The sequence below is a fragment of the Shinella zoogloeoides genome, from assembly GCF_022682305.1.
In the GTDB taxonomy this organism is placed as follows: Bacteria; Pseudomonadota; Alphaproteobacteria; order Rhizobiales; family Rhizobiaceae; genus Shinella; species Shinella zoogloeoides_B.
The window spans coordinates 1-113,364 of the sequence record NZ_CP093528.1 but is presented as its reverse complement, the minus strand read 5'-3'; the positions used below and the strand labels follow the sequence as shown (position 1 = coordinate 113,364).

The 113,364-nt window shown below is 64.5% G+C and carries 107 protein-coding genes and 2 tRNA genes (1 of these 109 only partly in view); 45 read left to right on the top strand and 64 right to left on the bottom strand.

Translation table 11 applies throughout. From position 1 onward, the window contains the following. On the bottom strand, positions 1–1,027 hold the 5' portion of the coding sequence (locus MOE34_RS00550) for an aspartate aminotransferase family protein (protein WP_242219836.1). It extends 167 nt beyond the left edge of the window; the window shows 1,027 of its 1,194 coding nt (coding positions 1–1,027); its start codon is at positions 1,025–1,027; the stop codon falls past the left edge of the window. A gap of 422 nt (positions 1,028–1,449) precedes the next feature. Here MOE34_RS00550 and MOE34_RS00545 point away from each other — a divergent pair, with 422 nt between their 5' ends. Then, positions 1,450–1,989 (top strand): GcrA family cell cycle regulator, encoded by a 540-nt coding sequence (locus MOE34_RS00545; protein WP_242219835.1) that lies wholly within the window; start codon positions 1,450–1,452, stop codon positions 1,987–1,989. Positions 1,990–2,127: 138 nt separating this feature from the next. Here MOE34_RS00545 and phoB read toward each other — a convergent pair whose 3' ends face one another. From phoB to phoR, 7 genes are all read right to left on the bottom strand, one after another. Then, the gene (gene phoB / locus MOE34_RS00540) at positions 2,128–2,811 is read right to left on the bottom strand and encodes a phosphate regulon transcriptional regulator PhoB (protein ID WP_160788104.1); all 684 of its coding nucleotides are present in this window, start codon (positions 2,809–2,811) and stop codon (positions 2,128–2,130) included. A gap of 11 nt (positions 2,812–2,822) precedes the next feature. Next, positions 2,823–3,542: a phosphate signaling complex protein PhoU gene (gene phoU / locus MOE34_RS00535; protein ID WP_242219832.1), complete on the bottom strand. Its 720-nt coding sequence runs from the start codon at positions 3,540–3,542 to the stop codon at positions 2,823–2,825. A gap of 49 nt (positions 3,543–3,591) precedes the next feature. Beyond that, positions 3,592–4,407 carry a phosphate ABC transporter ATP-binding protein PstB gene (gene pstB / locus MOE34_RS00530; RefSeq protein ID WP_242219830.1) on the bottom strand — a complete coding sequence of 272 codons (816 nt, stop codon included), beginning with the start codon at positions 4,405–4,407 and terminating at the stop codon, positions 3,592–3,594. Positions 4,408–4,420: 13 nt separating this feature from the next. Further along, positions 4,421–5,740: a phosphate ABC transporter permease PstA gene (pstA, locus tag MOE34_RS00525; protein WP_242219828.1), complete on the bottom strand. Its 1,320-nt coding sequence runs from the start codon at positions 5,738–5,740 to the stop codon at positions 4,421–4,423. Continuing rightward, positions 5,737–7,221 carry a phosphate ABC transporter permease subunit PstC gene (gene pstC / locus MOE34_RS00520; RefSeq protein ID WP_242219826.1) on the bottom strand — a complete coding sequence of 495 codons (1,485 nt, stop codon included), beginning with the start codon at positions 7,219–7,221 and terminating at the stop codon, positions 5,737–5,739. The genes pstA and pstC overlap by 4 nt, the downstream gene beginning before the upstream one ends. 107 nt (positions 7,222–7,328) lie before the next feature. After that, positions 7,329–8,363 carry a substrate-binding domain-containing protein gene (locus tag MOE34_RS00515; RefSeq protein ID WP_242219824.1) on the bottom strand — a complete coding sequence of 345 codons (1,035 nt, stop codon included), beginning with the start codon at positions 8,361–8,363 and terminating at the stop codon, positions 7,329–7,331. Between the two features lie 190 nt (positions 8,364–8,553). Then, positions 8,554–9,834, bottom strand: coding sequence for a phosphate regulon sensor histidine kinase PhoR (gene phoR / locus MOE34_RS00510; protein WP_431522454.1), 1,281 nt, complete (start codon positions 9,832–9,834; stop codon positions 8,554–8,556). 147 nt (positions 9,835–9,981) lie between these two features. Between phoR and ppk2 the strand changes: the two genes are divergently transcribed. Next, positions 9,982–10,863: a polyphosphate kinase 2 gene (gene ppk2 / locus MOE34_RS00505; protein WP_242219821.1), complete on the top strand. Its 882-nt coding sequence runs from the start codon at positions 9,982–9,984 to the stop codon at positions 10,861–10,863. 12 nt (positions 10,864–10,875) lie between these two features. On the opposite strand, the gene MOE34_RS00500 is transcribed toward ppk2, so the two are convergent. After that, positions 10,876–12,018, bottom strand: coding sequence for a biotin transporter BioY (locus tag MOE34_RS00500; RefSeq protein WP_242219819.1), 1,143 nt, complete (start codon positions 12,016–12,018; stop codon positions 10,876–10,878). 327 nt (positions 12,019–12,345) lie between these two features. Here MOE34_RS00500 and MOE34_RS00495 point away from each other — a divergent pair, with 327 nt between their 5' ends. From MOE34_RS00495 to MOE34_RS00480, 4 genes are all read left to right on the top strand, one after another. Next, complete coding sequence (locus MOE34_RS00495; protein ID WP_242219818.1) at positions 12,346–13,305, top strand: NAD(P)H-dependent flavin oxidoreductase; 960 nt, start codon at positions 12,346–12,348, stop codon at positions 13,303–13,305. A gap of 128 nt (positions 13,306–13,433) precedes the next feature. Beyond that, positions 13,434–13,509 (top strand) — tRNA-Thr (locus MOE34_RS00490). A 65-nt stretch (positions 13,510–13,574) separates the two neighbouring features. Beyond that, the gene (locus tag MOE34_RS00485) at positions 13,575–15,221 is read left to right on the top strand and encodes a site-specific integrase (RefSeq protein WP_242219817.1); all 1,647 of its coding nucleotides are present in this window, start codon (positions 13,575–13,577) and stop codon (positions 15,219–15,221) included. A gap of 276 nt (positions 15,222–15,497) precedes the next feature. Continuing rightward, positions 15,498–15,866: a hypothetical protein gene (locus MOE34_RS00480; protein WP_242219816.1), complete on the top strand. Its 369-nt coding sequence runs from the start codon at positions 15,498–15,500 to the stop codon at positions 15,864–15,866. Between the two features lie 264 nt (positions 15,867–16,130). On the opposite strand, the gene MOE34_RS00475 is transcribed toward MOE34_RS00480, so the two are convergent. Continuing rightward, a complete protein-coding gene (locus MOE34_RS00475) occupies positions 16,131–16,760 on the bottom strand; it encodes a recombinase family protein (protein WP_242219815.1) in 630 nt (209 codons plus the stop codon). Positions 16,761–17,390: 630 nt separating this feature from the next. Here MOE34_RS00475 and MOE34_RS00470 point away from each other — a divergent pair. After that, positions 17,391–18,293 (top strand): outer membrane beta-barrel protein, encoded by a 903-nt coding sequence (locus tag MOE34_RS00470; protein ID WP_242219814.1) that lies wholly within the window; start codon positions 17,391–17,393, stop codon positions 18,291–18,293. 11 nt (positions 18,294–18,304) lie between these two features. On the opposite strand, the gene MOE34_RS00465 is transcribed toward MOE34_RS00470, so the two are convergent. Then, positions 18,305–19,489 carry an AI-2E family transporter gene (locus MOE34_RS00465; protein WP_431522453.1) on the bottom strand — a complete coding sequence of 395 codons (1,185 nt, stop codon included), beginning with the start codon at positions 19,487–19,489 and terminating at the stop codon, positions 18,305–18,307. A 317-nt stretch (positions 19,490–19,806) separates the two neighbouring features. Here MOE34_RS00465 and MOE34_RS00460 point away from each other — a divergent pair, with 317 nt between their 5' ends. After that, entirely contained in the window at positions 19,807–21,507 is a 1,701-nt protein-coding gene (locus MOE34_RS00460) for a long-chain fatty acid--CoA ligase (protein WP_242219812.1), read from the top strand. A 114-nt stretch (positions 21,508–21,621) separates the two neighbouring features. Then, positions 21,622–23,247 (top strand): glucose-6-phosphate isomerase, encoded by a 1,626-nt coding sequence (gene pgi / locus MOE34_RS00455; RefSeq protein WP_242219811.1) that lies wholly within the window; start codon positions 21,622–21,624, stop codon positions 23,245–23,247. Between the two features lie 4 nt (positions 23,248–23,251). Here pgi and MOE34_RS00450 read toward each other — a convergent pair whose 3' ends face one another. The 3 genes from MOE34_RS00450 to MOE34_RS00440 form a co-directional block, all read right to left on the bottom strand. Beyond that, positions 23,252–24,181 carry a carbohydrate kinase family protein gene (locus MOE34_RS00450; RefSeq protein WP_242219810.1) on the bottom strand — a complete coding sequence of 310 codons (930 nt, stop codon included), beginning with the start codon at positions 24,179–24,181 and terminating at the stop codon, positions 23,252–23,254. Between the two features lie 63 nt (positions 24,182–24,244). Continuing rightward, entirely contained in the window at positions 24,245–24,943 is a 699-nt protein-coding gene (locus MOE34_RS00445) for an orotate phosphoribosyltransferase (protein ID WP_242219809.1), read from the bottom strand. 130 nt (positions 24,944–25,073) lie between these two features. After that, on the bottom strand, positions 25,074–25,499 hold the full coding sequence (locus tag MOE34_RS00440; protein WP_242219808.1) for a DoxX family protein: 426 nt from the start codon (positions 25,497–25,499) through the stop codon (positions 25,074–25,076). A gap of 190 nt (positions 25,500–25,689) precedes the next feature. On the opposite strand from MOE34_RS00440, the gene MOE34_RS00435 reads away from it, so the two are divergent. From MOE34_RS00435 to MOE34_RS00425, 3 genes are all read left to right on the top strand, one after another. Continuing rightward, positions 25,690–25,878, top strand: coding sequence for a hypothetical protein (locus MOE34_RS00435; RefSeq protein WP_242219807.1), 189 nt, complete (start codon positions 25,690–25,692; stop codon positions 25,876–25,878). Positions 25,879–25,979: 101 nt separating this feature from the next. Next, positions 25,980–26,684, top strand: coding sequence for a Crp/Fnr family transcriptional regulator (locus MOE34_RS00430; protein ID WP_242219806.1), 705 nt, complete (start codon positions 25,980–25,982; stop codon positions 26,682–26,684). A 15-nt stretch (positions 26,685–26,699) separates the two neighbouring features. Continuing rightward, on the top strand, positions 26,700–28,541 hold the full coding sequence (locus MOE34_RS00425; RefSeq protein ID WP_431522452.1) for a CHASE2 domain-containing protein: 1,842 nt from the start codon (positions 26,700–26,702) through the stop codon (positions 28,539–28,541). Here MOE34_RS00425 and MOE34_RS00420 read toward each other — a convergent pair. Together MOE34_RS00420 and MOE34_RS00415 are read right to left on the bottom strand one after the other, a co-directional pair. After that, the gene (locus tag MOE34_RS00420) at positions 28,538–29,176 is read right to left on the bottom strand and encodes a FecR family protein (protein ID WP_242219804.1); all 639 of its coding nucleotides are present in this window, start codon (positions 29,174–29,176) and stop codon (positions 28,538–28,540) included. The genes MOE34_RS00425 and MOE34_RS00420 overlap by 4 nt on opposite strands. Before the next feature lie 173 nt (positions 29,177–29,349). Beyond that, positions 29,350–30,384 carry a proline racemase family protein gene (locus MOE34_RS00415; RefSeq protein ID WP_242219803.1) on the bottom strand — a complete coding sequence of 345 codons (1,035 nt, stop codon included), beginning with the start codon at positions 30,382–30,384 and terminating at the stop codon, positions 29,350–29,352. 158 nt (positions 30,385–30,542) lie between these two features. On the opposite strand from MOE34_RS00415, the gene spdA reads away from it, so the two are divergent. Continuing rightward, on the top strand, positions 30,543–31,349 hold the full coding sequence (gene spdA / locus MOE34_RS00410) for a 2', 3'cyclic nucleotide phosphodiesterase SpdA (RefSeq protein WP_242219802.1): 807 nt from the start codon (positions 30,543–30,545) through the stop codon (positions 31,347–31,349). Between the two features lie 123 nt (positions 31,350–31,472). Further along, the gene (locus MOE34_RS00405; RefSeq protein WP_242219801.1) at positions 31,473–32,108 is read left to right on the top strand and encodes a DUF1236 domain-containing protein; all 636 of its coding nucleotides are present in this window, start codon (positions 31,473–31,475) and stop codon (positions 32,106–32,108) included. A 51-nt stretch (positions 32,109–32,159) separates the two neighbouring features. Here MOE34_RS00405 and MOE34_RS00400 read toward each other — a convergent pair whose 3' ends face one another. From MOE34_RS00400 to MOE34_RS00380, 5 genes are all read right to left on the bottom strand, one after another. Further along, positions 32,160–33,416 carry an alpha/beta hydrolase gene (locus MOE34_RS00400; protein ID WP_242219800.1) on the bottom strand — a complete coding sequence of 419 codons (1,257 nt, stop codon included), beginning with the start codon at positions 33,414–33,416 and terminating at the stop codon, positions 32,160–32,162. Between the two features lie 341 nt (positions 33,417–33,757). Next, complete coding sequence (locus MOE34_RS00395; RefSeq protein WP_242219799.1) at positions 33,758–35,212, bottom strand: amidase; 1,455 nt, start codon at positions 35,210–35,212, stop codon at positions 33,758–33,760. Positions 35,213–35,309: 97 nt separating this feature from the next. Beyond that, entirely contained in the window at positions 35,310–35,930 is a 621-nt protein-coding gene (locus tag MOE34_RS00390) for a YceI family protein (RefSeq protein WP_242219798.1), read from the bottom strand. Between the two features lie 116 nt (positions 35,931–36,046). Next, on the bottom strand, positions 36,047–37,366 hold the full coding sequence (locus MOE34_RS00385) for a hypothetical protein (RefSeq protein WP_242219797.1): 1,320 nt from the start codon (positions 37,364–37,366) through the stop codon (positions 36,047–36,049). A 410-nt stretch (positions 37,367–37,776) separates the two neighbouring features. Continuing rightward, complete coding sequence (locus tag MOE34_RS00380; protein WP_242224188.1) at positions 37,777–38,238, bottom strand: cupin domain-containing protein; 462 nt, start codon at positions 38,236–38,238, stop codon at positions 37,777–37,779. Between the two features lie 175 nt (positions 38,239–38,413). Between MOE34_RS00380 and MOE34_RS00375 the strand changes: the two genes are divergently transcribed. Beyond that, positions 38,414–38,887, top strand: coding sequence for a pyridoxamine 5'-phosphate oxidase family protein (locus tag MOE34_RS00375; RefSeq protein ID WP_242219796.1), 474 nt, complete (start codon positions 38,414–38,416; stop codon positions 38,885–38,887). Continuing rightward, entirely contained in the window at positions 38,884–40,227 is a 1,344-nt protein-coding gene (locus tag MOE34_RS00370) for a GAF domain-containing protein (protein WP_242219795.1), read from the top strand. Before MOE34_RS00375 ends, MOE34_RS00370 begins: the two co-directional genes overlap by 4 nt. 150 nt (positions 40,228–40,377) lie before the next feature. Here MOE34_RS00370 and MOE34_RS00365 read toward each other — a convergent pair. From MOE34_RS00365 to MOE34_RS00345, 5 genes are all read right to left on the bottom strand, one after another. Continuing rightward, a protein-coding gene (locus tag MOE34_RS00365; RefSeq protein ID WP_431522400.1) for an IS3 family transposase occupies positions 40,378–41,477 on the bottom strand; the annotation gives its coding sequence in 2 pieces (ribosomal slippage) (positions 40,378–41,225 and positions 41,225–41,477; 1,101 coding nt in all). Positions 41,478–41,526: 49 nt separating this feature from the next. Next, on the bottom strand, positions 41,527–43,119 hold the full coding sequence (locus MOE34_RS00360) for a DUF6538 domain-containing protein (protein ID WP_242219791.1): 1,593 nt from the start codon (positions 43,117–43,119) through the stop codon (positions 41,527–41,529). 80 nt (positions 43,120–43,199) lie between these two features. After that, a tRNA-Arg gene (locus tag MOE34_RS00355) sits at positions 43,200–43,276 on the bottom strand. Between the two features lie 137 nt (positions 43,277–43,413). Continuing rightward, on the bottom strand, positions 43,414–44,898 hold the full coding sequence (locus MOE34_RS00350) for a sensor histidine kinase (protein ID WP_242219789.1): 1,485 nt from the start codon (positions 44,896–44,898) through the stop codon (positions 43,414–43,416). 156 nt (positions 44,899–45,054) lie between these two features. Next, positions 45,055–47,049, bottom strand: a complete 1,995-nt coding sequence (locus MOE34_RS00345) for a HAMP domain-containing methyl-accepting chemotaxis protein (protein ID WP_242219787.1) — start codon at positions 47,047–47,049, stop codon at positions 45,055–45,057. A gap of 423 nt (positions 47,050–47,472) precedes the next feature. Between MOE34_RS00345 and rpmH the strand changes: the two genes are divergently transcribed. The 4 genes from rpmH to yihA all read left to right on the top strand — a co-directional run bounded on the left by rpmH (position 47,473) and on the right by yihA (position 50,618). Beyond that, positions 47,473–47,610: a 50S ribosomal protein L34 gene (gene rpmH / locus MOE34_RS00340; protein WP_119257473.1), complete on the top strand. Its 138-nt coding sequence runs from the start codon at positions 47,473–47,475 to the stop codon at positions 47,608–47,610. Between the two features lie 32 nt (positions 47,611–47,642). Then, positions 47,643–48,032 (top strand): ribonuclease P protein component, encoded by a 390-nt coding sequence (rnpA, locus tag MOE34_RS00335; RefSeq protein ID WP_242219785.1) that lies wholly within the window; start codon positions 47,643–47,645, stop codon positions 48,030–48,032. Further along, a complete protein-coding gene (yidC, locus tag MOE34_RS00330) occupies positions 48,032–49,834 on the top strand; it encodes a membrane protein insertase YidC (protein WP_242219783.1) in 1,803 nt (600 codons plus the stop codon). Before rnpA ends, yidC begins: the two co-directional genes overlap by 1 nt. Positions 49,835–49,961: 127 nt before the next feature. Beyond that, complete coding sequence (gene yihA / locus MOE34_RS00325; protein ID WP_242219781.1) at positions 49,962–50,618, top strand: ribosome biogenesis GTP-binding protein YihA/YsxC; 657 nt, start codon at positions 49,962–49,964, stop codon at positions 50,616–50,618. Positions 50,619–50,645: 27 nt separating this feature from the next. On the opposite strand, the gene MOE34_RS00320 is transcribed toward yihA, so the two are convergent. Further along, positions 50,646–51,203: a hypothetical protein gene (locus MOE34_RS00320; protein ID WP_242219779.1), complete on the bottom strand. Its 558-nt coding sequence runs from the start codon at positions 51,201–51,203 to the stop codon at positions 50,646–50,648. Positions 51,204–51,478: 275 nt separating this feature from the next. Between MOE34_RS00320 and argB the strand changes: the two genes are divergently transcribed. Next, positions 51,479–52,366: an acetylglutamate kinase gene (gene argB, locus MOE34_RS00315; protein WP_242219777.1), complete on the top strand. Its 888-nt coding sequence runs from the start codon at positions 51,479–51,481 to the stop codon at positions 52,364–52,366. A 13-nt stretch (positions 52,367–52,379) separates the two neighbouring features. Here argB and MOE34_RS00310 read toward each other — a convergent pair whose 3' ends face one another. After that, complete coding sequence (locus tag MOE34_RS00310; RefSeq protein WP_242219775.1) at positions 52,380–53,297, bottom strand: DMT family transporter; 918 nt, start codon at positions 53,295–53,297, stop codon at positions 52,380–52,382. A gap of 110 nt (positions 53,298–53,407) precedes the next feature. Between MOE34_RS00310 and MOE34_RS00305 the strand changes: the two genes are divergently transcribed. After that, positions 53,408–54,103 carry a pyrimidine 5'-nucleotidase gene (locus tag MOE34_RS00305; protein WP_242219773.1) on the top strand — a complete coding sequence of 232 codons (696 nt, stop codon included), beginning with the start codon at positions 53,408–53,410 and terminating at the stop codon, positions 54,101–54,103. A 140-nt stretch (positions 54,104–54,243) separates the two neighbouring features. Further along, positions 54,244–55,197 (top strand): EF-hand domain-containing protein, encoded by a 954-nt coding sequence (locus tag MOE34_RS00300; RefSeq protein WP_242219771.1) that lies wholly within the window; start codon positions 54,244–54,246, stop codon positions 55,195–55,197. Positions 55,198–55,256: 59 nt separating this feature from the next. Here MOE34_RS00300 and MOE34_RS00295 read toward each other — a convergent pair whose 3' ends face one another. Next, positions 55,257–56,153 (bottom strand): LOG family protein, encoded by an 897-nt coding sequence (locus tag MOE34_RS00295; protein WP_242219769.1) that lies wholly within the window; start codon positions 56,151–56,153, stop codon positions 55,257–55,259. A 175-nt stretch (positions 56,154–56,328) separates the two neighbouring features. On the opposite strand from MOE34_RS00295, the gene dapD reads away from it, so the two are divergent. The 4 genes from dapD to MOE34_RS00275 all read left to right on the top strand — a co-directional run bounded on the left by dapD (position 56,329) and on the right by MOE34_RS00275 (position 59,438). After that, positions 56,329–57,186, top strand: coding sequence for a 2,3,4,5-tetrahydropyridine-2,6-dicarboxylate N-succinyltransferase (gene dapD, locus MOE34_RS00290; RefSeq protein WP_242219767.1), 858 nt, complete (start codon positions 56,329–56,331; stop codon positions 57,184–57,186). A gap of 3 nt (positions 57,187–57,189) precedes the next feature. Next, a complete protein-coding gene (locus MOE34_RS00285) occupies positions 57,190–57,576 on the top strand; it encodes a DUF805 domain-containing protein (RefSeq protein WP_242219765.1) in 387 nt (128 codons plus the stop codon). Between the two features lie 85 nt (positions 57,577–57,661). Then, positions 57,662–58,855 carry a succinyl-diaminopimelate desuccinylase gene (dapE, locus tag MOE34_RS00280; RefSeq protein WP_242224186.1) on the top strand — a complete coding sequence of 398 codons (1,194 nt, stop codon included), beginning with the start codon at positions 57,662–57,664 and terminating at the stop codon, positions 58,853–58,855. Then, positions 58,842–59,438: a hypothetical protein gene (locus MOE34_RS00275; protein WP_242219763.1), complete on the top strand. Its 597-nt coding sequence runs from the start codon at positions 58,842–58,844 to the stop codon at positions 59,436–59,438. Before dapE ends, MOE34_RS00275 begins: the two co-directional genes overlap by 14 nt. A 62-nt stretch (positions 59,439–59,500) precedes the next feature. Here MOE34_RS00275 and truA read toward each other — a convergent pair whose 3' ends face one another. Genes truA through def form a run of 3 tightly spaced genes read right to left on the bottom strand, consistent with a single transcriptional unit; the run spans position 59,501 to position 61,771 of the window. After that, a complete protein-coding gene (truA, locus tag MOE34_RS00270; RefSeq protein WP_242219760.1) occupies positions 59,501–60,244 on the bottom strand; it encodes a tRNA pseudouridine(38-40) synthase TruA in 744 nt (247 codons plus the stop codon). Further along, a complete protein-coding gene (fmt, locus tag MOE34_RS00265) occupies positions 60,244–61,203 on the bottom strand; it encodes a methionyl-tRNA formyltransferase (RefSeq protein ID WP_242219758.1) in 960 nt (319 codons plus the stop codon). Before fmt ends, truA begins: the two co-directional genes overlap by 1 nt. A 43-nt stretch (positions 61,204–61,246) precedes the next feature. Continuing rightward, positions 61,247–61,771, bottom strand: a complete 525-nt coding sequence (gene def / locus MOE34_RS00260) for a peptide deformylase (protein ID WP_242219756.1) — start codon at positions 61,769–61,771, stop codon at positions 61,247–61,249. A gap of 111 nt (positions 61,772–61,882) precedes the next feature. On the opposite strand from def, the gene MOE34_RS00255 reads away from it, so the two are divergent. The 3 genes from MOE34_RS00255 to MOE34_RS00245 all read left to right on the top strand — a co-directional run bounded on the left by MOE34_RS00255 (position 61,883) and on the right by MOE34_RS00245 (position 66,600). Continuing rightward, positions 61,883–63,076 carry a DNA recombination protein RmuC gene (locus MOE34_RS00255; protein WP_242219754.1) on the top strand — a complete coding sequence of 398 codons (1,194 nt, stop codon included), beginning with the start codon at positions 61,883–61,885 and terminating at the stop codon, positions 63,074–63,076. A 43-nt stretch (positions 63,077–63,119) separates the two neighbouring features. Further along, on the top strand, positions 63,120–64,022 hold the full coding sequence (locus MOE34_RS00250) for a ribokinase (RefSeq protein WP_242219752.1): 903 nt from the start codon (positions 63,120–63,122) through the stop codon (positions 64,020–64,022). Between the two features lie 250 nt (positions 64,023–64,272). Then, positions 64,273–66,600: a methyl-accepting chemotaxis protein gene (locus MOE34_RS00245; RefSeq protein ID WP_242219750.1), complete on the top strand. Its 2,328-nt coding sequence runs from the start codon at positions 64,273–64,275 to the stop codon at positions 66,598–66,600. A 95-nt stretch (positions 66,601–66,695) separates the two neighbouring features. Here the strand turns inward: MOE34_RS00245 and MOE34_RS00240 are convergent, their stop codons facing one another. Both MOE34_RS00240 and MOE34_RS00235 read right to left on the bottom strand, forming a co-directional pair. Continuing rightward, entirely contained in the window at positions 66,696–67,055 is a 360-nt protein-coding gene (locus MOE34_RS00240) for a hypothetical protein (RefSeq protein WP_242219748.1), read from the bottom strand. Then, on the bottom strand, positions 67,055–67,996 hold the full coding sequence (locus MOE34_RS00235) for a nucleoside hydrolase (protein WP_242219746.1): 942 nt from the start codon (positions 67,994–67,996) through the stop codon (positions 67,055–67,057). Before MOE34_RS00235 ends, MOE34_RS00240 begins: the two co-directional genes overlap by 1 nt. Positions 67,997–68,178: 182 nt before the next feature. On the opposite strand from MOE34_RS00235, the gene MOE34_RS00230 reads away from it, so the two are divergent. Further along, positions 68,179–68,610: an Hsp20 family protein gene (locus tag MOE34_RS00230; RefSeq protein ID WP_242219745.1), complete on the top strand. Its 432-nt coding sequence runs from the start codon at positions 68,179–68,181 to the stop codon at positions 68,608–68,610. Between the two features lie 132 nt (positions 68,611–68,742). Beyond that, positions 68,743–69,000, top strand: coding sequence for a DUF1150 family protein (locus MOE34_RS00225; protein WP_064332367.1), 258 nt, complete (start codon positions 68,743–68,745; stop codon positions 68,998–69,000). A gap of 18 nt (positions 69,001–69,018) precedes the next feature. On the opposite strand, the gene trmB is transcribed toward MOE34_RS00225, so the two are convergent. The 15 genes from trmB to trpS all read right to left on the bottom strand — a co-directional run bounded on the left by trmB (position 69,019) and on the right by trpS (position 82,391). Continuing rightward, positions 69,019–69,720 carry a tRNA (guanosine(46)-N7)-methyltransferase TrmB gene (gene trmB, locus MOE34_RS00220; RefSeq protein ID WP_242219743.1) on the bottom strand — a complete coding sequence of 234 codons (702 nt, stop codon included), beginning with the start codon at positions 69,718–69,720 and terminating at the stop codon, positions 69,019–69,021. An 8-nt stretch (positions 69,721–69,728) separates the two neighbouring features. Further along, positions 69,729–70,967, bottom strand: coding sequence for a methionine adenosyltransferase (gene metK, locus MOE34_RS00215; RefSeq protein WP_242219741.1), 1,239 nt, complete (start codon positions 70,965–70,967; stop codon positions 69,729–69,731). Positions 70,968–71,171: 204 nt separating this feature from the next. Beyond that, the gene (locus tag MOE34_RS00210; RefSeq protein WP_242219739.1) at positions 71,172–71,591 is read right to left on the bottom strand and encodes a helix-turn-helix domain-containing protein; all 420 of its coding nucleotides are present in this window, start codon (positions 71,589–71,591) and stop codon (positions 71,172–71,174) included. Between the two features lie 148 nt (positions 71,592–71,739). Next, positions 71,740–73,323 (bottom strand): apolipoprotein N-acyltransferase, encoded by a 1,584-nt coding sequence (gene lnt, locus MOE34_RS00205; protein WP_242219738.1) that lies wholly within the window; start codon positions 73,321–73,323, stop codon positions 71,740–71,742. A 184-nt stretch (positions 73,324–73,507) separates the two neighbouring features. After that, positions 73,508–74,647: a hemolysin family protein gene (locus tag MOE34_RS00200; RefSeq protein ID WP_242219736.1), complete on the bottom strand. Its 1,140-nt coding sequence runs from the start codon at positions 74,645–74,647 to the stop codon at positions 73,508–73,510. A gap of 9 nt (positions 74,648–74,656) precedes the next feature. Further along, positions 74,657–75,166, bottom strand: a complete 510-nt coding sequence (gene ybeY / locus MOE34_RS00195) for an rRNA maturation RNase YbeY (RefSeq protein WP_119257433.1) — start codon at positions 75,164–75,166, stop codon at positions 74,657–74,659. Between the two features lie 13 nt (positions 75,167–75,179). After that, positions 75,180–76,232, bottom strand: coding sequence for a PhoH family protein (locus MOE34_RS00190; protein ID WP_119257432.1), 1,053 nt, complete (start codon positions 76,230–76,232; stop codon positions 75,180–75,182). 27 nt (positions 76,233–76,259) lie between these two features. Next, the gene (miaB, locus tag MOE34_RS00185; protein ID WP_242219734.1) at positions 76,260–77,630 is read right to left on the bottom strand and encodes a tRNA (N6-isopentenyl adenosine(37)-C2)-methylthiotransferase MiaB; all 1,371 of its coding nucleotides are present in this window, start codon (positions 77,628–77,630) and stop codon (positions 76,260–76,262) included. Positions 77,631–77,669: 39 nt separating this feature from the next. Further along, positions 77,670–78,458, bottom strand: coding sequence for a lysophospholipid acyltransferase family protein (locus MOE34_RS00180; RefSeq protein ID WP_242219731.1), 789 nt, complete (start codon positions 78,456–78,458; stop codon positions 77,670–77,672). Between the two features lie 34 nt (positions 78,459–78,492). Then, positions 78,493–78,918: a Fur family transcriptional regulator gene (locus MOE34_RS00175; RefSeq protein ID WP_242219730.1), complete on the bottom strand. Its 426-nt coding sequence runs from the start codon at positions 78,916–78,918 to the stop codon at positions 78,493–78,495. A 37-nt stretch (positions 78,919–78,955) separates the two neighbouring features. Further along, positions 78,956–79,450 (bottom strand): GNAT family N-acetyltransferase, encoded by a 495-nt coding sequence (locus tag MOE34_RS00170; RefSeq protein ID WP_242219728.1) that lies wholly within the window; start codon positions 79,448–79,450, stop codon positions 78,956–78,958. A 1-nt stretch (position 79,451) separates the two neighbouring features. Continuing rightward, the gene (gene tsaB, locus MOE34_RS00165) at positions 79,452–80,099 is read right to left on the bottom strand and encodes a tRNA (adenosine(37)-N6)-threonylcarbamoyltransferase complex dimerization subunit type 1 TsaB (protein ID WP_242219725.1); all 648 of its coding nucleotides are present in this window, start codon (positions 80,097–80,099) and stop codon (positions 79,452–79,454) included. Positions 80,100–80,129: 30 nt separating this feature from the next. Further along, positions 80,130–80,699, bottom strand: coding sequence for a NifU family protein (locus MOE34_RS00160; protein WP_242219724.1), 570 nt, complete (start codon positions 80,697–80,699; stop codon positions 80,130–80,132). Positions 80,700–80,796: 97 nt separating this feature from the next. Further along, positions 80,797–81,288 carry a universal stress protein gene (locus tag MOE34_RS00155; RefSeq protein ID WP_242219722.1) on the bottom strand — a complete coding sequence of 164 codons (492 nt, stop codon included), beginning with the start codon at positions 81,286–81,288 and terminating at the stop codon, positions 80,797–80,799. A gap of 35 nt (positions 81,289–81,323) precedes the next feature. Beyond that, positions 81,324–82,391 (bottom strand): tryptophan--tRNA ligase, encoded by a 1,068-nt coding sequence (gene trpS / locus MOE34_RS00150; protein WP_119257424.1) that lies wholly within the window; start codon positions 82,389–82,391, stop codon positions 81,324–81,326. 272 nt (positions 82,392–82,663) lie between these two features. Here trpS and MOE34_RS00145 point away from each other — a divergent pair, with 272 nt between their 5' ends. Beyond that, positions 82,664–83,137 carry a YcbK family protein gene (locus tag MOE34_RS00145; RefSeq protein ID WP_242219720.1) on the top strand — a complete coding sequence of 158 codons (474 nt, stop codon included), beginning with the start codon at positions 82,664–82,666 and terminating at the stop codon, positions 83,135–83,137. 4 nt (positions 83,138–83,141) lie between these two features. On the opposite strand, the gene murJ is transcribed toward MOE34_RS00145, so the two are convergent. The 3 genes from murJ to mutS form a co-directional block, all read right to left on the bottom strand. Continuing rightward, entirely contained in the window at positions 83,142–84,722 is a 1,581-nt protein-coding gene (gene murJ / locus MOE34_RS00140) for a murein biosynthesis integral membrane protein MurJ (protein ID WP_242219719.1), read from the bottom strand. After that, positions 84,719–87,562: a [protein-PII] uridylyltransferase gene (locus MOE34_RS00135; protein WP_242224183.1), complete on the bottom strand. Its 2,844-nt coding sequence runs from the start codon at positions 87,560–87,562 to the stop codon at positions 84,719–84,721. Before MOE34_RS00135 ends, murJ begins: the two co-directional genes overlap by 4 nt. Before the next feature lie 94 nt (positions 87,563–87,656). After that, positions 87,657–90,392 (bottom strand): DNA mismatch repair protein MutS, encoded by a 2,736-nt coding sequence (mutS, locus tag MOE34_RS00130; RefSeq protein WP_242219716.1) that lies wholly within the window; start codon positions 90,390–90,392, stop codon positions 87,657–87,659. Between the two features lie 137 nt (positions 90,393–90,529). Here mutS and MOE34_RS00125 point away from each other — a divergent pair, with 137 nt between their 5' ends. Next, positions 90,530–92,815, top strand: coding sequence for an NADP-dependent malic enzyme (locus MOE34_RS00125; protein ID WP_242219715.1), 2,286 nt, complete (start codon positions 90,530–90,532; stop codon positions 92,813–92,815). A 61-nt stretch (positions 92,816–92,876) separates the two neighbouring features. Here MOE34_RS00125 and MOE34_RS00120 read toward each other — a convergent pair whose 3' ends face one another. The 5 genes from MOE34_RS00120 to MOE34_RS00095 form a co-directional block, all read right to left on the bottom strand. Next, positions 92,877–93,755: a GNAT family N-acetyltransferase gene (locus MOE34_RS00120; protein WP_242219713.1), complete on the bottom strand. Its 879-nt coding sequence runs from the start codon at positions 93,753–93,755 to the stop codon at positions 92,877–92,879. 84 nt (positions 93,756–93,839) lie between these two features. Beyond that, on the bottom strand, positions 93,840–96,089 hold the full coding sequence (locus MOE34_RS25395) for a hybrid sensor histidine kinase/response regulator (RefSeq protein ID WP_277955656.1): 2,250 nt from the start codon (positions 96,087–96,089) through the stop codon (positions 93,840–93,842). 56 nt (positions 96,090–96,145) lie between these two features. Beyond that, a complete protein-coding gene (gene lspA, locus MOE34_RS00105; RefSeq protein WP_242219711.1) occupies positions 96,146–96,637 on the bottom strand; it encodes a signal peptidase II in 492 nt (163 codons plus the stop codon). After that, complete coding sequence (locus MOE34_RS00100; RefSeq protein ID WP_242219709.1) at positions 96,634–97,488, bottom strand: TrmH family RNA methyltransferase; 855 nt, start codon at positions 97,486–97,488, stop codon at positions 96,634–96,636. Before MOE34_RS00100 ends, lspA begins: the two co-directional genes overlap by 4 nt. Next, positions 97,485–98,582 carry a class I SAM-dependent methyltransferase gene (locus MOE34_RS00095; protein WP_431522451.1) on the bottom strand — a complete coding sequence of 366 codons (1,098 nt, stop codon included), beginning with the start codon at positions 98,580–98,582 and terminating at the stop codon, positions 97,485–97,487. The genes MOE34_RS00100 and MOE34_RS00095 overlap by 4 nt, the downstream gene beginning before the upstream one ends. Positions 98,583–98,716: 134 nt before the next feature. Between MOE34_RS00095 and MOE34_RS00090 the strand changes: the two genes are divergently transcribed. Then, the gene (locus tag MOE34_RS00090) at positions 98,717–99,166 is read left to right on the top strand and encodes an SRPBCC family protein (protein WP_242219704.1); all 450 of its coding nucleotides are present in this window, start codon (positions 98,717–98,719) and stop codon (positions 99,164–99,166) included. Here the strand turns inward: MOE34_RS00090 and MOE34_RS00085 are convergent, their stop codons facing one another. From MOE34_RS00085 to sppA, 3 genes are read right to left on the bottom strand one after another with little or no spacing between them, the layout of a single operon-like run. Beyond that, complete coding sequence (locus tag MOE34_RS00085; protein WP_242219702.1) at positions 99,167–99,511, bottom strand: LapA family protein; 345 nt, start codon at positions 99,509–99,511, stop codon at positions 99,167–99,169. Between the two features lie 29 nt (positions 99,512–99,540). Then, complete coding sequence (locus MOE34_RS00080; protein WP_117367685.1) at positions 99,541–99,840, bottom strand: integration host factor subunit beta; 300 nt, start codon at positions 99,838–99,840, stop codon at positions 99,541–99,543. 27 nt (positions 99,841–99,867) lie between these two features. Beyond that, a complete protein-coding gene (sppA, locus tag MOE34_RS00075) occupies positions 99,868–100,815 on the bottom strand; it encodes a signal peptide peptidase SppA (protein ID WP_242219701.1) in 948 nt (315 codons plus the stop codon). Positions 100,816–101,018: 203 nt separating this feature from the next. Here sppA and lptC point away from each other — a divergent pair, with 203 nt between their 5' ends. The 6 genes from lptC to ptsN all read left to right on the top strand — a co-directional run bounded on the left by lptC (position 101,019) and on the right by ptsN (position 106,118). Further along, positions 101,019–101,687, top strand: coding sequence for an LPS export ABC transporter periplasmic protein LptC (gene lptC / locus MOE34_RS00070; protein WP_242219698.1), 669 nt, complete (start codon positions 101,019–101,021; stop codon positions 101,685–101,687). A 7-nt stretch (positions 101,688–101,694) separates the two neighbouring features. Further along, positions 101,695–102,258, top strand: a complete 564-nt coding sequence (locus tag MOE34_RS00065; RefSeq protein ID WP_242219696.1) for an LptA/OstA family protein — start codon at positions 101,695–101,697, stop codon at positions 102,256–102,258. 35 nt (positions 102,259–102,293) lie between these two features. After that, positions 102,294–103,079 carry an LPS export ABC transporter ATP-binding protein gene (gene lptB / locus MOE34_RS00060; protein ID WP_242224179.1) on the top strand — a complete coding sequence of 262 codons (786 nt, stop codon included), beginning with the start codon at positions 102,294–102,296 and terminating at the stop codon, positions 103,077–103,079. A 129-nt stretch (positions 103,080–103,208) separates the two neighbouring features. Beyond that, complete coding sequence (gene rpoN / locus MOE34_RS00055; RefSeq protein ID WP_242219694.1) at positions 103,209–104,753, top strand: RNA polymerase factor sigma-54; 1,545 nt, start codon at positions 103,209–103,211, stop codon at positions 104,751–104,753. Positions 104,754–105,004: 251 nt separating this feature from the next. Then, positions 105,005–105,580: a ribosome hibernation-promoting factor, HPF/YfiA family gene (gene hpf, locus MOE34_RS00050; protein ID WP_242219692.1), complete on the top strand. Its 576-nt coding sequence runs from the start codon at positions 105,005–105,007 to the stop codon at positions 105,578–105,580. A 73-nt stretch (positions 105,581–105,653) separates the two neighbouring features. Beyond that, on the top strand, positions 105,654–106,118 hold the full coding sequence (ptsN, locus tag MOE34_RS00045) for a PTS IIA-like nitrogen regulatory protein PtsN (protein ID WP_242219691.1): 465 nt from the start codon (positions 105,654–105,656) through the stop codon (positions 106,116–106,118). A gap of 143 nt (positions 106,119–106,261) precedes the next feature. Here the strand turns inward: ptsN and grpE are convergent, their stop codons facing one another. Together grpE and hrcA are read right to left on the bottom strand one after the other, a co-directional pair. After that, a complete protein-coding gene (grpE, locus tag MOE34_RS00040) occupies positions 106,262–106,879 on the bottom strand; it encodes a nucleotide exchange factor GrpE (protein ID WP_242219689.1) in 618 nt (205 codons plus the stop codon). A 90-nt stretch (positions 106,880–106,969) separates the two neighbouring features. Continuing rightward, entirely contained in the window at positions 106,970–108,049 is a 1,080-nt protein-coding gene (gene hrcA / locus MOE34_RS00035) for a heat-inducible transcriptional repressor HrcA (protein ID WP_242219686.1), read from the bottom strand. 151 nt (positions 108,050–108,200) lie between these two features. Here hrcA and rph point away from each other — a divergent pair, with 151 nt between their 5' ends. From rph to hemW, 4 genes are read left to right on the top strand one after another with little or no spacing between them, the layout of a single operon-like run. Beyond that, on the top strand, positions 108,201–108,917 hold the full coding sequence (gene rph / locus MOE34_RS00030) for a ribonuclease PH (protein ID WP_242219684.1): 717 nt from the start codon (positions 108,201–108,203) through the stop codon (positions 108,915–108,917). 16 nt (positions 108,918–108,933) lie between these two features. Beyond that, on the top strand, positions 108,934–109,350 hold the full coding sequence (locus tag MOE34_RS00025) for a VOC family protein (RefSeq protein WP_242219682.1): 417 nt from the start codon (positions 108,934–108,936) through the stop codon (positions 109,348–109,350). A gap of 8 nt (positions 109,351–109,358) precedes the next feature. After that, positions 109,359–110,003 (top strand): RdgB/HAM1 family non-canonical purine NTP pyrophosphatase, encoded by a 645-nt coding sequence (gene rdgB, locus MOE34_RS00020; protein WP_242219680.1) that lies wholly within the window; start codon positions 109,359–109,361, stop codon positions 110,001–110,003. 6 nt (positions 110,004–110,009) lie between these two features. Then, positions 110,010–111,203 carry a radical SAM family heme chaperone HemW gene (gene hemW / locus MOE34_RS00015; protein WP_242219678.1) on the top strand — a complete coding sequence of 398 codons (1,194 nt, stop codon included), beginning with the start codon at positions 110,010–110,012 and terminating at the stop codon, positions 111,201–111,203. A gap of 18 nt (positions 111,204–111,221) precedes the next feature. On the opposite strand, the gene MOE34_RS00010 is transcribed toward hemW, so the two are convergent. Next, entirely contained in the window at positions 111,222–111,722 is a 501-nt protein-coding gene (locus MOE34_RS00010) for a GNAT family N-acetyltransferase (RefSeq protein ID WP_242219676.1), read from the bottom strand. 82 nt (positions 111,723–111,804) lie between these two features. After that, positions 111,805–113,256, bottom strand: coding sequence for a chromosomal replication initiator protein DnaA (dnaA, locus tag MOE34_RS00005; protein ID WP_242219674.1), 1,452 nt, complete (start codon positions 113,254–113,256; stop codon positions 111,805–111,807). Between the last annotated feature and the right edge of the window lie 108 nt (positions 113,257–113,364).

The following is a 113,364-nucleotide window of genomic DNA, read 5'->3' as shown; positions in this document are numbered from 1 at the left end:
CGGCGACCGGAATCTTCGCCTTGATGCCGAGCATCAGCCCCTCGCCGCGCACATCCTCGATAACGTCCGGGAAACGGTCCTTCAGCGCCGCAAGCCCCTGGCGGAAGACGAGCGCGACGTCGCGCACATGCTCGAGGAACCCGTCCTCAAGAACGACGTCGAGCACCGCATTGCCGACCGCCATGGCGAGCGGATTGCCGCCATAGGTGGAGCCGTGCGTGCCAGCGACCATGCCGGAGGCGGCTTCATTCGTGGCCAGGCAGGCGCCGAGCGGGAAGCCGCCGCCGATACCCTTGGCGACCGCCATGATATCGGGCGCGACGCCCGACCATTCATGGGCGAAGAGGCGGCCCGTGCGGCCGACACCCGACTGAACCTCGTCGAGAATGAGCAGCAGGCCGTATTCGTCGCAGAGCTGGCGCAGCTCCTGCATGAATTCCTTCGGCACCGGGCGGATGCCGCCCTCGCCCTGCACCGGCTCGATCAGGATGCCTGCCGTCTCCTCGGTGATCGCATCCTTGACGGCGGCGATATCGCCGAAGGGGAGCTTGAGGAAGCCCGGGGCCTTGGGGCCAAAGCCCTCAATGTACTTTTCCTGCCCGCCGGCCGCGATGGTGGCGATGGTGCGGCCGTGGAAGGCGCCCTCGAAGGTGATGATATGATACTTGCCGGGATGCCCCTTGGCGAAGTGATAGCGCCGCGCCGTCTTGATGGCGCATTCCAGCGCCTCGGCGCCCGAATTGGTGAAGAACACCTTGTCGGCGAAGGTCGCATCCGTCAGCCGGCGGCCGAGGCTTTCCTGGCCCGGGATTTCATAGAGGTTCGACAGGTGCCAGACCTTGTCGGCCTGGTCCTTCAGCGCGGCGACGAGATGCGGATGGGCGTGCCCCAGCGAATTGACGGCGACGCCGGCGGCGAAATCGAGATAGCGCTCACCATCCTCGGCGACGAGCCATACGCCCTCCCCTCGCGTGAACCGGAGAGGCGCACGCATATAGGTTTCATAGAGCGGCGCGGCATCGGCCATGGCGCGTATCCTCCGAAAAGAGATGCGGAAAAACAGGTCTCGTGCTTGACTTTTCCGGTGCCGGAAAAATCAAAAGCCGCCTTTCGGCGGCATGCGGCACTATCAGCATTTCACGCCGGCCTGTCAACAAAATCGCGGGGTCAAATGTCGCTGAACCTGCCGCAAGGTGAGGATTCATGACACATTCGGAAGGCATCGCCATCCAACCGCATCCGACCAGCAAGTTGGGGAAAACTCCAAAATCGATTCGCACCGATTCCCGCGACTCTTGTCACGGAGTCCCCCGGTCTCTAGGTTAAAGACCAATTACTAGACTGCATGCGGCGGAACTAGTCACCACAAGAGTCAAGGCGTTCAGGCCCCGGATCGATCCGGGGCGCGACGAGGGATTCCCGCATCGAACGCCGAGCGGAGACAAGCACATGAACTGGACAGACGAGCGGGTCGAGAAACTCAAGAAGCTCTGGAGCGAGGGCCTGAGCGCCAGCCAGATCGCTGCGCAGCTCGGCGGCGTCAGCCGCAACGCGGTCATCGGCAAGGTGCACCGCCTGAACCTTCCGGGCCGCGCCAAGGCTGGCGGAACGCAGACCGCCTCGCGCCCCAAGCGTCCGGCCGTGGCCGCCGCCCCGCGCCCGTCGAATTTCGCAGCCCGTCCGGCGACCGTCCGTCCGGTCGCCCGCCCGGCCGGCAATACGCTTCCCAAGGAAGAACTCGACGTCGATTTCGACATCCAGAGCGAACAGCTCCCGGTTCCGGCCAACGGCAACAACGTCGTCGTGCCGATGTCGCGCAAGCTGGAACTGACGCAGCTTACCGAGCGCACCTGCAAGTGGCCGATCGGCGATCCGCTGAACGACGACTTCCACTTCTGCGGCAACGAGTCCCCGGACAACTCGCCCTATTGCACCTACCACCAGCGCCTCGCCTACCAGCCGTCGGCCGAGCGTCGCCGGATGCGCTGATCGGCGTTGAATTCGAAATGAGATGCGGGTCCTTCGGGACCCGTTTTCGTTTGAGGGTCTGCCCCTCATCCGCCTAATCCCATAACGCAAACAGGCCCCGCAGAGCCCATTTCCGTCCTTGGGAGGAATTTCGTCCGGTCAGGATTCCAGCGAATAGCCGGCACCGCGGACCGTGCGGATGACGTCCTGCATGTTGGCGAAATTGAGCGCCTTGCGCAGGCGGCCGACATGCACGTCGACGGTGCGTTCGTCGACATAGATGTCATGGCCCCAGACGCCGTCGAGAAGCTGCGAGCGGGAGAAGACGCGGCCCGGCGAGGTCATCAGGAACTCCAGCAGGCGGAATTCCGTCGGGCCGAGGCGCACTTCGCGCGTGCGGCGGTGGACGCGGTGCGTCTCGCGGTCCAGCTCGATGTCACCGCAGCGCAGGAGCGTCGAGACGACTTCGGGCTTGGCGCGGCGCAACATGGCGCGCACGCGGGCGACCAGCTCCGGCGTGGAGAAGGGCTTGACCACATAATCGTCCGCGCCGGTCGCAAGGCCGCGCACACGCTCGCTCTCCTCACCGCGCGCCGTCAGCATGATGATCGGCAGGCGCTCGGTTTCCGGCCGCTGGCGCAGGCGCCGGCAGAGTTCGATGCCGGAGACGCCGGGCAGCATCCAGTCAAGGATGAGAAGGTCCGGCATGCGCTCCTGAAGGCGCATCTCGGCCTCGTCGCCGGAGAGGATCGTGTCCACCTCGAAGCCTTCGGCCTCCAGATTGTAGCGCAGGAGGACGCTCAGCGCCTCCTCGTCTTCCACGACGGCAATTCTGGGCACCATGGATCGAACCCTTACTCGGTGACGTCGGCGGCGACGACGGAGGTCGAGGTGTCGTCCTTCGGACGCTCGCCTTCCGGCTGCGAGCCGGTCGCCATGTAGTAGATAGTTTCCGCGATGTTGGTCGCGTGGTCGCCGATGCGCTCGATGTTCTTGGCGCAGAACAGCAGGTGCGTGCAGGGCGTGATGTTGCGCGGGTCCTCCATCATGTAGGTGAGGAGTTCGCGGAACAGCGAGGTGTAAATCGCGTCGATCTCGTCGTCGCGCTCGCGGATCGCCTTGGCCTTGTCGATGGAGCGGGTGGCGTAGACGTCGAGCACTTCCTTGAGCTGGATCAGCGCTAGCTCGGCAAGGTGCTCCAGGCCGCGGGCGAGCTTGCGGGGCATGCCCGAGCTCTGCACGGCGATGACGCGCTTGGCGGTGTTCTTGCCGAGGTCGCCGACGCGCTCCAGCTCCGCCGCGATGCGGATCGCGCCCATGATCTCGCGCAAGTCCGCCGCCATCGGCTGGCGCTTGGCGATGGTGACGATGGCCTTCTCGTTGATCTGGCGCTCGGCATTGTCGAGGATGATGTCTTCCGAGATCACCTTCTGCGCCAGCGCCGCATCGGTGGAAACGAGGGCGCGGACGGAATCGGCCACCATCTGCTCGGCGGTGCCGCCCATTTCGGAGATGCGGCGGGAAAGGTACTTCAGTTCTTCGTCATAGATCGAGACGATATGGGTAGATGACATGGCTTTATCCTTGATGCGCTCGGGGGTCGGGACTTCGGCGACGGTCGCGTCAGCCGAAGCGGCCCATGATGTAGTCCTGCGTGCGCTGGTCGTCCGGGTTGGTGAACATCTTGTCGGTGTCGTTCTCCTCGACGAGGTTGCCGAGGTGGAACATGGCCGTGCGCTGCGAGACGCGGGCCGCCTGCTGCATGGAGTGCGTCACGATGACGATGGTGAAGTTGGCGCGCAACTCGTGGATCAGCTCCTCGACCTTGGCGGTCGCGATCGGGTCGAGCGCCGAGCAGGGTTCATCCATGAGGATGACTTCCGGGCTGACGGCGACGGCGCGGGCGATACACAGGCGCTGCTGCTGGCCACCGGAAAGGCCGGTGCCACCTTCATGCAGGCGATCCTTCACCTCGTTCCAGAGGCCCGCCTTCTGAAGGCTCTGCTCGACGATGGCGTCCATGTCGGCCTTCGCTTTTGCAAGACCATGGATGCGCGGGCCGTAGGCGACATTTTCGTAGATCGACTTCGGGAACGGGTTCGGCTTCTGGAAGACCATGCCGACACGGGCGCGCAATTCCACGACGTCGATGTTCGGATCGTAGATATCGTCGCTGTCGAGCGTGATGCGGCCGGTGACGCGGCAGCCGTCGATGGTGTCGTTCATGCGGTTCAGCGTGCGCAGGAACGTGGACTTGCCGCAGCCCGAGGGACCGATGAGGGCGGTCACGGTGTTTTCGCGGACGTTGAGATTGACGTCGTAGAGCGCGCGCTTCTCGCCGTAGTAGACCGAAACGTCCTTGCCGATCATCTTGTAGGAAATGTCATTCATTTTTCTGTCCAGCGCTTTCTCGACGGCTGCTTCTGACATGATGTTCATAGGATCGGTCCTTCTACCAGCGCCGTTCGAAACGGCGGCGCAACAGGATGGCGCCAACATTCATGAGGATGAGGAAGATGAGGAGCACGATGATGGCTCCCGAGGTGCGCTCCACGAAGGCGCGCTCGGCCTCGTTCGCCCACATGTAGATCTGTACCGGAAGCGCCGTCGCCGGGTCCATCGGCGTTGCCGGAACGTCGGCGACGAAAGCGACCATGCCGATGAGGAGGAGCGGTGCTGTTTCGCCAAGCGCATGGGCAAGGCCGATGATCGTACCGGTGAGGATGCCGGGCATCGCCAGCGGCAGGACGTGGTGGAACACGGTCTGCATCTTCGACGCGCCGAGGCCGAGGGCCGCCGAGCGGATCGACGGCGGCACGGCCTTCAGCGCCGCGCGGGTCGCGATGATGATGGTCGGCAGCGTCATGAGCGTCAGCACCAGGCCGCCGACGAGGGCCGCCGAGCGCGGGAAGCCGGCGAAATTGATGAAGACGGCGAGACCGAGCAGACCGTAGACGATGGACGGCACGGCGGCGAGATTGTTGATGTTCACCTCGATAAGGTCCGTGAAGCGGTTCTTCGGGGCGAACTCTTCCAGATAGATCGAGGCGGCGACGCCGATGGGCAGCGACAGCACGAGCACGATCAGCATCATGTAGAGCGAGCCGATGAGCGCGACACCGACGCCGGCGGCTTCCGGGCGACTCGATGCGCCATTGGTGAAGAGGCCGGTATTGAAGTGCTTGGAGAGCGCGCCGCTTTCGGCAAGCGTGTTCATCCAGCCGACCTGCCTGTCGGAGACCTTGCGGTTGGTTTCCGGCACGGTGAGATCGATCTGGCCCTTGAAGGCCGAGTCGAGATCGCCGTGGGCGAGGAAGGTCACGGTCTGCGTCGTGCCGATGATTGCGGGATCGGCGGTGACGAGATTGCGGAACTGAACGCGGACGCTGTCCGAGATCATGCCGTTGACCGCCTTGAGGCCGGCGCGATCCTTTTCATCGACGCCGAGAACCCTGGCGAGCGCATTGCGGGCGACGACCGGATAATTGGCCGAGACCAGTTTCTGCGGGTTCGTGGCGCGCTCGTTGTTCTTGTCGATGACCTGTTCGGAAAACTCGACCGGGATCGTGATCATCGTCTGCTGGAAGGCAGTGTAGCCCTTGGAGACCACCGAGAACAGCAGCAGGAACAGGAAGAGAAGGCCGAAGCCGATGGCGGCCATGCCGTAGAGGCGGAAGCGGCGTTCGGCGGCGTAGCGTCGGCCAAGGCCGATATCGCGGCGCTCGGGACGGGCAGCGATGCCGAGGGCGGGGCTAGTGGAGACCTGGCTCATTCGTACTGCTCCCGGTATTTGCGCACGATGTAGAGGGCGTAGATGTTGAGGCAAAGCGTGATGACGAAGAGCGTGATGCCGAGCGCGAAGGCCACGAGCGTCTGAGGCGAGGTGAATTCGAGGTCGCCGGTGAGCTGGTTGACGATCTTGACGGTCACGGTGGTCATCGGCTCGAAGGGGTTGAGCTGCATGCGGGCGGCGACGCCCGCGGCAAGCACCACGATCATCGTTTCACCGATGGCGCGCGAGGCGGTCATCAGCAGCGCGCCGACGATGCCCGGCAGGGCGGCTGGCAGGATGACGCGTTTGATCGTTTCCGAGCGGGTGGCGCCGAGGCCGAGCGAACCGTCACGCAGGGCGCGCGGCACGGCGGTGATGATATCGTCCGACAGCGAGGAGACGTAGGGGATCAGCATGATCCCCATGACGAAACCGGCCGTCAGCACGCTCTGCGCCTGGATGAAGTTCGAATAGTTACCGGTGACGAGGCCGTTCAGTTGAGCGGAAATATCGCGCAGGAACGGGCCGACCGTGATGAGGGCGAAGAAGCCGTAGACGATGGTCGGGATGCCCGCGAGCACTTCGAGCAGGGGTTTTGCGACCGAACGCAAGGTGCGCGAGGCATATTCCGACATGTAGATAGCGGCGAAGAGGCCGACCGGCACGGCGACCAGCATGGCGACGAAGCCGATATAGAGCGTGCCGGCAAGCAGCGGGATCAGGCCGAACTGGCCGGAAGAGTCCGTCGCGCCGGCGGCGGCGAAGCGCGGGTCCCAGGTCGTGCCGAAGAAGAATTCCCAGGCCGGGACCATGTTGAAGAAGTGGATGGCCTCCGTCGCCATGGAGGCGACGATGCCCACCGTCGTCAGGATGGCGATGGAGGACGCCCCGATGAGGCCGGCCAGCATCACGCCCTCGACGCGATTGCGGGCACGGAACTTCGGCGCGATGGCGCGCCAGGAGAGGAAGGCGCCGGCAAGCGCGACGGCCACGACGAGGACCGTCAGGATGGTGCCGCTCGTCGCCGTCATGCGGTCGAGGTCTTCGGCGGCCTTCAGCATGTAGGGCGCGGGATCGGCGGCCAGCGGCACGCCCTTGGCGCCGAGAATGCCGCGAGCGGCGGAAGCGTCACGGGACAGGGTCTCCCGTTCCTCCGGCGACAGGGCCGGAAGGCCGCGCGAGATCGCGCCGATCATGTTGTAGCTGAGGTTCTGCTCGGCCTGCGAGGTCGCCTTCACCTCTTCGGGGAAGCCGGCGCGAACGGCGGAGCCGATATAGGCCGGGCTTGCAACGGCCCAGACCAGCAGCAGCAGGGCGGCGGGAAGGATGGACCAGACCGCGACGAAGGCGCCGTAATAGCCCGGACGGGAATGCAGGCTGGATAGCCTGCCGCCGGCAAGCGCGTTCGCGCGCCAGCTTCCGAGCAGGTAGCCCACGACGCCGATCCCGGCGACGATGAGCAGAAGAAGGGAAATACTCATTTAGGAAATTCTCCCGGCGAGATCGTCCGCGGTGTCATTCTGTACGACGGGGGCGAAGCCGCCCGAAAGGGAGGGGCCGGCGCGGTTTTTGCGCCGGCCCCAGCCGATTACATGATCTTGCCGTCCACGAAGGCCTGGCGGATTTCCTCGCGCTCGGCATCGGGAGCGGCGACGAGGCCGTATTCTGCGAGCGGGGAGTCCGGGCCGATCATGTCGTCACCCGTGAAGAACTCGACATATTCCTTCAGGCCCGGGATGACGCCGAGATGCGCCTTCTTGACGTAGAAGAACAGCGGGCGGGAAACCGGATATTCACCGGAAGCGATCGTCTCGGTCGAGGGAACGACGCCGCTGACGGTGGCGACCTTCAGCTTGTCGGCGTTGTTTTCATAGAAGGACAGGCCGAACACGCCGATGCCGGACTTGTTGGCGGCGATGCGGGACAGCGTTTCCGTGTAGTCGCCGTCGATATCGACGGCGAGGCCGTCCTTGCGAACGGCGACGCACTTGGCATGCTGTTCCTTCTCATCGGCGACGGCAGCCTTGATGACGTCGAGAGCACCGGCATCCTTGCAGCCCTTGGCGAGGATCTTCTCCTCGAAGACTTCGCGCGTGCCGTGCTTTTCACCCGGGATATAGGCGGCGATCTCGGTGTCCGGCAGGTCCTTGTTGATTTCCGACCACTTCTTGTACGGGTTCGCGACGAGCTTGCCATCGACGACGACCTCGGCGGCAAGCGCCTGGTAGAGGTCCTTCGGCTCCAGCTTCAGGTCGGCATTGCCGGTGTCGGTGGCGAAGACGATGCCGTCATAGCCGATCTTGACTTCCTGGATCTCGGTGACGCCGGCTGCCTTGCAGGCCTCGATCTCGCTGTCCTTGATCGGGCGCGAGGAATTGGCGATGTCGATGGTGTTGGGGCCGACGCCCTTGCAGAATTCCTTCAGGCCGCCCGAGGAGCCGCCGGATTCGACGATCGGGGTCTTGAAGTCGGGGAAGGTCTCGCCGAACGTCTCGGCAACGATCTTGGCATAGGGAAGAACGGTGGACGAGCCGGCGATCTGGACCTGGTCGCGCGCAACGGCAACGCCTGCGAATGCGGCGGAGGCAACGAGCGCCGCGACGGTGAGCTTAAGAGATTTCATCTGGGTTCTCCCGAAGAGGACGTGTGTTGGAAAGCGCTGCTTTCGCGCTCTCTGCCGTTGACCGGCGGCCCTTCTCTAAACCCCGATCGCCATCCCTTTTATGTCGGTTTGACGAAACATTTGTGACAGGGCAAATGCATGAAATACCTCGCTTATTTCAAGCGAAACGACAAAGCTCCCGGCTTTTGTGTCAGAATTTGACGGTAAAGACCGTCCCCTTGCCCAGCTCGGACCTCACCACGAGGCGCGCCTTGTGACGGGTGAGGATGTGCTTGACGATGGCAAGGCCGAGGCCCGTGCCCTTCTTGGAGCGGCTCGCTTCCACATTGACCCGGTAGAAACGCTCGGTGATGCGCGGCACGTGCTCGGGCGGGATGCCAGGACCATAGTCGGTGACGGACAGCTCCACCGGCGCCTCGCCGCCGCCCGTCAGCACCACATCCACCCGCCTGCCCTCCTGCCCGTATTTGCAGGCGTTCTCGATCAGGTTCTCGCAGACCTCGACCAACTCGTCGCGGTCGCCGGGCACGGTGACGGGATGCTGCGGCAGGTCGAGGACGATTTCGACGCCGAGATCGCCCGCAAGCGGCTGGAGGCTGTCGCGCACATGGCCGAGCAGCGGCACGAGGTCGACGCTCTGGTCGGGGGCGAGGTTGGAGCGCAGTTCCAGGCGGGAGAGCGAGAGCAGGTCGTCCACGAGGCGGCTCATGCGCGTCGCCTGCTCGTGCATGATGCCGAGAAAGCGCTCATGGGCCTTGGGATCGTTGCGCGCCGGCCCCTGGAGGGTCTCGATGAAGCCGCGCAGGGAGGCGAGCGGCGTGCGCAGCTCATGGCTGGCGTTTGCGATGAAGTCGGAGCGCATGCGGTCTATGCGATGGGCCTGCGAGACGTCGCGGAAGGTCAGCAGCCAGAGCGGCTCGGCGGTGGGACCGGCGAGCGGAGCGATACGCACTATATAGACCGTCTCCGAGGGAAGTCGCTCGGCGTGCTCGGTCTCGCGCGGCTGGCCGGAGCCGATGGCCTCGCGCACCATGTCGAGGATGCCGGGCGCGCGGATGCGGCCGGCAAGGTCGCTGCCCTGGGGGATCGGGCCGAAGACGGCTTCCGCCGCACGGTTCTGGAGCTTGACCGTCTGGCGCGCCGAAAGCAGCAGCGCGGGCGCATCGAGCGCGCCGAGCACGGCGGCGATGGCCGTCAGGTCATCGGCTGGCGGAGCGGGTTCGGCGACGGGCGCGGCCGGGACGGCCATGGTACGGGCGGAACCCGCCGTTCGCCGTTCCACGCGCATCAGGCCGGCGATGACCAGAAGCAGGACGGCGAAGGACACCCAGCCGAGATGGAGGCCGGCAAGCCACATCATGAAGCCGACGAAGACGGCAGCCGCGATGAGAACCCGTTCGCCCCACAGTTGCGCCGCCAGCCAGCCGAAGCCCGTGCGCTGATCCGCCACCGCCACCCATTCCCTTGCCAGCATCCTACCCTCCGCGACCTCCATCGATTCGGGATGGATAGCGCGGTTTCGTGACATGTTTTTCACGGCCCGCTTGAATTCGCAATCCGGTTATGACCACCTTCGCCGGAGCGGCGCACGCCGCAGCTCGTTTTCAAGGAGTGGACGATGGCGGAAAAGGCCGAAAGCCGGGCGGTGGAACTGGATATCCGCGGCAAGAAGCGGGTGTTCGATGTCGACGACCCCGTCCTGCCCGACTGGATCGAGGAGAAGGCCTTCGATTCCGGCGACTACCCCTATGGCAAGAAGCTCGGCAACGACGAATACGAAAAGACCCTGACGCAGTTGCAGATCGAGCTGGTGAAGGTGCAGTTCTGGCAGCAGAAGACCGGAAAGCGCATCATGGCCGTCTTCGAAGGCCGCGACGCCGCCGGCAAGGGCGGCGCGATCCACGCCACCATGGCCTACATGAACCCGCGCTCCGCGCGTATCGTCGCGCTGACCAAGCCGACCGAGACCGAGCGCGGCCAATGGTATTTCCAGCGCTATGTCGCAACCTTCCCGACGGCCGGCGAGTTCGTGCTGTTCGACCGCTCCTGGTACAACCGCGCGGGCGTGGAACCCGTCATGGGCTTCTGCACCCCGGAAGAATACGAGAAATTCCTGAAGGAGGCGCCGCGCTTCGAGAAGATGATCGCCTCGGAGGACATCCACTTCTTCAAGTTCTGGCTCGATATCGGCCGCGAGATGCAGCTCAAGCGCTTCCACGACCGCCGGCACGATCCGCTCAAGGTCTGGAAGCTTTCGCCGATGGACATCGCGGCGCTCAACAAATGGGGCGACTATTCCGACAAGCGCGACCGCATGCTCAAGGAGACCCACACGGACAACGCGCCCTGGACGGTGATCCGCGCCAACGACAAGCGCCGCGCACGCATCAACCTCATCCGCCATATCCTCACGACGCTCGACTACGAGGGCAAGGACAAGCAGGCCATCGGCACGGTCGACGACAAGATCGTCGGCTCGGGGCCGGGCTTCCTCAAATAGCGAGCAAGCGGCTTATTCTCCCGGCAGGACACGGACGGCGAAAAGGTTCACGCCGCCGTTTCCACCGGTGATATCGCTGTTGAGCAGCAGGTGGCCGGCCGCGCTCGGCGAAAGCGAGCGGTCGAACTCCACCTGGAACAGGATATCGGTGCGCTCAGAGACGGTGAAGCGGTGACGTCCGCAGCCGCCCATGGTGGAGAAGTCGCATTCCACGGCGACCTGCACCGGCTTGTCGCCCGCCGACTGCACCGTGAGCGCGATGGTCGAGGTCTTGCCACCCATGTCACCAAGGATGTCCGGCGCGACCTCGATGCGCACCGCGCCGTCGCGATCCGGATCGGTGGAGGTCAGGCGCACGGCGGGACCGTCGCTTGTGCTGATGGATTCGAAACGGCCCGCCGCGCCGGCGGAAAGCTTGTCCGTCTCGTTCGGCGAAAAGACTTCGCGCCAATCGGCGGAAAAGCGGCTCTGGGTGTCCAGCGCCTTCTTCAGCGGATCCTCGCCTGAAAAATCCTCGCCGGAAACGCGGGCGGGCGGCGTCGAATCGTCGGCATTCTGCAATTCCTGCAGCAGCCCGCTGGTCTGCACCCACCAGGCGAGCGCGCCGAACGCAGCGACCAGGGTCGCGACGACGAGAAGGAAGGAGACCAGGCGGCCACGGCGCTTGCGGGCCTTGGCGACGCGCTCGGGACGGAAATCGGCAGCCTTGCCGGCGGCGCCCGGCGTTTCCGCCGCCGATACCGTCGCAGCGCCGGCAGCAAAGCCATCCTCCCGCTCGGGACGGATGGCGCCGATATCCCCGGCCGCGGCAGGCCGGTCGGCCTCCATGCGCGGCTCGGCATCGAGCGTCGGCTCGGGGCGCACGTCACGCCCGGCGCGCTGCACCGGCTCCGGCCGCATATCCACGGCCGGCTCCACGCGAACCGCGCGCTCGGCGGCGGCAAGCTGTGCCCGCTCCTCGGCCTCGATCTGGTGAATGGCGGCTTCCAGCCGGTGGCGCTGCGCGGTGATCGTCGCGCGGTCGTGGATTTCCTGCTTGCGCAGGCCCGCCTCCAGCGCGTTGCGCGCCGACTGGTAGATACGCGCGCGAACTTCGGCATTGGCGCGTTCCGAGCGCGCCAGCGCGTTCCTGATTGCCGTTTCCAGTCCGCTCACATCCGACCCTTCTGCGGGAGCCGCCCAACGCCGCGGCCAAGATACATCTGTGGAAAGAGCCTTACTTTCCGGCTTTTGTTAGTTTTTGCGTAACGTTTGACGGGAATTTGCGCAAGCCTTCCGGCCGAAAGTGGCCGCGCTTGACCGGGGATAAGCGGTTCGCCGGGAAGCGCGTGGCCCGCCGCCGCGCGGAACGCATGGCCGGGAGCCGCCGAAGCGATACCGCCCCGCCATCTGCATTCCCTGCCCTTCAACCCCTTTTCAGACGGAAATCACGCTGCTATGGTTTTGACGTTTCCGTAAACGTCAAAAGACTGGACTTCCGTCATGGCCCTGCCCGCGATCCTCAAGGACAAGCTGCGTCTGCCCGTCGTCGGCGCGCCGCTCTTCATCGTCTCCCATCCCGCGCTGACCCTCGCACAATGCAAGGCCGGCGTCATCGGGGCCTTTCCGGCGCTGAACGCGCGCCCGGAATCCCAGCTCGACGAATGGCTGGCGGAGATCACCGAGGGCCTTGCGGCGCACGACGCCCAGCACCCCGACCGCCCGGCCGCCCCCTTCGCCGTCAACCAGATCGTCCACCGCTCCAACAAGCGGCTGGAGCACGACCTGATGATGTGCGTGAAATACAAGGTGCCGGTCGTCATCTCCTCGCTCGGCGCCGTGCCGGAGGTCAATGCCGCGATCCACTCCTACGGCGGCATCGTTCTGCACGACGTCATCAACAACCGCCATGCCAACTCGGCGATCCGCAAGGGCGCGGACGGGCTGATCGCGGTCGCCGCCGGTGCGGGCGGCCATGCCGGCACGCTCTCGCCCTTCGCGCTGGTCCAGGAGATCCGCGAATGGTTCGACGGCCCGCTCCTGCTCTCCGGCGCCATCGCCACAGGCGGGGCGATCCTCGCCGCCCAGGCGATGGGCGCGGACATGGCCTATATCGGCTCGCCTTTCATCGCGACCAGCGAGGCGCGGGCGAGCGAAGCCTACAAACAGATGATCGTCGACAGCGCCGCCGCCGATATCGTCTATTCCAACTATTTCACGGGCATCCACGGCAACTACCTGAAGCCTTCCATCTCCGCCGCCGGCATGGACCCCGAGCACCTGCCGGAAGCCGACCCGACGAAGATGGATTTCGAACAGGCCGCGACCGGCGCCAAGGCCTGGAAGGATATCTGGGGCTGCGGCCAGGGCATCGGCGCGGTGAAGTCCATCGGCCCGGTGGCCGACCTCGTCGCCCGCCTGGAGCGCGAATACATCGCCGCCAAGGCCCGCATCGCCGCCTGAACCGGCCCAATTCGCTGCACCGTGCGGGAAAAATGCGGAAGTTTGAACTCCCCGCTTGAAATCTCTGTCCATTACGGTTATCAGCGCACCCATTCCGGCCCCGACACGCTTCGGGGCCGCCTAAAAGGGCCGCTTTAGCTCAGTCGGTAGAGCACATCATTCGTAATGATGGGGTCAGGTGTTCGAGTCACCTAAGCGGCACCACTTCCTTTACAATCAACGATTTGAGACACGGTTTCCGCTGATGGGACATCCAACAGGGACACTCCGTGTTTAATCCCGCATATCTGGCTAAGTCTCAAACGGGTATTTTCTATCTCCGCTGGCCTATTCCCAGAGAGCTTCACCCGCAAAAGAGGGCGAGCAGTGTCAAAGTCTCATTATCGACCAGAGACCCGAAAAAGGCATTGCGACTAGCACGCCCATTGATCCAGATAGGCATGGATCTAAATGAGGACGGAATCGCGCAAAAGATGCGGTATGATGAGCTGCGGTCTCTGCTCACGGAGCATTTTAAGACCCAACTGCAAAACAAAAAGGCGGAGATCGACGCAGAGGGTCGATTGACCGCCCAGCAACGCACCGAAATAGAAGAACTGGCATCGGTCACCCGGCAGGCCCAAACCGACGGTGGTCGCCTAGCAACGCAAGACGTTGACGACGACGAGTTGCTAAGACGCTTTGTGGCGAAGTTCCAATTGCCTATTTCCCCTAAAAGTAAGCAGTACGGATGGCTCCGCACCGAGATTGCCAATTCCTATGTCGGCTATCTGAACGCTATCCTAAAATATGATGACTCACTAACAGACTACGATTTCAGCGATATTCAGCCGCCTGTACATACAAAGGAGGCAAACCCGACCCTACAGAAAGGCCTGAGTATAGGGACTTTAGGCGCGCACTATCGCGCCGAAAAGGAGGTCGGCGGCAATTGGGCGACTAGAACCAAGCTGGAGAAAGTCGACCATATAAAGCTAATCGAGGAAATTCTCGGACCAGAAAGAGATATCCGCAGCCTGTCGGCACTCGACGCAAAGAAAGTCAAAGACACTCTGGTCGTCCTTCCGAAAAATCGATTCAAGAAGGCAGCGACGAAAAACAAGACACTATCCGAGATCATTGATATGGAAGGCTTGGAACGCGTCCAAGTCCCCACGATCAACAAGTACCTTCAGACCTACAATGACATGTTTGAGTGGGCTAGGCGGAATGGCCATGTAGACACGAACTTATTTTCGGGCCTCTTCATTCGTCAAAAGAGAAAAAGCGCCCAAGATAGGCGGGATGCATTCTCGGAACAGCAGATCAATCTTCTGCTGCAAACCCTTACTGACAACCGGAATAACCTTATTCGCAAGCACTACCAGAAATGGGGCCCCTTGATAGGGCTGTATACGGGCGCTCGCCTCAATGAAATTGCGCAGATAGAGCTAGCCGATATTCAGCAAGAAGACGGTATCTGGTTCTTCGACCTAAACGACGATGGCAACGACAAGCATTTGAAGTCAGTGGCCGCGCGGAGACGCATACCCATCCACCGGCAGCTACTTACCTTTGGTCTTTTAGCGGAGGTGGAGCGGCTGAGAAGACGCGGAAGCAAACATTTCTTTCCCGATCTCACCGACTCAGTAGAGCATGGCAGAGGAAGGAACCTTGGTCGTTGGTTCAATGAAAAGCTTTTGCCAAAGCTAGGCATTAAGAGCGAAGCGCTCGTGTTTCATAGCTTACGCCACACCGTTGTTACAAAGCTTATGCACGCCGATGTAGAAGAGCCCATAGTAAAGGCGCTAGTCGGACACGCTCAGATCGGCGTAACCCAGAACAATTATTTCAAGGGATACTCTATTCACCAATTAAACAAGGCTATGCAGACTCTCGACTACCATAGTGCATTTGACACAGGGTCCGCCCGATAACCGGTAGCTATTGACAGCGGCGAGCCGAAGACTCAAACAGATACCAGAGCTGTACGTGCGGCTCTGGGGCATCGAAACCCCTCATGACTAGGACCGTGCTGCCAAAACAGCACAACTCTTCGACCTATGGTCGGGGAGCCTGCGGCGTATGCAACAGGTTCTCCGAACTAAAGGCCGTAGGGCCGTGTCATGCGGTTTCGAACTCCCCGATCACCAGAGATCGAAGGGCAATTCGCGGGGACGTACCGCGACAGTTGCTCAATGGGGAAACAACGCATGACAGTGCTTGTCGTCATCGCCCTAATGGGGTGGGCTGTATATAAGTTCTTTAAGCTAAACACCTCCGCAGGAACCGAGGCTGTCAGAGCCTACTATTTTCTAGAGGCTTGTTTGGCTGGCAACGATCAGCTCAACGCAAATCGCTTCGCCCACTTAAGTCTGACTGGTGGAAGCCCAATAGATATCCAGAGAGTGCTTAGTGAAATAAATAGTGTGCACGGTGGCAAGCAGCTTCCTTTGATTGCCGAGGCATACAGAATGGGTATGCATCCCATGATGCCGCGCTGGTACCAATCAATCACGATGAATGCGCCAGTAACACCTGCGATTGAGTTGATATATAGAGCACCGCTCGCGCGGCGATAGCTATATCGGTTGGTATCGGCCACAGCTCGCTTCTTGCGGGCAGAGCGAGCCAGATAGCTGGCTGGTATCGTGGCACATCTGGTTTGCTTATACGGGCGACATAGAAAGCTAAATTATATCAGTACATTGGCATATTGCTGTCAAAACCGAATATTCGCACAGAGGGCCGCCGAGGACCTTCCTTCTCCTGCGTAGGGTTTCCATTATTCCGTTGCGAAAAGCGCGCCCACGGGCCGCTATGGGCGATTGAGGCGCTATTGACAGTCAATTCCACCGTGCCAACATTTTCGCGGCGGCGATAGGGTCATTTTTGATCCTCAAAACCGTCTGCCGGGTCACCTTTGTAGCCTTATATATCTCAGTAGCGCCGCTGCCTTGAGCAAGCATGTCGAGAACAAGTTGGTATTGCTCGGCGCTGAAACGAGGTTTCCTGCCCTTGTATTTCTCGCTGCTGGCCTTGGCATGCTCAATGCCGGCCTTCTGTGCCTCTTTGGTCGCCTCAGCTTGCGCTTGAGCTGTCGCAGCCATGAAGCCGATTAAAGCGTCGCGCACGGCCTGCTGGATCGGGTCGGTCGTAGAGCCATCAAACGTCATGCTGTTGATTACAGTTTTGATTATGACGCCCCGGCGCATGAACTCCTGTATGGTGTCACACACATCCCTGTAGTTTCTGCCGAGGCGGTCTACCCAGCGGACAATCAGGATGTCCCCATGTCGAAGCAGGTCAAAGAGGCGTTTGCCTTCAGGCCGGTCTATGAGCTTAGTTGATAAGCCGGATTGTCCACGGTCCGCTATAACTAGATCGATATTATAGCCCGCTTTGCGAGCCTGTTGCTCTTGCAGCTCTACGGTCTGATCAGCGGTCGATACGCGGGCATAAAAGATGGTCGACATATACAGGCTCCCGTCCATATGGTTCCTGTACACATAAATCATGTCCACAGATTTAAATCAACCCTTGTGGACATTGCTTTGTGGCTACTTCCATATGTACACTGGGGTATACCCATATGGTCACACCTATGCACCGAATGGTGACAAGTTGGCACTTGACGCCTCATTGACCAGAGCCACTTGTCTTCTCATATTCATATCTAATTTAAACAATTTATATAGCTATATATATAAATATATATAATACTACCATCTGTTATATCTAGATAGCTATCTAGTTATATATAGATTATATTTAGTATTATATCTAGTTATTATCTGTATTATCTCGCCTCCGGCAATGGAACCGATACGAGCTTTCGTTTATCCTTATAGCAAGGGCAATACCTGCCTACCCTATCGGCCTCTACGTTCCTACCTAGTACGTTTTAGCGGCAGGCAAACTCGGCTCATTTTTACACAGCGGGCTTTGAAGGCGGGGTATGGGGGGAACTATCAACCCACTTTGTGAGTGATACCCTTGCGAAAAATTTTGCCACCTGCATACTTAGCGCTCCAGTGATCCAAGAAAGAGGGACATCGGGTCCGTCTACTCGCTATCGGAATCAATGATTTCAAATTGATAAGCGAATGGTCAACGCTCACCTAAGCGGCACCATTTTTCAAACAGCTTTCCAAGTGTTTGGCCTCTACAGCCACAAGCGCGTCCTGCCCGCCTCCCGCGAGGCCGCGGCAGCATATCCGCTCGGCCTCGTTGATCGTCCATTAACCATAACAAGCGTACTGATACAAAGAGATCGGACCGCCGAGGGGATGGGCATGTCTTACAAGCTACTGGCTTCGGCGGCAGCCGCCTTGCTGCTTGTTCCAGCATCGGCATTCGCGGATGAAGCGGGCTTTTTCGCCGGCCTCGATGCAACTGGCGGGATTGCCTTCGGATCGTCCAGCACGACGGATGGCGGGGCGCCCTTCGCCGGCGGCGGCGTGGTCGAGAATGTGAAGTTCAAGACGACCGCGGGCATTGGCGGGCATGCCGGCTACAGGTTCGACTCCCCCTTCTCCGCGTTCGTCAGCTATCAATACCTTGAGGGTCGTGTGAACTGGGATGCGCGCTATCCGCTGTTTGGTGTCGCATCGAACTTCCAGGGCACGGCCGTCAGCCACGTCCTGATGGGCAACCTTGCCTACGATTTTTCCCTCTCCGATACGACCTCGTTCAGGACCATCGCCGGGCTGGGGCTGTCGTTCAACACCTTGTCCAGTGTCGCGGAAGCGGATGAGGGAACGGGCCTGTTTCTTGCCAATCTCGCCGAAAAGACCCGGATAAATCCAACGGCACAGGTCGGGGCCGGCATTCGGCACAAGCTGACGGACAGCATCACCTGGGGCCTCAGCACATCGGTCAGCTATAGCGGCGGCTTTGAAACGGGAACGACGCGCAGCGGCAATCTCGGCGTGACGCCGATCAACCCGTACAAGATCGACGACGTGTGGCGCGCCACCCTCGGGACGTCGATCAGCTTCCGGTTCTGAGCAAGGGCGTCCTACCCGACATTGCGCTCCGGCTCAGGCCGCGGGGTCGTTTCCGCATGAGGATCGAGCAGGATCGGGGAGACCGGTTCGGTCGCCTCGATATCGCGGATCCATTCGCGCCAGATGGCGACGAGGAGGGCCATCAGCACGGGGCCGATGAAGAGGCCGAGGAAGCCCATGGTCTTCACGCCGCCGATGAGGCCGAAGAATGTGGGCAGGAAGGGCAGCTTGATCGGACCGCCGACAAGGCGGGGGCGCAGCGTCTTGTCGACGATGAAGAGCTCGATGGCGCCCCAGGCGAAGAGGGCAAGGCCCGCGACAGGCGAACCACTGGAAACGAGATAGACCGAGACCAGGGTGAAGGAGAGCGGCGCACCGCCGGGGAAGAGCGCCATGACGCCGGTCAGCACGCCGAGCGTGACGGCGGACGGCACGCCGGCGATCCAATAGGCGACGCCGAGCACGATGCCCTCGCCGATCGCGATCAGCGTCATGCCCGTGACGGTGGAGCTGATCGTCGCCGGAACGATGCGCGAGAAGCGTTCCCAGCGCGTCGGCAGGATACGCTCGCCGAGGCGATCCACCTGCGCGGCGAAGGACTGGCCGTCGCGATAGATGAAGAACAGCGCGATCAGCATGAAGAGCATGGCGAGCAGCAGGCTGAAAGCCTTGCCGCCGGCCGCCAGCGCCACGCGGTAGATATTGCCGATATTGGCGCCGCTGACGACCTGCGTGAGTTCGCCGATCGCGCCCGGATGATCGAGGAAGCGCGTCCACTGCATGTCCAGCCAGCCGCCGACGACCGGTAGCACGCGTATCCAGTCCGGCGTCGGCGCGCCGGTGCGGTTCGTCTCCACCGCCCAGCCGATCCAGTCGCGGACCTCGTGAATGGCGTAAGTGGCGGCGAACATGACGGGGCCGACGATGAAGCCGAGGATGAGGAGAATGGCGATGGAGGCCGCGAGCGTGCGGTTGCCGTTCACGCGCGCCAGCAGGCGGGAATAGAGCGGCCAGCTCGCAAAGGCGATGACCAGCGCGGCCAGCACGGGGACGACGAAGCCGTGGAAGAAATAGATGCCGGCGAGCACGACGAGAACGAGAAGCCACCGCGCGACCGAAATCGGGGATATGAGCGCCGCGCCGGTCTGGCGGGGGGCGCCGAGAAACCGCGGCTCACTTCTACGTTCCGAATGCAGCAACTGACACAACTCCCGTGATCCGGCGCCCCTACCGGAGCGCCTCACTCCGTTCTACCTGAGGAATGTTAAACATATACGCGGTTTTTTGGGCAATGGCGCGGTGCGTCGCCGCAGGGTGGCGACAAATCGCCCATCTCACGAAAAAGCTATCGGAATGGGTACGTTCCGATTATTGACGTTTACGTCAATGTAATATAGCGATGACTCTTGATGGCGCCCGCCAAAAGCATCATCTTGTCTGCATCGGACGGTTGGAGGACCTGCCGCTGCGGCGGAACGGACGATGCCAGCGCCCCACGAACGAGGAGGACCCCATGCCGGCCACTGAGACGCCCCCTTCCACGCAGCCGTCCGGCCGCTTCTGGCTCGCCTCCTATCCGGAGGGCATCGCCAGCGAGATCGCGCCGCTCGGACACAATTCCATCGGCGCGCTCGTGGAAAGCTGCTGCGCTCAATATGGCGACCGCCCGGCCTTCACCAGCATGGGCAAGACGCTGACCTTCCGGGATTTCGACGCCGCCTCGCGCAATATCGCCGCCTGGCTGCAGGCGCGCGGGCTTGAAAAGGGCGACCGCGTCGCCGTCATGATGCCGAACATCCTGCAAAACCCCGTCATCATCTTCGGCATCCTGCGCGCCGGCCTCGTCGTGGTGAACGTCAATCCGCTCTATACGCCGCGCGAACTCGAGCACCAGTTGAAGGATGCGGGCGCCAAGGCGCTGTTCGTCCTGGAGAATTTTGCGACTACTGTCGCGCAGGTCGTCTCGCGCACGGCCGTCAGGCACGTGGTCGTCACCACGATGGGCGACATGCTCGGCCTCAAGGGCCTCATCGTCAATCTCGTCGTACGCAAGGTCAAGAAGCTGGTGCCGGAATGGTCGCTGCCGGGCCATATCCCCTTCAAGCAGGTCATGGCGGAGGGCGCGCGCGGCGCGGTGAAGCCGGTCAGCATCGTGCCGGGCGACACGGCGTTCCTGCAATATACCGGCGGCACGACGGGCGTTTCCAAGGGCGCGACGCTGACCCATGCGAACCTGCTGTCCAACATGGAACAGATCAAGCTGTGGATCGAGCCGGTCTTCCGCATCAAGAAGCGGCCGGAGCAGCTCACCTTCATCTGCGCCCTGCCGCTCTACCATATCTTCGCGCTGACGGTGAACGGGCTGGCGGGCATCGCGCTCGGCGGCCATAACGTGCTGATCGCCAACCCGCGCGACATTCCCGCCTTCGTCAAGGAGTTGGGGAAGTACCATCCCCATGTCTTCCCGGGTCTCAACACGCTGTTCAATGCGCTGATGAACAATCCGGACTTCTCCAAGCTCGATTTCTCCGAACTCGTGCTGACGCTCGGCGGCGGCATGGCGGTGCAGCGCCCGGTCGCCGAACGCTGGCAGAAGATGACGGGCTGCTCCATCACCGAAGGCTACGGCCTTTCCGAGACCTCGCCGGTGGCGACCGCCAACCGCTTCGACAAGCCGGAATTCACCGGCACGATCGGCCTTCCCCTGCCCTCCACCGATATCGAGATCCGCGACGACGAGGGCCGCACGCTGGCGCTCGGCGAGGTCGGCGAGATCTGCATCCGCGGCCCGCAGGTCATGGCCGGCTATTGGCAGCGCCCGGACGAGACGGCCAAGGTGATGACGCCGGACGGCTTCTTCCGTTCCGGCGACATCGGCTTCATGACGGCCGAAGGCGTCACCAAGATCGTCGACCGCAAGAAGGACATGATCCTCGTCTCCGGCTTCAACGTCTTCCCCAACGAGGTGGAGGAGGTCGCCATGTCCCATCCCGGCATCCTGGAATGCGCGGCCATCGGCGTGCCGGACGAACATTCCGGCGAGGCGGTAAAGCTCTTCGTGGTCAGGAAGGACCCTGCGCTGACGGAAGCCGACGTGAAGGCCCATTGCGCGGCGAACCTGACCAATTACAAGCGGCCGAAATTCGTGGAGTTCCGCACCGAGCTGCCGAAATCCAACGTCGGCAAGATCCTGCGCAAGGATCTCCGGGGCTGAGCATAGCCCCGGTTAAACCGATTTAATTTTTTCGCCAAGTGGCGTTTGCGGACTTGATTTGGACACGCCAAAGCGACTAGCTAGCGGCATCGTCCAAAGCCAGGGAAGACGCCGATGAACGCGCTTGTCGAAAAGCTGAAATCCATCGTCCGCGATACCAACGCCACAGACATCAGGGCAGCCTTCGCGGCCGATCCCCAGCGGTTCTCCCGCTACAGCACAACGCTCGGCGACTTCCTGTTCGACTACTCCAAATGCGCGATGAACGACGCCGTGCTCGACGCGCTGGAGGCGCTGGCGAAGGACGCCGGCGTCGAGAAGAAGCGCGATGCCATGTTCGCCGGCGAGATCATCAACATCACGGAAGAGCGCGCGGTGCTGCACACGGCGCTGCGCAACCGTTCCAACAAGCCCGTGCTCGTCGAGGGCAAGGACGTCATGCCCGACGTCAATTCGGTGCTCGACGCCATGGGCGCCTTCGCCGAGGATGTGCGTACCGGCGCGCTGAAGGGCGCGACGGGCAGGAAGATCACCGACGTCGTCAATATCGGCATCGGCGGCTCGGACCTCGGGCCGGTCATGGCGACGCTGGCGCTCGCGCCCTACCATGACGGCCCGCGCCTGCATTTCGTCTCCAATATCGACGGCGCGCATATCGCCGATACGCTGAAGCTGCTGGAGGCCGAGACGACGCTCTTCATCGTCGCCTCCAAGACCTTCACCACCATCGAGACGATGACCAATGCCGCGACGGCCCGCAAGTTCATCGCCGAAAAGCTGGGCGAGGCCGCCGTCGGGCACCATTTCTGCGCGGTCTCGACGGCGCTCGACAAGGTCGCGGCCTTCGGCATCGACGAGGCCCGCGTATTCGGCTTCTGGGATTGGGTCGGCGGACGCTATTCGATCTGGTCGGCCATCGGCCTGCCGCTGATGATCGCCGTCGGAAAAGACGATTTTGCCGCGTTCCTCGCCGGCGGCCACGCCATCGACACCCATTTTCGCGAGGCGCCGATCCGCGAAAACATTCCGATGCTGCTCGGTCTCATCGGCTTCTACCATCGCAACGTGCTGAACTATCCCTCGCGCGCCATCCTGCCCTACGACCAGCGCCTGTCGCGCTTCCCGGCCTATCTCCAGCAGCTCGACATGGAATCGAACGGCAAGTCGGTGACGGTGGATTCGACGCCGGTCACCTGCAAGACCGGCCCTGTCGTCTGGGGCGAGCCGGGCACCAACGGCCAGCACGCCTTCTACCAGCTCATCCACCAGGGCACGTCGGTCATCCCGACCGAGTTCATGATCGCGGCGAACGGCCACGAGAAGACCCTGCGCCACCAGCACCAGCTCCTTATCGCCAATTGCCTTGCGCAGTCGGAAGCACTGATGAAGGGCCGTTCGCTCGCCGAGGCGAAGGCGCAGCTCACCTCGAAGGGCATGGACACAGCGAAGGCCGACAGGATCGCGCCGCACCGCGTCTTTTCCGGCAACCGCCCGTCGATCACCATGGTCTATGACAGCCTGACGCCTTTCGCGCTCGGCCGGCTGATCGCACTCTACGAACACCGCGTCTTCGTGGAAGGCGCGCTCTTCAACATCAATTCCTTCGACCAGTGGGGCGTGGAACTCGGCAAGGAACTGGCGACGGGCCTCCTGCCGGTCGTGGAAGGCAAGGAGAGCGCCGCCGGGCATGATTCCTCGACGGCCGGGCTTGTCGCGGCGCTGCTGAAGGCGGCGGAATAGCCCTTTATGCCAGCCCGATCTCCTTCGCCCAGGGCGGGTTCGCCCCGGCGCGGGAGACGGTGACGGCGGCGGCCTTCGCGCCGAGGGCGAGGACGTTGGCGATCTGGTCCTCGGAGAGTTTCGCCACCTGCTGCTTGGTGAGCAGGTTCTGCATCTTCAGCGAGGCGAGCACGCCCGCATCGAAGGTGTCGCCCGCGCCGACCGTGTCGACCACCGTCACGCGCTCGCTCGGCACCGTGACCTTGTGGCTCGCCGTATAGCCGACCGCGCCTTCCGCGCCACGCGTGACGACGACGAGCTTGGCGCCGTGGCGCAGCCAGTGGCGCGCAAGCGCATCCTCGTCCCCCTCCAGGCCGAACCAGGCAAGGTCCTCATCGGAGAACTTGACGATATCGGCCATCGCCGCCATGCGGCGGATGCGGCCCATATGGGCGTCCTTGTCCTTGATGAAACCGGGGCGGATGTTCGGGTCGAGCGAGATGACGCGCTTGTCGTGCTCACGCCGCAGCAGCGCCTCGTAGGTGGAGCCGCAGGGTTCCGGAATGAGGCTGATCGCACCGAAATGGATGGCTTCGCAATCCTCGCCCAAGGCCGGCAGCTCGGCTTCGGTGATCATGCGGCCGGCGGTGCCCTCGTCATAGAAGGCGTAGGTCGCATGGCCGTCGACCAGCTTGACGAAGGCGACCGTGGTGGGGCGCGAGAGCGTGGCGCAGTAGCTGTAGTCCACGCCGCTCTCGCCCAGCGTCTTGCGCAGGATGTCGCCCATCATGTCGTCGGAAAGACCGGTGAAGAAGCCCGTCGGCACGCCGAGGCGGCCGAGCGCGATGGCCGTGTTGAAGATCGCCCCGCCGGCATAGGGCGCATAGGCGTCCTCGCCGAGGGTGGTCGTCCGCGGCAGCATGTCGATCAGCGCTTCACCACAACACAGGATCATCAACGTTCCTCCAATCGATTTTCAATCGATTTAAACGATCATGGCAAAAAGCGCCAGAGGCTTTTACGACGTCGGCAGCTCCGACACGCCGCCATGGGCGGCGGACCAGGCGAGCGGGGCGTCAAAGAAGGCCTCGACGGAGGCGAGCGTCGCATCGTCGAAGAACTTCTCCTTGCGGGCCACGGCCAGGACGTCGCGCCAGGAGGCGATGTGATGCAGCTTGACACCGCCATTGGCATAGCGGGCTTCGGCTTCCTTGAAGATGCCGTAGTAGAAGAGCGACATGCCATGCTCGACCACGCCGCCGGCCGTCCGGATGGCGTCGATGAAGGTGAACATGGAGCCGCCGACCGTCACGAGGTCCTCGATGACGAGCACGCGAGCGCCCTCCGCCATCACGCCCTCGATCTGCGCGGCGCGGCCGTGGCCCTTGGGCTTCTTGCGCACATAGATCATCGGCAGGCCGAGACGGTCGGCCAGAAGCGCGGCGAAGGGAATACCGGCCGTCTCGCCCCCGGCGATGACGTCGAAGCGCTCGAAGCCGGCATTGCGCGTGATGGTCGCGGCGGCGAAGTCCATGATGGCCGAGCGGATGCGCGGATAGGAAAGCAGCTTGCGGCAATCCATATAGACCGGGGCGGCCATGCCGGAAGCGAAGGTATAGGGCTGCTCCGGGCGGAAATGCACCGCCTTGATCTCCCAGAGCATGCGAGCCATCAGCTCGGCCATCACGTCTCGGTCCGGAAAGGAATTGGAAAACATCGGCATCTCCCGCATGACTGTCTTTGCCTGCGCATAGCAGCAAGGACGCCGGTTTTCCAGCGTCCAGACAGCGAAAAACCCTCCCCGGCGACCGGAGAGGGTTTCTGAACGGACAGGCTTGCGGTCGCGATCAGGCGGCGGCGCGGCGGCCGTCGATCGAGAGGGCGCCCGGGCCGAAGGCGGCGAGGACGAGGAAGCCGCCGGCAATCGTGATGTTCTTCCACATCATCAGGCCGTTGAAGACGGTGAGGAGGCCGTTCGCGCCTTCCGGGAAGTCCGGGATGTTGATCGAGCCGCTGTGGAAGACGAGCGCGGTGAAGACGCTGAAGGCCGCCAGCAGGACGGCGGCGATGCGCGTCTGGAAGCCTACGAGGATGAAGAGACCGGCGACCAGCTCGAAGATGCCGGCGAGATAGGCGAGCAGCGTGGCTGCCGGCAGGCCGGCGCCGGAGATCATGCCGGCGGTGCCCGACGGATCGAGCAGCTTCGGATAACCGGCCGTGATGAACATGAGGGCGAGGAGGATACGTCCGGCGAGGACGAGGATGTGCTGCATGGAAAGCTCCTGAGGCTTTGTCGTTTGCGGGTGGCAGGAGAGATAGCAGCTTTCCCCCGTCAAGCCAGCCGGCGGATCGGAAGACAGATCGTTCTGTTTTTGTGAACGATCTCCTGTTCCCCGCGAAACAGACCTGCCGCAACGGCCGTGCGAGAAAAGGGATGCCACCCCGCCCCTTGCCGGAGACGACATGCGCCTCACCCTTCTCGCCCTTGCCCTTGCCGCCTCCGCCTTCGCCTTCGCCTCTGCCGGCCATGCGGGCAGCGGCTACGGGCAGGGTTATTACGGCCGCTACCAGCAGAACTGCATCACCAAGCGCATCCGCACCACGGACGCCTATGGGCGGACGGTCGTCAAGCGGGTGCGCATCTGCCAGTAGGCGGGCCGGGACGCTCCGTTCTTTTCTGTTGCAAGCGCCCGGCGGCTGGGCGAAGATTTCCGGCGAGCGGCCCCTTGTACGGCGGCCGGGGGAAACCGGATATGAACGAGATCAACAAGAGTGCCGCGTTCTGGCGTTCTTTTCCGATTTTCGAAGGGTTCGGCAAGGAGACGATCGGCGAGATCGCGGCAATCGCGACCTATCGCAAATGGCCTGCCGGCACCGTCATCTTCCAGCGCGGCGACGATGGCACCTATCTCATCGTGCTCGTTTCCGGCCGCATCAAGCTCTCGCTCATCACGCCCCAGGGCAAGGAGCTGTCGCTGCGCCAGCTCGAACCCGGCTCGATACTCGGCGAGATGGCGATCCTGGACGGCCAGCCGCGCTCGGCCGACGCCACCGCGGCCGTCGCGACGGAGGGCTACGTCATCTCCAAGCGCGACTTCCTCGATCTCCTCGCCCGCAACCCCACCGCCGCGCAGGCGATCATCCACTATCTCTGCGGCAAGCTGCGCGAGACGACGGAGCAGCTCGAGACCATCGCGCTCTACGATCTCGATGCCCGCGTCGCCCGTTTCTTCCTCGCCACGCTGCGCACCATCCATGGCGAGGAACTGCCCGACAGCGCCAATCTCCAGCTTTCGCTGAGCCAGACGGAGATCGCCGGCATCCTCGGCGCCAGCCGGCCCAAGATCAACCGCTCCATCCTGGCGCTGGAGGAGGCCGGCGCCATCCGCCGCAGCGACGGCATCATCCATTGCCATATCGGCCGGCTCTACGGCATTGCCGAGCCGGATGACGAATAGGCCGCCAGCCGCATGATCGCCAAGAAATACAGGCCCCTTGCCGCCGGCCTCGTCGCAAGCCTTGCCGGCGCGCTGGCGCTCTTCTGCCTCGGCGAGACGGCGCTGGAGCAGCAGCGCGAATTCTATTTCGACGCCCTGACGCAGGCGGTGCCCATTCCCCTCAGCGACCGGATCGCCGTCGTCGACATCGACCGCAAGGCTTTCCAAGGTGCACCGAACAAGGACTGGACCCGCGCCCAGACGGCCGACCTGGTCCGTCGCCTTGCCGCCGCAAGGCCGGCCGCCATCGCCTTCGACTTCGTCTTCAGCACCGATTGCGCGGCGGACGAGCCGGCCAATGCGGCGCTGGCCGGAGCCATCGGCACTGTGCCGACCGTTCTCGGCTTCCTGATCGGAGAAACGCCCGACGGCGCCCCCCACCCCGTTCCCAAGCTCGCCCTGCAGCGACCGGTCGGCGTGCCGGACCTCTGGTTCATCGAGGGCACGGAAAGCTCCTGCCCGTTCCTGCAGGACAGGTCCGCCGCGGCGGCCGCATCCTTCCTCGTCGGCGACGAGGATGCGGTGGTGCGCCGCGTGCAGGCCTATGCCATCGTCGGCAATGCGGCCTATCCGGCGCTCGGCGTGGAGGCGGCGCGGCTGGCGGCCGGCGCGCGCACGCCGGTGCTCGGCGGCGATCCCGTCTGGCTGCGCCACGATTCGCGCATCCTCCGGCTCGACGAGGATGGCAGCCTGCGTTTCGTGGCAAGCGGCCCCGGGGCGATCGCGGCGCGCACCGTCTCGGCTGGGGACGTGGCGTCGGGCCGCGTGCCGGCGGAGACCTTTACCGGCAAGGTCGTGCTGGTCGGCAGCAGCCTGCCCAATCTCGGCGGCCTGCGCACGAGCGCCTCCCTGCCGCTCGAACCCTCCGTGCAAATCCATGCGGATGTGGCCAACGCCATCCTGACGGACCATATCCCGGCGCGCGATCTCGGTCTCCTGCCCGCCGAGGCGGGTTTCGCCTTCCTCGCCGGCGCGACGGCCGCCTTCGCGGCCGCGCGGCTGCGACCGCTCGGCGCGGCCCTGGCCGGCATCGGCCTTATCGGCCTCGTCTTCGGCGGGTCGATATTGCTCTATGCCCGTACAGCGCTCCTGTCGGATGCCGTCGGCGTCTCCCTCATCGTCGCAACGGCGGCGCTCGTCACGGGGCTGCTGCAATATGCCCATGTGCGCCGCGCCGAGGCGACGGCCCGCCAGCGCTTTGCGCAATACCTGCCGCAATCGGTCGTCTCGCGCTACATCGACAATCCCGACCTCGGCCGCGTGGCCGGCGAGGAACGGCAGGTGACGGCGCTCTTTACCGATATCGAGGGTTTTTCCGGCCTCGCCCAGAAGATCGGCCCGCACGATCTCGTCAGGCTGCTCGACATCTACTTCTCCGAGGTGAACGCCCTCGTCGCCCGGCACGGCGGTATGGTGGACAAGGTGGTGGGCGACGCGGTGCACGCGCTCTTCAACGCACCGGACGATCTCGACCGCCATGTCGACAAGGCGCTCGCCTGCGCCGACGAAATCCGCGCGCTGACCGAGGAGATGCGCCGCCGCCCGGCCTTCCTCGAAAAGGACTTCGGCCGCACGCGCATCGGCGTCGAGACGGGCATGGCGGTGCTGGGGGAAGTGGGCGCGGGCGGCAAGCTCGACTACACCGCCCATGGCGATGCCGTGAACCTCGCCGCGCGGCTGCAGGACGCCAACAAGTTTCTCGGCACGCAGATCTGCATCGGCCCCCGTGCGGCCGGGGAGACGAGCCGCACGCTGCGCGCCATCGGCAGCCACGAAATCCGCGGCTTCGGCACGATGGAACTGTTCACCCTGGATTAGCGGATGCCGGCGCTCGCATAGGCCTCGCGGATGCGCGCCTCGCCCCATTGCTTGACTTCGCCGGGAGCTTCCCCCGGAGCCTTGATCTCCACGCCCTCGCCCCGGTTGACCGCCCGCGTCACGCCGCCGCCGGTGACTTCCACGCGGCCATGCTCGACGAAGACGGAAAAGACGCCGCGATTTGGTCCGGCGAAGAATTTCGTGCCGCGCACGCCGATCATGCCGAAAGCGGTGCGCATGGTGAGGTCGATCTTGGCAAGGCCCTCCGGCCGGTCGAAGACCATCTGGCCCGTGCCAAGCTCGATGACGCCGCCCTGCCCGGCGATGAAACTGTCGATCAGGAGCTCCGTCTCGCTGCCAAGATGCAGGCTCGTATCCTCGCCCAGCGCCAGCTCGGCGAAGCTTTCCCGGCCGGTGGTGACGAAATCCCGGTCCATCAGGTTCGCGCCTGCCTTGAGGCCCTCCAGCAGGTTCTCCTGCCGGCGGTTGACCTCGCCGGAAACCGCCACCGCCCTGCCGATGACGACATTGGCCTGCGTGGCGCGGATGCCGATGCCCGTCAGCGCAAGCGCGCCTCCCGCCAGAAAGAGCCGGCGGCTGAGGGAGACCGGACGGAAAGCCTTCGACATCGACATGACGCACCTTTCGCGCGGGAAACCGCCCGCGGGAGGAATTGAACCGATAGGCGCCCGCGCGTCAATGAGGAGCGCGGCGGGCCATACCCTTATGCGCCGCTCCCGGCCATTCCTCTGTTCCCGCGGAAACAGAGGGTGGCAGGCGCGGAAACCTCGCGCCCGCCACGTATCGCTCAGACGATCTCGCCGGCCTGCGGACCCCAGGTGTCCGTCATGGCGAAACCGTTCGCCAGCGGATCGGTCGGGTCGAGCGCGATCTGGTGCAGGCCGAAGGTCCAGCCGCGGCCGGTGATGGTGGGGATGATGGCCTTGCGGCCGGCAACCTCGGTCTCGGCCTGAAGGCCGACCTCGAACTCGGAGCCGATGATGGAGCGCGAGCGGAACGTATCGCCGACCTTGGCAAGGCCTCGCGCATGGAGCGTCGCCAGATTGGCGGAATTGCCGGTGCCGCAGGGCGAGCGGTCGACGCGGCCCGGCCACATGGTCGTGGCGGTGCGCACGAGGCCATCCGGGTCGCGGTCGCGGAACATGACATAGGCGACGCCGTTGATTTCCGGAATTTCCGGATGCACGACCTTCATCGACTTGTTGATGAGGTCCTTCAGCGCCATGCCGGCATCGACCAGCTTGCGGGCGTTGCCCTTCTCGATCTTCGTGCCGATCTGGTCGACATCGACCAGCGCGTAGAAGATGCCGCCATAGGAGATGTCGAAGCGCACGCGGCCCCAATGCGGCGTGTCGATCTCGGCGTCCAGTTCCTGCGCGAAGGAGGGCACCATGGTGAGCTTGACCTTCTCGCAGCGCCCGTCGCGGCAGGTCGCCGTCGCCTTGACGAGGCCGGCGGCCGTGTCGAGCACGACGACCGTTTCCGGCTCCTTCATCTCGACGATGCCCGATTCGAGCAGCGCCGTGGTGACGCAGATCGAGTTGGAGCCGGAGGAGGCGTGCGCCTGGTCGGCCTGGAGGATGATGAAGCCGGCATCGGCCTCGGGGCGCTTGGCCGGAACCAGCAGGTTGACCGAGCCGGTCGCCGCCGCGCGCGGCTCAAGGCACAGGAAGCGGCGCAGGCTGTCGTCGACCGTGTTGATGTGGTTGAGTTGTTCGGCGATCGTGTTGCCGGGGATCTTCGGCACGCCGCCGATGGCCACCTTGCCGATCTCACCCTCGCAATGAACGTCCAGCAACTGGATCGTGCGCTTCCATCTCATGTCGATATGCTCCGTTCTCGCCGGCCGCCCGGCCGCTCTTCGCCTTCTGATATATCAGATTGCCATAGGTTCCAACTGCTTTTCATGCGACAGGTTCGCACGCTACGACAATACGTCCGGACCGTACTTTCATCCTCTTTCCGCCACGAGACCCTTTCATGACCAAACTCATCGTCTTCACCGATCTGCACATGATGCCCGAGGGCGCGACGATCATCGGCCTCGACCCGTATCAGAGGCTGCGCGCCGGCATTGAGCACGTCAACCGCTACCATGCCGATGCCGACCGGGTGATCATCACCGGTGACCTCACGCACCGCGCCGATACGCAGTCCTACGAACGGCTGCGCGATCTCCTGTCGCTGCTTACGCCGCCGCTGGCCATCACCATCGGCAACCACGACTATCGGCACCGTTTCCTCGAGACCTTCACCCATGTCACGCCAGACGAGGACGGCTTCGTTCAGCAGGTCATGGATTTTGCCGATTGCCGAGCCGTGCTGCTCGATACGCTCTTCGCCCCACCCTACGACTATCCGCTCAGCCATGCCGGCTATCTGTGCGAGAAGCGCCTTGCCTGGCTCGACCGGGCGCTGGCGACGGCGGGCGACCTGCCGGTCCTGCTCTTCATGCACCATCCGCCGCACAAGACGGGCTTTACCGGCATGGACGCGATCCGTCTCGGCAACGAAGACGCCTTCTACGATCTGGTGCTGCGGCACGGCAATGTCCGCCACATCTTCGCCGGCCATGTGCACCGGACGATCGGCGGCTCGCATCGCGGCATCCCCTTCTCGATCTTCAAGAGCCCGGTGCACCAGCAGCCGATGCCCTTCGACGCACCGAACGCCTCGCTTTCGGTGGACGAACCGGGCGCCTACGGCATCGTCGTGGTGACGGAAGAAGGCCTGCAGGTGCACAACGAGGACTATGAAATCGCGCGGCGCGATTCCGATATTGCCTGACGGAACCGGACTCCGGGCGTTGCGGATCGTGATACCCGGACCGAAATTCCCGAGGAACCGGCGCGGCCATCCCGCGTTGTCTCTGCCGAAGGGGTGGGAAACCAACGTTCTAAGGAGAAGAACATGCGCAAGATTCTCGTGGCCGGCGCCGCCCTGGCCCTCATCGGCGCCACTGCCGCGCATGCGGACGACCGCGACAAGGAGGCTCTCGGCGGCGCGGCCGGCGGAGCTGCGGGCGCGGCCGCCGGCGCCGTGATCGGCGGGCCGGTCGGCGCCGTTGTGGGCGGAGTTGCCGGTTTCGCCATCGGGGCGGAAGCCGCCGTTCCGGAGGATGCCCGCGTCTATGTGATGGAGAATCCGACACCGCCGGTCATCCTGGAAGGCCAGGTAACCGCCGACACCCGGTTCGACGACACCGTGGTCCTGACGCCGATCCCCGATCACCCAGACCTCGCCTATCTCTATGTCGAGGACCGTCCGGTCATCGTGCGTACCGACAGCCGCCAGGTCATCTATGCGCCGGATATCCAGACGACCGCCAGCATATCGTCCGACATACCCGAGACGACGATCACCTATGTCGAGCGCCACCCGCTGGAGCCTGTCGTGCTGGAAGGACCGGTCGAGGCCGGGATGGTCGTTCCCGAGACGGTGCGGATCGTCGAGGTGCCGGACAGCCCGAGCTACGGCTACATCTATGTCGACCGGCAGCCGGTCCTCGTGGATCGCGGCAGTCGCGAGGTCATCTGGGTCCGCTGACCGCAGGCCCATGGACGCGAAAGGCGGCTCTTGCGGGCCGCCTTTCCGATGTCATTGCCCGACGGCCGTTTCCGTCGTGCTCTCGACGGAATTGCCGAGATGCCGCCACTGATCGTCGTAGTTCCGGCGCGTGACCGGATCGAAGACGGCGATCGGCGTGGAGACGGCGATGCTCGCCGCGCTGCCCACCGTCTGGGCCGTGCCAAGGGCGACAGCCCCGAGCCGGTCGCCCAGCCCGATCTGCGAATCCGTCACGGACTGCCCGTCGATCAGGCGGTTGCCGATGAGGCGGACGACTTCCGGGCTTTCGGCGAACTTGCCATGGTTGAGCCTGTCGCCGGACTTCAGCGCCGTCAGGTCGAGAACGGTGATGCCCTGCTTTTCCAGCATGCTGCGGTAAGGCTCCTCGGCCGGGTTGATCTGTCCGAGCCGGTCGACATTGCCGGAGATGCGGCGCGACAGCGTCAGCGCCCGGTCGTCACGCGATACGAAGAGGGTGAACTGCGGCCGGTCCTTGGCGTCCTTGCCGGTGGCGCGAAGCTGCTGGCCGAAGACATCGACGTCGAGGTCGGGCGAGGCCAGGATGACCTGCTGGATCTTCTTCGGCACGCGCCCGTCGCGGATCGCCATCTGGCGCAGCGTCTCCACCGCAAGCCAGGTGCCCATGGAATGGGCCATGATGGTGATTTCCCCGACATCCGGCGTGTTGACCGCCGCCCGTAGCAGCTCCTCCAGCGCATCGCGCGAATAGTTGGCGCTTTCCTTGTCGTAGGAATAGCCGAAGATGCTGGCGCGCGAGGGCCAGGTGAAGATAACCGGCGCGGCGTCGGTCTTCGAATCGTGGACGATCTGCGCGAAGCGGTAGACCGCGTCCTCATAGCGATTGTTGAAGCCGTGCACGAAAACGAGAACGCGCCGGCTCTTCGGCAGGTTGTGCCGAAGCCAGACGCGGCCGGCCTCGGCGTTCGCCACGGGCTTCACGCTGACAGTCGAGAAATGCTTCATCGGATCGGCCGGCAGCTTTTCCGGCCATTGCACCTGCCCGATCTCGCGGTTGGCATCCGGCGGGATGGATATGGCGATGTCGCGCAGTTCGAGCTGCGTGCCGCGCTCACCGGAGAAGAGCACGCCCGGCTGGTTCGAGGGCGCGCGGGTCGTGGCCACCAGCAGGTTGACCACCGACACACCGGGCGGCGCCTCCCCGCTCGGCACCATCACGCCTTCCGGCCGGCCGGCGCAGCCCGCGAGCACCAGCAATCCGGCCAAGACCATGCGGAGCCATACACGCGGCGCCTCCCGGTTCATCATGTCCCGCTTCCCTCAGCTTCCCTGCTTACGCCAGCGCCAGACACGCGCCGTTCATCCTTGCTTAACCGAGCAGGTCGCGGTTTTGAAGAGACACCGGCAGCAGGATGGGGAGATGACACCTGAGAGGTTTCGCCACGTGGCATATCGGCCACGCAGGACGACATCCCGCGACGCGATGGGTTATCTCAATAATGAAGAGAAAGATGGCGCGCCGTCGCCGGGGATGATGAGAACTATGTCTCCTCCATAACCCTCCAAAGCACTCTTATATGGGAAATCTTCTCCTACGGTTGAGCCAAGGTCTCAGCCCCAAAGGCGGCACCTACCGCTTCGTTGGCACTTCACGGTTCGTTGAAGGTCAATTTTCGTGACAGGCAAAGAAGATCGGACGTCCATGGCGCTGCCCGCTCGAGCTGGAACGCCAGACGGAAGAGGAGCGCGTCATCACCGGGCCGAGCGGCGAAATGGCTGCCCGCCGGTAGGCCTTGTACGCTGCGATGGAGCGGCACCGACATAGCCGGCCAGCCGGCGAGCGACGCGGTCGCCGTGAAGGCGGCGCTACGCTCGAAATGACGTCGAATGGTTTCGGGCGGGCAATCCGGCGAGACCGTCCCCAGCGGAAAGGCGGTGAATGGGATGGTCGGGCAAAGAAGCACATCCACCCCGTTCAATGCAGCCTGGGCAGTCTCGCCGGCGAAGGCGATCTCCGCGACCGCCTCCGCAATGCGGGCCGGTGGGAGGTCACGGGCGTGCTCGATGAGTGCAAGCGTGTAAGGTTCGAGACCCGTAGCGATCACATCCGGCGCGACGCCGAGCGCAAAGAACGATGCCATGCCGGCGGTCGTGGCGGCCATGACGTCATAGACGGCGTGGCTTGCCTTCAGGCCATCGAAGTCGGGGGCGGCAACAGGAAAGACCGCATGACCAAGCGCTCTGCAAAGTTCGATGGTTCTTTGCAACGCGTCCTGCACGGCTTCATCCGGCGGATTGCCGAAAGTATCGATGTGATAGTATCCGATCCGGAGCTTTTTCGGCGGATGCTCGGATAGCTCCTCGGCGCTGGGTAGGGCGCGCGCCCAGTCCTCCACTTCCGTCACGCGAAGCCAGGTCGCGCTGTCGCGCACCGAACGGCTAATGCAGTGATCGCTGAGGATGGCGGCCAGCGGCATGTCCTTCGGCAAGCCCGCCGAACGTATCCGCCAGCGGCTCGGCTTGAAGCCGAAAACGCCGCATAATGACGAGGGGCCGCGGATCGACCCACCTCCATCGGAGGCATGGGCGATCGGCACCATGCCCGAGGCGACCGCCGCCGCCGCTCCGCCTGAAGAACCACCGGTCGAGAGGGAGAGGTTCCATGGATTGCGCGTTTTGCCCGTCGCAAGCGCTTCCGTCGTTCCGACCAAGCCGAATTCCGAGGTGGTCGTTCTGCCGAGAACCAGGAGACCAGACGCATCGAGCGCATTCGTATAAGGGGAGCCGGAGGGGGCGACATGCCCCTGTAACAGTCGGGAACCGAGACCCAGAGGCTGACCTGAATAGGCCAGAATATCCTTCAAAAGGGTCGGAACGCCAGCGAATGGCGCCTTTTCATCGAGGCCGCGCGCGCGACCGCGGGCACCTTCGATGTCCCAGGCACTCAGGGCGTTGACTTGCGGGTTCAAACGCTCGATGCGGGCGATGGCGGCATCGAGCAGGTCGTTCGGCGAGGCGCGCCCCGTACGCACCAGTGCGGCCTGCGCCGTGGCGTCGAGATCGAGGAGTGGCAGGTCGTCTGTCGTGTCAGTGTCGGCGGTCATGGGATGATGGACTCCAAAATGAACGGCCGGCTCGCTTGTCGATGAGACACTCGCAAATCAGCGGGTTTGACGATCTGCCACTCCGGCTGATTATCTCTCACGGGAACTGGTGGTCGGCGGGAACCATCTGTGTTTCGATGACCAACTTCACCTCATCGCTGAGTTCGGGGATGCCGAAGCCGAGTCCCCATTCGCTGCGCCGGATGTTGCCCGTCGCCGAAAAGCCGATCTTTGGAACGCCCATGATCGGATGTTTCTCGATCGAGCCGTTGAAGGTGACGTCGAGCGTTGCGGGATGCGTCTCGCCGTGGAAGGTGAGAAGTCCGTCGACGATACCCGTCTTCTCGCCGGTGACGCGAATGGAGTTCGAAACGAAAGTGATCGGCTTGCCGGCAAGGAAGTCCGGATCCCCGCCGATCTTGGCGTCGAAATCGACCATTTCAGGCCAGGGATAATCGGTCCGCACCGACATCGGGTCGATTTCGACGGTCAGCTTTGATGCTTCCGGCTCGGCGGAATTCCAGTCGAGCTGTGCGTCGACCTTGGTGAAGCGCGCGGTATAGTGCGACAGGCCGGAATGGTTGAACGACCAGGCAAGCGTCGAATGCGACGGATCGGTCTTGTAGAGGCCGGTCGGGGCGGCGTCCCGCTGTCCGGCGGCTTGGGCCGGGACAAGGCCAGCGAGGAAGGAAAGGGTGAGGAGAGTTGTACGAAGCATGGTGATAGTTCCTTGTTGAACGTTTGGCATGGGTCATCGATCTGCCGCCGGCAGCTTGCGAAGGGAGGATTGAGGTGGAGCGGCAGCCGGCCGGTTGGGGCGCGGCAGGGGCGGAACTACGGCTGCATTTCCTTTAGGTGCCAGGTGAGTTTCGCCACGAACTCGGTTTCGTGAAAATTGGGTGCCTGCCACTTCCAGGCGAAGGGATCGGTTTCGTCCGGGACGATCTCTTTCGTGCCGGTCGCGCCGGTAGGCAAGCTGACGCCATTCATATCGCCCTTGACCTTGAAGGCTCTTTCTTCGTGGCCCTCCACGGGCGCGCCTGTCAGCTTCTCGGTAATCCACTGTGTCACCGTCACCTGCTTGACGATGTCCACACCGCCGGGCAGCCCGCCAGCCTTGGTGCTTTCCAGATGACCGCCGCGCAGTTTGGATTCGATAGTGTGGTGCACCGGGATTGTCGGCATGTAGAAACTCTGGAAATATATTTTTCCTGTCCTGACATCCGTGATGATCTGGTTGCTGGAGCAGACCATCGGCATTTCGCCTGGGACGACGTCACCCTCGGCAGCACCGATGGCTGTTTCGTTGCCAAGGACGGGGCCAGTTACGTCGTTCAGCGCGTCGGCGGCTTCATACCGGTAGTCGGCGACGACGGTCGCGCCGCATCCACCGTCGGCGTTCCAGTTCATCTCCCAGCGCTGGAAACGGTCGGCCGCTGGCTCGGCGAATCCGGGGCCGGTATCGGGCAGGTCAGCGCCATCGGTGGTCATGGCATATTGGCCACCCTTCTCTTGCAGGCAGGCGTCGAACGCTTGTCCGTCGCTGATATCGACGGTTTGGCTGCATTCGGCGCCGATCTCCTCCATCGCCTTCAAGAGGGCATCGTGCTGTTCGGCCGCGTTTTGCTTCATCATTTCCAGACCAAGCTTCATGAGGCAGACCCGATCGCGGCCGCAGGCTTGCGACCGGGTTGAAAGATCAGCAAGGAGCTCGGGGTCGACCTGTATCATCTTGCCGGGATCGAAAACGGTGTTGAATGGGTTTTCCGCCCCGCTGCCGCTTCGTCGGGCGATTGCGGTCGCACGAGACTGGGCTTCGGCAGCCTGCCGCAGGGCTGTCGCCCCGTAGTCGGGGGCGTAGGGGTTGATGCTATCCAGCGATGGGGCCGCGAGATAGGGAATGTTCAGCGTGTAGGAAAGGCTGAAGGCGCCGTCCTTCCATTCCAGACCGTTCTTCCATCGCTCGTGGCCGGCATCGATTTCCACCTCGACTTCGAAAACCGCCCTGCGAGGCGTATCGCCAGCATCAGCCTTGCCTGTGACGAGCAGAACGCCCGACCAGGCGAACATGCCGGCTACGGCCAGCGCGGGCATTCTGGCGCAGGCCGCGCCAAGGCGGGGTCGCCACGTCTTCGTTGTCTGACCGATCGCCATACCGAGAAACCTTCCTGAAAATTGTGGCGCGAAGCGGCGGCCGAACCGTCGTCCGAGCAAGGACCGCAGCCGTTACGGGCTGCAAATCACGCTGCCGAGATGAACCATCGTGCCGTTGCCGCAATGGTCGTGCGGTTTCTTCGCCCCGTAGTCGGGTCCACCGGCAGCCGCCCCGTTAGCGGTTACACTGCCCGAGGCAGGGCCTCCACCAACCATCTCCCCCGATCGGCCGAGTGACGCACCGCCCATCCCGGCGCCGGCAAGGCTGCCGATGACAGCGTTGCCAATCGCGTGCTCGGCAGGCGTGTTACAACCGGCTGCCGAGACGGAGAGAATGCCAGCGGCAATCGCTGTCCTGATCCTGTGCATGAGAGTTCCTTTTCCTGAAGGACTGGCGGATTCATCGGGCGTCATGCTGCCTCGGCTGCGTCTTCCGGCAGGAAGGTCAGGCCGAAATCCTTCGCGACGGAAGCCACCTGCTCCGGTGTCTCAGGCTTGCAAAGCTCGACGACAGGAAAGAAGCTCTCGAAGCCGCCCGGTGTCACGACGACCATGATCCGGCCTTCCGTTTCGCCGACATTCTGGAAACGGTGCGGCACGCCGCGCGGCAACGCCAGGCAGCCGCCTTCATCCAGTTCCACATACTCCCCGGCGCACCAGAAGCCGAAGCGACCGGACAGGACGCGGAAAAACTCATCCTCGCGCTCATGCACATGCAGCGGCGGCCCGCCGGCAGGCGGCACGATGGCCTCGAACATACCGAAGGCGCCGCCGGTATTGGCAGCCATCATGCGAATGATATGTTCGCCGAATGCCATTGCCGGCGTTCCATGGTCGCGCGGGGATATTGCGGCATAAGTAAAGGGCTTCATCATCGTCTCCTGGTCAGATGCTTTCGAGTTTCCGGAAGGGTGCGGGCCTTACCGCGATCCGTGGAAAGCTCTATAGCTGAGCGGAAAAACGTGCGTTCCTAAATGAATGTGCAAGCCGTGCCGGATATCCTAAAAGTTTGCTAAGACAGTGCAGGACGGGCAGTGGGGAACAGCGGTGCGGCTCGACGATAAGCTTTTCGATTTCTTCAAGCGGCCGTTGATGTGCATCATCGCCGTCGCCGACGAAACGCGCCGCCCCTCGGCTGGGCGGGGCGTCGGTTTCCATATCGGGGAAGACCGGGAGAGCGTCGACGTGATCTTTTCCGCCTGGCAATGGCCCCGGCTGGAGCCTGCCGTGCGCCAGACAGGGCGGCTCGCCGCGACGTTCGTCAGTCCGTCGGATTATGTCAGCTTCCAGCTCAAGGGATCGGCCGTCATGCGCGAGATCGAACCGCGCGACCACGAGGCCGCACGGGAATTCATGGTGAAGGCAACAGGCGAGCTTGAAGAGCTCGGCGTTCCTGGCGCCGTCATTGCGCCTTGGTTGACTGCCCGCGACGCGCGGGTCGCCCGCCTTGCTGTTAGCGAGATCTACATTCAGACGCCCGGCCCGCTCGCCGGCATGCAGGCCGGAGCGGTCTCCAGATGAGCTTGCATCTCGGAGATCTGTCTGCCTGCTTCGAAGGCGTCATTCCCTCCATCATCGCCACTGCTTCCGCGGATGGCATGCCGAACATCTCTTATCTCTCCCATGTGGTGCGGGTCGACGACGAACATGTCGCCCTGTCCAACCAGTTCTTCGCCAAGACGGCGGCGAATGTGCGCGCGAACCCGCAGGTCACGTTGATCCTTGTCGACGGCTTCACCGGAGACCAGTTCCTGCTCGACATCGGTTTTGTCCGATCTGTCGATGCGGGGCCGCTGTTCGACAGGATCGCGTTGCAGCTCAAGGCGAGCAGCGCCCAGGTGGGTATGTCGGATGTCATGCGATTGAGGAGTGCCGATATCTTCCGCGTCCAGCGGATCGAGAAGGTGCCATCGCCGGTGGAGGCCGCCGACGTTCCAGCGGCGCGGGCACCGATAAGCCTTCCCGCGCTTTCCCGAGCCGTGCGGACCATCGAGCGCCAGGTGGAGGCCGATGAGATCATCGACAGCCTGCTTGCGGGCGTTCGCGCAGTGCTTGGCTACGACAATGCTCTTGTACTCATCCGCGACGGCCATCGGGGTTCGCTGGTCACGACCGGCAGCATCGGCTACGCCCGCTCGGGCCTGGGATCGGAAATCGCCGGGAACGACGGGCTGATCGGCGCGGCGGCCGCAAGCGGCGAGACGATCAAGGTCAACGACATGAGCCGCGTGCGCCGGTTCGGCGAGGCCATCAGCCTGGAGACAGAAGCCCAGGAGAACGCCACGCGCATTGTCGCCTTTCCGCAACTTCCGGGCGCGCTGAGCCAGATCGCGGTCCCCATGACGAACTGCGGCGTGGTCGTCGGCGTACTCTTCATCGAAAGCCCGAAGCGGCTGGCTTTTCGCGAGGACGACGAGGCGGCGCTTGAAATCCTGGCTCACCAGGCCGCCGCCTCCTTGCAGGCGAGCGAAGGGGAAGCGGCGTCAATCGAACCGGAGCGGATCGCGCCGCCACCGGCGTCCCAGCCCGCCGGCCGGGACATCCGCATCACTCATCACCGCGTCGACGACAGCATCTTTATAGACAACATCTATGTCGTGAAGGGCGTCGCCGGCGCGCTGCTGCGCCTGATGCTCGAATGGCATTTGGGCGATGGGCGCATCGAATTCACCAATCGCGAGATGCGGCTGGCGATCGGGAGCCGGATGCCGGAAATCAAGGACAACCTTGAAACCCGCCTCCTCCTGCTGCGACGCCGGTTGGACGAGAAGCAGGCTCCGATACAGCTCGCCAGGATCGGCAGGGGGCGTGTGCGTCTGGACATTGACGGAACGCTCCTGCTCAAACCTTCCGGTGAGTAGGAGTTCACCGCAGGCGCGACAGACTCCCGTTTCTAGATAATAGGATTTCGGGCCACCAATTCTGCTCGACTTGCTTTTAGTGAAACCACTTTGACCTGAGACCCAAGTTTCCTCCGGGATTTCGGAGAGTCTTTTGTTTTCAATCTGGCTCTATGCAGCCTGTTTTTCCATAGCCATTTTCATGGCAAATTCGATGGGCGTGATATTGCCCAGCGATGAATGCGGCCTTTGCTTGTTGTAATCCTCCTTCCATGCCGTGATCTCGGTTCTGGCGTGAGGCAGTGACGAGAACAGTGTTTCGTTGAGGCACTCATCGCGGAAACTGCCGTTGAAGCTTTCCACGAAGCCGTTTTGCATCGGCTTTCCCGGTGCGATGTAATGCCATTCCACACGTGTCTGCTGGCACCATCTGAGGATTACCATTGAGGTCAGTTCCGTGCCGTTGTCCGAGACAATCGTGTGAGGGCGTCCGCGTTTGGCCATGACGATATCGAGTTCCCGCGTGACACGCAGACCCGAAAGGGATGTGTCGGCGACCAGCGCCAGGCATTCCCGTGTAAAGTCATCGACAATGGCCAAAACGCGGAACCGCCGTCCATCCGTGAATGCATCGCTGACGAAGTCGAGGCTCCACCGTTCGTTGGCCCGTGACGGCAGCGCAATGGGCCGTCGCGTTCCCAAGGCTCGCTTACGGCCACCACGCTTGCGAACTGCAAGCTTCTCTTCCCGGTAGAGGCGACGCAGCTTCTTCAGGTTCATGACGATGCCCTGCCGATCCAGCATCACATGGATGCGGCGATAGCCGAAGCGGCGGCGCTCGGACGCAACCTGCCTCATGGCCTCTCGAATGGAGGCATCGTTCGGCCGAACGCTGCAATATCGCACGCTCGACCGATCAATGGTCAGGATCGCACACGCCCGACGCTGGCTCACGTTATGCTCCTTGCAGACATGGGCCACCGCATCCCGCCTTGCGCCGGGCGTTACCATTTTTTTGATGCGACATCCTTCAAAACGGCGTTGTCCAGCATCGCCTCGGCGAGCAGCTTCTTCAGCTTGGCATTCTCATCTTCCAAAGCCTTCAGCTTGCGGGCATCGGATACCTCCATGCCGCCATACTTGGCCTTGTATTTATAGAAGGTCGCCTCGGATATTCCGTGCTTGCGGCAGACATCGGCCGTCCTCTGACCGCTCTCCTGCTCCTTCAGCATCCCGATGATCTGCTCGTCCGTAAACCGTGCACGCTTCATTCCGTCCGTCTCCTTGATACGACGGACTCTACCAAAATCTGGAGGAAGTTCAGGGGCTCAGGTCACAGATTTCGCGGAACAGCGCGCGCGGCTCAAACTCGCCGTAGTTGTTGCCCTGGGTCGGCAGGCTGTGGCCGCAGATGGCATCAAGATAGACGTTATCGATACCCGCAGTCCGCCCCTTCGACTTGAACCAATGCCGCCATGCATGGTTCGGGCCTATGCGCTTGTCAGTGACTTTCGCCACGGCGCGGACCCATTCACCCAGAATCTGCACCGTCTGCACCCACGGCTGGGCTGACTTGAGGCTGCCATTATAAAATAGGGGGCCAGCCTTCGCACCGCCAGCAAACTGCCAAAGGCCTTGCTCCATGAGGTGGGGGTGTAGCGGGACATGACGGAACTGACCAGTCTTGATCGTGCCGGCATCAGGCAGGAGGGCGATGCACTTAACTCCATCTATTTCAATGAAGTCCTGCTTGCGAAGCTGGCATACTTCCCCCGCCCTCGCGCCGGTATAAGCGCAAATCCACGGCACCCAGCGCATGGCAGCACGGTTGATGTCAGAATAGTTGTTCTCAGCCGTCATTGCCTCCAGAGCATTCCTGAGGATGCTATGGGCTTCCTCCACATAGAAGCTCTTCGGCCGGCTTTGCTGCTTCTTCGGGCCTTCCAGCAGCAGGCCCGCAGCCGGGTTTTGCGTCACGAGCTTGCCGCCCTGGGCTGTCATCCCGTAGGCATAGACGGTGCTAATCGCAGCTCGGTAAGCCTTGATGAAGGTATCATGGGTGACGATGCCGCCCACCATCAGTTCGCCATGCCAGCGCACGATATCAGCATCCGTCAAACGCTCAGCGTCGTCATGCGTAAGATAGGCAATGAGCTGGTTGATGATGCCGGTGTATCGGGTGATGGTTTGCGGCTTCGGCTTCTTCAAACGGCCCGCCCACGCCTCCAGCAGGGCCGTGATAGAAACTCCCCCTTCGGCTTTCCCTGTTGGCGCACCGAGGTCAAGCTGGGGGAATCGCGCAGCTACCGTGTCCGGACTGAAATCCCCCAGCGAACGCTTTTCGAGCAGCGCCGCAATATCGCCTGCGGCCCGGTCGAACTCGACCAAGAGGCGCTGGTAAGTATCATCGGTGACGCTGAGGTGATGCTGGACCAAGGTGCCATCTACCCAAGAGCCAAGACGTGCGCGCAGGTTTGAACCTGGATCGATCATCAAGGAAGCGCGCGGCGATTTTTGGACCTTACGGCTATTAGCCTCCCGAATCTTTCTACGAGCTAACCATTCCCCAGCTTCGCCGGGGTCATCTTCCAGCGCGCGCTTGATGACGTGATAGACCTCGCCTGACAGGGCTACGATTTGCTTGAGGGTCAAGGAGACCGGCCCTGTCTCATAGCTCAGCCAGATTCGGTCAAACTCTGCTTGCGCCTCCTGAGCCAGCCGCTTCGCCTCAGCCGGTGATTTGGTGCAGAGGGAGACTTTGATTTCCTCGCCAAGGAAGGAGACATGGCCATCGACGGTAAGGGTAACGTTTTTCCCCTTAGCCGAAGCTTTCAGCCTAGCCGGGACACGCTGGCGATACCAGTAAACGCCCGTTGCAGGATGCTTATATGGGGAAGGCATAGAAAGGACCATGTGTGCCACCTTTGTGTATCAAAAGCGGCGGGAAAAACATCAGCAAAATCAGATTATCGTTATCCTTCAAAAGGATAGAATGGCGCACCCGAAGAGATTCGAACTCCTGACCCCCAGATTCGTAGTCTGGTGCTCTATCCAGCTGAGCTACGGGTGCGCTGGCAGTGGCGGGTCGTTGTGCCCGGCTGCGAGGCGGTTCTCTAAAGGGTGCTTGGGCTTAATGCAAGCGCCTTTCTGAGAAAAAGTGCACTTTTTTCTCCGTGCGCCCCGCCCGGTGCGAAAAGGCGCGGGCGATCAGGCGCGGTGGCGGAAGGCGTCGAGGGGGACGGGACGGTCGGGGAGCTCGATGCGGAAGAGCGTTCCGGGCGTTGCCTTCTCCACGAGCGCGATGGTGCCGCCATGGGCGAGCACCAGTTCCCGGGCGATGGCAAGGCCGAGGCCCGTGCCGCCGGAGCGCACGGAACCGCGGAAGGCGGCGAAGAGGTTCTCCCGTGCCTTCTCCGGCATGCCGGGGCCGTTGTCGTCGATGGCGATGGAAACGACGCTGCCGGTGCGCAGGCCCGTCACCAGCACGACGCGCCGCGCAAGGCCGCTTTCCTGCGACAGCGCCTCGACGGCATTGCGGCAGAGATTGTGGATGACCCGGAAGAGCTGTTCGCCGTCCGCGTCCACCTGCAGGCCGGCCTCCACCTCCACAACGAAATCGATATCGCCGCGCGCATCGATGGCCAGCACCTCGGAGACCTCCTGCACCAGCGGCTTCAGGGCGACGAAGCGGCGGCGCGGCTCCGGCTCGCGCATACGGCCATAGGAGAGCACTTCCTTGGTATAGCCCACCGCCCGGTCGATGCTGCGCAGAAGCTTCGGCGCGACGCGCTTGACCACGGGATCGTCGACATCCGACAGGCGGTCGGACATGAGCTGGGCGGAGGAGAGGATGTTGCGCATGTCATGGTTGATCTTCGACACGGCAAGGCCGAGATCGGCAAGGTTCTTCTGCTCCTTCAGCGTGCGCTGCAGGGTCTGCTGCATGGCCGAGAGGTGGATACCGGCGACGGCGATCTCGTCGCGTCCGCCGGACGGTTCCAGCACGCGGGCGGGATTGCTGGGATCGGCGGCGAAGTCGCGGATATTGGCGGTCATGCGGCGGATCGGGCGGATGAGCAGGCGATTGAGCGCGAAGAACATCGGGCTTGCCGTCGCCAGCGAGATGATCATGGAGAGGATGAAGACGTTGCGGGCGTAGCGGAGCATGGCGCGACGCAGCGAGCCTTCGTCGAGCAGCAGCTCGATGCGCGTCGTCGTCTCGCCGACCGGGCCGTAGACGCGGATGATGCGGTCGCCGCCGAAGAGCAGCGTGTCGAAGGCGTCGTAGATCGAGGTGAGCGTCGAAACGTCGGAAAGGTCGTATTGCGCATCGACGCTCGGCGGCATGTCGACGGCCGCGACCATGCGCGAGGCATCCGCCCGCTTCAGCACGATCGCCTTGGCGCCCGTCGCCAGAAGGGCCTCCTCCTGCACGTTGCGCGGCAATTCCTGGTCCGGCAGCCCCTCGATCACGACGCTCGCGGCGGCGGCGGTGTTCAGCCGGTCACGCAGCCACATCAGCCGCATGTTCGCCACCGAGGGCACGAAGATCAGCACTTCGGCGATCAGCACGAAGACGGCCGTCAAAAGGAGCAGCCGGCCCGAAAGGCCGGACAGGAAGCCGACGGAAGGCACCGGCGTCTCGGTCAGAGGCCGCGTCCCCTCTCTCTCCACCCCTCCTTTCTCCGCCATGTCTCCACTCCGGTGAGGCCGCAGCGCGGCAATGCATCGCGACCCAGTATCGACGACGACCGATTATAAGAGATCGCGGCGGCTTTTCCAACGTGCCCGAAAACGGACGCGGCGGCCCGAAGGCCGCCGCGCGCATTCCCCGATCCGTGCTGCGGATCAGAATTCTTCCCAGCTCTCCTGCGCGGCCACGGCGCGGTTGCCGCCGAAGGCGCGGGCGACGTTGCCCATCATGCGGCGGGCCGGAGACTCGACCGGGCGGGCGTCGCCCCTTGCGGCGGCCACATGCTGCGCCGCATCGCCGGTGCGGAAGCGGGCGACCAGATCGGCAAGGCCGTCGGCCTCACCCTTCAGCTTGTGCGTGGCGGCGGAGGTTTCCTCCACCATGGCGGCATTGTGCTGGGTGACCTGGTCCATCTGGTTGATGGCCGTGCTGATCTCCTGCAGGCCGGTCGCCTGCTCGCGGGCGGCCGTGGCGATGGAATGGATGCGCTCGTTGATGGTGACGACGCGCCCCTCGATATCGGACAGGGCCGCGCCCGTCTCTTGCACGTATTTCACGCCGACGGACACTTCGGCGCCCGACTTGGTGATGAGGCCCTTGATGTCCTTTGCCGCACTCGCGGCGCGCTGGGCAAGCTCGCGTACTTCCTGCGCCACGACCGCGAAGCCCTTGCCGGCCTCGCCCGCGCGGGCGGCCTCGACACCGGCATTCAGCGCCAGGAGGTTGGTCTGGAAGGCGATCTCGTCGATCACCGAGATGATCTGGCTGATCTCGCTCGAGGCCTGCTCGATGCGGCCCATGGCGTCGATGGCGTTGCGCACGATGGCGCCGGACTGCTTGGCGCTATGCGTCGCCTCGCCGACCATCACGCTCGCCTCGTTGGCGCGCTCCGTCGAGTTCCTGACGGCGACGGTGATCTCGTCCAGCGCGGCGGAGGTCTCCTCCAGCGCGGCGGCCTGCTGCTCGGTGCGCTTGGAAAGGTCGTCGGAGGCAGTGCGCAGCTCGCCGGAATTGCCGTTGATCGCATCCGTCGCGGTGCGCACGTCGCGCATCGTGCGCTGAAGCGTGGCGAGCGTCGCGTTGACGTTCTGCTGCAATTCGGCGAAGGCGCCGCGGAAGTTGCCCTCCATGCTCTGCGTCAAGTCTCCCTCGGCCAGCGAGCCGATGACGCGGCGGGTTTCGGCAATGCCTTCCTCGACGCCGGCAACCAGTTCGTTGACGCTGCGGGCGAAGCGGTTGAGGTCCTCGTTCTGGTAGTCCTTGGTGATGCGCGAGGAGAAGTCGCCAGCGGCGGCGGCATGCACGACGCTCGCGATGGAGGTCTGCAAGTCGGCGCTCTTTTCGCGCAGGACCTGCTCCTGTGCGTTGAGGTCGCGCACGGCGATGGCGTTCTGGCGGAAGACCGCGACGGCGGCGGCCATTTCGCCGATCTCGTCCTTGCGGTCGGCATAGGGAACCTCGGTGTCGAGGTCGCCGCCGGCAAGGCGCTTCATGGTCTCGGTGACGTTCTGGATCGGGCGGCTGAGTTCGTTCGTCGCGATGTAGAAGGCGATGCCGCCGCCGAGCACGAGGCCGGCGCCGACGGTGCCCAGCACCAGCATCAGCATCAGCGTCTCGAAGGCGGCGATGTCGTCCTTGATCGCAGCGAGGTTCTGGGTGTCCGTCTCGACGACGGCGTCGATTTCCTTCTGGAAGGCCTTGCGGTTGGCGCGGTTGCCCTCGTTGTTGCCCTGCTCATTGGCCGCGGCGATGGAAACCGTGGTGCCGAGACGCGCGGTTTCCGTGCGGAAGGTGCGGAATTCGGCGGCGCGCGCGACGACCGCGTCGAAGGCGGCCTTCTGCTCTTCCGGCACCAGCGGACGCCACTTGGCCAGCGTCTCGTCGATGCCGTCCAGGCCCTTGCCGATGCCTTCGGCGAACTTGGTCGCGCCATCGGTATCCTTGGACGCATAGATGCCGCGCGCTTCCATCACGACGGCCGTAACCTGGCGGTTCAGGTGCTCGCCGAGGAAGGCCCGGTCTGAGGCGTTCTCATACTGGTGGATCTTGTCGCTGTATTCCGAGACGACATGGACGGCGATGCCGCCGATGAGGACCGAGATGAGGCCCATCACGCCCACGATGAGGTAAATCTTGCCGCGTATCTTCACGTCATACTCCAAAACGTCGGTACGGATCGGCGGGACGGCACGCGCCCGGCCATTTGACAGCAACAGTAAATGCTAAAAGTTAATCAGGTTTTGATACAACCTGCTGGAAATCCGGGCAGTTGCGGCGGCCCTTCCCGCGCCGCGGGGCCGAATTCCAGCGATGGCCCCGGATTTTTCGCCCGCGATTACAGGGCCTTGGGATGACGGACCGCAATCCACGCACAACCGAAAAGGGAATTTCCATTAACCCCTGTGGCGATTTCGGGGACGCCACGGCCGCAATTGACTTTCGACCGGCTTTGCCCTTATAAGCCGCGCACGTCCGGAAAGCTCGGCTTCCCGCGAGGGCAAGCCCGTGCCGGACTTTCACGCTCCTTGCGTAACGCAAACCCAAGAAGGGCCGCACACCGCGGTATTAAATAAATGTCGAAGCGTACCTACCAGCCCTCCAAGCTTGTTCGCAAGCGTCGTCACGGCTTCCGCGCCCGCATGGCAACGGCAGGCGGCCGCAAGGTCCTGTCCGCACGTCGCGCCCGCGGCCGCGCACGTCTCTCGGCCTAAGGCCGTGCCTGCCCGAACAGAGGCGACGGGCAATGACGAAGACTGTTGAGAAATCCGCTGTCGGACGGCTGAAAAGCCGTCCGCAGTTTCTTTTTGTGCGCGAGGGCGAGAGGCGCAAGGGACCGCTGTTCCTTCTCGAAGTGCGCGACCGGCAGATGCCGGACGAGGCGCCCCGCGTCGGTTTCACCGTTACGAAGAAGCACGGCAACGCCGTGGAGCGAAATCGCATGCGGCGGCGCCTGAAAGAGGCGGTGCGGCTATCGGCCGGGTTTGCAATGCAGCCCGGACACGACTATGTGGTTGTCGCCAGACGGGACGTGCTCGGCGCGTCCTTCGAAACCTTGCAGGCCGGCCTGAAGGACCGGATCGCGACGCGGCAGAAACACAAGCAGCAGCGCCCTGCTGCTCCCGGGAAAGAGTGATGGAAAAAAACCGCAATTATTTCGTGGCGATCGCGCTGTCCGTGCTGATCCTCGTCGCCTGGCAGTTCCTCTATGTGAACCCCAAGCTGGAGAAGGATCGCGCCGCGCTCGAGGCCCAGCAGGCCGCCCAGACGCAGCAGACGACCGCCGCCGGCGGCACGGCCGCCACGACCACGGCGGCCGGCACCAACGGCACGCTGCCGGGCGGCGCGGCGACCGCGACGACGACCGAGACGCGTGAGGATGCGCTTGCCCGCTCCGCCCGCGTCCAGATCGACACCCCCTCGCTCTCCGGCTCCATCAACCTGACCGGCGCACGCTTCGACGACCTCAGGCTCAAGGAATTCCACGAGACCGTCGACAAGACGAGCCCGATCATCACGCTTCTCAGCCCCGCCGAGACCGAACATGGCTACTTCGCCGAATTCGGCTATGTCGGCAGCGAGGCGACCGGCGCCGTGCCCGGTCCCCAGACCGTCTGGGCGCAGCAGGGCGACGGCAAGCTGACGCAGACGACCCCGGTGACGCTGACCTACACGAACGAGCGGGGCGTCACCTTCCTGCGCACCATCTCGGTCGACGAACACTACATGTTCTCCATCACCGACAGCATCCAGAACACCACGGATGCGGCGATCGCCATTTCGCCCTACGGCCGCACGGCGCGCTTCTTCAAGCCGACCACACCGTCCGTCTACGTGCTGCACGAAGGCTTCATCGGCGTGCTCGGCGACCTCGGCCTGCATGAGGTGAAGTACAAGACGACCGAGGACGACACGACCGTCGCGCCCGGCAAGGCGACCGGCGGCTGGCTCGGCATCACCGACAAGTACTGGGCGACGGCGCTGATTCCGCCGCAGGCCAGCCCCTACGAGACGCGCTTCTCCCACTTCACCGACGGCCGTCCGCGCTACCAGGCGGACTACCGCCAGGAGGACATCACCATCGCGCCCGGCCAGACGGTCGAGGTCAAGAACCTGTTCTTCGGCGGCGCCAAGGAAGTGCCCATCATCGACCAGTACGAGAAGACCTACGCCATTCCGCAGTTCGACCTGATGATAGACTGGGGCTGGTTCTGGTTCTTCACCAAGCCGATGTTCCAGCTGATGGACTTCATCTACCGCTACTTCGGCAATTTCGGCATCGCGATCCTGTTCACCACCATCATCGTCAAGGGCCTCTTCTTCCCGCTTGCCAACAAGCAGTACGCCTCCATGGCGAACATGAAGAAGATGCAGCCGAAGATGGAGGAGCTGAAGGCCAAGCACGGCGACGACCGCATGGCGCTGCAGCAGGCGATGATGCAGCTCTACAAGGAGGAGAAGATCAACCCGCTGGCGGGCTGCTGGCCGATCCTCCTGCAGATCCCGGTCTTCTTCGCGCTCTACAAGGTGATCTACGTCACGATCGAAATGCGCCATGCGCCGTTCTTCGGCTGGATCCAGGACCTTTCGGCTCCCGATCCGACCTCGATCTTCAACCTGTTCGGCCTCCTGCCCTTCGAGGTGCCGCATATGCTGATGATCGGCGTCTGGCCGCTGATCATGGGTGTCACCATGTTCCTGCAGATGCGCATGAACCCGACGCCGCCGGACCCGACCCAGGCGATGATCTTCACCTGGATGCCGCTGGTCTTCACCTTCATGCTGGCGACCTTCCCGGCCGGCCTCGTGATCTACTGGGCCTGGAACAACACGCTCTCGATCATCCAGCAGGCGATCATCATGAAGCGCCATGGCGTGAAGATCGAACTGTTCGACAACCTGAAGGGCCTGTTCGGCAAGAAACCGAAGCCATCCTGACGCGGCTTCAGGCGACCGACACGAAACCCCGGCCTTGCGCCGGGGTTTTCTTTTGGCGCGGGCGCCCGCGCTTGACTTTCGCGGCCAAAACCGGGAAGCCGGAGGCCGGACAACAAAGGCAGCAACAATGACCGAGACGACGTCGCAGGATGACAAGCCCCTGTTCGGCAGACCGTGGATCTTCATCCGCGGCGTGCCGGCCATGAAATTCCTGCCGCCGGAAGGCCCGCCGGAGATCGCATTCGCCGGCCGCTCGAATGTCGGCAAATCGTCGCTGATCAACGCGCTGGTCGGCCACAAGGGCCTGGCGCGCACCTCCAACACGCCCGGCCGCACGCAGGAACTCAACTACTTCGTGCCGGACGGCTTTTCCGGTGCGGAAGACGACCTGCCACCGATGGCGCTGGTCGACATGCCCGGCTACGGCTATGCGCAGGCCCCGAAGGAACAGGTCGACGCCTGGACGAAGCTCGTCTTCGACTATCTGCGCGGCCGCTCCACGCTGAAGCGCGTCTATGTGCTGATCGACAGCCGCCACGGCATCAAGAAGAACGACGACGAGGTCTTCTCGCTGCTCGACAAGGCGGCCGTCTCCTATCAGGTCGTGCTGACCAAGACCGACAAGATCAAGGACGCCGGCGTGCCGCGCCTTATCGAGGAAACGCTGCAGAAGATCGCCAAGCATCCGGCCGCCTACCCGGACGTGCTCGCCACCTCGTCAGAGAAGGGCCGCGGCCTCGACGAGCTGCGCGGCGCCATCCTCACGGCCATTGCGCCGAGATAGGCCGGCCGATACCAAGAATGGAAAGGCTCAATCGAGCCGCGCGGCCACCGGCTCCAAAGCCCTGCCGGAGGGCCTGACGCTTACGGACAGTTTCCCGCCACCGGCGAGGCGCTCGTGCATTCCCGCCGGGACGGCCAGCCCGTCCTTGCCCGCTTCCGGCAGCACGCCGAGCGAGACGGGCGCCTTGCCCTCCTCGGTCAGCCAGACCTCCAGCACCTCCCCGCCGCCGCGCGGCCCGAGCAGCGCGCTCATCGAGAGGCCGGCCGCGACGGCAAGCGAGGCCAGCGCAAGGGCGCGCCAGAGCATCAGCGAATGCCAGCACCCGCCGGCAACCTTGCCGGAAAGCACGGCGTCGGGCGTCGTGGCGGTGAGAATGTGCTGGCCGGCGGGATAGCGATGCGGCGGCAGATGCAGCCCCTCGTGCTCGTCATCGAGCGTGGCGAGATTTTCCTTCCAGCGGCTGACCATGGCGGCGAACTGGCGATCCTTAGCAAGCCGCGCCTCGACCTTGCATCGCTCCTCGGCGGACAGGGCGCCGAGCACATATTCGCCCGCGATCACCTCGTCGCAGCAGGGTTCCCTCATCTCTCGCCCGGACGCCGTCATCGGTTCACGCACTCTCTTCGTTCGACGGATTGCCGCGGGGCGCAACCCCGCTTTCTCCCTATATAGGCATGCCCTCACGCTTTTACTCGTGCAAATGCGTCGGGCGCCATTCTATTCCTCAAGGACCGCCCTACCAGCGGCCCGGGACCCCTCGCATCCTTTTTCCTCCATCCGGCATCAATGTGGCGGACGGATCATTCCATCGTCACAAAACATGCGTTAAACAGGCCCCCGTCCAATTCCACGAGGCCGCCATGTCCCTATCCGAAAGCGAAACCCAAGCCCGCCTTCTCGCTCAAGCCCTGCCCTACATGCAGCGCTACGAGAACAAGACCATCGTGGTGAAATACGGCGGCCATGCGATGGGCAACGCGGAGCTGGGCAAGGCGTTCGCCAGCGACATCGCGCTTCTGAAGCAGTCCGGCGTCAACCCCATCGTCGTGCATGGCGGCGGCCCGCAGATCGGCGCGATGCTGACCAAGATGGGCATCGAATCCAAGTTCGAGGGGGGCCTGCGCGTCACCGACCAGAAGACCGTCGAGATCGTCGAGATGGTGCTGGCCGGCTCGATCAACAAGGAGATCGTCGCGCTCATCAACCAGACGGGCGAATGGGCGATAGGCCTGTGCGGCAAGGACGGCAACATGGTCTTCGCCGAGAAGGCCAAGAAGACCGTTGTCGACCCGGACAGCAATATCGAGCGCATCCTCGACCTCGGCTTCGTCGGCGAGGTGGTCGAGGTCGACCGCACGCTGATCGACCTGCTCGCGAAATCCGAGATGATCCCGGTCATTGCCCCGGTCGCGCCCGGCCGCGACGGCCATACCTACAACATCAATGCCGATACCTTCGCCGGCGCCATCGCCGGCGCGCTGAACGCGACGCGCCTCCTCTTCCTGACGGACGTTCCGGGCGTGCTCGACAAGAACGGCCAGCTCATCAAGGAGCTTTCCGTCGCCGAAGCCCGCGCGCTCATCAAGGACGGCACGATTTCCGGCGGCATGATCCCGAAGGTCGAGACCTGCATCGACGCCATCAAGGCGGGCGTGCAGGGCGTCGTCATCCTCAACGGCAAGACGGCCCATTCGGTGCTGCTCGAACTCTTCACCGAGCACGGCGCGGGCACGCTTCTGGTGCCCTGATCCGGCGGCGCGCTCAGCCGTAGGCGAGGAGCGCGAGCACGCCGACCACGATTAGCGCGCAGCCGAGGACTTCCAGCCGGTTGATGCGCTCCTTGAAGATGAAGACGGTGGAGGCGAAGGTGAAGAGCATCTCCACCTGCGCCAGCGCCTTCACCACCGCCGCCTGCTGCAATGTCATGGCCATGAACCAGCCGAAGGACGCCGTCGCGCCGACAAAGCCGACGAGCAGCGCCGGCCGCCACGCCGCCGCGATGCGCGGCAGCTCGTCGCGCTCGCGCGCCAGGATCCAGCCGAGCATCAGCACCGTCTGCAGCACGATGACGAAGACGAGCGTGTAGCTCGCCTGCACCGCATAGTCCGGCGCGGGCAGGCTCGGGGCCAGCGCCAGGGAGGCCGAGCGATAGGCGACGGCGGAAATCCCGAAGAACGTGCCGGACATGAGGCCGATGCCGGCCGTGCGCGTGAGGACCGAGGTGAAGAGCGAGCGGACGGACACCACGCTGCGCGCCACCGAGATCACCATGACCCCGACGACGGAGACCGCGATGGCGACAAGCGTGCCCGCCGATGCGCGCTCGCCGAGGAACACGAGGCCGAAGAGCGCGGCCTGTGCCGGCTCCGTGCGCGAATAGGCCGTGCCGACCGCGAAATTGCGGAAGGAGAACAGGTAGACGAGCAGGAAGGTGGCCGCGATCTGCGCGACGCCGCCGACGACCGCCCAGAGGAAGAACGTGCCGTTCGGCACCGGCAGGGGCCTTGCCAGCACGAAGGCGAGGATCGCCATGTAGGCGAGCGCGAAGGGCATGCCGAAGCCGAAGCGCACGAAGGTCGCGCCCGTCGTGCCCATGCGGCCTTTCAGGTGCTTCTGCATGGCGGAGCGGACATTCTGGAGAAAGGCCGCGGCGATGGTGATGATGATCCAGATTTCCATGCCAGCCCGCTAACGCATTTCCGGCAAGGTGCATAGCGGTTTTGCGGAGGGAAACGCACCGACGGAAAATTCCGTTTCCCTCGGCCATGCGCCATGCCATAAGACGGGCCATGAGCGATCTTCCGAACAAAGCCGACTTTTCCCATGTGCGTGACTGGGTCTTCGACCTCGACAACACGCTGTATCCGCATCACGTCGATCTCTTCGCCCAGATCGACCAGAACATGACGGCCTATGTCTCGGCCCTGCTCGACCTCACGCGCGAGGATGCGCGCGCCCTGCAGAAGCGGTATTATCTCGATCACGGCACCACGCTGAAGGGGCTGATGATCCACCACGACATCGACCCGTCCGACTTTCTGGAAAAGGCGCATTCGATCAATTACGGCGTGCTGTCGCCGGACCTGCCGCTCGGCGAGGCGATCCAGGCGCTGCCCGGCCGCAAGTTCATCTTCACCAACGGCAGCGTGAAGCATGCCGAGATGGCGGCCAAGGCGCTCGGCATCTTCCACCATTTCGACGATGTCTTCGATATCGTGGCGGCGGAATATGTGCCGAAGCCGGCCGGCGCGACCTATGACAAGTTCATGGCGCTGCACCGGGTCGACACTACCCATGCGGTGATGTTCGAGGATCTGCCGCGCAACCTCGTCGTGCCGAAGACCCTCGGCATGAAGACCGTGCTGCTCACCCCGCGCGATGCCAGCCACGAATTCACCGACGCCTGGGAAAAGCGCACGGCGGAGGACCGGCACATCGACTATGCGACGTCGGACCTGACGGGCTTCCTCAACGCCCTTCTCTAGCGCGTTTGCGCGGCCCCATTCCTGACACGGAAAAAACCCTTTCCGGTCAAAAGGTTGAATTACCAATTTGTAACTGGCGCCAGCCGGCGTTCCCCCTATCCTGCCCTCTCAAGGGACGATGATGGATGAAAGGAACGACCATGGCTAAAAAGGAACTCCTTCTCGGCGCTGTCGCCGCCGGCCTTCTTCTTTCGGGGGCCAGTGCGCCCGCTTTCGCCGCCAAGGGCGAGGGCAAGCACCACCAGCGCCATGCCGCGATGATCGAGCGCCTCGACGCCGACAAGAACGGCAAGGTCTCGCTCGACGAATTCAAGACGAATGCCGCCGCCGCCTTCAAGGCCTTCGATGCCGACGGCAACGGCCAGGTGACGAAGGACGAGATCAAGGCGCGCCACGCAGCCTTCAAGGATGCCCGCAAGGCCGTTCGCAACGCCACCGAGGCGGACAAGGGCAAGGCTCGCGAGGCGCTGCGCGCCGGTGGCCCCTATATGCTGCCGGGTGCCGGCAAGATGTTCGAAAAGGCCGATACCGACAAGAACGGCGCACTTTCCGAAGCCGAAGTGCTCGCCTCGGCGGAGAAGATATTCGAGCGCCGCGACAGCAACAGGGACGGCGTGCTCGACACGGCGGATGCCCGTCCCGGCAAAGGCAAGTGGCACCATGGCAAGGGCGGTGAACAGCGCGCCGAACGCATGCTGAACCGGCTCGACACCGACAAGGACGGCAAGGTCTCGCAAAGCGAGATGCTCGCCCGCGCCAACCGGGCTTTCCAGCGCTTCGACACGGACAGGAACGGGGAGGTGACGAAGGCGGAGGTCGACGCCAAGCGCGAGGCCTTCCGGGAGGCCCGCAAGGCCTTCCGCGCGGTCAAGGCGACCGAGGGCGAGGCAAGGGACGCCGCCCGGGCAGCGCTTCGCGAGGCGCGCCTGGACCGCATGGGCCTGCGCATGTTCGAACGCGCCGATGCCGACAGGAACGGCACACTTAACAAGGCCGAGATGGAAACGGCCGCCATCGCGATGTTCAAGAAGCGCGACCGCAACGGCGACGGCTTCATCACCGTCGACGAAATGGGCAAGCGGCGCGACAAGTAAGCATTGCCCGCAGCACGTCCAACTGGAACGCCCCGGCCATGCCGGGGCGTCTTTTTTGGTCAGCCGTGCGCGGCGACCGAGGCGTGCTCGGCTTCCAGCGCCTCGTAGAATTTCACGATGATGTCCCAGGCCTCGTCGGCGGTCTCGACGAACTGCATCAGCTCGACATCGCCCGGCGAGATCGTGCCGAAGGCGGCGAGCGCGTCGAAGTCGATGATCTTGTGCCAGAAGTCCCTGCCGAAGAGGATCAGCGGCACCAGCGCCATGCGGCCGGTCTGCATCAGCGTCACCGTCTCGAACAGTTCGTCCAGCGTGCCGAAGCCGCCGGGAAACACCGTGACCGCCTTGGCGCGCAGCAGGAAATGCATCTTGCGGATCGCGAAATAGTGGAAGTTGAAGCTGAGTTCCGGCGTGACATAGGGGTTCGGCGCCTGCTCGTGCGGCAGCACGATGTTGAGGCCGATCGACGGCGCGCCGACATCGGCCGCCCCGCGATTGCCCGCCTCCATGACGCCCGGCCCGCCACCCGTGACGACGACATATTCCTTGAAGCCCAGCTCGGCCGACTTCTCCGAACACATGCGGGCGAACTTGCGCGCTTCATCGTAATAGACCGAGGCGGCCTCAAGGTTTGCGCGCTGGGTCTCGTTGCGCGCCGCCCAGGCTTCCTGGCCGGGCGCGGGAATGCGCGCGCCGCCGAACATGACGACGGTGGACTTTATGCCGCGCTCGGCCAGCATCATCTCGACCTTCAGCAGCTCGAGTTGGAGACGTACCGGGCGAAGCTCCTCGCGGCAGAGGAAGTCGTCATCGACATAGGCGAGGCGATAGGCGGGATTGGCCGTCTGCGCCGTCTGCGGCACCACGGCGGCGCGGTGCTTGTCCTGCGCGCTGTCGGCCAACGGATCCCACACGCCATCCTTGCGACGCAGGTTCTTCTTCTTCAGTCTCGCCATGTCGTTTTCCTGCTTTCAACTCTCACGGGATTACCACTTCGCCCGTGCGACAGTATCTGCCGGAAAGGGGCTTCATCTTTCCCGGCAGTTGCTCTAGAGCATTTTGCTGATTGATGAAATCGACCTTCCGGCGTCCCGACAATCGAAAATAAGCCTCGAAGTTTAAGGAATTCCGATGAACACGTCCAACCTCGCCGCCCTTTCCCAAACCATCGACCGCGCCTTCGAGGAACGGGACGGCATCAACACGTCCACGCGCGGGGAAGTGCGCGATGCGGTGGAGACCGCGCTCAACCTGCTCGATGGCGGCAAGGTGCGCGTCGCCGAGCGTGGCGAGGACGGCAACTGGACGGTCAACCAGTGGCTCAAGAAGGCGGTGCTCCTCTCCTTCCGCCTCAACCCGATGGAAATCGTCAAGGGCGGCCCCGGCGAATCGGCCTGGTGGGACAAGGTGCCCTCCAAGTTCGACGGCTGGAGCGTCAACGAATTCGAGAAGGCCGGCTTCCGCGCCGTGCCGAACTGCGTGGTGCGCCGCTCGGCCTATATCGCGCCCAACGCCATCCTGATGCCCTCCTTCGTCAATCTCGGCGCCTATGTCGGCGAGGGCACGATGGTCGATACCTGGGCGACGGTCGGCTCCTGCGCGCAGATCGGTAAGCACGTGCACCTTTCCGGCGGCGTCGGCATCGGCGGCGTTCTGGAGCCGATGCAGGCCGGCCCAACGATCATCGAGGACAATTGCTTCATCGGCGCCCGCTCGGAAGTCGTTGAAGGCTGCATCGTGCGCGAGGGCTCCGTGCTCGGCATGGGCGTCTTCATCGGCAAGTCGACCAAGATCGTCGACCGCGCGACGGGCGAGGTGACCTATGGCGAGGTGCCGCCCTATTCCGTCGTCGTCGCCGGCTCCATGCCTTCCGACAAGACCATGCCGAACGGCCTTCCGGCTCCCGGCCTCTACTGCGCCGTCATCGTCAAGCGCGTCGACGCCCAGACCCGCTCCAAGACCGGCATCAACGAACTGCTGCGGGACTAAGCCATGGCGGCCGCGGAAGGGCAGAGGCCGAACCTCACCTGGCTCTTCTTCGGCTGGTCCGGCCGGCTGAGCCGGGCGCCCTTCGCGCTCGGCTGGGCTTTCTGGCTCATGCTGCTCTCGGCGACGCTCGCCCGCATCATGACCTTGCCGAAGGAGGATCCCGCCTTCCTTTTCTGGGCCTTCATGTTCTTCGGCGTCGCAATCGTCTCGACGGTCTCCACCATCATGATGACGGTCAAGCGGCTGCACGACATGAACCTGCCGCTGGCGCTGATCATCTGCCTCTTCATTCCCGCCATTTCCTTCTTCGCGCTCGTCGCCTTCATGGTCTGGCCCGGCACGCCCGGTCCGAACGACTACGGCCGCCTGCCGGACCGGCCGAAGGACTGAGCGCGCGCATCGGCCGCGCGTGACAGCCTCCCAACGATCGGCTACACCTCGATTCCCTCCCTTTCAGGTGCCCTGACGCATGCCCATGATCTCCGCAAATCCGATCGAGAACCTCGCAACCCTCATCCGCTGCCCTTCCGTGACGCCCGCCGAGGGCGGCGCGCTGACGGCGCTTGCCGCCATGCTGGAGCCGCTCGGCTTCACCGTCGAGCGCATGATCGCCCGCGAGCCGGGCATGCCCGATATCGAGAACCTCTACGCCCGCATCGGCACCGAGGGTCCGCACCTGATGTTCGCCGGCCATACGGACGTGGTGCCTGTCGGCGACGCGGCCGCCTGGACGCATGACCCGTTCGGCGCGGAGATTGCCGACGGCGAGATGTTCGGCCGCGGCGCGGTCGACATGAAGGGCGGTATCGCCTGCTTCGTCGCCGCCGTCGCGCGCCATATCGCGAAGAACGGCCCGCCGAAAGGTTCGCTCTCCTTCCTCATCACCGGCGACGAGGAAGGCCCGGCCGTCAACGGCACGATCAAGCTCCTGGAATGGGCGGCGGCACGCGGCGAGCGCTGGGACGCCTGCCTCGTCGGCGAGCCGACCAATCCGGACCAGCTCGGCGATATGATCAAGATCGGCCGGCGCGGCTCCGTTTCCGGTGCGATCACCGTCCATGGCGTGCAGGGCCACGCCGCCTATCCGCATCTGGCCGACAATGCCGTGCGCGGCGTCATCGCGCTGACCGACGCACTGATGCATCCGCCCTTCGACGCCGGCACGGAAAGCTTCCAGCCGTCGAACCTCGAAGTGACGACAATCGACACCGGCAACCGCGCCACCAATGTCGTGCCGGCGCGGGCAAGCGCCAGCTTCAACATCCGCTTCAACGATAGCTGGACGGCCGAGACCGTGATGGCCGAGATCGTGCGCCGCCTCGATGCCGCCGCGCGGGACGAAAGGCTCCGCCCCGGCCGCGACGCCGTGCGCTACGATATCGAATGGGCCGAACGGCCGAGCCACGTCTTCCTCACGCGCAACAACCAGCTCATCGCCTCGCTGTCCGGCGCGGTAGAGGCGATTACCGGCCGTGCGCCAAAACTTTCGACGACGGGCGGCACCTCCGATGCACGCTTCATCAAGGATTATTGCCCCGTCGTGGAGTTCGGCCTCGTCGGCCAGACCATGCATATGGTGGACGAGCGGGTGGCGGTCACAGACCTCGAGACGCTGACGGTGATCTACGAGACCTTCATCGAGCGCTGGTTCGGCGATGCCCGGTCTTGACGAGGTCCTGCACTACCTCAATGGCATCTACCTGCTGCTGAAGCAGAAGCAGGAGGGGTTCGGCTGGCTGGACCTGACCTGGCGCGGCCTTGTCCGCTCCTTCTGGGCCTTCGCCTGGTGCCTGCCGGCCCTTGCCGTCACCTGGGCGTCGTGGCGGCTTTACTATCTTTCCCGCATGCCGGCGGAAACGCAGGTCGGCCCCGACTTTTTCGTCAAGCTCGCCTTTGTCGACTTCATCGGATGGCTGCTGCCGCTCGCACTTCTTGCAGTGCTGGCCCGGCCGCTCGGCTACGGCAAATATCTTGCCGTCGTCGTCACCACGGGCAACTGGCTCACCGTGCCGCTGTGCTACGCCTTCGCCGTGCCGTTCGCATTGACGCTGGTTCTGCCCACAAGCGCGCCGCTTGCCGGCCTGCTCATCTATGCCGTCCTCGGCGCGAGCGTGATCCTGCAATTCCGCCTTGTGTGGATGTGCGTCGGGAAACAGACGCTGCTCGCCGCCGCGATGACCGCCATCTACGTGCTGCCGCCGATGATCATCGGGCAGGAATTGCAGCGCCTTCTCGGCACCCTGCCCGGTTAGAGCGTTTCCGCTTTTCCTCGAATCGCAAAACCGCTCCGCACTTTTGCTGGAAATACTTCAGGTCAATAATCGGCAGCCATGAAATACAGCCCGTCGGGCGGCGCGACGGGCCCACAGGCCTGGCGGTCGCGCGCCTCGAGCGCGTTGCGCACGTCCGCCACCGTCCACTTGCCCTCGCCCGCCAGCTTCAACGTGCCGGCGAAGGAGCGGATCTGGTTGTGCAGGAAGCTCTGCGCCGAGACGCGCATCTCGATGAGGTCGCCGCTGCGCGTCACCTCCAGCCGGTCGATGGTGCGTACGGGGCTGTTCGCCTGGCACTGGGCGGCGCGGAAGGTGGTGAAGTCGTGTTTTCCGACGAGCACCTGCCCTGCCGCATGCATGGCCTCGTGATCCAGCTCCCTGGCGACGAACCAGGCGCGGTTCGCTTCCAGCGCCAGAGGCGCGCGGCGCGAGATGATGCGGTAGAGATAATGCCGCTTCACCGCCGAAAAGCGGGCGTCGAAATCGTCCGGCACTTCGGCCGCGTCGAGGATGGCAACGCGCTCGCCGGCCATGCCGAGATGCGCGTTGAGCGCGTTCCTCAGCGTGTGTTCCTTCCACTGGCGCGAAAGATCGGCATGAGCGACCTGCCCCATGGCGTGCACGCCGGAATCCGTGCGCCCCGCCCCGCGGATCGAGACCGTCTCTCCCGTCAGCGACAGGATCGCCGCCTCGATGGCGCCCTGCACGGAATGACCGTTCTCCTGCCGCTGCCAGCCGACATAGGGCGTGCCGTCATATTCGATGCGCAGGCGATAACGCGGCATCAGGCAAGCACCTCGCCGGCCGCAACCGGCGTGCCGCGCAGGAAATCCGCCGCGTCCAGCAGCTTGCCGCCGGCCTTCTGCAGACGCAGAAAATCCACGGCGCCTTCACCGCACGCCACGGTCAGGCGACCGGCAAGAGCCGACACGACAGCGTGGTCCAACACCTCGCCCGGCTTGCCGCGTCCTTCGCCGATGCCGCTCGCCAGCACCTTCACGCGCTCCGGCTTGCCGGCGACCGGCAGCTCGAACCATGCCCCGGGGAAGGGCGAAAGGCCGCGGATATGGTTGTGCACATCCGTGGCCGGCTTCGAAAAGTCGATCCGGGTCTCGGCCTTGTCGATCTTGGCGGCGTAAAGCACGCCCTCCTCCGCCTGCGGCGTCAGCGGCAGGTCGCCGGCCTCGAGCTTGCCCATGGCCTCGGTCATCAGTACGCCGCCCGCCCACATCAGGGCGTCGTGCAACTCGCCGGCCGTCATGTTCTCTCCGATGGCCATGCGGCGGGTGAGCGCGACGGGGCCGGTATCGAGGCCCTTGTCCATCTTCATGACCATCATGCCGGTCTCGGCATCGCCCGCCATGATCGCCCGCTGGATGGGGGCGGCCCCTCGCCAGCGCGGCAGGAGCGAGGCATGGCCGTTATAGCAGCCGAGGCGCGTGCCGGTAAGGATCGCCTCCGGCAGCAAGAGACCGTAGGCGACGACGACCGCGACATCCGCGTCATGGGCGCGGAAGGCTGCACGGTCCGCTTCCTCACGGAAATTGACGGGCGTGAAGACGGGGATGCCGCGCCGTTCAGCGGCCTGATGCACCGGCGACTTCACCAGTTCGAGGCCACGGCGACCGGCCGGGCGCGGCGGCTGCGAATAGACAGCCACGATCTCGTGGCCCGCCTCGGCAAGCGCCTCCAGCGTCGCAACGGAGAAGTCCGGCGTGCCCATGAAGATGATGCGAAGGGCCATCGGTCAGCCTCCGTGAAAAGAGTGCGGGGCGGCTGACGCCGCCTCAGAGCGCCTTGCTGCCGCGCATCTTCGCGGCCTTGGTGAACTTGCGGATCACCATTTCGCGCTTCAGCTTGGAAATGTGGTCGATGAACAGCACGCCGTTGAGGTGGTCGATCTCGTGCTGGAGGCAGGTCGCGAGCAGGCCATCGGCCTCCGTCACCTGCTCCTTGCCGTCGCGATCGAGATGCTTGACGGTAATGCCGGCCGGGCGCTCGACCTCGGCATAATAATCCGGGATCGACAGGCAGCCCTCTTCATAGACCGAACGTGCATCCGAGGAGGCGACGATTTCCGGATTGATGAAGACGAGCGGCTTCTTGTCCTCGCCCTCCTTGGAAACATCGAGCACGAGCATGCGGCGGGCGACGCCGATCTGGATGGCGGCAAGGCCGATGCCGGGGGCATCGTACATGGTTTCCAGCATGTCGTCGGCGAGCTTCTTCACCTCGCCGTCCATGGTCTCGATGGGCTTCGAAACCTGGCGGAGGATCGGATCGGGAAGGATAATCAGCGGCTTGATGGTCATGCGCCTCCTTAGCGCGGTTTGTTTGCGCTTTCAATCGACTTCGCCAGCGGCGCCTGCGATTTGTTCACGTTATGATCTGGTTTTCGCCGCAATCCGTGCTATGGTCCCGGCATGATCGATCCCGCTTTCGACACGCTCGTCTCTTCCTTCCTCGACAGGCTCGGCGGCCCCGGCCCGGCGCTCGTGCTGCTCGCGGCCGTGCTGCTGACCGTCTTCGGCGTGCTTTCCGCACGGCGCAGCCATATCCGCCAGCGGGAAACGGCGGCGATGGCGGAGCTGCGCTTTGCCGAACTCCTGAAGGCGCAGACGGAGATGCAGGGCCGTGTCGCCGCCATGGCGGAGGTGTTCGGCAGCAAGCAATCGGAGACCAACCAGGCGATCAATGCGCGGCTCGACGGATTGACCCAGCGGCTCGGCCAGTCGATCTCCGAACAGACGCGGGCGACACACGAGAACCTGCGCCGGCTGCAGGAGCGGCTGGCGGTGATCGACAACGCCCAGACGAACATCCAGTCGCTGGCGAAAGACGTGGTCGGGCTTCAAGCCATTCTCTCCAACAAGCAGACGCGCGGCGCGTTCGGCCAGTCGCGCATGGAAACGATCATCGCCGATGCGCTGCCGCCCGGCGCCTACCAATTCCAGGCGCAGCTTTCCAACGGCGTGCGACCGGACTGCACCATCCGCATGCCGAACGGCCAGCCGCCGCTCGTCGTCGATGCGAAATTCCCGCTGGAGGCGTGGAACGCCATGTCGGACGGGCGCTCGTCCGAAGCGGCGAAGGCCGCCGCCCAGCAGTTCCGCCGCGACATGGAGGTGCATATCCGGGATATCGCGGAAAAATACCTCCTTGCCGGCGAGACGCAGGACACCGCCTTCCTCTTCGTGCCCTCGGAATCGATCTTCGCCAGCATCCACGAGAATTTCGAACCCGTGGTGCAGCGCGCGCACCGCGCCCGCATCGTCATCGTCTCGCCCTCCCTGCTGATGCTTTCGGTGCAGGTGCTTCAGGCGCTCCTCAAGGACCAGCGGATGCGCGAGCAGGCGCATGTCATTCAGGGCGAGGTCACGCGGCTGATGGACGATTTGACGCGGCTCGACGACCGGGTGCGCAAGCTGCACGGCCATTTCACCGCCGCGCAGAAGGACGTGGACCTGATTCTGACGTCCACGGAAAAGCTTACGCGGCGCGGCGCGCGCATCGGCGACCTGGAATTCGAGACGGTTTCCGCACTTTCGCAGCCCCAGGAAAAGGCGGCGGAGAGCCGGACGGGCCAGTTACGGCTGAGGGTGGTTGACGAGGACTGACCGCCTCGGGCAGTGTCCGCGGAAACGACAAGGGGCAGCTCTCATGATCACCGTCTTCGGTTCCATCAACATGGACCTCATCGCCACACCGGAACGCCTGCCGAAGCCCGGCGAAACGGTGATGGGCACCAGCTTCACCACCGCCGCCGGCGGCAAGGGCGCCAACCAGGCGCTTGCCGCCCGCCGCGCCGGCTCCATGGTGCGCATGGCCGGCGCCGTCGGCGACGACCGGCTGGGCAGCCAGGCGCTGGCCCTCCTCGCCGACGCCGCCGTCGACCTCAACGGCGTGCGCTCGCCCGCCGAAGCCACCGGAACCGCCCATATCCTCGTCGCCGAGGATGACGGCGAGAACGTCATCGTCGTCGTGCCGGGCGCCAATGGCACGGTCAGCGAGGAGGATGCGAAACGCACCGTCGCCGCCATGTCGCGCGGCGACTACCTGATGCTGCAGTTCGAGATTCCCGACGCCTCCATCGAGGCCGCGCTCGTCGCCGCCAAACAGAAGGGCGTCCTTTCCATCGTCAACATCGCCCCCTTCAGCGCCGCCACGCGGCGGCTCGGCGCAATGGCCGACATCCTCGTCGCCAACGAGACGGAATTCGACCTCTTCGTCGGCAAGGGCGAACTTTCGGACGAGGAGCGCGAGGCGACGATGCGCGCCCTCCATGCCGAGAGCGGGCAGACGATCATCGTCACGCTCGGCGCCGACGGCGTCGTCGCCATCCGCAAGAACGAGGTCTTCCGCGCCGCGGGCCTGAAGATCGAGCCGGTCGACACTGTCGGCGCGGGCGACACGTTCTGCGGCTATCTCGCCGCCTCGCTGGATGCCGGCCTTGCCTTCAAGGACGCACTGCGCCGCGCGGCCGTCGCCGGCTCGCTCGCCTGCCTCAAGCCGGGCGCACAGCCCTCCATCCCCTTCGCCTCCGCCGTAGACGCCGAACTCTAGGACGGGGCGTCCGGGCGCCGCGCTCGTCGCGACGCCCGAAAATTCAGCCGGTTGCGCCCATGGGCGACGGCAGAGCTTGCTATTTATTAAGATTCTATCGGTTACTGAAGTCCTCAGACACCGCGCCTTAAAGGGCGCGGCCGTCTCTGGCGCTGGTCACGCGCCCCGCCCTCCATGATGGAGACTTCCAAAAACGAATGTGCCTCTTCGCGGCCCCCCAGCCGCGGGCGTCTCTCATGGTGAGGATTTCATGTTCAAGTTCAAGGCCAAGTCGCTCGCGACAAAGCTCATCGTGGTCACCGGCGGCACGATCGCCCTGGTGATGCTCGCCTCCAACACCGTTCTCATCGGCCAGACCCAGGGCCGCGTCGCCGAACTCGTCTATTCCGGGGCCGATACCGAGGCGAAATCCATCGCCGCCGATATCGCCACCGACATCGGCCAGCTTGCGAGCGCCGCGCGCTCCATGGCCGGCGTGATCGAGCAGGGCCATGCGGGCGGGCATTTCGACCGCAAGGAAGTCGTCGACATCATCAAGGCGAATGCGGAAAAGAACACCTTCGCGCTCGGTAGCTGGTTCGCCGAAGAGCCGAACGCCTTCGACGGCAAGTCGCGCGAGTTGCCCGAGGATCTGGCGACCGGCACCTTCAAGGACGGTTCGTTCGACCCCTACTGGACGAAGCGCAAGGACGGCTCCATCGCACTCTCCACCTTCGAACCCGACTACAAGGCCGAGTGGTACGCGCTGGCGGCAACCAGCGGCAAGGGCGCGATGACGCAGCCCTACAAGGAAACCTCCACGGGTGAGAACTTCACCATGGCCTCCATCGCCTATCCGGTCGTCTCCGGCGGCAAGCGCATCGGCGTGACCGGCGTCGACGTCTCGCTGAAGGCGCTCTACGAAAAGCTCAGCCAGCTTCGCCCCTTCGGCGAAGGCCGTGTCCTCCTCGTGTCGCAGACCGGTAACTGGATCGTCGCTCCGACCGAAGAGCTTCTGATGAAGGTCTATGACGGCCAGGGCGCCGAACTCGTCCAGCAGGCGCTCGCCACCGGCAAGCCGGCCCGCATCGAGAACCTTTCCTTCGACGAGCTGGCCACTTTCGACCGCGTCGTCTATCCCTTCGCTCTGCCGGACGTCAACACGACCTGGGCCGTTCTGGTCGACGTGCCGCGCGCCGCGATCAATGCGCCGGTCAACGAGCAGACCACCATGATGATCATCGGCGGACTGATCGTGCTCGGAACCGTTCTGGCCGGTCTCTATTTCGCCGTCCGCTTCTTCGTGCAGAAGCCGCTCACCGGCCTCGTCAACGATGTCACCATGCTCGGCAAGGGCGTCTATACCCAGCCTATCGCCGGCCAGGACCGCTCGGACGAGACCGGCGCCGTCGCCAAGGCCCTGGAAGGCTTCCGCCACCAGCTCGCCGACACCAAGCGCCTCGAGGCGGAAGCGACGAACCAGCGCCAGCTCACCGAGGTCGAGCGCAGCCGCTCGGAAGCAGAACGCGCGGAATCGAGCGCGCTGCAGCGCGATATCGTCGCCCGCCTCGGCGACGGCCTCGCCCAGCTTTCCTCCGGCAACCTGACTTTCCGCCTGTCCGGCGACTTCCCGGGCGAATACGGCAAGCTGAAGACCGACTTCAACTCGGCCATCGCCAGCCTCGAGGAGACGATCCAGACGGTCAACGCCTCGGTCGGCAATATCGGCGGCGGCACCGGCGAAATCTCCAAGGGCGCGGCCGACCTGTCGCACCGCACCGAGCAGCAGGCCGCCAGCCTGGAAGAGACCGCCGCGGCGCTCGACGAGCTGACCTCGCAGGTCAATTCCAGCGCCGACAATGCCCGCGTCGCCGCCAAGTCCGTGGAAACGGCCAGCAACGACGCCAGCAAGTCCGGCGAGGTCGTGCAGAAGGCGATTGCCGCCATGCACGGCATCGAGCACTCCTCGCGCGAGATCTCCAACATCATCGGCGTGATCGACGACATCGCCTTCCAGACCAACCTCCTCGCCCTCAATGCGGGTGTGGAAGCGGCACGCGCCGGGGAAGCCGGCAAGGGCTTTGCTGTCGTGGCACAGGAAGTGCGTGAACTCGCCCAGCGGTCGGCAAACGCCGCCAAGGAGATCAAGACGCTGATCAACACCTCGGAAACGCAGGTTCGCGACGGCGTCGATCTCGTCGGCAAGGCGGGCAGCGCGCTGGAGAACATCGCCGAGCAGGTCATCCAGATCAACGGCCTCATCCGCCAGATCTCGTCCTCGGCTTCCGAACAGGCCGTCGGCCTCAAGGAGATCAACGCCGCCGTCAACCAGATGGACCAGGTGACGCAGCAGAACGCCGCGATGGTGGAGGAAACCACCGCCGCCTCGATGACGCTGAACGACGAAGCCCAGACGCTGAAATCGCTCGTCTCGCGCTTCCGCGCCGGCGCAGCGGCCGCACACCAGCCCACGCAGCAGGTCCGCATGCCGGCCCAGCCGCAGCGCTCCGCCTATCAGGCTCCGCGCACAACGGCCCGCGCCATCCCGCAGGTTTCCGGCAACACGGCGCTCGCCCAGGACGACTGGGAAGAGTTCTGAGCCTAACGGGTCAGCAGAAAAGCGAAGGGCCGGCGGAAACGCCGGCCCTTTTCGTTTGCGGGGATGGTCATCGGCCCTCCAGCCTGCACGGCGCGCTACTTGCGCTCCGTCGGTTGCGCCTGCAATCGGCCACGGGAACGGGAGGGAGCAGCGTTGGCAAGACGCCGCGCGGCTTCCTTCAGTTCCAGATCGGAGAAGAGGCCCCGATATTCGGGACGCAGCATCAGGGCTTCCATCGAAAGCTCCGTCTTGCGGGCATCGATCAGGCGCTCGAGGCCGGTAGTGCCGGGATTGAAGACAAGCTCCCGGGCCGCCGCCACGCCACCGTTGAGGGTGACGCAACGCCGAAGGAGGGCCGGGCGGAAGCCGAGTTCGGCAAAGCGCTCGTAAAGGCCCAGCATCTCCGTGTGGAAACGGGCCTCCACGTCCGAACCGGCACTGCGGAGGCCGCGCATCAGAGGCGGCCGATGCGCTCGGTCAGCAGCGCGAAGAAACCGTCCGCGTCGACATCCTTCACGACGCGCGCATTCGGCTTGCGGTCCGTCACCCGCCACCAGTCGACGACGGTCATGCCGGCGGTCAGCGGCGATGCGGTCTCGATCTCGACATTGCAGTCGCGGCCGCCGAAAAGCTCCGGCTTCAGGAGATAGGCGATGACCGTCGGGTCGTGCAGCGGGCCGCCGTCGGAGCCGTATTTCTCGACATCGAAGCGCTCGAAGAATTCCAGCATCGCGACCAGCGCGAGCGCCGGGCGATTGCCGAGCGCGCGCAGCTTCTCGACACGGGTCTTCAGCGTCAGGACCTTGTGGGTGACGTCGAGCGGCATCATGACGATGGGGATACCCGCCGCGAAGACCGCAGCGGCCGCCTCCGGATCGACATAGATATTGAATTCGGCGGCCGGCGTGATGTTGCCGCCCTCGAAGAAGCCGCCACCCATCATGACCAGCTCGCGCACGCGGCCGGCGATATCCGGCGCCTTCTCCAGTGCGAGCGCGATGTTCGTCAGCGGGCCGAGCGTGCAGAGCGTCACCGTGCCGGCGGGTTCGCGCCGCAGTGTCTCGACGATGAAATCGACGGCATGCTGCGGCTGAAGGGGCATTTGCGGCTCGTGCAGCTCCGGGCCGTCGAGGCCGGTCTTGCCGTGAACGTGTTCGGCCGTCACCAGAGGACGGGCGATCGGCCTGTCGGCGCCGGCGAAGACCTTCACCTCCGGCCGGGAACAGAACTCCAGGATGATGCGGGCATTGGTGGACGTGCGCGACAGCGGCACGTTGCCGGCGACGGTGGTGATGCCGAGGATTTCGAGTTCGGGGCTGCCGAGCGCCAGCATGATGGCCGCGGCGTCGTCCTGGCCGGGATCCGTGTCGATGATGATTTTCCGTGGCTCAGACATGCCCTTACCGTTCCTTCGAATCTCGTGTTTCCAGCCCGCGCCGCGCGAGCGAAGCGGGGACTATATTTGCAACGCCGCCTTTCGCAAGCGTCTTGCGCCGGGCAGCCGCAATCACCATATTGCAGCCGTCGGGATGCCGAAGCCGGGTCCCGCCAAAGTCGCTTGAAGCCAAGGACTGGACGATGACACGCATGACCCCTTTCACGAGCCCGCTGCTCCTGGGTTTCGACGCCATGGAGAAGACCCTTGAGCGCATCGCCAAGGGCAATGACGGTTACCCTCCGTACAATATCGAACGGCTGCGTTCGAACGGCGAGACCGGCGCACCCGAGCGCCTGCGCATCACGCTCGCCGTCGCCGGTTTCTCCGACGAGGAGCTGGACGTGACGACCGAGGAGAACCAGCTCGTCATTCGCGGCCGCCAGGTCGACAGCGGCGAGCGGGACTATCTTTACCGCGGCATCGCGGCCCGGCAGTTCCAGCGCACCTTCGTGCTTGCCGACGGCATGCGCGTTCAGGGCGCGGAGCTGAAGAACGGCCTGCTCTCGGTCGATCTCGTCCGGCCGGAGCCGGCGCGAATGGTAAAGAAAATTAACATTTCCGTATCAGACTAGGTCATGAGCCGTTCCTGCGGGAACACCCGCCGGAACGTTTCAAGCGTAACCTGATCGCCTGACGTACCGATGGGCCATTGTGGCCGTGGACGTCCGGTGGCCGGAACATCCGGCATTGCCATGGAGGCAAAAATGGGCCTGAAAACCGTAACTCCCACCGTATCGAAGGCGGATCTCGCGCATCTCGGCGCAGGCGAAGTCGGCTATATCCGCAAGATGAAGGCGGACGAGGTCTCGCGCGTCTTCCCGGAAGCGCCCGAAATCGACCCGAGCCTCGATCTCTGGGCGCTGTTCGGCGCGGACGGCACGCCGATCCTCCTCACCGACAACCGTTCCAGCACCTTCTACAAGGCCGCCGAGGACGACCTGCGCACGGTCAGCCTGCACTAGGACGATCCGGACCTTCCGTCAGAGCCGGCGGAAGGTGAGGTAAGCCGACTTGCGGCCCTCGCGCTTGGCCTTGGCCTCGTAGCGCGTGCCCGGCCAGCCGGCATAGGGCGTCAGCCAATCGGCCGCGTTTTCCGCGGTCCAGACGAAAGCGGGATGCGCCCCGCAATGCATCAGCGTCCAGTTGACATAGGTATCGATGTCGGACGCGAAGCAGAAGACGCCGCCGGGCTTCAGCACCCGGGCAAAGCGGTCCAGATTGACTTTGGACACGAAGCGTCGCTTCCAGTGCTTCTTCTTCGGCCAGGGATCGGGATAGAGAAGATCGATCTGATCGAGTGACCCAGCCGGCAACCAATCCAGCAATTCCGTTGCATCGTCATCGTAAAGCCGGATGTTCTTCGCGCCCGTCTCCTCGACGCTGCCGATGAGCTTGGCCATGGAATTGACGAAGGGCTCGACGCCGATGAAGGCCGTATCCGGCGTTTCCTGCGCGCGATGGATGAGATGTTCGCCGCCGCCGAAGCCGATCTCGAGGCGCATGCGATCGGGCCTGAAATCGTAGAGCGTGGCGATATCCGCCGGCGCGGGAGCCGAAAGATCGACCTTCAGCGCCGGCAGCAGCGTCTCCAGATGCAGCGCCTGCCGCTCGCGCAACGGTTTTCCCTTGCGGCGACCGAAGAAGGCTTCGGTCGCGCGGCTGCGGCGTTGTGCATCGGTCATGGTCGGCCTCAGTTCTTGATAGCGTCCTTGAGGGCCTTGACGAGGTCGAGGCGCTCCCAGGAGAAGGAACCGTCACGGCCGGCCTTGCGGCCGAAATGCCCGTAGGCGGCGGTCTTGGCGTAAATCGGCTTGTTGAGGTCGAGGTGACGGCGGATGCCCGACGGAGAGAGGTCCATGACCTTGCGGATCGCGGCTTCCACCTCGTCCTCGCTCACCTTGCCCGTGCCGTGCAGATCGACATAGATCGACAGGGGCTGGGCAACGCCGATGGCGTAGGAGATCTGGATCGTGCAGCGCTCGGCAAGGCCGGCGGCAACGACGTTCTTGGCGAGGTAGCGGGCGGCATAAGCGGCCGAGCGGTCGACCTTGGTCGTGTCCTTGCCGGAGAAGGCGCCGCCGCCATGGGGCGCTGCGCCGCCATAGGTATCGACGATGATCTTGCGGCCGGTTAGGCCGGCGTCACCATCCGGGCCGCCGATGACGAACTTGCCCGTCGGGTTGATGTACCAGGAGCAATCGTCGGCGATCTTGATGTCGGCCAGTGCTTCACGGATATACGGCTCGACGACCTCGCGCACCTTCTTCGAATCCCAGCTTGCATCGAGATGCTGCGTGGATAGCACGATGGAGGCGACGTCAGCGGGCTTGCCATCGACATAGCGTACCGTCACCTGGCTCTTGGCATCCGGGCCGAGCTTGCCGGCATCGCCCACGCCCTTCTTGCGGGCATCGGCGAGGAGCTGGAGGATACGGTGCGAATAATAGAGCGGGGCCGGCATGAGTTCGGCCGTCTCGCGGCAGGCGTAGCCGAACATGATGCCCTGGTCGCCGGCGCCCTCGTCACCCTGCTTGTCGGCGGCGTTGTCGACACCCTGAGCGATGTCGGCGGACTGGGAATGCAGCAGCACGTCGATCTTCACCGTCTTCCAGTGGAAGCCGTCCTGCTCATAGCCGATATCGCGGATCGCCTTGCGGGCGGCCGACTTGAACTTGGCGGGGTTGATGACATCCTTGCCGTCCCTGTACTTCTTGAGCAGGCTCGGCGGCAGGCGCACTTCACCGGCGATCACCACGCGGTTGGTCGTCGCAAGCGTCTCGCAGGCGATGCGGACCGACCACGGATCGATCTTCGACTTCACGGCCTCGCGATAGACCAGATCGACGATCTCGTCGGAGATACGATCGCAAACCTTGTCGGGATGGCCTTCAGCGACGGACTCGCTGGTGAAGAGATAGCTGCTGCGCATGCGGGAATTCCCCTCAAAGAAAATGACTGCGACGTTGTTATTCAACTCGCCCGGCAAAGACAAGCACACAAGGACATAAGAATGTCTTTATATGACCTGGGCAATGCCGATTTTCCGGGGCTGTCGCATGGAGGCTACAGGCGTGCGGCCCATAAAAAACGGCCCCGAAGGGCCGCTTTTTTCATTCACGCGTTCAGGACACGCTCATTCGGTCTCGGATTCGGCGGCCAGCGCCTTCACCAGATCGACCAGCTTGCGGCGCACCTTGGGATCGCCGATCTTCACGAAGGCGCGGTTGAGCTGCAGGCCTTCGGAAGAGGAGAGGAAATCGACCACATAGTTGGAGCTGGAAGCCTCGGCGAGGCCGGTCTGGGAATCAGCCTGCTCACCCGGCGCATCCTCGAAGAAGAAGGAGACGGGCACGTTGAGAATGCTCGAAATGTTCTGCAGGCGGCTGGCGCCGACGCGGTTCGTGCCCTTCTCGTATTTCTGGATCTGCTGGAAGGTGATGCCGAGACTTTCGCCCAGCTTCTCCTGGCTCATGCCGAGCATGGTCCTGCGAAGCCTGATCCGGCTGCCGACATGAATATCGATCGGATTCGGCTTCTTCTTGTTTTCCATCATCACTTTAAGTCCTAATGCGGATATGGCCCCTACCCTACCGATGGCCCCACGCGACCATAACGTCACGTTGCATGCGCAAACTCTCAAGGTCGCTACAATACAGGAGAACCGCCGGCGGGGTGCACTATGCTATTTTAGGGGTTTTGGGTCAATTCACCCTGTTTCTAAAACCAATGCGGGAAATGGCCGCCATGGCAAAGAGTGCGGCCAACAGGAGCGGAAGCACCCAGTTCCGCCACTTCGCCTCTTCTCCCGGCGAAAATTTTCCCGGAATAGTTGCATCAACCACGCCGACGGCACCATAGGCCAGACCGGAGACCAGCCGCCCACGCGCATCGACCACGGCCGAAATGCCGTTGTTGGCGGCCCGAATCAACGGCATGCCGCGCTCGATCGCGGTGAGGCGCGCCTGAAGGAAATGCTGGTAGGGGCCGGGCGTGTCGCCGAACCATGCGTCGTTGGTGACGTTCAGAAGCGCGGCCGCCCCATCCGCCGTCGCGGCGATCTCCGAGGGGAAGACCGCCTCATAGCAGATCAACGGATAGAAGCCCCTGCCGGCGGCGGTCAGCACCTGATGCTCGCGCGCGGCCGAGAAGCCGCCCGGCATGGCGACCGCGCTCACACCGAGGCTTTCGAAGACCTCCGCGAAGGGCATGTATTCGCCGAAGGGCACGAGATGCACCTTGTCGGCGGCGGCGATGATCTGTCCCTTGCCGTCGACGACATAGATGGAATTGTAGTAGCGCGGCGCCTTGCCGGAGCCGGCGCTTTCGCTGCGGACCGCCCCGGCGATCAGCATCTGGTCATCCTCCAGCACCTCGGCGATGCGCACCAGCGCGTCGGGGTTGTCCGTCAGGATGAAGGGGATGGAGGTTTCGGGCCAGACGATGACATCCGGCCGCTTGCCCCCCGCCTCGGGCGCGGCCGCGCTCAACGCCAGATGCCGCTCGAAAATCTCCGCCCGGGCGGAATCGTCGAGCTTCATGGTCTGGTCGATAGCGGGCTGGACGAGGCGGACGGTCACCGCCTCGCCTTGCGGCGAGGGAGCGATATGGAGCGCGTAGTAACCGTAGGCGACATGGGCGGCGAAAAGCAGCGTCGCCAGCGCAAGACCGAGGCCACGGCCGCGCCGCGTGCCCAGGAGCGCCGGCGCGGCGAAGACGAAGACGGCAAGCGCATTCATGCCGGCAATACCGACGACGCCGGCGGATTGCATGAGCAGCGGCACGGGCATCGCGCCATAGCCGACCGCGTTCCAGGGGAAACCGGTGAAGACGAAGCCGCGCAGCCATTCCGCAATCCCGAAGGCGAAGGCGAGCGCCGCGATGCGCCCCATGCCGTCCGACCAGAGGAGGCGGGCGAGCGCGGCGGCGAAACCGTAGTAGACGGCAAGGCAAGCAGGCAGGCCCAGAACGGCGAGCGGCAGCGCCCAGGCGAAGGCGTCCGCCTCGACCAGCAGCGCATTGCCAAGCCACCAGAGACCGCCAACGAAATAACCGAAGCCGAAGCACCAGCCGATGCGGAAGGCGGGCGCGAAGCGCCGCAGGAAACCGGCATCCGGCGCCGCGCTCGCGCCGTCGAGCAGCCAGACGAAAAGGGTGAACGAAACGAAGAGCACGGCGAAGAAGCCGAAGGGCGGCAGCGCCAGCACGCCGACCAGACCCGCAAGAAATGCCACCAGCGCCCGTCTTGTCCCAGACAGGAGCATGACCTTGCCCGCGAGCCGCTCCATGCCATCCCCTTTGTGTGTCCCCGAATCAGCCGCGCCAGTGTTCCAAAAAAGAAGCGGCTTGTCCTGTGTCATGAGGGGACATGTCGGGATGGCCATTCCGGAGGGTTGCAGGGATGCCGTGCCCCTCATCCGGCCTGCCGGCCACCTTCTCCCCGCAAGCGGGGAGAGGGTTAGGGTGAGAGGCCTATTCCGCCCCGGCCTCATCATTACGCTGTTCGCTCAGCTTGGCGGGAGCAGTGCCCTCGCCTTCCGGCCGGCGCTCGCGGCGGCGGACGGAGCCGGCGCGCTTGCGGGTGACGCGCACGCGCTTGACGCGGCGCGGGTCCGCGTCGAGGACGTGGAATTCGAAGCCGGGCACGGCCTGCACGACCTCGCCGCGCACCGGGATGCGGCCGAGCGAGGCGAAGATCAGGCCGCCGAGCGTATCGGCATCTTCAAGCTGTTCGCGGATATCGAAATCGGAACCGATGGCTTCGGCCAGTTCCTCAAGCTCGACGCGGGCATCGGCGATGAAGACGTCGTCGCTGACGCGCTGGATCATCGCCTCGTCGTCGTCGTGCTCGTCCTCGATATCGCCGACGACCATCTCGACGATGTCTTCCAGCGAGGCGAGGCCGTCCGTGCCGCCATATTCGTCGATGACGAGGGCCATCTGGGTGCGGTCGGCCTGCATGCGCGCCATGAGGTCGGCGGCCAGCATCGATGGCGGCACGAAGAGGACCGGGCGGATGATGCCGGCTTCGGCAACGGTCTTGGAAAGATCGACGCGGCCGAGGTCGAATTCGGCCTTTGGCGTACGCGCCGGCTTTTCGCCGGTAACGGCAGCGGGCTTTGCACCATTGCGGCGCTTGTTGCGGGCCTGTTTGGTGACGTAGGCGAGCAGGTCGCGGATGTGGACCATGCCGCGCGGATCATCCAGGCTCTCGTTATAGACCGGCATGCGCGAGCGGCCGGAATCCTCGAAGATCACCATCAGTTCGGCAATGGTGATGTCCTGGTCGACGGCCTCGATATCGGCGCGCGGGACCATGACGTCCTCGACGCGCACCTCGCGGAAGCGGAGAATATTGTGCAGCATCGCCCGTTCTTCGGGCAGGAAGGCCGGCTCGCCGCCGGTGTCTTCCGTCATCAGGGCCTCGGCGAGGTCCTTGCGCAGCGTGGAGGCGCCCGTCATGCGCCAAAGCCGTGTCGCACGGGACCAGAAGGATGACCGGCCCCCGCTTTCCTGCTTCGGCGCGCTGCTACTACTGCCCGCCTCGTCCTGACTTGAGGCGTCCGCCTCGTTCTTTTCCGCCGCTGCCGGCTGATTTCTAAAGTCGCTCATTGGTCCAAACTATTCTTCGGGGCCATCCCCGTAGGGGTCAGATAGGCCAAGCTCGGCAAGAATGCGAGTCTCAAGCCCCTCCATTTTTTCAGCCTCTTCGTCTTCCATATGATCATAACCGAAGAGATGCAGAAATCCATGCACCATGAGATGCGTGAGATGATCGTCGAAAGACTTGCCGAGATCGGCCGCCTCGCGGGTCAATGTCTCCTCGGCGAAGATGATGTCGCCGAGCATCGGACCCGGCATCTTTCCGGGCGTCACCGGGAAGGCGGGGAAGGACAGGACGTTGGTCGGCTTGTCCTGGCTGCGCCATTCCGCATTGATGGCGCGGATGCTTTCGTCATTCGTGAAGACGAGGGAGACTTCCGGCGCGCCGGTCTTCGGGAAGGGCTGCTTTTCCTGCTTTCGCAGATAATCCGCCGCCGCGCCGAGCACGCGCCCGCTCATTTCGAAAAGGCGTTCCTCGGAGGGCCATGCGCCCTCCTCTATGGAGATCTGGATATCGAGTTCGCTCATCAGGTATCCGGCCTCAGCGGTCCGGCAGCTCGCTTTCGTCCTGCACTGCCGTCTGCGCCTCGTAGGCGCGGACGATGCGGGCGACCATCGGATGGCGCACGACGTCGACATCCTTGAAGCGGACGACCGAGACGCCCTCGACACCCTTGAGGATCTGCAGGGCTTCCACGAGACCGGACTTCACGCCGCGCGGCAGGTCGACCTGGCTCGGATCGCCCGTGACGATCATGCGGCCGTTCTCGCCGAGACGCGTCAGGAACATCTTCATCTGCATCGAGGTCGTGTTCTGCGCCTCGTCGAGGATGACGGCGGCGTTGGCGAGCGTGCGGCCGCGCATGAAGGCGAGCGGCGCGATCTCGATGACGCCGGCCGTGATGGCGCGTTCGACCTTGTCGCCCGGCATCATGTCGTAGAGCGCGTCATAGAGCGGACGCAGATAGGGATCGACCTTCTCCTTCATGTCGCCGGGCAGGAAGCCGAGGCGCTCGCCGGCTTCGACGGCGGGACGAGAGAGGATGATGCGGTCCACCGCGCCGCGCTCGAGAAGCTGGGCGGCATAAGCGACGGCGAGATAGGTCTTGCCCGTGCCGGCCGGGCCGACGCCGAAGACGAGCTCTGACCGCTCCAGCGCGCGGATATAGGTATCCTGCGTCGGCGTGCGGGCGGCGATGGTCTTCTTGCGGGTGGAGATCTGCGACATGGTAAGCTTGGCTTTACGCTCCATCGTCGGCAGGGACAACTGGTCGTCGGCCGCGATCGCCATGCGGATGGCGCCCTCGACGTCGGACAGCTCGATCGAGCCGCCCTTCTGGAGCCGGTCGTAGAGATAATCCAGCGCGCGGCGGGCCTGGTTGGTGGCCATGACTTCACCGGAGATGGAAACGGAATTGCCCCGCGCTCGCGCATCGATGTTGAGGCGCTGTTCCAGAAGCTTCAGGTTCTGGTCGAACTGGCCGAAAAGCTCGCTTGCGTATCGATTGTTCTCGAAAGTGAGCACGAATTGATTGGCGTCGGTCTGGCTTTTCGACTGGCGCGGCGATGACGTCGTCAGTTCGTGTCCGTTCAAGCGGTCAAGCTCCTTGAAATCCGCCCGTCAACCGATCGCTTGCGCGAAGAGGCTGTTGGGCCCGGCATCGGTGATTCGTACCCGGATAATGTCACCGATTTCCGAACCTTTTGCATCAATATTCACAGGCTGCAGCCAGGGCGAGCGGCCGACGAGCTGGCCGGGCTTGCGTCCGGGCTTCTCCAGAAGCAGGTCGATCTCCTTGCCGACGCAGCCGAGGGCGAATTCGCCCTGCTGGCGGAAGAGCAAAGCCTGCAATCTTTCAAGGCGTTCGGTCTTCACGACCTCTTCGACATGGCCGTCCATCTCCGCGCCGGGCGTGCCGGGGCGGGTGGAATACTTGAACGAAAATGCCTGTGCATAACCGACCGTCTCGACGAGGCGCATCGTGTCCTCGAAGTCCTGATCGGTCTCGCCGGGGAAGCCGACGATGAAATCGCCGGATATGGCGAGTTCCGGCTGGACGGCGCGGATGCGTTCGATGAGGGCGATGTATTCGGCTGCCGTATGGCGGCGGTTCATGGCCTTCAGGATGCGGTCGGAGCCGGCCTGCACCGGCAGATGCAGGTAGGGCATCAGCTTGGGCAGGTCGCGATGCGCCTCGATGAGGCGGTCGTCCATGTCGCGCGGGTGGCTGGTCGTGTAGCGCAGGCGCGCAAGGCCCTCGATTTCGGCAAGGCGGTAGAGAAGATCGCCGAGGCCCCATTCGCGGCCGTCCGGGCCGAGGCCGTGCCAGGCGTTGACGTTCTGGCCGAGCAGGGTGATTTCACGCACGCCCGCCTCAGCGAGGCGCTCGGCCTCGGCGACGATCTGCATGACGGGGCGGGAGACTTCCGAGCCGCGGGTATAGGGCACCACGCAGAAGGTGCAGAACTTGTCGCAGCCTTCCTGCACGGTGAGGAAGGCGGTGACGCCGCGCGCGCGGGTCTTCGCCTTTTCCGGCGCGGGCAGATGCTCGAACTTGTCTTCCAGTGCATAATCCGTCTCGACCACGCGCTCGCCGCCCTTGGCGCGGCGCAGCGCTTCCGGCAGGCGGTGATAGGTCTGCGGGCCGACGACGAGATCGACGGCAGGGGCGCGGCGCAGGATCTCCTTGCCCTCGGCCTGGGCGACGCAGCCGGTGACGCCGATCACCATCTCGCGGCCGCCCTTCGCCCGGGCCTTCTTCATCTCGCGCAGGCGGCCGAGTTCGGAATAGACCTTTTCGGCGGCCTTCTCGCGGATGTGACAGGTATTGAGGAGAACGAGGTCGGCCTCTTCCAGCACGTCCGTCGCCTGATAGCCGTCCTTCGACAGCGCATCGGTCATGCGCTCGCTGTCATAGACGTTCATCTGACAGCCGTAGGTCTTGACGAAGACCTTGCGGGTGCTCGGCGTGGAGAGGGATTGTTCGCTCATGGCGGCTTCCATAGGGGAAAAAGGCCGAAATTTGAAGCTCTATCTGCCGCGCAGGCGCGCGCCGAGCATGGCGCGGATGCGCGCACCGACCGTGCGGCTCACCGCCTTGCGGTTGCTCGTCCGGGTATAGTCGACGCGCTCGCCGAAATCGACATCGACATCGACCGCCCCTTCCCGCGCGATGCCGAGAAGGTGGGGGAGGAGCTCGATATCGCCGGGCCAGGCCGCGAGCGGCCGGTGGTAGCGCCCCATCGCCATGCCGTGCACGCCCGTATAGGCGATGGAGACGGGCTGGATGTGGACGACGCCATCAGGCGCATGCGGCACGGCGGAGGCGGCCGCGCCGAAGAGCGAGGACTTGACCTCCAGAAGCTGGTTGCCGTCCGAGGTGGTGCCTTCGGGAAAGAGCACGACGACCTCACCGTCCGCCAGACGCCGCGCGATCTCGTCCACCTGGTCGCCGGTCTTCTGGCGCTGCTCGCGCTCGACGAAGATCGTCGCCTGCAGGCGGGCGAGGACGCCGAAGACCGGCCAGCCGCGCACCTCGGATTTCGCGATATAGACGACATCGGCGATGGAACCGAGCACCATGATGTCCTTCCAGGAGGCATGGTTGGCGGCGATCAGCAGGGGGCGGCTTCTTTCCAGGGTGCCGTGCACGCGCACCTTGAGGCCGAGCACGCGGCAGGCGACGCGGTGCCAGAGGCGCGGGATGTAACGGCGGACCTTCAGGTTGAAGCGCAGGCCGACGAGCTGGACAGGCAGCAGGACGAGCGTAACCGCGAGCAGGACGACGAGACCGATGGCGATGCGCAGCCAGGTGATCACGCGGTCACCCGAGGGTGCTGCGAGCCCTCCCGCCTCACTCGCCCTCCTTGAGGGGAATCCCGTAGAGTTCCAGGCGGTGATCGACCAGCTTGAAGCCGTGCTCGCGGGCGATACGTTCCTGCAAGGCCTCGATCTCGGGCGAATGGAATTCGATGACCTGGCCGTTCTTGAGGTCGATCAGGTGGTCGTGATGCTCGTCCGGCACGGTCTCGTAGCGCGAACGCCCGTCGCGGAAATCATGGCGCTCGATGATGCCCGCATCCTCGAAGAGCTTGACCGTTCGGTAGACGGTGGAGATGGAGATGCGCGCATCGACGGCGGAGGAGCGGCGATAGAGCTCTTCCACATCCGGGTGATCGGCGGAAGCCTCGAGCACGCGCGCGATGACGCGGCGCTGCTCGGTCATGCGCATGCCGCGCTCGACGCAAAGCTCTTCCAGCGATTTTTCCGCATCCGCCATACGATCTGCCCTTTCGTTCGGCCCTCCCGAAAGGGGACTAGCGAAGATCGCGCCGCATGACAAGCGCCGTGGACCGGGTGCCATCGGCAGCGGCGTAATAGGCCTTGCGCTCGCCGACCTTGGAAAAGCCGAGCTTGCCGTAGAGACCGCGGGCCGCGACATTGCCCTCGTCCACCTCCAGGAAGATATCCTCGGCGCCGCGCATCTTCGCCTCGTGCATCGCCGCCAGCATCAGCCGCCAGCCGAGACCGGCGCGGCCGAATCGCTCATCGACGCCGATGGTCAGGATTTCCGCCTCGCCTGCCGTGGCGCGCGCCAGGACAAAGCCACCGGCCGCGCGGCCTAGGGCGCCCTGCCTGACCGCGAGGAAGCCGAAGACGGGGCCCTGCGACAGAAGGGAGTGAAACTCGCCGTCGTTCCACGGCTGGGGGAACCGCGCCCGGTGCAGGGTTGCCGCGATGCCGGCATCGTCCGTTTCGAGGGGGAAGATGTCGAAGACGGGCTTGCGAGTGAAATAGTCAGCGAGCGACATGTCACGCCCTCCGGATCGCGAAACCCGCCTGCGGCTTGGCATCGGGACCGCGCAGGTAAAGCGGCTTCGGCAGATGATTTTCAGGAGAAAGCTGCGCGCCGAGGCGGGCGACAGTGGCGATGGAAACGCTATCGATGCCCTGCGACACACCGTCCCGCAAGAGATGGGCGGCGGAGCCTACGAGCGCGCCGTCATGGACGGCGGCGATGGCGCGGGCCTCCGTGATGGCGGCGATGGCGGCCGGCGTCGCTTCCGAACCATCCACGGCGAAGCGCTGCCAGTAGACCTCGTCGCGCTTGGCATCCATGGCGACCATGAGCGGCGCGCCGGTCCGATGATCGGCGGCGAGCGCAGCTAGGCTGGAAACGCCGACCGTGGGAACGCCGAGGGCGAGCGCAAGGCCGCGCGCGGCGGCAACGCCGACACGGATGCCGGTGAAGGAGCCGGGACCTACAGTGACGGCGATGCGGCCGACGGCCTTGATATCGAGGCCCGCGGCATCGAGCGCCGCGTCGACGAACTCCATCAGCCGCTCGGCATGGCCGCGGCCGATATCGGCTCCAGCGACGCCGAGGACAGCATCCCGGTTGGAATCATAGAGCGCCGCGTAGCAGCCGGTGCCCGCCGTATCGATCGCAAGGACGATCATGCCGGGCATCCCGGTTTCACGGAACGGGCCTTATGCGACGGCTTCAACTTCCTGCACTTCCGGTACGAAATGGCGGAGAAGGTTCTGGACGCCGTGCTTGAGCGTCGCCGTCGAGGACGGGCAGCCCGAGCAGGCGCCCTTCATGTTGAGGTAGACGACACCGTCGCGGAACCCCTTGAAGGTGATGTCGCCGCCGTCCTGCGCAACGGCCGGGCGAACGCGCGTATCGAGCAGTTCCTTGATGGTGGCGACGATGGTCTCGTCGCCCTCGTTGAAGAACTCGCCCTCGTCGTCCTCGCTGCCGCCGAGCGCACCGCCGGCAAGAACCGGCAGGCCGGACATGAAGTGTTCCATGATGTTGCCGAGGATCGCCGGCTTCATGTGCTGCCAGTCGGCATCATCCTTGGTGACGGTGATGAAATCGTAGCCGAGGAACACGCCCTTGACGCCCGGAATGCCGAAGAGGCGGGCGGCGAGCGGGGATGCGGCCCGCGCTTCCGTCTCGTCGCGGAACTCGGCCGTGCCGGTCTCCAGCACCACCTTGCCCGGCAGGAACTTCAGGGTCGACGGGTTCGGCGTCGCTTCGGTCTGGATGAACATCTTTCTCTCCGTGCGGCCAGCCGCTTTGGTCGGCCCATACATTTAGAATAATTCAAAAGAAGATAGGCGTTTCCGCCCCGCTCTTCAAGACGGAAGGTCAGCTCAATGCGTCGAGTTCCTCGTCGCTGAGCTGATCCGGGATGACCGTCACGGGAATGGGGAAGGCCTGCCCGCGGCTGGCGAGGGAGGAAACCAGCGGCCCCGGCCCCTCCTTTGCGGAGCCGGCGGCCAGAACGAGGATCGCGATGTCGCGATCCTCATCGATGAGACCGTTGATCTGCTCGCTGGCGACGCCTTCGCGGATCACCGTTTCCGGCTCGATGCCGATAGCCTCGCGCAGCGCTTGCGCCGCCTTGGCGAGCACGGCTTCCGCTTCCTCGCGCGCTTCCGCCCGCATGATCTCCTCGACGCCCAGCCATTGCTGGAAATCGGCATTGGCGATCACGTAGAGCAGGACGACGGCGCCGTTGGAATTCTTCGCACGCATTCCCGCATAGTGGACGGCACGCTGGCATTCCGGCGTATCGTCGATGACCGCCAGGAACTTGCGGCGGTGACCCTCAAGGCGGGAAAGTCGGCGAGAAACCATGCGCGCTCCTGATATGCGGTCTTTTCGCGGCGACCTTACTGCACAAAACCGATGATGTCGCGAACTTCCTTCATGGTTTTTTCCGCCCTTGCCCGCGCCCTTTCGCCGCCGTCCCGGAGGATCGCGTCGATGTGGCTCGTGTCGTCCATCAGGCGGCGCATCTCGTCGGTGATCGGCGAGAGGACGTTGACGGCGAGATCGACCAGCGCCGGCTTGAAGACCGAGAATTGCTGGCCGCCGAATTCGGCGAGGATGTCCGCCTTGGACTTGTCGGAGAGCGCGGCATAGATGCCGACGAGATTTTCCGCCTCGGGACGACCCTTCAGGCCTTCGGCTTCGCTCGGCAAGGCGTCCGGGTCGGTCTTGGCCTTGCGGATCTTCTTGGAGATGGTGTCGGCATCGTCGAGCAGGTTGATGCGCGAAAGGTCCGAGGCATCCGACTTCGACATCTTCTTCGTGCCATCGCGCAGGCTCATGACGCGCGGTGCAGGACCACCGATCAGCGGCTCGACCATTGGGAAATAGGCATGCACCGGCTCCTCGCCAACGACGATGTCGACACCCGTGCCGGCCTTGCGGATGTGGCTGCCGAAGTCGATGTTGAACTTCTGCGCGATGTCGCGTGTCAGCTCCAGATGCTGCTTCTGGTCGTCGCCGACCGGAACATGGGTCGCGCGATAGACGAGGATGTCGGCCGCCATCAGGCTCGGATAGGCGAGCAGGCCGAGGGAGACCTGCTCGGCATTCTTGCCGCCGGCCTTGTCCTTGAACTGCGTCATGCGCTCCATCCAGCCGATGCGCGCCACGCAATTGAAGATCCAGGCGAGCTCGGAATGCTGCGGCACAGCGGACTGGTTGAAGACGATATGCTTCTTCGGGTCGATACCGGAGGCAATGAAGGCGGCGGCGATGGAGCGGATCTGGTTCCGCATGTCCTCATGCACGAGCTGCGCGGTGAGCGCGTGGAGGTCGACGACGCAATAGATGCAGTCGTTGTCTTCCTGCAGGGCGACGAACTTGCGGATCGCGCCCAGATAGTTGCCGAGGTGAAGATTGCCGGTCGGCTGGACGCCGGAGAAGACGAGAGGCTTGAATGCGCTCATGACGGTGTTTCCTTCAGGCGGGTGGAGGGCCTGGTCCCAGTTGCACGAGCAATTCCGGGAAAATCTTCAGCCGGAACTGCCTATAAAAATACGTCGCGCTTATGCACGGCGCGGGGGCCTCGATCAAGGGGGCGCGCCGAGAGGCCGCGGCGCGCATGAGAGAGTCCTTATAAAAGACATTTTCCGGTTGTCCCTTCCCGCCGGGGATTTGGGGGGAAGGCCGGTCCCGATCGGCCGTTTTGTGACGAAGGGGCGCAAAACGGAGATGACCCGTGCAGAAGAACGGTTCCATCCTGCTTGCCTGCGTCGTCGCGCTGACATCGCTCTTCGCGACCGAGACCACGGCAGGCCGCAAACATGCTTCCAGAGCCGATAAGGGCGCGGACGCAAAAATCTACACGATCCAGACGCCGCGCGTGCGGCACCGATGCTTTCCGGGCAAGTTGCGCGGGGTTCTCACCCATATCGCCCGGGTCGTCGGCCGGCGGCCGCTCGTCACCTCGGGCCATCGCTCGAACGGGCGGCGCGGCTCCTATCACCGCAAATGCCTTGCCGCCGATATCCGCGTCCCCGGCGTTTCCGTGAAACGGATCATCGCGGCGGCCAGCACGGCGCCGGCCATCGGCGGCATCGGTACCTATTGCAACGGCATCGTGCATGTCGATGTCGGGCCGAAGCGGCGCTGGCATTATTGCGGCGGCGGGTTCGCCCGGCTGACGAAGCGCGCGCGGCTCGCCGCGCGCTGACATCTCACTCCGACGGGGCGGCCTTCGGCTTGCGCTTCATGTTGCGGCGGATCATGCCGAGGTCCGCCCCGCCGATGAGGAAGGCGACCGCGAAATAGACGACCATGGCGAGTGCCACGAGCGCGCCGAGGGCGAGGATCTGCGTGTAGATCGGCGCGGCCGAGCCGAGATAATCGGCAAGGTAGCCGGAGGCATATTCGAGCGTCGCGGCCATGACGAGCGTGGCGACGAGCAGCCGTGCGACACGCCAGACGAGCGCCTTCTCCAGCGGCCAATGGCCCCGTCGCACCAGCGTGACGAAGAGCAGGAGCGCCGTCAGCCAGCCGGAGGCGGTCTCCGCGGTCGCGATCCCGCGCTCGTGGAAGAGCGGGAAGAGCGAGACCGCCAGCACGCAGTTGACGACAACCGAGAGCATGGTGATGCGCATCGGCGTCCTTGTATCCTCGCGGGCGAAGAAGCCGGGATTGAGGGCCTTGATCATCACGAAACCGGGCAGGCCGAGGCCGTAGATGGCGAGCGTTCCGGCGACGATGGAGGTCGTTTGCGGGTTGAAGGCGCCGCGCTCGTAAAGCACGCGCACGATCTCGTCGGAGATGACCCAGAGCGCACCGGCGGCCGGCAGCGTCAGGAAGAGCACGAATTCCAGGGAGCGGTTCTGCAGGTTGCCGGCCTCGCGCTCGTGGCCGCCCTTCAGCGCGCGCGCCAGTTCCGGCAGCAGGACCACGCCGACGGCGATACCGACGACGCCGAGCGGAAGCTGGTAGACGCGGTCGGCATATTGCAGGGCCGAGATCGCGCCCTCCTTGGTGGAGGCGATCATCTGGCCGATGAGCTGGTTGATCTGGGTGATGCCGCCCGTGACGGCGGCCGGGAAGGCGAGCCAGAGCAGGCGCTTGACGTTCGGCGTCATGCGCGGGCGGCGGAAGCCGATCCGCATGCCGGCATAGCGCACCCCGGCATAGAGCACCGCCATCTGGAGAATGCCGGCGGCAAGCACGCCCCAGGAAAGATACCAGGCCGTTTCCAGCGGCGAAGCGCCCTGCCAGAGACCGTAGCCGAGTGCGCCGATCAGGACGACGTTGAGGAAGATCGGGGCGACGGCGGCGGCGAAATAGTGATGCAGCGAGTTCAGCATGCCCGACAGCATGGCCGTCAGCGACATGCACATGAGATAGGGGAACATGACGGCGGCGAGCCGCACCGTGATGTCGAACTTCTCCGGATCGCCCACGAAGCCGGGCGCGATTACCCAGGCGACGAGGAACGGCATGAGGAATTCCATCGCGACGGTCAGCACCATGAGCACGGTGAAGAGGACGCCGAAAACCTCCTCGGAGAAGCGCTTGGCCCCGTCGATGCCGCCGGCCTCGATCTCCTTGGCGAAGAGCGGCACGAAGGCGGCGTTGAACGCGCCCTCGGCGAAGAGCCGGCGAAAGAGGTTCGGGAAACGGAAGGCGGCATAGAAGGCGTCGGCCATCGGCCCCGTGCCGAGGGCCGCAGCCATCAGCGTTTCGCGCGCGAAGCCGAGCACGCGGCTGCCGAGCGTCGCGCCGCCCACGGTCGCGAATTTCCTGACGAGACTCATTGTTCTGCCCTGATCCTTTTCGCCACGGCGGGAACGGGCGCGATCATGCCGGGCGGCATGCGGTCGCGCAGTTCATCCACCTCGTCGGCCATGACGGCCTTCAGCCGCGCGACGATGTTGGCCTGCCTGTTTTCGTTGGTGACCTTCTGGCCGACGAGGTCGGTGACGTAGAAGGTGTCGATGACCTTCTCGCCGAAGGTGGTGATATGCGCCGAGGCGATATCGAGCGAGAGATCGGAGAGCACGGCCGTGACCTCGGAAAGAAGGCCGGGGCGGTCGAGGCATTCGATCTCGATGACGGTGAACTTGTTCGACAGCGTGTTGGAAATGGTGACGGCCGGCGAGACCGTGAAGGTGCGGCTGCGCTTGCGGCTCTTCGTGCGCGTCGCGATCACCTCCGGCAGGCGCTTGCGGCCGGACAGCACGTCCTCGATCATGCGGCCGATCGTGCCGGCGCGGCGCATCTCGTCCGCATCGTTGGGGAATTCACGGTTGACGAGGATCGTGTCGAGCGCGCGGCCGTCCGAGGTCGTGAAGATCTGCGCGTCGACGATGTTCGCCCCCGCCGCCGCGCAGGCCCCGGCGATGACCGTCAGGAGGCGCGGATGGTCGGGCGACAGCACCGTGATTTCCGTGATGGCATGGAAGGAATGGGTACGCACCGTAGTGGCGAGCGTCTGCCTCGCCCGGTCCGTCTCGCGGATGAAGGCGGCGTGACGGACCTGATCCTCCAGCGACACCGTGAGAAGGTAAGGCTCGTAGTGGAGGCGCGTATAGGTCTTGCGGTCCTTCTGGCTCCAGTCGTCCGGCAGCGCCTGCGACAGCATTTCGCGGGCGGCCTGCGCGCGCTCCTTGCGCGACAGCTCGGAAAAGCCGCCGGAGATGAGCAGTTCCGTCTCATAGTAGAGCGTGCGCAGGAGCTGGCCCTTCCAGCCGTTCCACACGCCCGGGCCGACGGCGCGGATATCGCAGACCGTCAGCACCAGCAGCATCTTCAGCCGCTCCATGGACTGCACCTTGTCGGCGAAATCCACGATGGTCTTGCGGTCGTTGAGGTCGCGCGTCTGTGCGACCATCGACATGGTCAGGTGCTCCTCGATAAGCCAGACGACCAGTTCCGTCTGCTTGGGCGACAGGCCGAAGCGCGGGCAGAGTTTTCGCGCGACCTTGGCGCCGGCCACCGAATGGTCCTCCGGCCGACCCTTGGCGATATCGTGCAGCAGGACGGCGACATAGAGCGGGATGCGGTCCTCGATGCTCGGCATCACCTGGTAGCTGAGGGGATGGGCTTCCTTCTCACGGCCCTGGTCGATATTCGCCAGCACCCCGACGGAGCGGATCAGGTGCTCGTCGACCGTGTAGTGATGATACATGTTGAACTGCATCATCGCGACGATCTTGCCGAAATCCGGGATGAAGCGGCCGAGCACGCCGGCTTCGTTCATGCGGCGCAGGATCAGCGCCGGATCGCGCGGCGAGGTGAGGATGGACAGGAACAGGCGGTTCGCCTCCTCGTCCTCGCGCAGCGCGCCGTTGATGAGCGCCAGCGAGCGGGTGACCTGTTTCAGCGCGTCCGGATGGAATTCCAGCCCGTTGATGTCGGCGATGTGGAAGAGACGGATGAGGTTGACCGGATCGCGCTTGAACACCTCGGGGTCGACGATGGTGATGCGGCCGCGATCCTCCAGGAAATCCAGCGTTCCGGCGATTTTTCGCGTGCGCCGCGTGAAGCGGCTGATGGCGGCGGTGATGCCCGGCGCTTCCTTGGCCTGCTGGTCCTCCAGCGTCGCGCAGAAGATGCGCGTGAGGTCGCCGACGTCCTTGGCCACGAGGAAATAGTGCTTCATGAAGCGCTCGACGGCGGACAGGCCCGGATGCGGCTGGTAGCCGAGGCATTCGGCGATCTCGCGCTGGATGTCGAAGGAAAGGCGCTCCTCGGCCTTGCCCGTCAGGAAATGCATGTGGCAGCGCACCGCCCAGAGGAAATCGTCCGCCTTGCGGAAGAGCTTGTATTCCTGACGCGAGAGGACGCCGAGCTTCACCAGTTCGGCAGGGTCCTTGATGTGGTAGAAATATTTGGCGATCCAGAACAGCGTATGCAGGTCACGCAGCCCGCCCTTGCCTTCCTTGACGTTCGGCTCGACGAGATAGCGCGTGTCGCCGGCCTTGCGGTGGCGCTCGTCGCGCTCGGCGAGCTTCGCCGCGATGAATTCCGGGCCGGTGCCGCGCACGATCTCGCGGTCGAAGCGCACCGCCATCTCCTCGAACAGCGCCACCGAGCCGCAGATGTAGCGCGCCTCGAGGATCGCCGTTCGGATGGTCATGTCGCCCTTGGAAAGCTGGATGCATTCCTCCAGATTGCGCGTGGCGTGACCGACCTTGAAGCCGAGATCCCACAGGATATAGAGCATGAACTCGATGGCCGGCTCGCTCCAGGGGGCCGGCCTTGCCGGCAGCAGGAAGAGCAGGTCGATATCCGAGCCGGGCGCCAGCGTGCCGCGCCCGTAGCCGCCGACGGCCGTGACCGTGATGCGCGTATCGGGCGGGGCCTGTCCCGCGCTGAAGACATGGTTGAGGGCGAAGTCGTGCAGGACGGCGATGAGCTGGTCCTGAAGCCAGGAGATGCGCGCGGCGCATTGCAGGCCGCTGCCGTCCTCGAAAAGCAGCTCGCGGGCGCGGGCGCGGCCTGCCACGTTGACCTTCTTGAACTCGGCGAGAAGTTCGCGGCGCATGCGGTCGCGGAAATCGGCATTGGTGCTGGCGATGAATTCGCAGCGGGCGCGCAACGCCGGAACGTCGAGCAGGCCGGACTCGGCCGGCGCCAGAAGCTTCTTTTCCATCGGATTCCGGCCTGCGTCCCGCTTGTCGTCCATCGCCCGTTCGGTTCGCATGCCTATAGACCCTTTCAGCATGCAAGGACAATGATCCGAGCCGCTAGGCTTTGCCAAGTTCTTTCTTCAGCGCATAGAGCGCATCCAGCGCCTCGCGCGGCGTCATGTCGTCCGGGTTGAGGCCCTTGACCAGTTCCTCCACCTTCGACGGCCCGCTACGCTGCGCCTCCTCGCGGCGCACCGCCACCTGGAAGAGCGGCAGGTCGTCGATGAGCTGGCTTGCCGGGTTCTTGCGGTCGGCATCCTCCAGCTTGGCGAGCACGTCCTTCGCGCGTGCCACGACCGAAGGCGGCAGGCCGGCAAGGCGGGCCACCTGGATGCCGTAGGAGCGGTCCGCCGCGCCGGGGCCGACCTCATGCAGGAAGATGACGTCGCCGTCCCATTCCTTGACGCGCATCGTGGCATTGGAAAGGCGGGCGAGCTTTTCCGACAGCACGGTCAGCTCGTGGAAATGGGTGGCGAAGAGACCCCGGCAACGGTTGGCCTCGTGCAGGTGCTCGACGGCGGCCCAGGCGATGGAGAGACCATCGAAGGTGGCGGTGCCGCGACCGATCTCGTCGAGGATGACCAGCGAGCGCTCGGTCGCCTGGTTGAGGATCGCCGCCGTCTCGACCATCTCGACCATGAAGGTGGAGCGGCCGCGCGCAAGGTCGTCCGACGCGCCGACGCGCGAGAAGAGCCGGTCGACGATGCCGATATGGGCGCTCTCGGCCGGCACGTAGGCGCCCATCTGCGCGAGGATGGCGATGAGCGCGTTCTGGCGCAGGAAGGTCGACTTACCACCCATGTTGGGGCCGGTCAGCAGCCAGATCGCGCCGTGGCCCTTGCCGTCCGTGGGCGAGAGGTCACAGGAATTGGCGACGAAAGCGGCGGCCTGCTGGCGGCGCAGCGCCTGCTCGACGACCGGATGCCGACCGCCGACGATGGCGAACATGGTGGAATTGTCGACCACGGGCCGGCAATAGGCCTGCTCCTCGGCAAGCGCCGCAAGGCCGACGGAGACGTCGACCACGGCAAGCGCGCGCGCCGCCGCCTTGATGGCCTCGGCCTCAGCGACAACCGCCTCGACCAGCCTGTCGAAGGCGGCAAGCTCGATGGCGAGCGCCCGGTCGGCGGCGTTGGCGATCCTGGTTTCCAGCTCGGAGAGCACCGTCGTCGTGAAGCGCATCGCGCCGGCCATGGTCTGGCGGTGGATGAAGCGGGCCTTGGCCTCGTCGCCGTCCGTCAGCGCCGAGGCATTGCCGGCGGAGACCTCGATGAAATAACCGAGCACGTTGTTGTGCTTGATCTTCAGCGACTTGACGCCCGTTTCCTCGGCATATTGCAGTTGCAGGCCGGCAATGACGCGGCGGGATTGGTCGCGCAACGCGCGCATCTCGTCCAACTCGCCGTCCGCTCCCTCGCGGATGAAGCCGCCGTCGCGTTTCAGGAGCGGCAATTCGTCGGCCAGCATCACGGCGAGGCGGTGTGACAGGTCGACGGGCAGCGCGGCGATGGCGGCGCGGGCACCCGCAAGCTCGCCGCCGAGATCTTCCACCACCATCAGCTGCGCGATGGCGGAGGACACCGAAAGACCCTGCAGGATCGCGCCGAGGTCGCGCGGGCCGCCACGGCCGAGCGCGATACGGGAAAGGGCTCTGGGCATGTCGGGCAGCGCCTTCAGCGCGCGGCGCAGGTCCTCGCTGAAGGACGGGCGTTCGCCCAGCATCGCGATGGAATCGAGCCGCACGTTGATCGCGTCGGGGTCGGTCAGCGGCGACATCAGCCGCTCGGCGAGAAGGCGCGCGCCACCGCTGGTGACGGTGCGGTCGATGGCCTTCAGCAGCGTGCCGGCGCGGTCGCCGGACTGGGTGCGCACCAGTTCGAGATTGCCGCGCGTCGCCGGGTCGATGAAGAGCGTGGAGGCCGAGCTTTCGCGCTCCGGCCGTCCGAGCGGCGGGCGCTCGGCGATCTGGGTCTTCTCCACGTAGGAGATCGCCGCCGAGGCCGCGGCAAGCTCGGCGCGGGAGAAGGTGCCGAAGCCGTCGAGCGTCGAGACGCCGAAATAGCGGGCGATGCGGCCCTCAGCCGTCGCGCTGTCGAACAGCACGGCCGGTTGGGGCACGGCGACGCGGCCGACGACATCCAGCACCGGGCGGAATTCCGGGTCGTGGAACAGCGTGTCCGGCACGATCAGCTCGCGCGGATCGATACGCAGGATATCGGCGAGAAGCTGGCCCTGCGCCGTCTCGGACAGGCGGAAGATGCCGGTAGAGATGTCGATCCAGGCGAGCGCCATGGCCGGTTCCGCCCCGCCGCGGATGCGGGCGACGGCCATCAGGTAGTTGGCGTCGGAGGGCGAAAGGAGCTTTTCCTCGGTCAGCGTGCCGGGCGTGACGAGGCGCACCACATCGCGGCGCACCACCGACTTGGAGCCGCGCTTCTTGGCCTCCGCCGGGTCTTCCACCTGCTCGCAGACCGCCACGCGGAAGCCGACGGCGATCAGCTTCTGGAGATAGTCGTCCGCCGCATGGACGGGCACGCCGCACATCGGGATATCGAGGCCCAGATGCTGGCCGCGCTTGGTCAGCGTGATGCCGAGGGCGCGCGATGCGTCCACCGCGTCCTGGAAGAACAGCTCGTAGAAGTCGCCCATCCGGTAGAACAGCATGCTGTCCGGGTTGGCGGCCTTGATCTCGATATACTGTTCCATCATCGGCGTTGCCGATGCGCGGCTTTCGTCGCTGGCAAGCTCTGCCGTCGACAGGATGTCGTTCGCTCGCACGATCTGATCGTTCACGGAGATACTGTTTCTTCCAAAACGGAGGGTCTGTTCTTCCCAAAAAAGAGGTTTCACCCTAGCCGTGCGGGGGTATAGAAAACAACTGCCGTATGCAGTTATGGGCCTATCGCCCACAGAAGTGTGAAGGGGGGAATATGCCGGGAACCGACAAATCAGATCGCCAGAGGGCAACCGTCACGGACCAGGAGGCGCTGGACTTCCACGCGACCGGCCGTCCCGGCAAGCTGGAAATCACGCCCACCAAGCCGATGGCGACGCAGCGCGACCTCGCGCTCGCCTATTCGCCGGGCGTCGCCGTACCGGTGAAGGCCATCGCCGAGAACCCCGCCACCGCCTATGACTACACGACGCGCGGCAACATGGTCGCGGTCATCTCCAACGGCACCGCCATCCTTGGCCTCGGCAATCTCGGCGCCCTCGCCTCCAAGCCCGTGATGGAAGGCAAGTCCGTCCTCTTCAAGCGCTTCGCCGACGTCGATTCCATCGACCTCGAGGTCGACACCGAGAATGTCGACGAGTTCATCAACTGCGTGCGCTATCTCGGCCCCTCCTTCGGCGGCATCAATCTCGAGGACATCAAGGCCCCCGACTGCTTCATCATCGAGCAACGCCTGCGCGAACTGATGGACATCCCCGTCTTCCACGACGACCAGCACGGCACCGCCATCATCGCCGCCGCGGGCCTCATCAACGCGTTGGCGCTGACCGGCCGCGACTTCAAGACCACCAAGCTCGTCTGCAACGGCGCGGGCGCAGCCGCCATCGCCTGCATCGAACTGATCAAGGCAATGGGCTTCGCCCCGGAAAACGTCATCCTCTGCGACACCAAGGGCGTCATCTACCAGGGCCGCGAAGACGGCATGAACCAGTGGAAGTCGGCCCACGCCGTCAAGACGGATCGCCGTTCGCTGGCCGAGGCCATGGTGGGCGCGGACGTCGTCTTCGGCCTTTCCGCCAAGGGCGCCTTCTCCGAGGAGATGATCCGCTCCATGGCGCCGAAGCCGATCATCTTCGCCATGGCCAATCCCGACCCGGAAATCACGCCGGAAGAAGTCGCCCGCATCCGCGACGACGCCATCGTCGCGACCGGCCGTTCGGACTATCCGAACCAGGTCAACAACGTGCTCGGCTTCCCCTACATCTTCCGCGGGGCGCTCGACGTGCGCGCCTCCACCATCAACGATGCGATGAAGATCGCCGCCGCCGAGGCGCTGGCGCATCTTGCCAAGGAAGACGTGCCGGATGACGTCGCCGCCGCCTATCAGGGCGTGCGTCCGCGCTTCGGCGCGCAGTACATCATCCCCGTGCCCTTCGACCCGCGCCTCATCTCGGCAATCCCCGTCGCCGTCGCCAAGGCGGCGATGGAGACGGGCGTCGCGCGCAAGGACATTCCCGACCTCGACGCCTATGCCCGCGACCTGCGCGCTCGCCGCGATCCGATCGCCTCGACGCTGCAGCAGATCTATGCCCGCGTGCGCCGCCAGCCGAAGCGCGTGGTCTTCGCGGAAGGCGAGGAGGAGCAGATGATGCGCGCCGCCGTCTCCTACGCCAACCAGCAGCTCGGCACCGCCATCCTGCTCGGCCGCGAGGAGCAGATGCGCGAGACGGCGGAAAAAGCCGGCATCGATCTCGACCGGCCCGGCATCGAGCTGGTCAATGCCCGCATCTCCAAGCGCAACAATGTCTATATCGACTATCTCTATGCGCGCCTCCAGCGGAAGGGCTTCCTCTTCCGTGACGCGCAGCGCCTGATCCATAACGACCGCAATCACTTCGCGGCCTGCATGGTGGCGCTGGGCGATGCGGACGGCATGGTGACGGGTCTCACCCGCAACTACTCGACCGCGCTGGAAGACGTGCGCCGCTGCATCGACGCCAAGCCCGGCCACCGGGTCATCGGCGCCTCGCTGGCGCTCTGCCGCGGCCGCGCCGTGCTGGTCGCCGACACGGCCGTGCACGACATGCCCTCCTCGGAGGAACTGGCGGATATCGCCGAGGAAGCGGCCGGCCTTGCCCGCCGCCTCGGCTACGAGCCGCGCGTCGCCATGCTCGCCTACTCGACCTTCGGCCATCCTTCCGGCGAACGCTCGGAACGGGTGCGCGAGGCCGTGAAGATCCTCGACCGCCGCCGCGTCGATTTCGAATATGACGGCGAGATGGCGGCCGATGTGGCGCTGAACCCGCGCATCATGGAACAGTATCCGTTCTGCCGCCTTTCGGCGCCCGGCAACGTGCTCGTCATGCCGGCGTTCCACTCGGCCTCGATCTCGACCAAGATGCTTCAGGAACTTGGTGGCTCGACGGTCATCGGTCCCCTGCTCGTCGGTCTCGACAAGTCGGTGCAGATCGTCTCGATGGGCGCGAAGGACAGCGACATCGTCAACATGGCCGCGCTCGCCGCCTACAATTCCGGCGTATAACGAAAACCGCCCGCTCCAGGCCTCTGGAGCGGGCGGAAACCAACAGATGACGCCCAAAGGGCTAGCTGGCGAAACGCCCCGCATCCGCACCGTAGTAATTCAGGTAGCGGCCCGAGATCTTGCCGATCGGCAGGACGATCAGCACATCCGTCGTATTGAAACTGTGGTCGACGACCGCGCCGTCGCCGATGGCCGCGCCAAGGCGCAGGTAACCCTTGACGAGCGGCGGCATGGCGGCGAGCGCCTTGCGCGCATCGACGCCTTCGGACGGCATCAGGTCCATGGTGCGGAAGCGTTCCGGCCGGGCCGAAACGCTCCACTCGTCTTTCGCAAGAACGTTATGATGCAGGAAGGAGAGCGCCAGTGCATGCTCCTCCGGCACCGTTCCATGGAAGGAGGCACAGCCGAACATCACGTCGATGCCATGTCTCAGCGAATAGGCCCAGGCACCCTGCCAGAGCAACTCCACAGTGCGCTTTGTGCGATAGGCGGGCAGCACGCAGGAACGGCCGAGTTCCATGAAGCGCTTGTCGGGATGGCGGGCGATCAGCGCCTCGACGTCGAATTCGGACTGGGAATAGAAACCGCCGGAGCCTGCCGCCACGTCCTGCCGCAACAGGCGATAGGTGCCGACGATCTGCTCTTCCGCATCGCCCTCGATCGTGGTGTCGAGCACCAGCAGGTGGTCGCAGACCATGTCCCAGGCGTCGATATCGCGCTTGCGGCGCACGGCATCGGACGAGAGCGTGGCGTTCATCTCCTCGGCAAAGACGCGATAGCGGACGGCCTGCGCGGCGTCGATCTCCGAGACGGAACGGGCGATGCGCGTTTCGAGATTGCCGATGCGGCCGAGCACGTCCGTGCCCGAGCGGCCGGCGACGGGGGCCGGCTTCTGGGCCGTCTCCTGCGGTGCGATGGTCGGGGCGAGGTCGAGCGTCATGATACTGTATCCGTTAGGCGAAACTGCGTGGTTTAAACCACGATTCTGCAACAAGATAATGACGCGAAGCGGGCTTGGGTAGCCTCATGCGGTGGCGCGGCGCATGAGGCGGGCGATTTCCGCGACCAGCCGGGCCGGATCCGCGGGCTTGGCCAGAACCGCACCGGCGCCGGCATCCCGCAGCGCCTCGCCGAGGCCGGCGCGGCTGTCCGCCGTCAGCACGATCACCGGCAGCGGCGCATTGCCATAATCACCCCTGGCGATGCGGGCGATCATCTCCCTGCCCTCGCCGCCGGGCATGCCGAGATCGGTGACGATGAGGTCGGCGGCGAAGGGACCGGCAGCCGTCGCCCCGCCGAGCGCGGCGACGAGCGCCGGATAATCCGGCACATGGCGCACCGTATGGCCCGCCCGCTCCAGCACGGAGCGCACCAGCATGGCGTTCACCGGGTCGTCCTCGGCAAGGAGGATGCGCGCGCCCGCCGGGGCGGCCGGCACCGGATCGGGCACGGCGGGCGGCAGGTCCTTCAGGATCGGTCGATTGTCGTTGATGGCGTCGCGCACCTCGATGCCCTTCATGCGGCCGCGCAGCACCTCGACCAGCGAACGCTCGCGCAGCGGGCGGATGAGCCAGGAGTCGTAGCCCTCGCCATTGCCGATCGCCCGCGCGCCGCGTTCTTCCGGATTGACGAGATAGATGCGGCGCGCGCCGCTGTCGCGCAGATAGGCGAGGTCGGCCAGTTCCCGGCGGAAGGCCCCGGCAAGGCGGTTGTCGACAATGATGTCGGTCAGTTCCGCCCTGCGCCCGGCAAGGGACTGGAGGTGTTCCAGCGCTTCAGTGACGGTGGTGGCGAGATGACAAGCACCCCCGAGCGCCTCGACGGTGCACGCCAACGCCCTGGCGGCCGGCCCTTCGGGCGCGAGCAGGAAGACGAGGCTGTCCGAAAGCACGCCCTTGCGCGTCCTGCCCGCCACCGTCGTGCGCAGATCGACCGGCATGCGGATGGTGAAGGTGCTGCCCTTGCCGGGCACGCTTTCGAGCGTCAGCGCACCGCCCGCCTCGCGCAGGATGCGGGCAGAGATGGCAAGACCGAGGCCGGTGCCGCCGCTGCGCTGGGCGGCGCTTCCGGCCTGTTCGAATTCCTCGAAGATACGCGCCTGTTCCCCGGCGCTCATGCCCGGGCCGCTGTCGGTGACGCGGATGACGACGGCGTCGCGGTCGAGTGTCGTTTCGAGGAAGACGCCGCCGGTATGGGTGAATTTCACGGCATTGCCGACGACGTTATAGAGCACCTGGCGCAGGCGCGGCGCATCGTAGAGCAGAAGTCCCGGCACCTCGGGCGAAACGAAGGAGCCGATCTCGATGCCCTTCTCGTGAGCGCGCGGCGAGAGCATTTCCACGACGCTTTCCAGCATCGGGCGCACCGGCTCCTCCGACGGGCGGAGTTGGAAACGGCCGGCCTCGATGGAGGAGAAGTCGAGAAGGTCGTCGACGAGCTGGACGAGCGCATGGCCGGACTGGCGCATGCCGGAAAGGTAGTTCTTCTGTTCGGCCGAAAGGCGCGTCTGGCCGATGAGGTGCGACATGCCGAGGATGCCCGAGAGCGGCGTGCGGATCTCGTGGCTGACGGTGGCGAGCAGGCGCGATTTCGCCGCGCTCGCCTCTTCCGCCCGCTGGCGGGCGCGCTCGCGCTCGCGCTCCGCCCGGCGCTCCTCCGTCACGTCGCGAGCGATGGAATGGATAACGAGTTCACCGGAGACCGGATCGCGCACGGTGACGTCGTGCCAGGAATAGATGCGTCCGGCGACGTCGACATCGTAGCGATGGGGGATCGCCTGCGAGCGGAAGGCAAGGCCCAGCGCCTCGCAGGTCCTGCCCTCGATCTCGGCGGCGCCCGTCAGCGTGCCCAGGACGGCATTGGCGCTGAGGATACGGCCGTCGAGCGCGCGCATGACGACGATATCCCCAAGCACGTCATGGATGGCCGAAAGGATCTGCGACGTCTCGCTACGCTCCCAGGAGCGGTCATGCGCGGCTTCCATGCCCGCTGTCGGCAGGCGGACCCGCAGGAGGAAAGCGACGCCGGCAATCCCTGCAAGGCCGAGGCCGATGGCGGCGACATAGAACCCGGCCGCCACGCCCGCCGCAAGGACAAGCCCGGCCATCAGCAATCCGAGGCCGGCAATCGCGTTGCGGATCGCCGCATTGCCGGTCGGCGCGGCGGCCGGCAAATCGCCCTCCTCACCCGCCCCGGAAGAGGTGCGGGCCGAACGGCGCGGCGGTTCGGCGAATTCGGCCTGGAGCCGGTTCTGAAGCTTGACGGGTTCGCTCATGCGGACCCCATTAGCACGGGGTCCGTTCAGATCGGCTTCAGCAAGTCGTTCGAATTTTAGCTTTTCGGGCGACGCAGCAGCAGAAGCTCATCGAGGACGACGAGGCCCGCGCCGATGGTGATAAAGCTGTCGGCGAGGTTGAAGACCGCAAAGGACCATGTCTCGGTGTAGAAGAGGATATAGTCGATCACGTAGCCGAAGAGCGCCCGGTCGATGAGATTGCCGAAGGCGCCCGCGATGATGAAGGCGTAGCCGGCATGGGCAAGGCCGCGCGCCTTGGGCGTCTGCCGCCAGAGCCAGATGACGAAGGCGACGACGAAGAGCCGGAGCGTGACGATGAACCAGCCTTCCATGCCCGACAGCATGGAGAAGGCGACGCCGTAATTGTAGGTGCGGTAGAGCGCCAGCATGGGCATGACATGCACCGGCTCCTGGAAGGGAAGCCAGGTCTCGACGGCGAACTTCACCGCCTGGTCCAGCAGCAGCGCAAGCAGGATGAGGACGACGACCGGCAGCGGCCGGGAAAACAGCGGAATGCGTTCGTTCATGCCCGCTCTTCCAGCGTCAGGAGATGGCGGCGCGCCTCGAAGAGCATGATGCCGGTGGCGATGGCCAGATTCAGCGAATCGGCAAGGCCGGCCTGCGGAATGCGGGCAAGCGCATCGGCCTCGCGGGCAAGCTCATCGGGCAGGCCCTGCTGCTCGTTGCCCATGAGGAGGACGACGGGCTTTTTCCGGTAATCGATGGTGCGGTAGTCGACCGCGCCCGCAAGGTGCGTGGCGACGACGGAAACGCCCGCGCCCTTCTTCCAGCCGAGGAAGTCGGCGGGGCTGGCCTTGACCAGCGGCAGGGCGAAGACCGAACCCATGGTGGCGCGTACGGTTTCCATCGAATAGGGGTCGGTCGTCTCGCCGAGGAGGATGACGCCGCTCGCGCCGGCCGCATCCGCCGTGCGGATGATCGTGCCGAGATTGCCGGGATCGCGCACGCGGTCGAGCGCCACATAGGTCTCGTTCGCCTTCGGACGGATATCGCGCAGGCTCGTCCAGCGCTGGGTGAAGATACCGACGACCATCTGTGGATTGTCGCGCCGCGTGATCGAGGAGAGCACCTTCTCGCTGACTTCAAGCACCAGCCCACCGCGCGCCACGGTCTTCGTCGCAGCCTGCACGACCTGCGGCTTGTCCTTGACGTTCTTGGCGTAGACCAGCGTCCTGATCTCGAAACCGAGTTCCAGCGCATCGATGACGAGCTTCAGACCCTCGGCCATGAAGCTCTTCGTCTCGTCGCGGTCCTTCTTGTTGGCGAGTGCCTTGATGTCCTTGACGATGGGGTTCGAAAGGCTCGTGACTTCCTTCACCTGCCCGACGCGGCGGGTTCCGTGGTGGTCGTGGCTCATGCGCTGATCCATCGGCTGAAGAGGGAGGTGGAGAGGGCGCGGCCGGCTTGCCCGCCGTCCGGGCCGCTCTCGCGGATGACGAGCTCGCCCGATTCCACCGTGCCGCCGGCGCCGCGCATGGTCTCGCGCATCAACTCATGGATGGAATAGAAGCTCGCGCGGATCGAATAGGCCGTCAGCACGAGGCCGATGGCCTTGGGCGACAGGATCTCGCGGCAGATGTCGAGCATCAGCGGCAGATGGTCGAAGAGGTGCCAGACCTCGCCGTTCGGCCCGCGGCCGAATTTCGGCGGGTCGGTGAGGATGATGTCGTATTTGCTGCCGCGGCGCTCCTCGCGCTGGATGAACTTCATCGCGTCTTCGCAGATCCAGCGGATCGGCAGCTTCTCCATGCGGCCGAGCGCCTGGTTCTCGCGCGCCCAGCCGATGGCCTTCTTCGAGGCATCGACATGGGTGACTTCGGCACCGGCGCTGGCGGCGATGAGCGAGGCGACCCCGGTATAGCCGAAGAGGTTCAGCACCTTGACCGGGCGGCCGGCAGTCTCGACCTTTTCCTTCATCCAGCTCCAGTGAGCGAGTTGTTCCGGGAAGACGCCGACGTGGCGGAAGGCGGTGAAGCGACCGTGGAAATCGACGCCGAGGAGCTGCATCGGCCAGGTCTCGCCAAGCGCCGCCTTGGGGAACTTCCAGCGGCCCATGCCGTCCTCGTCCGTATCGCCGGTGAAGAGGGCGTCGGCCTTGTCCCAGAGCGCGGCCGGCAGGCTCCGTTGCCAGAGCGCCTGGGCCTCCGGACGCACGATGCGGTAGGGGCCGTATTGCTCCAGCTTCTCGCCGGCACCGCTGTCGATGAGGCGGTACTGGTCGGAGCCGGCGGTTTCGAGGATGACGGGCACGCGCTCAGCGGGCTTTTCGCCCTCGCGGCGCATCAGCGGGCGGGCGGGGGCCTCGGGCGCGGGGCGCGGCTCTTTCTTCGGAGCCTGGGCGGGCTTCGGGGTCGCGGCGGGTGACGCCTTGCCGGCCGGCCGGCTGTGTGCCTGCGTCCTTGCGGGCGCGGCGAGGCCGCTCTTCGGCCGGCGGTGTTTGTCCTTCACGATCGATCGTCCGTCGTCGGTTGAAAATGAGCCGGCAGCGCCGGAAAACAAGCGGCTCCCATACCATCCCTCCCCCACTTGGCAAAGCGCTTTCCGATTGCGATAAATTTGGAACCGTTCCAGGGAGGAGATCGATCATGGACATGTCCGGCGAAGAACGCATTGCCGCCCCGCGCGAGGCCGTCTGGGCGGCGCTCAACGACCCGGAGGTGCTGAAGGCCTGTATTCCGGGCTGTCAGTCGCTCACCATGAAATCGCCGACCGAGCTGGAAGCGACCGTGAAGATCAAGATCGGCCCCGTCTCGGCAACCTTCACCGGCGAGGTGACGCTCTCCAACCTCAACCCGCCGGAAAGCTATACGATATCAGGCGAGGGCAAGGGCGGCATTGCGGGCTTTGCGAAGGGTGGGGCGGATGTGCGCCTGACCGAGGACGGCGCCGAGACGATCCTGGCCTATGACGTGAAGGCGCAGATCGGCGGCAAGCTCGCCCAGCTCGGCTCGCGCCTCATCGATTCGACGTCGAAGAAGCTTGCGACGCAGTTCTTCGCCGATCTCGGCGCGAGGCTGGGCGGCGGGGCCGCCTGATCACTTTCCGGAAACGGGCACCACGGCCTGCGCGGCCAGGGCCTCGGCGCGGCCGCGGTGCCTGTCCGCTTCCGTATGCCATTTCACCGCTTCGCCTGCCTCGAGGCGCGCGCGCTTGCGGTGCTTGCCCTGCGCGAACCAGGTGATGAGCGCGCCGAGCACGAGACCGAAGATCGTCGCAAGGAAGATGTAGACGAAGAAGGGCGCGGTGACGGAGAGCAGGCTGTCCTCCGGCCGGAACGGATTGAACGCCAGCGTCACCGGTTGACGGTTCGCCACCGACAGCACGATCAGCACGATGGCGACCGGGATGAGGATAACGACGTTGACTATTCTCTTGACCATTGCGTCACCTTGTCGGCAGCGGCGACGCCTCAATCGTCCTGGTCGGCCTGACCGGGATTGAGGCGCTCGCGCAGCTCCTTGCCTGTCTTGAAGAACGGAACCCACTTCTCCTCGACGAAGACCGCATCGCCCGTGCGCGGGTTGCGGCCGGAACGCGAGGGGCGATTCTTGACGGAAAAGGCGCCGAAGCCGCGCAGCTCGACACGATTGCCGGCGGCCAGCGCATCGGTGATCTCGTCCAGCACCGCGTTGACGATGTTCTCGACGTCGCGGTGATAGAGGTGGGGATTGCGGGCTGCGACGATCTGCACCAGTTCCGACTTGATCACTGTATCCCCCTCAAAAATTCTTGTTTTTCAATCGCGATCAACCTGCCAAACCGAAACAAGACCGTCAAGAAACAACTTCTCCCCGGTCAGCTTTTCGATCGTCGGCTGCAGGTCGACCGGTAGTCCGAGCACGGAGCGGGCAAGCTCACGGATGCTGCCGCCGAAGAAGGGGATGGCCGAGCGGCGCGGCGCCTCGTAATCGATGAAGGGCAGGTCCTTCGCCACCTTGCGGGTGTCGAGATAGGCGCGGATCGCCTCCGGCCCGCCGAGCGTGTCGACCAGCTTCGCGGCCAGCGCCTGCCGGCCGGTGAAGATGCTGCCGTCGGCAAGGCGCAGCACCTCGACGCGCGGCAGCTTGCGGCGCTCGGCGACGAGATCGACGAACCAGTCGTAGCTGTCCATAACCATGGCACGGATCATCGCCTTGGCGTCCTCGCTTACCGGATGGAAGGGCGAGGGCTCCGCCTTCAGCGGCGCGGACTTGATCTCCTCCAGCGAGACGCCGATCTTGTCCATCAGCTCCTTGAGTTGCGGGTACTGGAAGAGGACGCCGATGGAACCGGTGATCGAGCTTTCTCCGGCGATGATCGTGTCACCCGCCGTCGCGACCATATAGCCGGCCGAGGCCGCCAGCGTGCGCACGTCCGAGACGACCGGCTTCTTCTCCGCCACCTTGCGCAGCGCCTTGAAGATGACCTCGCCGCCATAGGTCGTGCCGCCGGGCGAGGCGATCGTGACGACAAGCGCCTTGGCCCGTTCGTTTTGCGCGATGGCGTCGAGGCGCGCCAGAAGCTCGCTGTCGTCCTGGATGATGCCCGAAATGCTGACGCGGGCGATGTGATCGCCCGTCTCGCCGGGCCAGCGCCAGGCGACCGCCGCAAAGACCGCGGCAAGCGCGATCAGCACGGCCGCGACGCGCCAGAAGGTGAGCTTGCGGCGCAGTTGCCGACGGTCGGCGATGGCGGATTGGTCCATGTCCTGTCCTCGATACTGGATCGCCGCCTCTCAAGGTGGCTTGCGGAAGGCCCTATCGATATGGCATTCCCGGCGCAAATGGCAATTCGTCGCCGAACTTTCTTGGACATCCATTGTTTGTTCAGGAATAATCGCCATATGAGGCCCGTTATGGTTGCGGCCCTTTGACGGCGAGGACCGGAGCGGACATTCAAGCAGGCAGGATGCTGGACAACGTGGCAGAAGCACCGACGGGTGCGCAGGGCATGGGCGGAACCGCCGAGGCTTACCGCCTCGCCACGCGGCATTCCCGGCGCGTGCGCCTGCTGAAGATCGCCCTGCCGGTCGCCGCCCTCCTCATCGGCGCGGTCTTCGCGGTCGTTTCGATCGTGCGTACCTACATTCCCTCCAATCTCCAGGTCGAAAGCGCGACCATCGAGGACGGCAAGCTCGTCATGCGCTACCCGGCCATCGCCGGGCGCAACGACGACGGCATCAGCTATTCGATGAAGGCGGAGCGGGCGCTGCAGGACATGAAGCAGCCTGACGTCATCACACTCGAGAACATCACGGCGAAGATGCCGGTCAACGAGAACACGACCGCCGAGGTTCTGGCCGAAACGGGCGTCTACGACCGCGGCAAGAACCTGCTCGACATGACCGCGCCCTTCACCATCAATCTCAACAACGGCCTGACCGCCGCCTTCCGTTCCGCCAATCTCGACGTCAACGGCGGAACCATGTCGACGACGGAGCCGGTTTCAATCCGCGCGCCCTCCGCATCCATTGTTGCGCAGTCGCTGCGAATGACGGATAAAGGCCGGGTTGTAACCTTCGAAGGCAAGGTCGTCGTCGATGTCGATCCTGCCGCCATCCGCAACCGGGAAAAGTAAGAGCCCCATGTTCGCCAGTTTCTCCGCCCCCCGTCGGGCCGCCAGCCTTTTCGCTCTTGCCGCCGGCCTCGTGCTTGCCGCCGGCTCCGCCGGCGCCCAGCAGACGTCGAGCAACATGAAGGGCATGAAGCTGTCGAACGACCAGCCGATCCAGATCCAGAGCGACAAGCTCGAGATCCGCGACCAGGAGAGCAAGGCAGAGTTCACGGGCAATGTGAAGGTCGTACAGGGCACCACGACGCTGCAAGCCGGCCGCATGGTCGTGCATTACAAGTCGGGCGGCGGCGGCTCGATCTCCGGCGGCGACGCGGACATCGAGACGATCGACGTCTTCGACAAGGTCTACCTCAAGTCGCAGAGCCAGGAAGCGACGGCCGACACCGGCACCTTCAACATGGTCAACGAGACGCTGCTACTCAAGGGCGATAAGGTCGTGCTGTCGGAGGGCGAGAACGTCTTCGTCGGCTGCCAGCTCACCGTGGCCATGAAGACCGGCGAAGCCAAGCTCGACGCCTGCGGCGGGCGTGTCATGATCCAGCTCGACCCGAAATCCCGCAAGCAAACGAACTGATATAGCGCCACGTGTCTTCCTCCCTGCTCACCCGATTGACGCGCCGCCCGAAGAAGGCCGCGCAGGAGCCTCAGCGCAACAGTGACCTGTCGCGCTACGAAGGCACGCTGATTGCGCGCGGGCTGACGAAGACCTATCGCGACCGGCGCGTCGTCAACGGTGTGTCGCTGGTCGTGCGGCGCGGCGAGGCCGTGGGCCTGCTCGGTCCGAACGGCGCCGGCAAGACGACCTGTTTCTACATGATTACCGGTCTCGTGCCCGTCGACGAAGGCTCGATCGAGATCAACGGCCACGACGTCACCACCATGCCGATGTATCGCCGCGCGCGCCTTGGCGTCGGCTACCTGCCGCAGGAAGCCTCGATCTTCCGCGGACTGACGGTGGAGGAGAACATCCGCGCCGTGCTGGAAGTGCACGACAAGGACAAGGCGCGGCGCGAAGCCAAGCTCGACAGCCTGCTGGCCGAATTCTCCATCGCACATCTGCGCAAGTCGCCGGCCGTCGCCCTTTCGGGCGGCGAGCGCCGCCGTCTCGAAATCGCCCGCGCGCTCGCCACCGACCCGACCTTCATGCTGCTTGACGAGCCCTTCGCGGGCGTCGATCCCATCTCGGTCGCCGACATCCAGGCGCTGGTGCGCCACCTCACCTCGCGCGGCATCGGCGTCCTGATCACCGACCATAACGTGCGCGAGACACTCGGCCTCATCGACCGCGCCTATATCATCCATGCCGGCGAAGTGCTGACCCATGGCCGGGCGAACGACATCGTCAACAATGCCGACGTGCGCCGGCTCTACCTCGGCGACAATTTCAGCCTCTAGGCGATCTTCACCACGTTCCCGGCCGCGGCTTGACCAAACCCCGTAAAAACGCAATTTTCGGGCCAGTTGGATTCCGCCGCCCCGGCCACGATGGCCAGAGGCCGCTTTCCGGGAGAACAGAGCGTCCGCATGGCCCTCGCCGCCAGCCTTTTCCTGCGCCAGAACCAGTCGCTGGTCATGACCCCGCAGCTCATGCAGTCGATCCAGCTGCTGCAGATGACGCATGTCGAGCTGACGCAGTTCATCGAGCAGGAAGTCGAGAAGAACCCGCTGCTCGAGATCGCCGCCGGCGAGGACGGCCGCGGCGTGGATGATCCCTTTACCGGCGACGACGCTCCCCATGCCGAAAACGCCGGCAGCGAGGACGGCTTCCAGCCGGACCTCTACGACAATGCAACGACGGGCAGCGCCGGCAGCGCGCCGGAAACGCTCGACGGCGGGCTGGACAATGTCTTTCCCGACGACACAGGCCCGCGCGCGGCGGATGCGCCGGAGCTTCTCGGCCAGTGGAAATCCATGCCCGGCGGCGAGGACGGCGAGGGCTACGACCTCGACGACTTCGTGGCGAGCCGCAAGACGCTGCGCGACGTGCTGAACGAGCAGATCCCCTTCGTGCTCACGGACGCCATTGACCGGCTGATTGCCCAGCATCTCGTCGACCAGCTCGACGAGGCCGGCTACTTCCAGGGCAGCGTCGCCGAGACGGCGGAAAAGCTCGGCAAGCCCGCCGCCGATATCGGGCGCGTGCTTTCCCGCCTGCAGGAGCTGGACCCGCCCGGCGTCTTCGCCCGCACGCTCAGTGAGTGCCTCTCCATCCAGCTTCGGGCGCTCGACCGGCTGGACCCGGCCATGGCCGTTCTGGTCGACAATCTCGAACTGCTCGCCCGGCGCGATTTCGCGACGCTGAAGAAGCTGTGCGGCGTGGGCGAGGAAGACCTGCTCGACATGCTGGCCGAAATCCGCAAGCTCGACCCCAAACCCGGCACGCGCTACGAGACCAGCGCCTCGGAGGCCGTTGTGCCCGACATCATCGTGCGCGCCGCGCCCGACGGCTCCTGGCAGGTCGAGCTCAACCCCGACACCCTGCCCCGCGTCCTCGTCAACCGCGACTACTATGCCGCCGTCTCCAGCCGCACGAGCCGCGACAGCGCCGACTACGGTTTCCTCAACGAATGCTTGCAGACGGCCAACTGGCTGACGCGCAGCCTCGACCAGCGCGCCCGCACCATCATGAAGGTGGCGAGCGAGATCGTGCGCCAACAGGACGGCTTCCTGATGCACGGCGTCGATCACCTGCGCCCGCTGAATCTCAAGACCATCGCCGAGGCGATCGGCATGCACGAATCGACGGTGAGCCGCGTCACCTCGAACAAGTACATGTTGACGCCGCGCGGCCTGTTCGAGCTGAAGTATTTCTTCACAGTCTCCATCGGCTCGGCGGAAGGCGGCGATTCTCATTCGGCCGAGAGCGTGCGCCACCGGATTCGCACCATGATCGCGCGGGAGACGCCCGACGCGGTGCTTTCCGACGACGATATCGTTGATGCACTGCACAAGGGCGGCGTGGAACTTGCCCGCCGGACGGTGGCCAAGTACCGCGAGGCGATGAACATCCCCTCCTCCGTGCAGCGCAGGCGCGAAAAGCGGGCGCTCGCCAAGGCGTCCGGCGGCTGAAACAAAGCCGGGATAAGCGCCGCTTCAGGCTGCCGGAAGTTAACGATAGCTGAATCCGCCGATTGACTTGCCCGGCTGGAAGGGCTAATGCGCGCCCCACTTTCGAAGGAAAGGCATACCGGACTTCCAAAACATATCCCCGCTTTTCTTGAGCGTGCGATGCAGCAAACAGCGCGTGCGTGAAAAGCTTGGAACGCAGATGAGGTTGGAATAGACTGGTGCGCGCAAATCATGAAAGAGAGGTAACCTCCATGAGTGTGCGTGTGTCCGGTAAACATATGGAAATCGGCGACAGCTTCCGCCAGCGGATTGAAGAGCAGGTCGGAGAAGCCGTAACCAAATATTTCGACGGAGGGTATTCGAGCCAGGTCACCGTGGAAAAAGCGGGATCGCGGTACAGTGCGGACTGCAAGCTTCACCTGGATACGGGGACGGCCTTGCAGGCCAATGGCGAGGCAAACGATCCGCTGGCGGCCTTCCAGGCAGCCTCGGAGCGGATCGAAAAGCGCCTTCGCCGGTACAAGCGCAAACTCAAGGCACACCACAATGGCAACGGTCACGACGCCTTTGCGGAAGTGGCCTACACGGTGATGGATTCTGTCCCCGACGAAGACGAAGAGCTTCCCGAGGACTACGCGCCGACCATCGTCGCGGAAAGCACGAAGAAACTCAGGACCATGTCCGTCGCAGGCGCCGTGATGGCGCTCGACATGACGGACGAGCCGGTTCTTCTCTTCCGCAGCGCCGGGTCGGAGCAGCTCAATATCGTCTACCGACGCAACGACGGAAATATTGGCTGGATCGATGCAGCCAATATCAAAGGCTGAGTGACGGGAGCGTGGCGCCGGGACGGGCGCCACGCTTCTTCAAACCCTTCACCCAGCGCACGAGGACAAGAGCATGGCATTGGCAGGTCTACTGCAGCAGAGTGCGATTATTCCGGCGATGAAGGCCAATTCCAAGAAGCAGCTGCTTCAGGAGCTGGCGGCAAAAGCGGCCAAGATCACCGGGCTTCCCGAACGCGAGATCTTCGACGTCATCCTTCAGCGAGAGCGACTTGGTTCGACCGGTGTCGGCAATGGCATCGCCATTCCGCACGGCAAGCTGAAGGAGCTTTCGCAGATCACCGGCCTCTTCGCGAGGCTCGAAACGCCCGTCGACTTCGAGGCGCTGGACGACCAGCCGGTCGATCTCGTCTTCCTGCTCCTGGCGCCGGAAGGCGCCGGCGCGGATCATCTGAAAGCCCTTTCGCGGATCGCCCGCGTGCTGCGCGATCCCGCAATGGTCGCAAAGCTGCGCGCTTCCGACAGCGAGAGCGCCATCTACGCCTGCCTCAGCGAGGAACAGGCGTCCAACGCGGCGTAAGGCCGCAAGATACCGATTGCTTGCGAAACCGCCGCGGACCAGCGTCCTGCGGCGGTTTCGTTTTTCAGGCTCAGCAAAAACCGCGCAAGAAAAACGCCCGCACCATTGCTGATGCGGGCGTTCGGATTGTCGAAAAGAGCCTATCAGGCCTGTGCGGCGTTCGCCTCGCCCGCAGGGGCCTTGGGGCCGCCCTTGGAAACACCGACCATGGCGGGACGCAGCACGCGCTCGCCGATGACGTAGCCGGCCTGCACGACCTGCACGACCGTGTTGCTGGCGATCTCGGGGTTCGGCACTTCGAACATGGCCTGGTGGAAGTTCGGGTCGAACTTCTCACCCATCGGGTCGAGCTTGCGCACGCCATGGCGCTCGAGCGCGGCGAGCATGGAACGCTCGGTCATCTCGACGCCTTCCGCCAGCGCAGTGAGGCCGGCATCGCCGCCTTCACGGGCATCGGCCGGAATGGCGTCCAGCGCGCGGCGCAGGTTGTCGGACACGGCCAGCATGTCGCGGGCGAAACCGGCGACGGAATAGGACTTGGCATCCTTCACGTCGCGCTCGGTGCGGCGGCGCAGGTTGTCCATCTCGGCGGCAAGGCGCAGGTACTTGTCGCGAAGGTCGGCGTTTTCCGCACGCAGCACGTCGATCGGATCGGCTTCGGCCGGGGTTTCTGCCTCGACGGCGGCATCGGCCGCTGCTTGCGCGGCGAAGTTGATGTCCACCACGTCGTCAGGTCCGTGTTTCTTGGTTTCGTCGGTCATGACGTACTCCGAATTGCATTTTCTGGGTTTGGGCCCGATATCGAGCTTTGAGCCTGAAAAATCAAGGGCTGAAGGCCGGATTGGCTATTCTCAGCGCGAAAGCCGCGACATGAGCTGGGCCGTATAGTCCACCATGGGCACGATACGGGAATAGTTGAGCCGCGTCGGGCCGATGACACCGACCGCGCCGACGATCTTGTCGTCACCATCCCGGTATGGCGCGACGATGAGCGAGGAGCCGGAGAGGGAGAAGAGCTTGTTCTCCGAGCCGATGAAGATACGCACGCCCGGCCCTGTCTCAGCGAGGTTCAGCAGCTCGATCAGGCTGTCCTTGCGCTCGAGGTCGTCGAAGAGCATGCGCAGGCGGTCGATATCGTCGGCGCCGGCAAGGCCTTCCAGAAGGTTCGCCCGGCCGCGTACGATAAGGCGCGTCGGCTTTGCCTCCTCGAAGCCACCCGACCAGACGGCAAGGCCGCGTTCGACGAGGTCCTGCGACAGCTTGTCGAGCTCGCTGCTGATCTCGCCGCGCAGGCGCTCCAGCTGTGAGCGGGCCTCCAGCAGCGTGTTGCCCGACAGATGCGCGTTGAGGAAATTGGCCGCCTCGGTGAGCTGCGAGCTGGTGACGCCCGCCGGCAGCTCGATGATGCGGTTCTCCACCTGGTCGTGATCGCCGACCAGCACGACAAGCGCCTTGGTCGGCTCCAGCCGGATGAACTCGACATGCTTGAGCACGGCGTCGTTCTTGGTGGTGATGACGAGACCCGCACCCCGCGACATGCCTGACAGCGCCTGGCTCGCCTCGTTCATCATGGTCTCGACGGCGGTGTGCTTCTGGCCGTGCGGGCGGACATGGCGCTCGATGGAGGCGCGGTCCTCGGCGGAAATGTTGCCGACCTGCATGAAGGCGTCGACGAAGAAGCGCAAGCCCAGCTGCGTCGGCAGGCGGCCCGCGCTGATATGCGGCGAATAGATGAGGCCGAGTTCTTCCAGATCGCTCATCACATTGCGCACGGAGGCGGGCGAGAGCGACATGGGCAGGATGCGCGACAGGTTGCGCGAGCCGAGCGGCTCGCCGCTCTCGAGATACGTTTCGACGATGCGGCGGAAGATTTCGCCCGAACGCTCGTCGAGCGCCGCCTGAATGTCAGGTCCCGGAGATCTCAAAACCATCTTTGAACTGCAACCCTGTTGTCCGCCCGGAATATAGTGATTTCGCCGGCCGGCGCAAAACGGATTTTCCTTGACCTTCGGCCTCCGGCATTCCCTCGCCCGGCGAAGTGGTCTAAAGCAGCCTCACACATATCTCAGACAGGAGTTCGCAATGCGGCCGTCCGGCAGAAAAACCGATCAGATGCGCAAGGTTTCCTTCGAGCGCAACGTTTCCAAGCATGCCGAAGGCTCCTGTCTCGTCAAGTTCGGCGATACGCACGTGCTCGTCACCGCAAGCCTTGAGGACAAGACGCCGCCGTGGCTGCGCAACAGCGGCAAGGGCTGGGTGACGGCCGAATACGGCATGCTGCCGCGCGCCACCGGCGACCGCATGAAGCGTGAAGCCGCCGCCGGCAAGCAGGGCGGCCGCACGCAGGAAATCCAGCGTCTCATCGGCCGGTCGCTGCGCGCCATCGTCGACCTCGAAGCCCTCGGCGAGCGCCAGATCACCGTCGACTGCGACGTCATCCAGGCGGACGGCGGCACGCGCACGGCCTCCATCACCGGCGCATGGATCGCCCTCCACGACTGCCTGAAGTGGATGGAAGCGCGCAACATGATCAAGGTCGAGAAGGTGCTGAAGGACCACGTCGCCGCGATCTCCTGCGGCATCTTCGCCGCACAGTCGGTGATCGACCTCGATTATCTGGAAGACTCCGCCGCCGAGACCGATGCCAACTTCGTCATGACCGGCTCGGGCGGCATCGTCGAAATCCAGGGCACCGCGGAAGGCAAGCCGTTCACGGAGGAGGAATTCTCCAGCCTGATGGCGCTTGCCCGGGGCGGCATTGCCGACCTCGTCGCCCTGCAGAAGCAGGCTATCGCCTGAGAAAAGGCGCAAGACCATGACCGCCGCGATCGAAGGCATTCTCGAAACCGCGCTTTACGCGGATGACCTCGACGCGGCGGAGGCCTTCTATGGCGGCATTCTCGGCCTCGAGAAGATCACGCGGCACGGCAACCGCCACGTCTTCTTTCGCTGCGGCCCAGGCGTTTTCCTGATCTTCAATGCGAAGGAGACCGCCGTGCCCCCGCCGCCGCAGGCCTTTCCCGTGCCGGTGCATGGCACCAGCGGCCCCGGCCACGCCTGTTTCCGCATTCCCGGCCCCGCGCTTGATTTCTGGGTGAAAAAGCTGGAAGAAGCCGGCATCGCCATCGAAGCGGATTTTCGCTGGCCGAACGGCGCCCGCTCGATCTATTTTCGCGACCCCGCCGGCAACAGTCTCGAATGTGCAGAGCCCGGTCTCTGGAACATCGCTTAGGAACCCTTATGCGCAAGCTCGATACCAAGACGATCGTCGTCGCCAGCCACAATGCCGGAAAGATCCGCGAGATCGAGGACCTGATCGGCCCCTTCGGCTTTTCCGCCAAGTCCGCCGCGGAACTGAAATTCGAGGAACCGGACGAGACCGGCACGACCTTCGAGGAGAACGCGACGATCAAGGCCCTCGCCTCGGCAAAGGCCTCGGGCCTGCCGGCCCTTTCGGACGATTCCGGCCTCGTGATCGACGCGCTGGGCGGCGCGCCGGGCGTCTACACCGCCAACTGGGCGGAGAAGGAAGACGGCACGCGCGATTTCACCATGGCCATGGAGAAGGTCGAAAAGGCGCTGGCCGAAAAGGGCGCTACGGACGCCAGGGACCGCACCGCGCGCTTCGTCTCCGTGCTGTGCCTTGCCTGGCCGGACGGCCATACGGAACTCTTCCGCGGCGAGGTGGAAGGCCATGTGGTCTGGCCGCCGCGCGGCGACAAGGGTTTCGGCTACGATCCCGTCTTCCAGCCGGAAGGGTACGAGACGACCTTCGGCGAGATGAGCGCGGAAGAAAAGCACGGCTGGAAGCCGGGTGACGCGACAGCGCTCTCGCACCGCGCCCGCGCCTTCAAGATCTTCGTCGAAACCTGCCTGAAAGCCTGAAACGTCATGACGGCGGTGCCCTTCGATATCCGGCCGAGCATGGGAACGGGCCTTTCCGATCCCGGCTTCGGCATCTATGTGCACTGGCCGTTCTGTGCCGCCAAATGCCCCTATTGCGACTTCAACAGCCATGTGCGCCACCAGCCGGTCGACCAGCCGCGCTTCGTGCAGGCCTTCCTGAAGGAAATGGCGACGATGCGCCGGCTGACGGGCTCGCGCACCGTCACCAGCATCTTCATGGGCGGCGGCACGCCCTCGCTGATGGCGCCGGAGACGGTGGACGCGATCCTCAACGGCATCGCCCGCCACTGGCATGTGCCCGATGGTATCGAGATCACCATGGAGGCGAACCCCTCCAGCGTGGAGGCCGAACGTTTCCGCGGCTACCGCGCCGCCGGCGTCAACCGCGTCTCGCTCGGCGTGCAGGCGCTGAACGACCGGGACCTGAAATTCCTCGGGCGGCTGCATGATGTCGCCGATGCGCTGAAGGCCATACGGCTTGCCCGCGACATCTTCCCGCGCATGTCCTTCGACCTCATCTATGCCCGCCCGAACCAGACGGTGGAGGAATGGGACCGGGAGCTGAAGGAAGCCGTCTCCTACGCGGTCGACCACCTCTCGCTCTACCAGCTCACCATCGAAGAGGGCACGCCCTTCTACGGTCTCGCCAAGGCCGGCAAGCTGGTGGTGCCGGATGGAGAGCAATCCGCCGTGCTCTACGAGGCGACGCAGGAGATCACCGAGCGCGAGGGCATGCCGGCCTACGAGGTTTCCAACCATGCCCGCCCCGGCTCGGAAAGCCGCCACAACCTCACCTACTGGCGCTATGGCGATTATGTCGGCATCGGTCCCGGCGCCCATGGCCGGCTGACGACGGGCGGCGCGAAGATCGCGACCGCGACGGAGCGCAAGCCCGAGGGCTGGCTGTCGCTCGTCGAGGCCGAGGGCCACGGCATGGTCGACCAGGAAGTGCTGGAATACGAGGCACAGGCCGACGAACTCCTGCTAATGGGCCTGCGGCTGAAGGAAGGCGTGGACCTTGCCCGCTGGCAGGCCTTTTCCGGCCGCGACCTGGACCCGGACCGCGAACAGTTCCTCATCGACCACGGCTTCATCGAGCGGCTCGGCAATTCGCGCCTGCGCTGCACCCCGGCCGGGATGCTGATCCTCGACGCCGTCGTCGCCGATCTTGCCTGCTAGAGCGCTTCGCGCATCGGCTCAGTCCGGGAAGTCCTCGACCTGCTCCTTGAAGATCGTGAAGCCTGCCCGGGCATAGGTCGCCTGCGCCTTGGCATGGTCGTTCGTATCCGTGTGCAGCCAGAGCCGCCGCGTCGTCTCGCTCCAGACGGCCCGCAGGGCGGTGTCCAGCAGGAAAGGCCCGAGCCGCCGGCCATAGGCGGCCGGGATGAGACCGAAATGGGTGAGTTCGATATCTGGTGTATCGACGGCATCGAATTCGCAGAAGCCGACCGCCTTCCCCACCTCGCGCAGCACGTAGATCCTTGTCGACGAGGCGGACAGGAAGGCCGCAAGCGCCTTCTGCGGCAGGCGCAGGCGGGAATCCCAGTCGAGCGGCGTGCCGACCTCTCGGTAGAGCGCGACATAGTCCGCCACGGACAGCCTCTCAGGCTGGATGGACAGGCCGGCGGAGGGTGCGGGCAGCGCCGGATGGTTCACCGGCGGATCGCACAGTTCCATATAGGTGACGAGCAGTCTCATGCCGGTGGCTCCGCGTCCCTCGAACGGCAAAACGCCGCGCCATCTCGCAGACGGCGCGGCGTTTGTTGGAAAGGCCGGCGGCCTATTCGTTGATCAGGCGCTTCAGAAGCTCGATCTCGTGGCTGAGCTTGGTATCGCCCGAGATCAGTTCCTCGATCTTGCGCACGGCATGCAGCACGGTCGTATGGTCGCGTCCGCCGAAGCGGCGGCCGATCTCCGGGAAGGAGCGCGGCGTCAGCGTCTTCGACAGATACATGGCGATCTGGCGCGGCTTGACGATGACGCGCGTGCGGCGGTTCGAGACCAGTTCCTGGCGCGAGACGTTGTAATGCTTGGCGACGACGCGCTGGATGTCCTCGATGCGCACGCGGCGCGGCTCGCCGGCGGCGACCAGATGGCCGAGCAGTTCATCGACGCGCTCGATCGTCAGGTTCGGCTCGAAGGAGCGGCGGAAGAGCAGCTGGTTAAAGGCGCCTTCCAGCTCGCGGCCGCTGGCCGTGATATTGCGGGCGACATGGCTCAGAATTTCCGGCGAGATGTCGAGCGAGGCGTCTTCCTGCTGCGCGGCGGCAAGGCGGCGCTTGAGGATTTCAAGGCGCATCTCGTAGTCGGGCGCTTCCATCTCGATGGCGACGCCACCCTGAAGACGGGAGCGAACGCGCGGATCGAGCGATTCCAGTTCCCACGGTGCGCGGTCGGCGGCGACGACGACCTGCTTGGCGGAATCGAGCAGCATGTTGAGCAGGTGGCAGAACTCGTTCTGGATCGAGTTGCCCTGCAGGAATTGCATGTCGTCGATAATCAGAAGATCGATGTTGCGCAGCGTCTCCTTGAGGGAGAGCGCATCGTTGTCGCGGATCGCGGTTGCGAAGCGCCACATGAAATATTCGGCCGTCAGGTAAACGACGCGCGGGTTGCGGGCGCTGGAGAGCGCGCCGAGCGCGATGGCCTGCAGAAGATGCGTCTTGCCGAGACCGACGCTGGAATGAATGAAGAGCGGATTGAAGCGCACGGCGCCGGCACCGGCTTCCGCAATGGTGCGGGCGGCGGCAAGGGCGACGCGGTTCGAGGTGCCTTCGACGAAGGCGTCGAACGTGTAGCGCTGGTCGAGCGGCGAGCCGAAGAGGGGGCCGGACTGCGGCGCGCGCGGCTGGGCCGTGGCGGTGACCGACGCGGCGACATTGGCGACCGGCTGCGGGCCGCCGGCCGGGCGGCGCTGCTGCGCCTGCGGGGCGGGCTGCTCGGTCACAGTCGTTTCTTCGGCCATGCCGGCGCGGACGCCGCGGGTCGCGGTGCGCACCAGGATTTCCACCTTGAGGATCTCGGGATCCTCCTGCTGGAAGAGACTGGTGATGAGGTCGAGGTAACGGTTGTTGATCCAGGACTTCAGGAAGGTCGTGGGCACCGAAAGGCGCACGAGGCTCTTGGAAACCGAATGGATCTTGAGGCGACCGAACCAGCTCGCGAAGACGTCCGGACCGACCTGCGCCTTCAGCCGCGCACTGACCCGTTCGAAAAGCGCGTCATGTTTCATATCGGATGGAACTCCCGCCGCCTCTTGCACCCCTTCTTGCGGGAGTGTCTGTCGTGCATTTTCCCCGTTCGCGAATGCACCAGCCGCTCTGGCCGTATTCATCTGCAT

Coding starts and splice junctions, on each gene's coding strand:
- MOE34_RS00545 (WP_242219835.1), top strand. CDS start 1,450: ATGAACTGGACAGACGAGCGGGTCGAGAAACTCAAGAAGCTCTGGAGC.
- phoB (WP_160788104.1), bottom strand. CDS start 2,811: ATGGTGCCCAGAATTGCCGTCGTGGAAGACGAGGAGGCGCTGAGCGTC.
- phoU (WP_242219832.1), bottom strand. CDS start 3,542: ATGTCATCTACCCATATCGTCTCGATCTATGACGAAGAACTGAAGTAC.
- pstB (WP_242219830.1), bottom strand. CDS start 4,407: ATGAACATCATGTCAGAAGCAGCCGTCGAGAAAGCGCTGGACAGAAAA.
- pstA (WP_242219828.1), bottom strand. CDS start 5,740: ATGAGCCAGGTCTCCACTAGCCCCGCCCTCGGCATCGCTGCCCGTCCC.
- pstC (WP_242219826.1), bottom strand. CDS start 7,221: ATGAGTATTTCCCTTCTTCTGCTCATCGTCGCCGGGATCGGCGTCGTG.
- MOE34_RS00515 (WP_242219824.1), bottom strand. CDS start 8,363: ATGAAATCTCTTAAGCTCACCGTCGCGGCGCTCGTTGCCTCCGCCGCA.
- ppk2 (WP_242219821.1), top strand. CDS start 9,982: ATGGCGGAAAAGGCCGAAAGCCGGGCGGTGGAACTGGATATCCGCGGC.
- MOE34_RS00495 (WP_242219818.1), top strand. CDS start 12,346: ATGGCCCTGCCCGCGATCCTCAAGGACAAGCTGCGTCTGCCCGTCGTC.
- MOE34_RS00480 (WP_242219816.1), top strand. CDS start 15,498: ATGACAGTGCTTGTCGTCATCGCCCTAATGGGGTGGGCTGTATATAAG.
- MOE34_RS00475 (WP_242219815.1), bottom strand. CDS start 16,760: ATGTCGACCATCTTTTATGCCCGCGTATCGACCGCTGATCAGACCGTA.
- MOE34_RS00470 (WP_242219814.1), top strand. CDS start 17,391: ATGGTCAACGCTCACCTAAGCGGCACCATTTTTCAAACAGCTTTCCAA.
- MOE34_RS00460 (WP_242219812.1), top strand. CDS start 19,807: ATGCCGGCCACTGAGACGCCCCCTTCCACGCAGCCGTCCGGCCGCTTC.
- pgi (WP_242219811.1), top strand. CDS start 21,622: ATGAACGCGCTTGTCGAAAAGCTGAAATCCATCGTCCGCGATACCAAC.
- MOE34_RS00450 (WP_242219810.1), bottom strand. CDS start 24,181: ATGATCCTGTGTTGTGGTGAAGCGCTGATCGACATGCTGCCGCGGACG.
- MOE34_RS00445 (WP_242219809.1), bottom strand. CDS start 24,943: ATGTTTTCCAATTCCTTTCCGGACCGAGACGTGATGGCCGAGCTGATG.
- MOE34_RS00440 (WP_242219808.1), bottom strand. CDS start 25,499: ATGCAGCACATCCTCGTCCTCGCCGGACGTATCCTCCTCGCCCTCATG.
- MOE34_RS00435 (WP_242219807.1), top strand. CDS start 25,690: ATGCGCCTCACCCTTCTCGCCCTTGCCCTTGCCGCCTCCGCCTTCGCC.
- MOE34_RS00430 (WP_242219806.1), top strand. CDS start 25,980: ATGAACGAGATCAACAAGAGTGCCGCGTTCTGGCGTTCTTTTCCGATT.
- MOE34_RS00420 (WP_242219804.1), bottom strand. CDS start 29,176: ATGTCGATGTCGAAGGCTTTCCGTCCGGTCTCCCTCAGCCGCCGGCTC.
- MOE34_RS00415 (WP_242219803.1), bottom strand. CDS start 30,384: ATGAGATGGAAGCGCACGATCCAGTTGCTGGACGTTCATTGCGAGGGT.
- spdA (WP_242219802.1), top strand. CDS start 30,543: ATGACCAAACTCATCGTCTTCACCGATCTGCACATGATGCCCGAGGGC.
- MOE34_RS00405 (WP_242219801.1), top strand. CDS start 31,473: ATGCGCAAGATTCTCGTGGCCGGCGCCGCCCTGGCCCTCATCGGCGCC.
- MOE34_RS00400 (WP_242219800.1), bottom strand. CDS start 33,416: ATGATGAACCGGGAGGCGCCGCGTGTATGGCTCCGCATGGTCTTGGCC.
- MOE34_RS00395 (WP_242219799.1), bottom strand. CDS start 35,212: ATGACCGCCGACACTGACACGACAGACGACCTGCCACTCCTCGATCTC.
- MOE34_RS00390 (WP_242219798.1), bottom strand. CDS start 35,930: ATGCTTCGTACAACTCTCCTCACCCTTTCCTTCCTCGCTGGCCTTGTC.
- MOE34_RS00385 (WP_242219797.1), bottom strand. CDS start 37,366: ATGGCGATCGGTCAGACAACGAAGACGTGGCGACCCCGCCTTGGCGCG.
- MOE34_RS00380 (WP_242224188.1), bottom strand. CDS start 38,238: ATGAAGCCCTTTACTTATGCCGCAATATCCCCGCGCGACCATGGAACG.
- MOE34_RS00370 (WP_242219795.1), top strand. CDS start 38,884: ATGAGCTTGCATCTCGGAGATCTGTCTGCCTGCTTCGAAGGCGTCATT.
- MOE34_RS00360 (WP_242219791.1), bottom strand. CDS start 43,119: ATGGTCCTTTCTATGCCTTCCCCATATAAGCATCCTGCAACGGGCGTT.
- MOE34_RS00350 (WP_242219789.1), bottom strand. CDS start 44,898: ATGGCGGAGAAAGGAGGGGTGGAGAGAGAGGGGACGCGGCCTCTGACC.
- rpmH (WP_119257473.1), top strand. CDS start 47,473: ATGTCGAAGCGTACCTACCAGCCCTCCAAGCTTGTTCGCAAGCGTCGT.
- rnpA (WP_242219785.1), top strand. CDS start 47,643: ATGACGAAGACTGTTGAGAAATCCGCTGTCGGACGGCTGAAAAGCCGT.
- yidC (WP_242219783.1), top strand. CDS start 48,032: ATGGAAAAAAACCGCAATTATTTCGTGGCGATCGCGCTGTCCGTGCTG.
- yihA (WP_242219781.1), top strand. CDS start 49,962: ATGACCGAGACGACGTCGCAGGATGACAAGCCCCTGTTCGGCAGACCG.
- MOE34_RS00320 (WP_242219779.1), bottom strand. CDS start 51,203: ATGAGGGAACCCTGCTGCGACGAGGTGATCGCGGGCGAATATGTGCTC.
- argB (WP_242219777.1), top strand. CDS start 51,479: ATGTCCCTATCCGAAAGCGAAACCCAAGCCCGCCTTCTCGCTCAAGCC.
- MOE34_RS00310 (WP_242219775.1), bottom strand. CDS start 53,297: ATGGAAATCTGGATCATCATCACCATCGCCGCGGCCTTTCTCCAGAAT.
- MOE34_RS00305 (WP_242219773.1), top strand. CDS start 53,408: ATGAGCGATCTTCCGAACAAAGCCGACTTTTCCCATGTGCGTGACTGG.
- MOE34_RS00300 (WP_242219771.1), top strand. CDS start 54,244: ATGGCTAAAAAGGAACTCCTTCTCGGCGCTGTCGCCGCCGGCCTTCTT.
- MOE34_RS00295 (WP_242219769.1), bottom strand. CDS start 56,153: ATGGCGAGACTGAAGAAGAAGAACCTGCGTCGCAAGGATGGCGTGTGG.
- dapD (WP_242219767.1), top strand. CDS start 56,329: ATGAACACGTCCAACCTCGCCGCCCTTTCCCAAACCATCGACCGCGCC.
- MOE34_RS00285 (WP_242219765.1), top strand. CDS start 57,190: ATGGCGGCCGCGGAAGGGCAGAGGCCGAACCTCACCTGGCTCTTCTTC.
- dapE (WP_242224186.1), top strand. CDS start 57,662: ATGATCTCCGCAAATCCGATCGAGAACCTCGCAACCCTCATCCGCTGC.
- MOE34_RS00275 (WP_242219763.1), top strand. CDS start 58,842: ATGCCCGGTCTTGACGAGGTCCTGCACTACCTCAATGGCATCTACCTG.
- truA (WP_242219760.1), bottom strand. CDS start 60,244: ATGCCGCGTTATCGCCTGCGCATCGAATATGACGGCACGCCCTATGTC.
- fmt (WP_242219758.1), bottom strand. CDS start 61,203: ATGGCCCTTCGCATCATCTTCATGGGCACGCCGGACTTCTCCGTTGCG.
- def (WP_242219756.1), bottom strand. CDS start 61,771: ATGACCATCAAGCCGCTGATTATCCTTCCCGATCCGATCCTCCGCCAG.
- MOE34_RS00255 (WP_242219754.1), top strand. CDS start 61,883: ATGATCGATCCCGCTTTCGACACGCTCGTCTCTTCCTTCCTCGACAGG.
- MOE34_RS00250 (WP_242219752.1), top strand. CDS start 63,120: ATGATCACCGTCTTCGGTTCCATCAACATGGACCTCATCGCCACACCG.
- MOE34_RS00245 (WP_242219750.1), top strand. CDS start 64,273: ATGTTCAAGTTCAAGGCCAAGTCGCTCGCGACAAAGCTCATCGTGGTC.
- MOE34_RS00240 (WP_242219748.1), bottom strand. CDS start 67,055: ATGCGCGGCCTCCGCAGTGCCGGTTCGGACGTGGAGGCCCGTTTCCAC.
- MOE34_RS00235 (WP_242219746.1), bottom strand. CDS start 67,996: ATGTCTGAGCCACGGAAAATCATCATCGACACGGATCCCGGCCAGGAC.
- MOE34_RS00230 (WP_242219745.1), top strand. CDS start 68,179: ATGACACGCATGACCCCTTTCACGAGCCCGCTGCTCCTGGGTTTCGAC.
- MOE34_RS00225 (WP_064332367.1), top strand. CDS start 68,743: ATGGGCCTGAAAACCGTAACTCCCACCGTATCGAAGGCGGATCTCGCG.
- trmB (WP_242219743.1), bottom strand. CDS start 69,720: ATGACCGATGCACAACGCCGCAGCCGCGCGACCGAAGCCTTCTTCGGT.
- metK (WP_242219741.1), bottom strand. CDS start 70,967: ATGCGCAGCAGCTATCTCTTCACCAGCGAGTCCGTCGCTGAAGGCCAT.
- MOE34_RS00210 (WP_242219739.1), bottom strand. CDS start 71,591: ATGATGGAAAACAAGAAGAAGCCGAATCCGATCGATATTCATGTCGGC.
- lnt (WP_242219738.1), bottom strand. CDS start 73,323: ATGGAGCGGCTCGCGGGCAAGGTCATGCTCCTGTCTGGGACAAGACGG.
- MOE34_RS00200 (WP_242219736.1), bottom strand. CDS start 74,647: ATGAGCGACTTTAGAAATCAGCCGGCAGCGGCGGAAAAGAACGAGGCG.
- ybeY (WP_119257433.1), bottom strand. CDS start 75,166: ATGAGCGAACTCGATATCCAGATCTCCATAGAGGAGGGCGCATGGCCC.
- miaB (WP_242219734.1), bottom strand. CDS start 77,630: ATGAGCGAACAATCCCTCTCCACGCCGAGCACCCGCAAGGTCTTCGTC.
- MOE34_RS00175 (WP_242219730.1), bottom strand. CDS start 78,918: ATGGCGGATGCGGAAAAATCGCTGGAAGAGCTTTGCGTCGAGCGCGGC.
- MOE34_RS00170 (WP_242219728.1), bottom strand. CDS start 79,450: ATGTCGCTCGCTGACTATTTCACTCGCAAGCCCGTCTTCGACATCTTC.
- tsaB (WP_242219725.1), bottom strand. CDS start 80,099: ATGATCGTCCTTGCGATCGATACGGCGGGCACCGGCTGCTACGCGGCG.
- MOE34_RS00160 (WP_242219724.1), bottom strand. CDS start 80,699: ATGTTCATCCAGACCGAAGCGACGCCGAACCCGTCGACCCTGAAGTTC.
- MOE34_RS00155 (WP_242219722.1), bottom strand. CDS start 81,288: ATGGTTTCTCGCCGACTTTCCCGCCTTGAGGGTCACCGCCGCAAGTTC.
- trpS (WP_119257424.1), bottom strand. CDS start 82,391: ATGAGCGCATTCAAGCCTCTCGTCTTCTCCGGCGTCCAGCCGACCGGC.
- murJ (WP_242219719.1), bottom strand. CDS start 84,722: ATGAGTCTCGTCAGGAAATTCGCGACCGTGGGCGGCGCGACGCTCGGC.
- MOE34_RS00135 (WP_242224183.1), bottom strand. CDS start 87,562: ATGGAAAAGAAGCTTCTGGCGCCGGCCGAGTCCGGCCTGCTCGACGTT.
- MOE34_RS00125 (WP_242219715.1), top strand. CDS start 90,530: ATGCCGGGAACCGACAAATCAGATCGCCAGAGGGCAACCGTCACGGAC.
- MOE34_RS00120 (WP_242219713.1), bottom strand. CDS start 93,755: ATGACGCTCGACCTCGCCCCGACCATCGCACCGCAGGAGACGGCCCAG.
- MOE34_RS25395 (WP_277955656.1), bottom strand. CDS start 96,089: ATGAGCGAACCCGTCAAGCTTCAGAACCGGCTCCAGGCCGAATTCGCC.
- lspA (WP_242219711.1), bottom strand. CDS start 96,637: ATGAACGAACGCATTCCGCTGTTTTCCCGGCCGCTGCCGGTCGTCGTC.
- MOE34_RS00100 (WP_242219709.1), bottom strand. CDS start 97,488: ATGAGCCACGACCACCACGGAACCCGCCGCGTCGGGCAGGTGAAGGAA.
- MOE34_RS00090 (WP_242219704.1), top strand. CDS start 98,717: ATGGACATGTCCGGCGAAGAACGCATTGCCGCCCCGCGCGAGGCCGTC.
- MOE34_RS00085 (WP_242219702.1), bottom strand. CDS start 99,511: ATGGTCAAGAGAATAGTCAACGTCGTTATCCTCATCCCGGTCGCCATC.
- sppA (WP_242219701.1), bottom strand. CDS start 100,815: ATGGACCAATCCGCCATCGCCGACCGTCGGCAACTGCGCCGCAAGCTC.
- lptC (WP_242219698.1), top strand. CDS start 101,019: ATGCTGGACAACGTGGCAGAAGCACCGACGGGTGCGCAGGGCATGGGC.
- MOE34_RS00065 (WP_242219696.1), top strand. CDS start 101,695: ATGTTCGCCAGTTTCTCCGCCCCCCGTCGGGCCGCCAGCCTTTTCGCT.
- rpoN (WP_242219694.1), top strand. CDS start 103,209: ATGGCCCTCGCCGCCAGCCTTTTCCTGCGCCAGAACCAGTCGCTGGTC.
- hpf (WP_242219692.1), top strand. CDS start 105,005: ATGAGTGTGCGTGTGTCCGGTAAACATATGGAAATCGGCGACAGCTTC.
- ptsN (WP_242219691.1), top strand. CDS start 105,654: ATGGCATTGGCAGGTCTACTGCAGCAGAGTGCGATTATTCCGGCGATG.
- grpE (WP_242219689.1), bottom strand. CDS start 106,879: ATGACCGACGAAACCAAGAAACACGGACCTGACGACGTGGTGGACATC.
- hrcA (WP_242219686.1), bottom strand. CDS start 108,049: ATGGTTTTGAGATCTCCGGGACCTGACATTCAGGCGGCGCTCGACGAG.
- rph (WP_242219684.1), top strand. CDS start 108,201: ATGCGGCCGTCCGGCAGAAAAACCGATCAGATGCGCAAGGTTTCCTTC.
- MOE34_RS00025 (WP_242219682.1), top strand. CDS start 108,934: ATGACCGCCGCGATCGAAGGCATTCTCGAAACCGCGCTTTACGCGGAT.
- rdgB (WP_242219680.1), top strand. CDS start 109,359: ATGCGCAAGCTCGATACCAAGACGATCGTCGTCGCCAGCCACAATGCC.
- hemW (WP_242219678.1), top strand. CDS start 110,010: ATGACGGCGGTGCCCTTCGATATCCGGCCGAGCATGGGAACGGGCCTT.
- MOE34_RS00010 (WP_242219676.1), bottom strand. CDS start 111,722: ATGAGACTGCTCGTCACCTATATGGAACTGTGCGATCCGCCGGTGAAC.
- dnaA (WP_242219674.1), bottom strand. CDS start 113,256: ATGAAACATGACGCGCTTTTCGAACGGGTCAGTGCGCGGCTGAAGGCG.